This window comes from Enterobacter cloacae complex sp. SHL022 (genome assembly GCF_049237785.1).
GTDB classification, from domain to species: Bacteria; Pseudomonadota; Gammaproteobacteria; order Enterobacterales; family Enterobacteriaceae; genus Enterobacter; species Enterobacter hormaechei_C.
On the sequence record NZ_JBMKJH010000001.1, the window covers coordinates 457984 to 573326 of the forward strand.

The window sequence follows — 115343 nt, forward strand, 5'->3', positions numbered from 1 at the left end:
GCCTTTGTTAGCGGCTTCATCCAGAATCACATCAACCAGGTATTTACCCTCTTCATCTTTCTTGGTGAAGATGTCTTTGGTGATGTCGATAAGGTAGCTGTTCAGCTCGCCTTTGTTCCACTCGGTGAAGGTCTCTGCGAGCTCCTCGTTGGAGAGGTTCAGGCCGCCTTTCAGCAGAGAGTAGGCTTCAGCAATTAGCTGCATGTCGCCATATTCAATGCCGTTGTGAACCATTTTCACGTAATGACCAGCGCCATCAGGACCGATATAGGTCACGCACGGCTCGCCGTCTTCAGCTACGGCTGCGATTTTAGTCAGGATTGGCGCAACCAGTTCGTACGCTTCTTTCTGACCGCCAGGCATGATTGATGGACCTTTCAGAGCGCCCTCTTCACCGCCGGATACGCCAGTACCAATGAAGTTGAAGCCTTCAGCAGATAGTTCACGGTTACGACGAATGGTGTCGTGGAAGAAGGTGTTGCCGCCATCGATAATGATGTCGCCTTTATCCAGATACGGTTTCAGTGAATCGATAGCTGCATCGGTACCTGCGCCCGCTTTCACCATTAACAGGATACGACGAGGTGTTTCCAGAGACTCAACGAATTCTTTAACCGTATAGAAAGGAACCAGTTTTTTGCCTGGATTCTCAGCGATGACTTCTTCGGTCTTATCACGGGAGCGGTTGAAAACGGAGACGGTATAACCACGGCTTTCGATGTTGAGCGCCAGGTTGCGCCCCATCACTGCCATACCGACAACGCCGATCTGTTGCTTGGACATTACATACTCCTGTCAGGTGTGGTCGCCACTATAAGCATGGCCCAATAAAAATTTGACAAACATCTTATGCGAAATGTACTGCTAAAACAACATTCAAATATATTTTTGTTTAGGTTACTTTCGTAGAAAAGAATAAATCACATTAAGTAAACTTGTTGGAAGCAACCGAGGTATACTACGCATCATAAAAATATATAATGATTCGAAGTATGTAGAAATTTTTAAACTATATTTCATCTTCATCAAAAGCCACTCACTTTTGATATAAGCTATGCCTTTCCTACGTTTAATCATTTCAGACCCACCTCTAACGTTAACAAGGATCTCGTTAACGTTAGCAACTTTAAAATCACCTGCAACAATCCTTAGCCAGAGATTATAATCTTCCATAAAATGATGGTGCTGATATCCACCAACTGAAATGACTGCGCTTTTTCTGAAAGCAACACTCATATGATTGAAAGGACTTCGGTATTTAATAAACCCAATTATATCGTCGTATGTTAAAGGAACTGATTTAATACCTGTCATCACTTCCATATTTTCATCGAATTCTGCAATATGCCCACCAACTAAAACAACATCTTTATTATTTCTTATAAACATTACCTGCTTTTCAAAACGATCATTGATGCAAATGTCATCCGTATCCATTCTAAAAACCCACTCGTTCCGGCAAAACTCTAATCCGAGGTTCAAAGCCGAGCCTAAACCTAGGTTATGATCTGATTTAACAAGTGTTATCGGGATACCCTTATTTATTTCGCATTCGATAAAGCCAAGAATTTCACGATTTACAGGCCCGTCCAGTACAATAACAATCTGATCGGGCAATAAAGAATTATCAATTATACTTTTATAGCACGCTGTAAAATTATCATAAGTCTCCTTAATATAAACTGACATCAATATACTAAATTTTAATTCGTTAAAGACTGTTGATGAGGTTGTCATATTCTTGTATTATCTTTTCGTACTTGAATTTATTTAACGTAAGTGCAATGTTAGTACCCTTCATTTCTTTGTGATATATGTCAATAATTGCATCTGTAAAAGCATCAATATCATACATTTTCACTAGTGCACCATTTTCGCCATCAATTATGATTTCTGAAGGGCCAGTCGGACAGTCATAACTAATACAAGGGACATTTGAAGCGATAGACTCTAATAAAACATTAGGTAACCCTTCATAATGCGATACTAATGTAGTCATATCCGCTTCGGAATAAAAATCCTTGACATTGTCAACTGCTCCAGTTAAGTGAAATCGGTGATTTAATCCATTTATATCGACTTGTCTCTCGAACTCATTATAAAGCTCACCATCACCAATTAACGTCCATAGAAAATTAACTTTTCTATTCTCTAGCTCACGTCCCACCTTGATAATATCAAATATATTTTTCTGATGTGTAAATCTTCCAACATATAGAAGTTTTATAAGCTTGTCTTTATTATAATTCTTATCAGGTAACGTTAAAGCATTAAACTCAAAATTAATTTTTATAGGGTTATAAATCCTAACCATATTATTATTTTCAACAAACGAAGACAATTTCGCTTTCATAGCATCTGACTGGCATATGATAGCATCAGCTTTAGAAATTAAGTGAAAAAGGATTTTTTTCTTTACTTTTCCAATAAAAGTATTGCCTACTTCAAAATCTGGATTATTAATAAACCTGCAAATAACCTTTCCATTGTATAGTTTTAGTGTTCGTAATAAAATGAGGTAACAACTTAAATCCAAGGAAAAACAAATAGCAGTACATTTTTTCTTATTGCTAAAAAATTTGTATAAACTAATAACCCTCTGTAATTTATTTATTCTAATTGACTGATTTAACACATTAATGTTTGTTGTCTCTTTTGAATAAAAAATATCATTACTAACAGAAACTAATCTTGTATTATGTCTAACCTTTGAAAGTCCATGACTGATTCTTAATGCTACTCTTTCTGCACCACCTTGGGTGAGACTATTTATCATTATAAACACATCTTTGGTATTACTCATTAGTTTTTTTCAACCATTTCCACAAATATAAAATATAACTAAAACTAGCAAACAAAACGCTAATTGCGATTGTATAAATAGGGCCAAGGTGTAATACTTTATAAGTGCCACACGCAATCAAAAATACTGCAAATGATAATAACCCTGCTTTGAGAATTGAACTCCTAAAATTCATAATTGCATACTGTTTAAAAAGAGCTCCTAAAGATTGTAAACTTGATGATATCAACACAATCAATAAAGCAAAAGCGTATTCATAATAATCATTGTAATTAAAAATAGTGAAAAACAGCAAACTGGCGAGAAAAACAGACGCCATACAAATTAACGAAGTTAAATAGAGCTTTTTGATATAAACCATAAACTCCACAGCTTTTCGCTGTCGGCTCACAAACAAAATCTCTTTATATTTATAACTAATCATACCTGCATCCAATAACGCCTGTAATGCATTGCCAATACTTGTATAAAAGGTATACACCCCTACAATTGATAATGAAGTGAAATGGCTCAAAAGCACTTTATCAAGTGACACTATAACCCTAATAAAAATAGATGATATAAATATCGGTACAGATTTCCTAATCAGAAAATATAATATTTTAAAACTTATCTTTGTAAAAGAAAGTATGAGATTATACTTGGCATAGAGAAAAACGAAACAAAGCGCAATTAAATTAGCACATAGCCAACAAAAAGAAATAAAACTTACAATTTTTTCATCACTGACTTTTATATAAAATAAAAAAATTAATATAAAATAACACCATACACCATTTCTAACAAACAATAGAATATTCGCAATAGTTGCTCTTCCCTTTGCTAATAATATCCTATGATATTCTTGCAATAATACTTCCGTAACAGTAAGCAACATCGCAAATATAGTAACACCTTTATACGGAAAATATTGGTGCATATAGATAACAACGGAAAAAGACACTATTAAGCTTGAAAATAACGAAAAAAACATCTGATTCGTATATGCAAAACAAGAACCTCGCTGGGTTCCTGTGTATGATTTCAATAGTAGTGAATATAATTCTAATCCAGAAAGATATACAGAAAAACTAATTATTGAAACAAGAATACCGTAGGCTCCAACTACAGAAACACCATATGCATGTGTCAAATACAGCATCAACAGAACTTTACCGCCGAGAGTACTCGCGCGCAAACCTAAACCGAGCAACCCTTTCATTTTATTTAATCCTTTGAGACACTACAACTATGTTATTTTTATTAAATAATAGCCCTGTGCAAATAAAATATATAAAAACCCATATTAATAATGATGTATAGTTATCCCAGAAACTTCCTCTGAAAAATAATCTTGTATTAATTGATATTATTAGATATGTTATTAATCCCGTTAAAGTAAATTTCGCCTTAGCTTTATTGTGAAAATAAAAGAAAAATACAATAATAATAGGCGATAATAACGAGCCAATATAACCAAAATAATAATAAAACTCAGATAGTATATTACCCGCAAAACCAAAATTACGACCAATTACTGACGATACGTTATCTGCATACCATGGTAGCACGATATAATCCCCAGCCAAATTTAAAAGAGGATTAAAAAACTTCAACAAGGGATAGGTAACATAAAGATAGCCATTAGAAATATCATTTACATTATTATTAATAATAAAAGCCGTAGTGAATGCAGTATGATAAAACTCTGCCAACATACTGTAAACATTATAAGATAAGGATAAATCACTCTCATCTCTCGTAAGATAATACCTCGCTACAACCATAAAAAGAACTACACAAATAGCCGGAACTGAAATAAACAGTATTTTTCTCTTTGGCTTTTTTAATGCATATATTGCACAGAAATAAAACACAAAAGAAAAAAGTAAATCTCTTCCACCCGATAGTACTTCTGGCACGCATACAAATAATGGAACTACGATCAATGAACGTTTGAATAAACTGCCTGTATAACCACGAATATATAAAATGAAATACGATGCAAAAGTTAAATAAAATAAAATTGGCAGTTTAAACTTAACCTCATATTCTGCATAAATTGCCTGGGCAGCAACTCTGTTATTGAAATTATAAATAAGCTCGCCCCCAATACTTTCAATAACAAAACAAGTGACAAAGATGGATACACTCATTATCAACAAACAAATAATTTCAGGATAATAAATTCCTTTTCTAGGAATATTAACCAAATGATATTCATATTTTAAATGCTTTTGACGAGTGAGGATATAAACCAAAAAAAAGATACAAAGCGCCCAGAATGCAAAAAATTTTGCGATTATTATGCTGTTTTGCTCAATAGAATATCCGAAAAATGAATACAAAAACTCGATATTAAGGAACGGAACACCGTAGTAAAACACGCCAAACAGAAGTGTAAACGAGAATATATTCATTAACACCCCTGATGGATTAACAAAAAAATCTTTTAATAATATCAAAAGCGAAAAAAATATTAATAAAGAATTTAATGCTACAACAACCCCATTAATTACAGATATCATTACTTAGCCCTGTTTATTAATATACACAGCAGATAAACTGCGATATAGCAGGTAATATATTGATATTAGCATAAAAGTTCTTAATGTAACTCCGCCATATAATAGGTAGCACAAAGAACCAATCAAAGTACAAATAAAATAATAGAACACCCTCAAATAATTATGTTTCTTAAACCACTTACTTTGAAAAAAAACAGGATCAAATCTCTTTTCCCCGCATCGTTCTAATAAATTAATCATCGGGAAAATAAAAATTGTAATTAAAATAACATTTGAATCGAATCCTAAAACAATAAGCAATGGTGAGCCATAACGTAATACAACCAATATGAAATGTAACAATAAGTTTATTCTACTTCGAAAATAGTTATATAGTGTATAAACAAATATTATTGCCCAAGGCAATAAAGCCAACAGAACAGGGCTTCCCATAACAATAATAATTGCAGTCAATAAAACCGCTAATATGCACCTACACGCATAAATATTTGTTTTGTTAGTTTCATAGAAAACAAACTGTTCGCTATTCAATCTTATGGTTGGTTTTTTTTCATGCTTTATAGTTTCAGTATCGTTATAAATATAACCGATCTCGTAAAGTGTATAAACTAGTATTAACGATAATAAAAACTTATAAAAATCTGCAATCGAGAAGAATTCAAACTTATATATCATCAAAAATAATAATATTGGTATAATATAAATACATACCCAAGATAAGCTTTTTACAATATTTTTGGATCGAGTATTAATAAAATATAAAAAAGGGATATAAAACATTTTTTTCTGAATATTTTGCATTATATTATTTGACTCTAATAAAGTTAACTTTGTTTTTACCCCAAAAAACCTCATCATTTTTACAATGCGCTATGCCCAAAGCTTCAGCACAATGCGCGACAATCTCATAATCTCCATAATTGTCAGTGATAATCGCTGTATTATGTTGGAAAAGGTGCTTAATATAACTAAGCTTATTATCCAAAAGATCGTGCGACAGCCGTCCAGTACATGTGCCATCTCTATACTCAAGAACGGAAGAATAACATAAAACCGCATCGAATTTTTTTGCAATAGCATTTGCTATAGTATCGATCGTTGCAGATATAATTACAAGCTTATAGCCTTTGAGTTTGTAATCGTCTATAATTTCTATAACCTCATTGATATAATCTAATGAGGCAACATAGTTATTAGATAAACTCAATAGTTCTGCTTGATTTTTTCCTGCCAATCGTTTTAATAATTTAGGTCGCAAATAATCATAAGAAAAATACCGCCAAAGAATAGAACCTATAATGCGTTCAGTCATACTTGCTCTTATTCCGATAGTTCGCAAAAAACCAAGAGTAGTATTTTCTTTGGTCACTGTTCCACAAATATCGAGAAAAAGTAAATTTTTAACTGTTTTATCAATTGACAACGCTACCGCCCCTAGCATAGATTAACACGCCAGTAAATAATTAAGTTTGCTAAAGAAGCATAAAAACTCAACTTAGCAAACCGTCGAATTAAGATTATTACAGACAACAAAATATCATATTTCGCTATCCGTAATGTCAAGCAGTTATGATTAATATAACAAGTATAAACTTTATAGCATTTTGATTATACTGTCTTTAAATTTTTGTCCATCCTTCAGGTTACGCAGGCCATAGTTCACAAACGCCTGCATATACCCCATTTTCTTACCACAGTCATAGCTGTCGCCGGTCATCAGCATGGCATCAACCGACTGCTTTTTCCCCAGCTCAGCAATCGCATCGGTCAGCTGGATACGCTCCCAAGCACCCGGCTTAGTTTTTTCCAGTTCGGCCCAGATATCCGCATTCAGCACATAACGGCCGACTGCCATCAGGTCAGAGTCCAGGGTCTGCGGCTGATCGGGTTTTTCGATAAACTCAACAATCCGGCTCACCTGCCCTTCCGTCTCCAGCGGATCTTTAGTCTGAATAACCGAGTACTCAGAGAGATCACCATTCATACGTTTCGCCAGCACCTGGCTGCGGCCCGTCTCGTTGAAGCGAGCAACCATTGCCGCCAGGTTGTAACGCAGCGGATCGGCGGAAGCGGTATCAATAATGATGTCCGGCAGAACCACGATGAATGGGTTATCACCCACCACCGGGCGCGCGCAGAGGATTGAGTGGCCCAGACCCAGCGGCTGCGCCTGACGCACGTTCATGATGGTCACGCCAGGAGGACAGATAGACTGAACTTCTGCCAGAAGCTGGCGCTTAACGCGCTGCTCAAGCAGCGCTTCGAGTTCATAAGAGGTGTCGAAGTGGTTCTCAACGGCATTCTTCGAAGAGTGCGTCACCAGAACGATTTCTTTGATCCCCGCAGCAACAATCTCGTCGACGATGTACTGAATCATCGGCTTGTCAACGATCGGCAGCATCTCTTTAGGAATGGCCTTTGTGGCGGGCAACATGTGCATGCCCAGACCCGCTACCGGTATGACTGCTTTCAAATTAATCATTATTTCTTCCACCTTAAAATGGTTGACGAATTATAGCTTTTAAACCTGTTTTCGCCAGCATGTTTTGCCGTAAATATGAAGTAATCTTAGGTCACCCCACCACAAATTACAGTAGTTGTAATCTGAATAGATCGCGATTCTGTTCCAGGAATAGTCGCAAAATAGTCTGTGCGATTACCTGTGCGGCAGCGCAAAATTCAACCGTTCCGTATTCACCACGTGTTGATCGACCCGATCAATATCCACCGAACTCTGCCCCTTTTCATTAACCGCTTTTATGTTCGCAAGCGACAACAGCGTCTCTTTTTTGGCCATAAACTTCCCGCGCACGTCTTTGCGCAAGTCGAAGTTCATCTTAAGCGCTGGCCCCGTCGCTGATTCCTGCATCACGTTGATATTACGCAAGAAAAGATGTTGTGGCTTGTTGTGCAGCTCAAGTGTTGCCCGCTGCATGTTGACATTGGTGATGGCAACAAACGACGTGGCATTGCCGGAGGAAATCTGTATCCCGCGCAGCTTATAGGCAAGCTGTCGGTTATCCAGGCGAATATCGTTAAGTTTGAAGTTTTGCGGTATCGACAGATAATCGCCCTTGATCACGCCATACCCGATTAACATTCCGGCGCTGTTCACCATATCGATATTATCGATAACGAAATTATCACAACCATAAATAGCTACCGTTGCGTTATCAATTCCGGCCTTTTTACTGAAGTCGGGAGTAATATTGCTGGCCTTGATATTACGGATCACAAAGTGTTTACCGTTTTCAACATGCACCAGCTGCCGACAGTTGCTGCCGGTGATATTCGCCACCACGAAGTTTTTAACGGTCTGCTGTTCCGGATAGTCATTGTCGTACGTGCTGCCAGCCAGCCCAATGCCTATGCCCCAGTTGATCTTGCCGTTTGTGCAGTTGATGTTATCGATCACGTGGTCAGAGATCAGGATGTTACGGTCGTTAATCGCCACGTTCCACTCAATCGCGTCACCCTGCAAATGACTGAATTTGCTGTTGGTAATGCGCGCACCATCCACCTGATTATGGAAACCCTGGCGCAGAATGGCGTAGTTGGCCTGGCTCACGGCAATGCGATCGATAAGCAGGTTACGCATCACTCTCGGCTTTTTACCGCCAATGTAGATCTGGGTGACGGGGCCGAAGCCGCTCATCGCCAGCCCTTTAATGACACAGTCGGAGCCACGCACGTCCAGCGTAATGTTATGCGTGCGCCCCTCTCCTTCCCCAATGACCTTGCAGCCTTCCTGGAGCACAAACCGCCCACGGCCGTTGCCCTTCAGCGCACCGCGGATCAGCAGGGTTTTGCCATCAGGAATGAAAATGCCGGTATTGATGTTTTCACAGGTTAACCCGGCGGGAACAACAACGGTATCGCCCTCGGTAAATGCCTGCTTAAAGGCGGCGATCCAGTCGTTATTGTTGTAGCGATCGACAGAAACCGTCTTCCCGGTCGCCGCCCGCGCAGCGCGGGGCGACAGCAGCGGCATGGCAGCCAGGACGGATAAAGAAGAGACAAATCGGCGTCGGGTAATCTTTTTCAGCATACAACCTCAGCGTTACAGCGTTTGCAGCAGGCTCGCTAACTGGCGATTAATCACCTGCTGATTGAATTCTGCTTCAACTTTTTGCCGCGCATTTTGCAGCACAGGGATCAGCGTTTGCTGATCGATATCACTGAACGCGGCCAGACGATCCGCCAGCGCCAGCGCATTGTTTTCAGGGACCAGCCAGCCGGAATGCTCAGAGGTGATCAGCTCCGGGATCCCGCTGTGCAGGGTCGAGACTACCGGAATGCCGACCGCCATCGCCTCCATCAGCGCCACGGGAATGCCTTCCATATCGCCGTCGGCGCCGGTTACGGAAGGCAGCAGGAACACATCCGCGTCATCAAGCATGGCTTTCACTTCGTGGCTCGGCTTGAAGCCCGGCATCTCGACCACGTCTTCCAGCTGATACTGTTCAATCAGCGTGCGCAGGCGACGCTCCCACGGCCCGATACCCAGGATGCGGTAGTGGAAGTCCACGCCGCGCGCCTTCAGCTGGCGACAGGCTTCGATGGCTACGTGCAGCCCTTTCTTTTCAGTCAGGCGGGCAACAGAGATAATTTGCAGCGGCTTGCCCGGCACCTTGACCGGTCGCTGGGTGAAGCGTTCCATGTCCACGCCCATGCGTGAAACGGTGATTTTCTCGCTCGGGCACCCCATGGTTTTCAGGCGCCCGGCCCACAGGTTGCTTATCGGCAGCATCATGTCGCCACGGCGAAACAGCTGCTGATATTCCGGCGTGTAGTGGTTCAGCACTTCCCGGCTGGAGATGTCGATACCGTGGAAAATGGTTGCGATTTTGCCGTCAATCACCCCCAGCTCACGCAGTTTTGCCGCCGTTACGCCCGCCGGGCCAAAGTGGGCGATAAAGACATCGGCCCGGTACGGCTGGGCCGTTTGCCCGCAAATGGCGGATAAGATCAGGTTGCGGGCCTCCGCCCCATAGCGCGACATATTCAGCGCCCGCCACGTCGAGGCGCGATGCAGGCCGCGCAGCGTCTGGCTGGCGCGATGGCGCAGTTTGTTCATCCGTCCGGCGGGTTCGTCCTGCAACCAGCGGGTTATTGCCTCCAGCCCATACCGGGTATACGCCGCATGGGTGTTTTGCGTATCGCCCTTTTGCAGGGCGATAATCTCCACGTCATACCCCATATCGATAAACGCGGTGATTTGGTTCAGCACAAAAGTTTCAGACGACAGCGGAAATTTCAGTAAGAAGAAACCAACCTTCATTTCCCCTCCCGGACGCGGTCGAGTACGGATTTCACCATGCCAATACCTTTTTCGCGTTCGGCTTTTACCGCCACCGCCAGACGTTCGTTGATCGCAGGCAACTGGCCGAGCGTGTCACCTACCATCGCACCCAGCGACCCGTCCAGCAGATGACGAATATCGACGGCCATTTCCGGCATACCGAGCTGCTGCATAATGCCCGCGGACTTGTGTTCGTAGTTAATGGCGATGGCTGGCGTGCCGAAGTTCATCGAGATAATGGCCGAGTGCAGACGCGTGCCCACGGTCAGGTCGCAGGCGGAGAGCAGCTTGCCCATCTCCAGATCGTTCAGCTCGTCCATCACCACGTGATAGCGGGACGGATCGTTCACCAGGTTGCGCAGGTTGAGCGCCACCATACGGTCATCTTTGTTGTAGCTGTCGATACCGGTACAGGTGGAGAGCGCCAGCACCTGGTAACCGCTGTCCAGCACGCGGTTCACCACCTCGGCAAAGGCTTTCTCGTACGCCGCCTGGGTCGTGCCGAGGCGTTTATCGAACGGCGCAAGTTCACGCAGGGTAATGGCGACGGTTTTCTGCTTTGCCGCCACGTCCAGCCAGTGCTGTACCGCGTAGCTGGCCTGGAAGCTGTCATCCTGATGATCCACCAGCCAGGCGGTGTCTACACCGTGCTCCACTTTGGTGGTGTCGATTTCGCTGCGCTTCATCATGTCGAGGCTGACCGATTCACGCAGGATCAGCGCGTCGCAGTGGCCGAAGACATAGTTCGCCAGCTGGTTAAACTGCGGATCCTGGAACGGCCCGACGCTGTGGCCGATCATAAACAGCGGCTTTTTCGCCATAAAGGTGCAAAGCGCATGTTCAAACTGCGGCACGCCGTACAGGTCGACGAAGAACGAGCCGCCCACCTGAATAATGGCGTCATAGCCGGACAGCAGACGCACGAAATCGGTAAAGCCCTGCGCGATGGCAATGTTGCGCAGCTTGCCGGTGTCGGTTACGCGAGAAAGCAGCACCTGATGCTGATAGCGGCGACGCAGCACTTTCTTCACGCGCCCCATCACGCCCGCAGCGTTGTTGTGCTGTTTCATCTGGCTGTAGAGCGGGTCGCCCATCACCGGGCGGTTCAGTAACCAGGATGAGCTGACCGGATAACGGCTCATCACATCCACTTCTGTCTCAGGCTTAAGGGTGTTAATTGCATCCAGTAAACCGCGCAGGATGGCGCTGTCGCCACGGTTGCCGCAGGTATGGTTGCCAAGAATAAGTAATTTCATAATGGCCTCGTAAAATTAGCCTGCGCGAAGCAGCGTTTTCATTTTTTCGTTACGGCAAAACTGGCGCTTCATCTCGACCACCAGCGCATTGCGTGACAGCACAATCATCACGCCAAACGCCAGCGCGCCTGCCGCGACCTGCACCGCAAGCAGCGCCGCCAGCGGCAGATGTCCGTTGAGCACCACGCCCAGGCCGTAGCTCACCGCAAGCGTCGGCAAGGAGAGATAAAACGGCAGCCACAGGCTGAGGATGTACTGACGGTAGCTGGAGCCCAGCACCGGTTTGATCATCACGAAGTAGCTCAGCACGGTATTGACGATTTGCACCAGCAGGAAGCCGAGCGTCACGCCAATGGCACCCGCCATGTGCCCGCCCACAATAATTGCCGGAATAAACAGGAAGGTTTTAAACACGTTGAACTTGAAGCTGATATCCACGCGCGCCTTTGCCATCAGCAGAGAACCAATCGGGTTCCCCACCGAGCGCAGCAGCCCCACGACGCACAGCAGTTGCAGGATTGGGATGATGCTGTTCCACTTCTCGCCAAACACCAGCGGTACGAAATTGCTGGCGACCACCATCAGCCCCAGCAGGACCGGGAAGTTGATGATCCCCACCACGGAGAGCAGCTTGTAAAAGTTCACGCGCAGCTTTTCGGTATCGTCCTGAATTTTGGCGAACGCCGGGAACAGGACGCGGGTAATAATCGGGTTGAGCTTCATCGGCGGGACAACCGCGACGTTATACGCCAGGTTGTAGCCACCCGCGACGCTCGCGCCCAGAATGCGCGCCAGCACCAGCGTGGAGAGGTTAGTATTTACGTAGTTGATAATGCTGTCTGCCGTCAGCCACGCGCCGAAGCGCAGGTTGGATGAAACAGACGCCAGCGAAAAATGCAGCCCCGGGCGATAAATCTTACGGCCAAAGAAGCCGAACAGCAGCGTGCGCACGGCAGAGTTAACGAGGTAGCCGAGGATGGCGGTCATCGCCAGCGGCCAGAAATGGGCGCTGACCACGGTGAAGGTAAAGCCCGCCAGCACGGCGCTGGTCTCAATCATGCCGATTTTGTTGAACTCCAGCTCTTTCTGCATCAGCGCGCGGAACTGCTGCCCGTGCGGGATCACCACGAAAGCGAACGACAGGGTGCGCATCAGCGGCGCCAGGTCCGGGTTATGCAGCACGCCGGCAATCACATCGCTCAGCAGGAACACCAGCACAAAAACGAAGATACCCAGCCCGACGTTCAGCCAGTAGAGGGTGGTCAGCTCCAGATGGCTGATCTCTTTGCGCTGGATAATGGAGTTGGCGATACCAAAGTCCGACAGCGTATCGGCCAGGGCGATAATCACCAGCGAGACGGTCAGCAGACCAAACTGGTGATTGTCGATAATGCGCGCCAGCACCGTCATCTGTACCAGGCCGAGGCCAATGATGACGATGGTGGCCATGGCTGACCATTTCGCGCCGCTGATGGTTTTTTCTCGTAAGCTCATTTTAGTACGCCGCTTTGTTCACGAAACCTTTGAAAATGGTCAGAAAAACAATCTTGATATCGAACCAGAGGCTCCACTCGCGGATGTACTCCAGATCGAACTCGATACGTTTTTCCATTTTTTCCAGCGTGTCGGTCTCGCCGCGCCAGCCGTTGATCTGCGCCCAGCCGGTGATGCCCGGCTTCACCTTATGGCGCAGCATGTAGCCTTCAATCAGGGTACGGTACTGCTCGTTATGGGCCACGGCGTGAGGACGAGGCCCGACGATGGACATCCCGCCGGTGAACACGTTGATGAACTGCGGCAGCTCATCGAGCGAGGTACGGCGCAGGAAGTTGCCCACGCGGGTGACGCGCGGATCGTTCTGCGTCGCCTGGGTCACCACCTTGTCGTTCTCCATCACCTTCATGGAGCGGAATTTCCACACCATGATCGGCTTACCGTCCATGCCGTAGCGGGTCTGACGGAAGATGATCGGCCCCGGCGAGCTGAGCTTCACCGCCAGCGCAATACAGCACAGCACCGGGGAGATGAGCAGCAGGATCAGGGACGAAAGCACGATATCTTCCACGCGCTTCAGCACGCGGTTAATCCCCGACAGCGGCGTGTCGTACAGCGGAACAACCGGTACCCCGTTCACCTCTTCAATACGGGAGTGGAGAATATTGAAGGTGAAGACATCCGGGATGAGGATCACCGAGCAGGTGGTATCCGCCAGCTCGCGCATCAGTTTCTTGATGCGGGATTCATCTTTCATCTGCATGGCGATGTAGACGTTATGAATTTTGCCGGCTTTCGCATCGTCAATAAGCTGTTCGTAGTTACCAGCCCAGTCGGACGGCACGCCGCCGGGCTTCGCGTCGTGATAAATCCCGACCACTTCAAAACCTAACCACGGCTCTTTGCGGAAGCTGTCGAGCAACACCTGCCCCACCGGCAGATCGCCCGCCACGGCAACGAAGCGACGGTTATACCCGCGGTTGCGCAGCCAGCCCGCGCCAAAGCGGATCAGCGAGCGGCAGACCACCATGCCAATGCTGGTTAACAGATACCAGCAGAGATAGGTCACAAGACGGTTATCAAAATCATGGCTGAACGCCACCAGGCCTGCGCTGAAAATCAGGCTTAAGGTCCAGTTCTGGAGCAGCAGCATCAGTTCGGTGGTCATTTTGACGCCGCGCCATGAACGATAGAAATCGGTCATGCCGCCGATCATCTGAAACACCACCAGCGCAATCAACGCCATCAGCAAGTGCATGTATAAGAACGACTGCCCGCTGACCCAACACACCGCCCACAGTCCGCCGACCATGATGGTGATATCAGAAAAACGCTGCACCATAGAGATTAACGATGCATTCGTTCTCGCTCGTTCGCGCTTTTTTAGATTTGTCATCGTTGTTCCTTTAGTTCTAAACCTTACCCCTCGCCCCTCACCCCGGCCCTCTCCCCAAAGGGGAGAGGGTGTTCAAGTTCCCTCTCCCCTTTGGGGAGAGGGTTAGGGTGAGGGGTAAGGTTTTCTTTTTACTGATTCAACAGCGCCAGAATGTCCTTCGTTCGGGCTTCCATCAGCGCGGTATCGGCGCGGGACTCCACGTTCAGGCGCACCACCGGCTCGGTATTGGACGAGCGCAGGTTAAAGCGCCACTGCGGGAACGCCATGCTGATACCGTCGGTACGGTCAATCTCCAGCGCATGAATGGCAAAGTGCTGTTCCACGCGGGCAATGGCCTCAGCGGGCTGTGCCAGTTTGCTGTTGATCTCACCGCTGGACGGGAACGCCGCCATGCGGTCGCGCACCAGTTCGCCCAGGCTCTGCCCTTTCAGGCACAGCAGCTCGGTCACCAGCAGCCACGGGATCATCCCGCTGTCGCAGTAGGCAAAATCACGGAAATAGTGGTGGGCGCTCATCTCGCCGCCGTAGATGGCGTCTTCCTCACGCATACGCTCTTTGATAAACGCGTGGCCGGTTTTGGACATCACCGGCTCGCCGCCCGCGGCCTTCACCACGTCGACGGTGTTCCAGGAAAGACGCGGATCGTGAATGATTTTCGCCCCCGGGTTTTTCTCGAGGAACGCTTCCGCCAGCAGGCCAACGATGTAGTAGCCTTCGATAAACTGCCCTTTCTCATCGAACAGGAAGCAGCGGTCGAAGTCGCCGTCAAAGGCGATACCCATATCGGCGCCGTGCTCAATCACCGCGTTGCGGGTATCGTCGCGGCACTCCGGCAGCAGCGGGTTAGGAATACCGTTCGGGAAGTTGCCGTCTGGCGTGTTGTGCACTTTGACGAAGGTCACCGGCACGTTCAGCGCCTTAAAGCGGGCTTCAAGTGCATCGACAATCGGGCCTGCCGCGCCGTTGCCGGAGTTAATCACCAGCTTCAGCGGTTTGAGGTTCGCCACGTTGATGTAGCCCAGCAGGTGGTCGATGTACTCTTTTTGCAGGTTAATCTGCTTATAGCTGCCGCGCTTCGCTTCGTTCACCGGCGGGAAGTCGTTGGCCTCGGCCAGACGCTGCACGTCACGCAGACCGGTGTCGCCGCTGATAGGACGCGCGCCCTTGCGCACCAGCTTCATGCCGTTGTAGTCCATCGGGTTATGGCTGGCGGTCACTTCGATACCGCCATCCACGCCCAGGTGGAAGGTGGCAAAATAGATCTCTTCGGTACCGGAAAGACCGATGTCCAGCACATCGACGCCCGCGTCCTGTAGCCCTTTCGCCAGCGCCAGCTTCAGGGATTCGCTTGTCAGGCGCACGTCGCCGCCCAGCACGATAGTTTGTGGTTTGAGGTATTCGCCGTACGCGCGGCCGATGCGCCACGCAATGTCTTCGTTCAGCTCTTCGCCCAGCTTGCCGCGAATATCGTAGGCTTTAAAACAGGTTAATTTTTCCATGATGACCCCTTTTTCAGGCAACAGTTGGCCCTGACCATGTAATGGCCAAATTTATTTTTTTCATTCGTAGGCCCGGTAAGCGCAGCGCCACCGGGCATGATGCGGAGTGCTACACGCGCCCGTAGCGATCCTGGAAGCGGATGATGTCGTCCTCTTCCAGATAGGAGCCGGAACGCACCTCAATTAAGTCGAGCGGAATTTTCCCCGGGTTTTCCAGACAGTGCGTGGCGCCCAGCGGAATATAAATGGACTCGTTTTCACCGAGCAGCTTCACTTCACCGTCGATGGTCACTTTGGCGGTCCCTGCCACCACCACCCAGTGTTCGGCGCGGTGATGGTGCATCTGCACCGACAGCCCTTCTCCCGGCTTCACGGTGATGCGTTTCACCTGATAACGCTCGCCAGCGTCGATGGAGTCATATTTGCCCCACGGGCGGTAGACTTCACGGTGAATATGGTGTTCGTGACGGCCATCGGCCTTGATCTTCTCCACCACTTTTTTAACGTCCTGCACGGCATTACGGTCGGCAATCAGCACCGCGTCTTTGGTCTGCACGACCACCAGATCCTTCACCCCTACCGTAGTGACAAGGCCAGATTCGGCGTAGACGTAGCTGTTTTCCGTTTTGTGGCTGATCACATCCCCGTGATGGACGTTACCCTCCGGGGTATGCGCGCTGATCTCCCACAGTGACGACCAGGAGCCGACGTCGCTCCAGCCCGCATCCATCGGTACCACTACCGCATCTGCCGTACGTTCCATCACCGCATAGTCAATGGACTCTTCCGGACAGGCGAGGAAGGCTTCTTCGTCCACGCGAATAAAATCGAGATCCGGATCCACCACCGCCATCGCTTTTTCGCAGGCGCTTAAGATATCCGGACGGTATTTTTCCAGCTCTTCCAGGTAGCGACCGGCGCGGAACAGGAACATACCGCTGTTCCAGTAGTATTCACCGCTGGCGACATACGCCTGCGCGGTTTCCAGATTCGGTTTTTCGACAAACTGCGCCACGTCAAAGGCCACGCTGTCGCCTTCACCAGGAGTAACGCTGCCGCGGCGAATGTAGCCATAGCCGGTTTCCGGGAGATCCGGCACGATGCCGAAGGTCACCAGCTTGCCGTTCTCAGCGTAAGGAATCGCGGCGCGTACCGCGTCGCGGAAGGCCTCTTCCTGCTGGATGACGTGGTCAGCCGCCAGCACCAGCATCAGCGGGTCGCAGTCCGGGCTGCTGCGTTTTGCCGCCAGCGCCGCAAGGGCAATGGCAGGCGCCGTATTGCGTCCGGCAGGCTCCAGAATGATATTTTCGGTCAGTTTGTTCAGCTGGCGCAGCTGCTCCGCAACGATAAAGCGGTGCTGCTCGTTACAGATCACCACCGGGCTTTCACACTCCACGCCGTGCAGACGGTTAACCGTCGTTTGCAGCATGGTGAGGTCGCCTTTCAGGCACAGAAATTGTTTTGGATAAAGCACGCGGGACAGTGGCCACAACCGGCTCCCGGATCCACCCGCCATTACGACCGGATACAAAGTGGTTTGACTCATGATTTATCCCCGTATATCTGCAATAAATTGGCTCAGCACGTTCTCTTTCTCGAGCGTGCGTTCGGCATATTCACGTGCCACCGTGTTCTCTTTTGGCATGGCGAGTGCCTGCTCAATTCCGGTCACCAGCGCAGGAACCGATTCAGGCTCCACGCAAACGGCAATGCCCGGGTAGCTGTTGCACAGCTGGCCTAATTCTGTTGCGGCTTCTGCCGTAATCACCGCGTTTCCGCCCACTGCCAGAATGTTGGTCAGCTTGGACGGCAGCACCGCATCCGCCGCGCCGCGTTTTTGCACCACCAGATGGCAGTCCGCCATTTTCAGCAGCGCGGGCAGCGCGTCATAAGTCTGAAGCGGGAAGAAGCGGATGTTGGTCAGTCCGCGCTCGCTGGCCATTTTTTCCAGCCGCGCTTTACCCCCGCCCTGCCCGACTATCACGAACATCCACGGGTGTTCGCTCAGCTGAAGCGCGGCGTCAATCACGCTCTCCAGCCCCTGTTTTTCGCCGATGTTGCCTGAGTAAAGAATGATTTTTTGCTCAGCAGGCAACCCGAGCTGCGCGCGTAACGCCTGCGCATCCTGGTCTGTCACATCGCGGAAGCGCGCCACTTCGGACCAGTTCGGAAAGAAGATCACTTTTTCCGCCGGGACGCCCTTCTCCTGCGCCTTGTTCATCATCGAGCGCGAGATGGTCGAGACGTAATCCACGTTGTGCAGGCCGCTGCGCTCAAAGGCGCTGGCGAGCTTCGCCACCTTGCCGCCCTTGCCTTTCCCGGCCATACCCAGCCCGAGCATGGCGTCCACTTCATAATCCTGAATGTGCAGCAGGGTGCGCGCGCCGGAGAGTTTTCCCAGCAGGCGCATGCCTGGCGTGCAGAACAGCGTCGGCACCACGCCGATGATGCGATCCGGCTTCCAGCGACGCTGCGCCATCAGCGGGAAGAAACTGCTCAGGGCAAAGCTGCCCAGATGAATTAAACGTTTCAGCGTCGAGGGCTGTTTCGGCACGTAGAGCGGGCAGCGCCAGACGGTCGCGGCGCCCTCTTCGCGGCGGTAGCGCCAGCTGGAATAGCGTTCGCCTACCTTCCACTCCGGGTAATACGGCGGGGCAGTAATCACCCGCACGTCATGTCCCTGGCTCGCCATCCACTCGACCATCTCGCCGGTGTATTTCCCGATACCGGTAAGCTCCGGCGAGTAGTTAATTCCGTAGACGAGGATTTTCATAGACCTGGCACCTCGGCCTGACGTTCCGCAAGGAAGTACGCCCGACTGTTGTCATGGACGTTGTCGCTTGCCAGCAGCGCCTCTGGCGTTAACCAGCGGTAATCGTCATGCTGAGAATCAGGCAGACGCAGGTCTGCCTCACTCACCTTCAGGCGGAACCCCAGCACGACGTAGTGCGTGGTGAACCCGGTGCCTGAAAAGTTATCGTCATAGAAGTGCTGCCAGACCCCGTAAAACTGGCCCGCTGCCATCGGCAGTTGCAGGCCCAGTTCCGCCAGAGTGAGACGCTCAAACGCATCGGTAAGCGTCTCATCCTTCTGCACGCGCCCGCCGGGCACGAACCAGAAGCCCTGTGCAGGACGATTGGTTCGTTTCCCCAGCAAGAACTCGCCGCGTTCGTTCTCCACGATCAAATCAATTGAGATCAGCGGAGTGGAACGCACTACCGTGGCAAAATCTTCCTGACTTAAAAACATCATTACCCCCGGAAGCGGTGCTGGTTTTCCAGGAACCACTGGTAGGTGCTGGCCAGCCCCTGCTCCAGTGAGACCTCGTGATACCAGCCCAGCTGATGCAGACGGGTCACGTCCAGCAGCTTGCGCGGCGTGCCGTCCGGTTTGGTGGCGTCAAACACCACGCGTCCTTTGTAACCCACCACCTGCGCGATGGTCTGCGCCAGCTCGCGAATGGTGCAGTCCACGCCGGTCCCGACGTTAATGTGCGACAGCATCGGCTCGGTGTTTTCCTGCCACACTTCGCGATCCAGCTCCATGACGTGAATGCTGGCCGCCGCCATATCGTCCACGTGCAGGAACTCACGCATTGGCGTACCGCTGCCCCACACGACCACGTCCGGGGCGTTTTCGGCAGTCGCCTCGTGGAAACGACGCAGCAGCGCCGGGATCACGTGGGAATTGCTCGGGTGGAAGTTGTCGTGCGGTCCGTACAGGTTGGTCGGCATCACCGAGCGATAGTCGCGGTTATACTGACGGTTGTAGGATTCACACAGCTTGATCCCGGCAATTTTGGCAATCGCATACGGCTCGTTGGTGGCTTCAAGCGTGCCCTGCAACAGTTCGCTCTCGGCGATCGGCTGCTTCGCCATTTTCGGGTAGATACAGGATGAGCCGAGGAACAGCAGCTTATTCACGTTGTGCAGATGCGCCGCGTGAATGATGTTGCTCTCAATCATCATGTTCTCGTAGATGAAATCCGCCGGGTAGGTATTGTTAGCGACAATGCCGCCCACCTTCGCCGCCGCCAGATACACCTGGTCGATACGTTCGCTGGCGAAGAAGTCCTGCACCGCTTTGCTGTCAAGCAGGTTCAGCTCGTCGCGGGTGCGAACAATCACCTCCACGTCACCGCGCTGTTCCAGCTGGCGAACAATCGCGGAACCCACCATTCCGCGATGACCGGCGACAAAAATACGTTGTTTTGTCATTCTCAGGACTCCAGCGCGATGGCAACCTCGTAGCCATGAGACTTGAGCAGGGAGTGTTTTTTCGCTGCTTCAAGATCTTTGGCCACCATCTCGGATACCATTTCTTGCAGGGTGGTTTCTGGTTTCCAGCCCAGCTTCTCGTGCGCTTTGGTTGGGTCGCCCAGCAGGGTTTCCACTTCAGCAGGACGGAAGTAACGCGGATCAACCTGGACAATCACGTCGCCTGGCTTCACGCCCGGTGCGTCATGGCCGGTCACGGAAACAACGATACCCTTCTCTTCCACGCCGGTGCCTTCGAAGCGCAGCTTGATGCCCAGCTGTGCCGCAGCCATCTCAACGAACTGACGTACGGAGTACTGCACGCCGGTCGCAATCACGAAGTCTTCTGGCTGCTCCTGCTGCAACATCATCCACTGCATTTTGACGTAGTCTTTCGCATGGCCCCAGTCACGCAGGGAATCCATGTTGCCGAGGTGCAGGCAAGACTCCAGGCCCTGAGCGATGTTAGCGATCGCGCGGGTGATTTTGCGGGTCACGAAGGTTTCGCCGCGACGTGGAGATTCGTGGTTGAACAGAATGCCGTTACAGGCGTACATGCCGTAGGATTCACGGTAGTTCACGGTGATCCAGTAGGCGTACAGTTTCGCCACAGCGTACGGAGAACGCGGGTAGAACGGCGTGGTCTCTTTCTGCGGAATTTCCTGCACCAGGCCGTACAGCTCAGAGGTAGATGCCTGGTAGAAGCGAGTTTTCTTCTCAAGACCCAGGAAGCGAATCGCTTCCAGCAGACGCAGCGTACCCATGGCGTCCACGTCAGCGGTGTATTCCGGGGATTCGAAGGAGACCGCAACGTGGCTCATCGCGCCCAGGTTGTAGACTTCATCCGGCTGTACTTCTTGCAGGATGCGGGTCAGGTTGGAGGTATCGGTCAGGTCGCCGTAATGCAGGTGGAATTTCGGGTTCGCCGCGTGAGGATCCTGGTAGATATGATCGACACGCTCGGTATTAAATGAAGAGGCACGACGCTTAATACCGTGAACTTCATACCCTTTTTCCAGCAGTAACTCTGCCAGGTAAGAACCATCCTGCCCGGTAACGCCGGTGATGAGAGCGACTTTAGACATGTTTATATTCCTCTACTTATGAATTTAATCAGTTTCAACGCGTTCGCGTATCACCACTGCGGGGTTGCCACGGCAAATTTTATTTGCCGGAAGCGATTTAAAAACGCTGCTGCGGGCACCGACTACCGTGCCATCGCCAACAGAAACACCGGGTGCAACAAAGACGTCTGTTGCCAGCCAGCATTTTTCACCGATCACAACAGGCGAAGCGGTAATATCAAAATGCGGGCTCATAAAATCGTGGCTGCCGGTGCACAAATAACACTTCTGTGAAACCACCGAATTTGCGCCAATCGTAATCTCACCAAGGGTATATAACACTGCGTCATCCCCAACCCAGGCGTAATCCCCAAGCGTTAATTTCCAGGGATAAGTAATTTTCACCGAAGGTCGAATGACTACGTTTTTTCCTATTTTTGCGCCAAACAGACGCAGTAAAAATGCGCGCCAGCGGTACAGTATTTGCGGCGACCAGGCAAATAACGTTGCCTGTACAGCCCACCACAGTTGAACTTTAATACCGCTCCCGCCCCGAAAACCTTTCGGTACGGAGAATCCATTTAATTCCTGCATTACGTTTCCTTATATCTCAGGCTTTGTTATATAAGGCTTTCGCTTTACCCGTCGTTTTCAGACGTAAGAAATAAGATAATTCCGCCCAGAACCCTGGCACGCGTAATATTTTACGCTGCACGTTTTTTGCATCCTGGCACAGTTCCAGATTATTTGAGGTTGACACGCCGCCCATTGAAAATTCAGATACCAGTCCTTTAATTCGACGGAACGGGTAGCCAGATTTGTAAAGGCTGGCGGCCAGGGCATAATCTGATGACACTTTATAGCGCAAATCGTAAGGCTGTTTTTTCAGGCCGCTCATTGGGAAGAAAATAGCCTGATGGCTGGCCGGGAGGCTGTGGTAGATATACCAGCCTGGTTTCGCACCGCGCAGCACTTTTTTCCCCTCGCCGAAATCAAGCAGCGCATCACCGATAAACATGGCATCTTCTTTCTGGCGCGCCAGCTGACGGGCAAACAGCGCCACATCTTCATGGAACACATCGCCGGAATTGAGGAAGATGGCGTAACGCCCCTGCGCCATGTTGATGCCTTTATTCATGGCATCGTAAATGCCTTTATCTTTCTCGCTGATGTAACGTAAGTTAAACTCACCGTTGAGTTTTTCCAGGAACTCCGCCGTGCCGTCGTTCGAGCCGCCATCGACCACGATCCACTCAAACGTGAGGCTCGGATCGCGCGCCAGGTTGCGCAGCGAGCGCCAGGTTTTTACCACCCCTTCGTAGTTACGAAAGGCGACAGTAATGACGCTAAGAAACATAAATCACCTCATTTCGTCATACGCTCGTAATATTCAGCGCCTTGCGCAAAATAAACGGACATACAATTAAGAATGCATATTCCGGGCTAAATATTGACCCGGTAAAAAACAACGACACTGGTGTGAACAGATAAAGTTGCACGCGAAAGTTCTGGTTATCACCAAACGCGTTAATCATCATTTTGAAAACTTTAAACAGATACCACAGTGTCAACAGTACGGCGAACCAGGAAAAATAGATAATTAACAGATACAGACCATTGTCTATGGTTTTACCGACATCCGCACCGTTAAAGATTCCGAATGATGCAACATATTCATAAAGTGAGCCGAATCTTACTACGCCATCTATATGGGTTAAGGAATAACCCACCATCACCAGTGGACCAATGATGCGATAATAGGACGATGAACCTTCCGTTCCCAAATCACCCAGACGCTCAGAAATGTACGGAAACGCAAATATCACGCCCACTAAAAATACCGTCAGAGAGATTATCGCCAGCGGCAGTTTTTTCTTAATCGCCTCTTTGTTCAGGTACTGGAACGCCCACTCCAGCAGGTAAAACAGAATAAACGTCATTACCCCGGAGAACGACCCTGACAGAACGATTCCTGCAAGAATCATAGCATCGGTCTTGGGGGTTTTGATACCGAACTGTTTGATGCTGAGCCAAATTGAGATTAATGCCAGAGCAAAAAACGCCGGTTCAAAATAGAGCGCGGTTGTACGCTTGCCACCAAACTTAATGAAGTTCAGTACATAGCTGTTACTGTATATAAGATATTTCGAAATTATTTCCATCAGGCTGCTTCCGCCTGTGAGAATAATTTGCGCCATCTCCATTGCCGCAAGCACAACAATCAGCCCGACGACAATATAAAAGAACCTGAGGATTTTCCTATAATTGTGCGGAGAAATAGTTTTAAAGCGAATACTCCACACCATGCCAATAATGATAACGATATAAACAAACAGCATGGTGGAGGTGACATATTTGCTGGCGTCCAGCGACTGACCAAAGATGTAGTTAAACGCCGTAAGACCAAACCCGATGCCCAGCGCAATCATCAGCTTTTTGAGGTTAAGCTTGTCAACGTAAAGCAACAGCAGAACCGGCAGGAAGGTGACGATAGTGATCGGGAAGCTTTCACCGAGCTGGGCAATCTTAACGTTGACCAGCAGGTAGATCAGCGGCAGCAGCAGATAACTACAGATTCTGATAGAACGAGACATACTCCTCCAGCATCTGTTGTCCACTGTACGCTTTACGGCTGCGGTTGCGGAACGATTCCAGGTCAGTGCCAAAAACAGCCTGCGCGATATCGGCCTTCGACAACTGCACCAGCGGCAGCACCTCGTTTTCACTGAAGGTTTTACCGCCCGATTTCTCCAGCACTTCCCGCGCGGCGTCGCTGTGGGTGGCAATCACCGGCACGCCGATGGAGAGCGCTTCGCACAGGATCAGCGGGTAGTTGTCCACGCGGGAGCTGAACACCAGCGCGTCCATACCGTTCAGCGCGCTCATCAGTTTGCGTTTGTCGGTTTCAAACCCGTGGTTCACCACGTTAGCGCCTTCAAACGGGGAGAATTTGCCAAAGGTATGCAGCTCAATCTTGTCGCCGAGCGCCATAATGTCGCGCACCAGCTGCTGGTTGGTTTTGCCGTCGTAACGCAGGTCATGGGCGACGACCGCAATTTTCGGCTTACCGGCGGTAACGGCTACGGGCGTCAGTTCGGCCAGGATCGCTTCCGTCGCCACATCAATACCGTTGTTGATGATCTGGCAACGCCCTGCTCCGTACAGGCTATTAAAAGCATCCGCCACGTGCTGGCTTGGGGAGATAAAGGTGCAGCCGAGCGAGAGCATATCGCGGAACAGCTGACGCTTACCCTCAACCAGCTGATGCGCGCGATCGATCTTCACCGGCGGGTAGTTGCTGAGCGTAGGGCATTTCTGACAGTTATCTTTCCAGCCTTCGCAGCCGTCGGTAAAGGCGCAGCGTCCGGTCACGCTCCAGTGGTCGTGCAGCGTCCAGACGAATCGGGTATCCGGCTTGTGCGCCTTCACCTTGCCACAAAACGCCACCACCTCTTCCAGATTCAGCCAGTAGCTGTGCAACACGTGAAAGTGCAGCACAACCGGGCCGCGAGTGCGGGTGACGGTGCGGTAGAGATTATTCAGGTTGCCGAACAGGTCGCGGTTAAACAGGCGGAACAGCGCGATATTGGCGACGGAGGTCAGACGTGGCGTCTGCTTCAGCACCTGCGGATAGTTATCATGGCTGACGCTTTTCTTGCCACCTTTGCCGTAACCGTAAACGAAGCGCGACTGTAATCCTTTTTGCAGCGCGCGCTGGTGCAGATCCAGCGCTACGCCTGCCGCCCCGCCCTCTGCGAGGCGTACGTTAAATTGCAGAATGTTCATTTTATCACCTTCACGCGGGCTTTCTCGCCCACCACCAGCGCGTTGTCCGGAATGCTGTCCAGCACCACGCTGCCTGCGCCAATCGTCACGTTATTGCCCACGGTAATGTCCCCGATCATCACCACGTTGGCGCCCAGCTCGACGTTATTGCCGATGACCGGGCAGGCCAGGCTGTCTGGCCCGCGGTTGCCGATCGTCACCCCGTGGCGAATGGTGAAATCATCACCCGCGACGACGAACTTGTTGATGACCACCGCATAACCGTGATGAATGGTAAAGCGGCGGCCAATGGTGGCTGCGGCCTGAATTTCATAGCCAAAAAAGCATTCGGTGATGATGCGGTACAGCACCAGCACCGGCGCGGCCCAGATATTGTTCAGCACATTTTTTTTGCGCCACACCGAGCAAAAGTGCGCAATACGGTAGGCCAGAACCATGCAGCACGGGCGCAGGCTCCAGCTGTTAGCGCGACAATCTTCCAGAAACATTATTTCCCCCGAAGCCCGTCAGCCAGACGCTTGCCGTTACGTACCGACAGCAACGTCAGCAACGTGCGCCAGTTCATGCGCTTGTTACGGATCTGATACAGGGTGAAGAGCTGATACTTTCGGCTGGCACGGTCAAACTTGTCCTTGTGCTTGCGGTAAAAATGGAAGTAGCCCGAGAATTTCTTCGGCGACGAGGTGATTTGCATCTCCCCGTGATTGATGTGCAGGATCTGCGTGGCCTCTTCCACCTTCCACGGCTCGCCGTACTCCACCACCATCCGCAGGAAAATGTCGTAATCCTGCGCGGCCTTCAGCTCGGTATCGAACAGGCACTCCTTAAAGCGCCATGCCCAGGTAAACACCTGATTGCCGATAATGTTGCGCTTGTAGAACAGGCGTCGGGAATACGGTGATTTCGGATACAGCGGCAGGCTGGCCGGCTGCGAATAGACCTCGCCCTGGCAGACATAGTCATTGGCATACAGAAACGCGTGGGTCACCAGCTGCGCTTTGTGCGACAAGAAGATCGACAGACGGTTTGGCGTCCATTCGTCATCGTCGTCGATACCGGTCAGATACTGCCCTTTCGCCTGCATAATCGCCTGGTTGCGCACCGCACACGCCCCGGAGTTGATAGCGTTGTGCGTGTACATCACGCGTGGGTCGTTCAGGTCTTCTACAAACTTTTGCAGTTGTTCGTAAGAGGAGGAACAGTCATCCACGATAATCAGTTCCCAGTTATCGTAATCCTGACGCAGGACCGATTTAATCGCGCGGATCGCCAGCTGCTGACGATTCCATGTCGGCATATAGATAGAAATCAAAGGGCGTTGTGTGGTCATATTTTCCCCTCATCCCGGCCCTCTCCCCATAGGGGAGAGGGTGAAAGGCATCCAGTGGTTATCATTACGTTCGTCCCCCAAATCCAGCACCGAACAGTCCCCTCTCCCCTTTGGGGAGAGGGTTAGGGTGAGGGGTGTGGGGTGCATTTTGTTATTTACTGTCAGACTTGTATTCGTACTCGTAATAGCCGTAATCCTGATACCCGGTCGCGCGGCGGAAGATGGAGTTCAGAATGACCCCCTTCACCTCAATACCGTTCTGCTCAAAGCGGCTCAGGCTGGTTTCCACTTCCTTCAGGGTGTTCACCGCATAGCGTGCGACCATCAGCGTGGTGCCCGCATGACGCCCTACCACGGCGGCGTCGGTAACCGCCAGAATTGGTGGGGTATCGATCAGCACCAGGTCGTAGTTTTTGCTCGCCCACTCAATCAGCTGCGTGAAGCGCTCGCTCATCAGCAGTTCAGACGGGTTCGGCGGCACCTGGCCACGCGGGATCAGGTCAAATTTCGGAATCGACGTCGGCTTGGCGCTCTCGCTGATTTCCCCTTTACCGAGCAGGATTTCCGACAGTCCGTTAACGTTGTTGGTCCCCAGCAGCTCGTGGGTGTAGCCCTTACGCATGTCGCAGTCGATCAGCAGCACGCGCTTGTTGGTCTGGCTCACCACCGCCGCCAGGTTGGCGCAGACGAAGGTTTTACCGATTGATGGGCTAACGCCGGTCATCATCAGGACGTTGTTTTTGGCCTGCATCATGGCGAAGTGGAGGCTGGTACGCAGGCTGCGCACCGCTTCAATCGCCAGGTCAGTCGGGTTACCCACGGCCAGCAGCTGGCTCTGTTTGTAACGCTTGACGCCCTTAACGGTTTTGACGCTGTCACGGGACTTCTGCCACTCGGAGAGCGGGATGCTGGCGTACACGCTGATCCCGTTCTCTTCCAGTACCTGCGGGCTTTCGATACCGCGGTTGAACAGCGAGCGCAGCAGCACGCCGACAATGGAAAGCATCAGGCCGAGAATAATACTGCCGAGAATAATCAGCGCCTTCTTCGGCTTCAGCACGCCCGGCTGGGTAATCGCCGGGTCAACGATACGCACGTCGCCGACGGTGCTGGCTTCGGTGATTTTCAGCTCCTGCTGTTTGTTCAGCAGCTGCATGTAAACCTGCTGGCCGGATTCCACATCACGCGTCAGGCGTACAATTTCCTGCTGCGTCTTCGGCATCGCGGTTACGCGGTCATTCAGCTTCGCCTTCTCTTCTTCCAGGGTACGACGTTTCTCCAGCAAAGTGCGGTACGCCGGGTGACGTTTGGTATAGAGCTTGGAAATCTCCGCCTCTTTGAAGGTCAGCTCGTTCAGCTGCGCATCAATATTCACCATGGAGTCGAGAACCGATTTCGCCTCCAGCGGCAGATCGACGGAATCTTTGTCCTGACGGTACGCGTTCAGCTTGTTCTCAGCGTCATCCAGACGGGCGCGCACCTCCGGCAGCTGTTTACTGAGGAACGCCAGGCTTTTTGCGGCTTCCGCTGACTTGCGCTCTACGTTCTGCTCAAGATAGTTGCGGGTGATGCTATTAAGGATGTCGCGGATTTGATCCTTGTCTTCACCGGTGAAGGTCATGCTCAGAACGCCGGTATCCTTGCCGTTTTCGGTGACGGTCAGGTTGTTTTGCAGGTTGTTGATCATCCCGAGCGTCGAGAATTTGGTGACCGTAAACTCCCCGCCCTCATGCGCCTGAATTGCGCTGACCTTGATGCTGACGCCCTCTTTAGTCAGCATCTGCCCCACCTCGCCGCGTGCGCTGAAGCCCGCGTCGCTGGTCAGCTGATACTGTTTTGGTCCCAGCACGGTCAGGGTAAAGGTTTGGTCCCCTGCCCCTTTTGGGATCACGAAGTCGGTCACTTTTACCGTATCGTTACTGCGCCCCATCAGGCGATCCCAGCCTGCGCCAAACACCGGGAAGGTGTTTTTGGTGACCGCGATATCCAGCCCCAGATCGTGAACCGTTTTGCCCAGTACCAGGCGCGACTGGATCAGCTGAATTTCGGCTTCCGATGCCGGCGGCTTGTTGGCCAGCGCCGAACCGATATCCTGAACCAGCGAATTACCGGTATTTTGTTCGATCTGCACCAGCGCGTCGGCGCTGTAAATAGGCGTCGCGAACAGCGTATAAACGATCGCCGCCACGGCAAAGATGGCGGTAATACCCAGCACCCACCATTTCGCTTCAATAACGGTCCCGACCAGGCGACCGATATCGATTTCATCACTGCCCGACGTCGGGGCGGCAGAAGGTCTTGTTTTTTCTGTCATTGTTATCCCTGCTGAGCTTTCAGTGCCTGCGCCCACTGACGGGCAGACTGGTCTAGTAAGGTGTATACCGCCTCAAAGGCCTCGCGGCTCTTGCGATACGGATCGGGAATTTCGCGCTCACCATCCCAGTGACCAAACAGCATCACCTTGCCGCGCATCTCCGGTGCGATATCGCACAGCGCGTGAATGTGGCGTTTTTCCATCGCGAGGATCAGGTCATATTCCCGGCACATCCGGCCAGAGACCTGACGGGCAACGTGCCCGTCGAGTGAGAGGTTATGCTCAAGGGCAACGCTTGCGGCACGTTCGTCGGCACCTTTTCCGACCAGCGCGCCCAGCCCTGCGGAGTCGACCGTTAACGCAGGCTGGTAATTTTTCAACAGCCTTTCAGCCGTGGGGGAACGGCAAATGTTCCCCACGCACACCACCAGAATTTTGTTAAACATCGCGGCTTACCAGTTATGAACGTCGCTCGCCGTATCCGTCATGTAGCGAACGCCACTGATGGTAGGCAGCAACTGGTTGATCAGACGGTTCCAGCGGGCAACCGGCGCGGTGGTGACATAGACCACATCGTACGGCTGGAGACGGAACGACGTTGCCATGACCAGCGACGTCGCGTCGGACATATCCAGCTGGTAGATGTTGGCAATCTTGCCCTTCGCGTTCTCGCCTTTGATAGGACGGATCACGAAGATACCGCTGGCGTTGGAGGCGGTCAGGTCGATGCCTTCCGCATTGCCCAGCGCTTCGGTCAGGGTCATACCGCTGAAGTCCATCTTGAGGGTGCTCTGTTTCTTCACTTCACCCATCACGAACACTTTCAGATCGTCATTGCGCGGCACGTACAGAATGTCGCCCGGATAGAGGAGGCGGTTCTGGGTCAGGTCACCGTTTTGCATCAGCGCCTGAAGCGAAATGCGCTGCTCTTTGCCGTTGTGGGTTAGCACCACGTTGCGCCAGTCAGCGCCGTCGGTTAAGCCGCCTGCGGCATTGATCGCATCGAGAACGGTGAGCGGGACGTTAGTGATGGCCTGCTGGCCGGATTTATTGACCTGGCCAGAGATATAGGCTTTCTGGGATCGGAACGCGGCGATATTAACGTCCACCTGCGGGTCAGCAATGTACTGCGCCAGGCGGCCGGTAATATCACTACGGATCTCAGCAAGCGTTTTACCCGCGACGTGCACTTTGCCAATGTAGGGATAGAACATGGTGCCATCGGACTGTACCCAGTTACCGGTGTCGCTTGAGCTACGGTACTGGCCCGCAGGCGTGGTCAGCTCCGGGTGATCCCAGACGGTCACGTTAATGACGTCACCCGGACCCACGCGATACTGGTAAGAGGCAATTTCCTGGTCCAAGGACATATTTGGCTGAGCAACATTTGGACGTGGGCGTAATTGTTCCACCAGACGTGGGGTTAATGGATACACATTCACCATTTTGTCGAGATCAAAATCAGCATCCTGCTGTTTAATCACATCCTTGCCCATTGTCGACATATTGCTGCCGGGAAAGACCGTGCAACCACTCATCAAGGTCACAGACACCAATAATGGCATCAATTTCATTTTGGATTTCATCATTGATTATTTATCACTTTGGCAGAGTAATTATCCTGTGCAATTAAAATAAGCGCGGGTCGTGGTGACAATCAGAATGCAGTTAATCATTTAGCAATATAACTGGCATCAGTCCTAAAAAAAGCTTATTCATCCATTGGCTATTGACAGAATAATTGAGGCTGATTCACACGCTTTCAGGCACGCTACCGCCCTTGGCTTTCAGTTACCAATCCACTGACTAAACAATGCGTTATGGTTAGACACCCTCTTGGATAAGGCCTTTTGCGAAATATATCAAACGCCTCACAGGGGCGATTGATAATGTATAACCTTCACCAAAGACCGAAACAAAAATAGCAACAAGGAGTTTTAACATTTGATGCTGGAAGAATTGTTGCAGCTAACCTAATAGCAGGCAAGGAGACAACCGTCCTAATATTCGTTTTTAAGATTAATATTAAGAGCAAAGTTTTAAGGTTTTCGGATTTTCTTTATATTGACAAAATAGATCGCCGGACCATTTATTGCGATATTTCCTAAATAACGACTTCTGTAATTAAATCTTCGCAATTAACTTATTTACACCGCCCGGCAAATGGGGTTTACCTGAGTGTAGCATTAAGAGAAATCTCACCCCGGCATTGCAATTTCCGTCGGCTTTATCCATGATCGAAGTGTGACATTAGTCATATAACAGAAGGTATTGCATTTACTATGGAATGGATTGCCGATCCATCAATCTGGGCCGGGCTGGTGACGCTGGTCGTCATCGAATTAGTGCTCGGCATTGATAACCTGGTGTTTATCGCCATCCTTGCCGATAAATTACCCCCTTCACAACGCGACCGCGCCCGCGTGACGGGTCTTCTGCTCGCCATGGTGATGCGTCTGCTGTTACTGGCCTCAATCTCGTGGCTGGTGACGCTGACCAAACCCTTATTCAGCGTGCAGGGTCTGAGCTTTAGCGCCCGCGACCTGATCATGCTTTTCGGCGGATTGTTCCTGCTGTTCAAAGCCACGGTTGAGCTTAATGAGCGGCTGGAAGGAAAAGACAGTGAAAACCCCACCCAGCGACGCGGCGCTAAATTCTGGCCGGTGGTCGCACAGATAGTGGTGCTGGATGCCGTCTTTTCTCTCGACTCCGTGATCACGGCCGTCGGGATGGTTGACCATCTGGCGGTGATGATGGCCGCCGTGATCATCGCCATCACCCTGATGGTGCTCGCCAGTAAAGCCCTGACGCGCTTCGTGAACAGTCACCCGACTATCGTCATCCTCTGTCTGAGCTTCCTGCTGATGATTGGCTTTAGCCTGGTAGCGGATGGTTTTGGCTTCCATATCCCGAAAGGGTATCTGTACGCCGCCATTGGTTTCTCGGTGCTGATTGAGTTTCTCAACCAACTGGCCATTTTCAACCGTCGCCGTTTTCTTTCCGCGAACCAGACATTACGTCAGCGCACCGCAGATACGGTGATGCGCCTGCTGAGCGGCAAAAAAGAGGATGCCGAGCTGGATGCTGAATCCGCGGCGATGCTTGCCGACCACAGCGACGGGCAGATCTTCAACCCGCAGGAACGCCGGATGATAGAGCGCGTGCTTAACCTCAACCAGCGCACAGTGAGCAGTATAATGACCTCCCGCCATGACATTGAGCATATTGACCTGACGGCGCCGGAAGAGCAGATCCGTGCCCTGCTGGATAAAAACCAGCACACCCGCGTGGTCGTGACCGGCGGTGAAGAGGAAGAAGAGCTGCTGGGCGTGGTACACGTGATTGACCTGCTGCAACAGCAGCTTCACGGCGAGCCGCTCAACCTGCGCGCGCTGGTGCGCCAGCCGCTGGTCTTCCCGGAAGCGCTGCCGCTGCTCTCCGCGCTGGAGCAGTTCCGCAACGCGCGCACCCACTTCGCGTTTGTCGTTGATGAGTTTGGTTCTGTGGAAGGGCTGGTGACGCTCAGCGACGTGATGGAAACCATCGCCGGTAATCTGCCTAATGAGGTGGATGAGATCGATGCGCGCCACGATATTCAGAAAAACGCCGACGGCAGCTGGACCGCCAACGGCCACATGCCGCTCGAAGATCTGGTGCAGTTCGTTCCGCTTCCGCTGGACGAGAAGCGCGAATATCACACCATCGCCGGTTTGCTGATGGAAAATCTGCAACGTATTCCGCAGCCGGGGGAAGAGGTTCAGGTGGGGGATTACATGCTCAAAACCTTGCAGGTTGAGAGCCATCGCGTGCAGAAGGTGCAGCTGATACCGCTGCGCGGTGAAGATGAGATGGATTTTGAGGTGTAGGTAAAAAGCAAAACGGCAACCTCGTTGCCGTTTTTAGTGTTTGCTCCCTCTCCCCGTCGGAGAGGGCCGGGGTGAGGGCATCAGGCCGTACATGCCACCCGGCACAACAGGCATCACAGCTTATCGAGCAGTTTTTTCACGTCCTTACCTGACTGAGTCTCTTTATTGCGGTCCGCCCAGTCATTCAGCCGACGTTTCGCTTCATCCTGAAGGTGCTTACGCAGGATCTGATCGACCTGCAAACTGTAATTCAGCGCCTGCCATTTTCCGTAAACGCGCAGCGGTATCGGCGTCTCTTTCAGGAACTCTACAAGCTGGCCTTCGCCTTCCCAGCCAGCCTTCACGCGGACGTTGAAGCGGGTGTCTGCCGTCTCTTTCACCAGATCCAGCGCGCCGGTTCCGGTCAGCGCCAGCAGTGACGAAGTGCCCTGCATGTCGTCCAGCGAGAGCTGACCGTTGTCGAGGGCAAGCTCACTGGTAAAGCTGTCGAGACGGGTTGCGCTGTCGTAGTTTTCATTCGCTTTCACGCTGCTGCTGCGCTCTACCGCCTGCTGCACCAGCTGCTGGAAGTTCAGCCCTTCCATGCGCGTATCTTTCAGCTCAACGTGCGCCTGCCCCTGCCAGCTACGACGGAAGGCATCCGCATCAATCTTCGTGCCAGAGAAATCCCCTGCCAGCGACAGCTGCCCCGTGAGGGCAATTGGGTAATTAAAGGCTTTCAGGATGGTGCCAATTTCAACGTTTTCCAGACGCGGCTGGAACGCGGCGCTGGCAACGTCTTTGCGTACATCCAGCGTGCCCGGCAGCGAGAGGTTCCCTGCTCCCATTTTTCCGCTGAGCTCGGAGATGACCAGCAGGCCGTTGTGGTTGAACATCTGGCTGCTGACGTCGGTAAAATCAATTCCACGCCAGCGCACGCTGTTCGCTTTCAGCAGAATGTCGGCGGTAAATCCGCGCAGGCCGTTGTAGTCAGGCAGATCGAGATTTGAGGAGATCACCGGACGCGACTGCGTGGCCTGGCTTTGCCCTACCTGCGTGGCTCCCTCATCGGTCGCGTTCACCGGTTGGAGCGGAAGCAAGTTCTCGAGATTCAGCTTGTCGAATTGCAGATCCAGCACCCACTTAGGTTTCTCATCAAGCGTGACGCTCGCCTGCCCCTTCAGGGAACTGTCGTTGGCCTGGAGGTTGAGCGCGTTCAGTTCGAGCTGTTTGCGCTCTTCATGCCACACCGCCTGCATCGTGCCTTGGCCGGCAATCCCCTTCGCGGGTAAATCCGCGCCGGTCAGCTGCCAGTTGAGCTGCTGAACGTCCGCCGTCAGCTGGTGCGGATAGTCAGAAGCGTTCACGTTTGCGTTCATCGACAGGTTGAGATCGCGCTGATTGCGGTTGATCCGCCCGGAGAACTCCATGGTGGCGTGATGATTGGCGTCCTGCTCCATCCTGAGATTGATATTGCGTACGGTGATCTGTTCGTCATCCTCATGCTGGAAAACCAGCACGCTGTCAGCAACTTTCAGATTACCAATATCGAACGACCAGCCGGTATCAGAGGGGACGTCAGGCAAGGTGTTTTCACGCGGTGCGACCGGCGCATCCGCCTGACGAACGGCTTCGGTTTGCGGCGTAAGCTGAATCACCGCCCCTTTCAGCATCACCTGTTCAACCTGGAGCTGATGGGATAAGAGCGGGATGAGCGCAACATCAAGACGCATGTTATCCGCCGTCACCAGCGGCTGCGCGGCGCCCGGCGCGGTGAGCGACATACGTCCGGAGAGAATGCTGAGCTGCGGCCAGACGTGCCAGCGCAGGGGCCCGTCCAGCTTGAGTTCATACCCGCTGCGCGCTTCCACCTGCCGCACCATGTAGGCCCGGAAGTCATTCGGGTTAACCAGCAGCACCAACGCTGAAAGGCCAGCCACCAGCACCACCAGCAAAATCATCAGCGTTGTCAGAACTCTTCTCATGGCTTCCTCAGTGAACTCACAGATCAGTCTTTATCGATACGACTGGCAACCGCACCCTGCTGGTCGCGATATTTTGCGTCCTGACGGCGGTTATAAGGACGGTCTGCCGGGCCGGTCAGCGGTTCGAAGCTCAACGCACCAATCATCATTCCCGGACGAAGCGCCAGCGGCAGTTTACCGGCGTTAAAGAACTCCAGCACGATACGGCCCGACCAGCCCGGATCGATACGGTGCGCGGTGACGTGCACCATCAGGCCCAGACGCGCCAGGGAAGAGCGTCCGTCAAGCCAGCCGACCAGATCCGCAGGCAGCGTGACCGATTCAAAGGTCACCGCCAGCGCCAGTTCGCCAGGATGGAGATAAAACGCCTCTCCTTCGTCGATGACGATTTCGTCGCTCATGACGCGATCCAGCGCCGCGCTGACTTCGTCTTTCGGCCCGCTGAGGTCGATAAACGGTGCCGTGTGGCCGCTGAAGGTGCGGAATTTATTCCCCAGACGCACATCGACGGTCACGCCGTTAATACGCTCAACCGGCGGACGCGGGGTGATAGACAGGCGGCCTTCATCCAGCCAGGCTTCTATATCGCGGTCACAAAGACGCATGGCACTTTCTCCTTTCGTGCATCGCGCCCTGAAGCCTTACGGCGTCAGGGCAAAACCAGGTTATCTCTGAACGGTACACAATTCACACGGCTTATTCAAAAAACTGACTGATTTTCGCTTTTAAGATATCAATGGCAATACGGTTTTTACCGCCACGAGGCACGATAATATCGGCGTATTGTTTCGAAGGCTCAATAAATTGCAGGAACATCGGGCGAACGGTTTTCTGATATTGCGCCATCACCGAGTCCATGGAGCGGCCGCGTTCGTTAACGTCGCGTTTGATACGCCGCATCAGGCAGATATCCAGCGGGGTGTCGACGAAAATCGAGAAGTTCATTGATTCGCGCAGACGGGCGTCGGTGAGCAGCAAAATCCCTTCAAGGATAATCACCTTCTTGGGCTCGATACGGATCGTTTCCTGGGTGCGGGTATGTTCCACGTAGCTGTAGACGGGCAGCTCAATTGCCTCGCCGCGCTTTAGCGCTTCCAGATGCTGGAACAGCAGGCTGTGATCCATCGCACTGGGGTGGTCGTAGTTGGTTTTTACGCGCTCTTCCATCGAAAGATGGGATTGATCTTTGTAATAGCTATCTTCGGGAATAACACCGATATGCTCATCACCCACTTGTTCACGTAGTTCGCGATAAAGCGTACTGGCAATAAGACTTTTACCTGAAGCCGATGCGCCGGCGATGCCTATGATGACGCACTGATGAGACTTATCAGTCATAAATTTAGCGACCTGATTAACCTGGATGTAAGGAAGGACGACGCCGGAGCGTCAAACGCGGCAATTATAGGGATTTCGGGGGCGTGATACCAGTCGAATGCGCAGGTTATGCGAGGCGGGCTGAAAAGCGCCGTTTCACGCCTTTAGCGAAATTTTTACGCGCGGATTTTCACCATTTCATCACCATTCTTCGCAGAGTAACTATTTTATAAGTCTATGAAGTCAAAATCTGAGCACTCGGCATATGAATTGTAAAATGTTTGTACTAGCATAAACCAAATTATTAATTTCACGCGTCCGGACCTGGCTCCTGACAACATGGCGTCCCTGGATAGAGCGGTAATGAATAAACAATACCAGCGGGTTTTGGTTACTACCCCACATCCTTTACTGCGGCTTGTCTGTCTGGGTCTGGTCACGTTCATCTTCACCTTATTTTCCCTCGAGCTGACTCGCTTCGGTACGCTGCTGGCGCCATTGTGGTTCCCGACTTCAATAATGATGGTAGCGTTTTACCGCCACGCGGGAAAAATGTGGCCCGGCATTGCCCTCGCCTGCTCTTTTGGCAATATCTTTGCCTCGTGGATGCTCTTCTCATGGGAATCGCTCAACATCACCTACACGGCGATCAATATCATTGAGGCCACGGTTGGCGCGCTGTTACTGCGTAAACTGCTCCCCTGGTATAATCCGCTGCAAAACCTCAACGACTGGGTCCGGCTTGCCCTCGGCAGTGCCCTTGTGCCGCCGCTGGTGGGGGGCGTTCTGGTTCATTTTCTGGTGCCGAGCGCGGAGCCGCTGCGTAATTTCCTTGTCTGGGTACTTTCAGAGGCCATTGGCGCGCTGGCGCTGGTGCCTTTAGGTCTGCTGTTTAAACCGCATTACCTGCTGCGCCACCGCAATCCGAAACTGCTGCTGGAAACGCTGGTGACCCTGGTCGTTACGCTGGTTCTTTGCTGGACGGCAATCACCTGGCTGCCGTGGCCATTCACCTGCATCATCGTTCTGCTGATGTGGAGCGCGGTTCGTCTGCCGCGTATGGAAGCGTTCCTGATATTTTTATTCACCATCATGATGGTGTCCCTGATGATGGCGCGAAATCCGCTCTCCATGACGCCCTCCTCCATGATCGTCACCTTCAACGCGCCGTGGCTCCCCTTCCTGATGATGCTGCTCCCCGCCAATATTATGACGATGGTGATGTATGCCTTCCGGGCCGAGCGTAAACATATTACGGAAAGCGAAGAACGTTTTCGTAATGCGATGGAATATTCCGCGATTGGTATGGCGCTGGTGGGCATTGAGGGCCAGTGGCTCCAGGCCAACAAGGCGCTGTGCAATTTTCTCGGTTACAGCCAGTCTGAACTCCAGTCGCTCACGTTTCAGCAGTTAACCTGGCCAGAAGATTTAAATACCGACCTGGAGCAGTTGGGACAGCTGATTAACGGGGAGATCAATAGCTACAGCCTCGAAAAACGCTACTACACTCGCAGCGGAGAGGTGGTGTGGGCGCTGCTGGCCGTCTCCGTTGTGCGCCATGCCGACGGCACCCCGCTCTACTTTATTGCCCAGATTGAAGATATCAACGACCTGAAACAGACCGAGTGGGTCAATAAGCGTCTGATGGAGCGTATCACCCTCGCGAACGAAGCCGGTGGCATCGGGATATGGGAGTGGGATCTCGAGCCGGACGTGATCAGCTGGGATAAGCGGATGTTTGAGCTGTACGAGATCCCCCCGCACATTAAACCCACCTGGCAGCTCTGGCATGCGGCCATGGTGCCTGAAGATCGCACCCACGCCGAACAGGTGCTGCGAGAATCCCTTCAGGCCAGGGTGCCTTTCAAGCTGGAATTTCGCATTCGCGTCAAGGATGGCATCCGCCACATTCGTTCGCTGGCGAACCGGGTACTGAACAAACAGGGCGAAGTGGAGCGGCTGTTAGGGATCAACATGGATATGACCGAGGTGAAGCAGCTGAACGAGGCGCTGTTCCAGGAAAAAGAGCGCCTGCATATCACCCTCGACTCCATCGGCGAAGCGGTGCTGTGCACCGATATCGACATGAACATCACCTTTATGAACCCGGTCGCCGAGAAGATGAGCGGCTGGTCGCAAAGCGAAGCGCTGGGTCAGCCCGTTCTGAAGGTGCTGCACATTACCTTTGGCGAGAACGGTCCGTTAATGGAAAACATCCACAGCGGCGATATGTCCCGTACCGATATCGAACAGGACGTGGTGCTTAACTGCCGCAATGGCGGCAGTTTCGACATTCATTACAGCATTACCCCCCTCAGCACTCTGGAAGGTAACACCATCGGCTCGGTGCTGGTGATTCAGGACGTGACCGAGTCGCGCAAAATGCTGCGCCAGCTGAGTTACAGCGCCTCACATGACGCCCTGACTCACCTGGCGAACCGCGTCAGCTTTGAAAACCATCTGAAGCGTCTGTTGCAGACAGTACAGGAGACCCATCAGCATCACGCGCTGGTCTTTATCGATCTTGACCGTTTTAAGGCGGTGAACGATACGGCAGGCCACGCGGCGGGCGACGCGCTCCTGCGCGAACTCTCTTCGCTGATGCTGACCATGCTGCGCTCCAGCGACGTGCTGGCGCGTCTGGGCGGCGACGAGTTTGGCCTGCTGCTGCCGGACTGCAACGTCGAAAGCGCACGCTACATTGCGGGCCGGTTGATCGACGCCATCAACAACTATCATTTTTCCTGGGAAGGACGCCTGCACCGTATTGGTGCCAGTGCGGGGATTACGCTGATTGACGACACCAATTATCTGGCTGCGGAAGTGATGTCTCAGGCCGATATCGCCTGCTACGCCTCGAAAAACAGCGGGCGCGGCGTGGTCACCGTCTACGAACCCCAGCAGGAGAGGATCCACAGCACGCGCAGCATGATGTCGCTGGATGAGCAGTGGCACATGATTAAAGATAACCATCTGCTGATGATCGCCCGCAGCGTCGCCTCGCCGCGCATTCCCGAGAGCAGTAGCTTCTGGCTGATTTCCTTGCGGCTGTGGACCAGCCAGGGGGAAGTGCTGGAAGAGCATGCCTTCCGCGCCGGGCTGGCGGAGCCGGAGCTGCTGCACGCCCTGGACCGACGTATCTTCAGCGAATTCTTCCGTACCTATGCCGCACAGGTGGCGGCCAAAGGAATGGGCGTCGCGCTGCCGCTCTCAGAAGCGGGTTTAGCCAGCGTCACGCTGGTGGATGAGCTGCTCGACCTCATTACCAAAGGTCCGCTGCCGGCGCGGCTGCTGCATCTGGCGATTGCCGCTGATGTGCTGAGCAATACGGATGAAAACGTGCAGCAGGGTCTGCAAAAGCTTCGTCAGGCTGGCTGTCGCGTGGTGCTGACGCGGGTTGGACGCGATATGAACGTCTTCAGCCAGCTCAGCGCCAACACCGCTGATTATCTGCTGCTGGATGCAGACGTGGTGACCAACGTCCACGGCAATCTGATGGACGAGATGATGGTGACCATCATTCAGGGCCATGCCCAGCGTCTGGGCATAAAAACCATTGCCGGGCCATGCCATCAGTCGATCATGATGAATACGCTGTCGGGCATCGGCGTTGACTTTATCTACGGCGACACCATTGGGGAAGCGCAGCCGCTCGATCTACTGCTGAATACCAGCTATTTCGCCATCAACTGACGGCGACCAGCCGTCGGTGTACCAAATATGTAACAGCGCATACGAGCGCCACGGCTGCCAGCGCTCGGCGTAGCGACGGATCTGCGCGGGCGTCATACCGGCAAAGCGCTGTTTAATCAGATAATCATCCGGCAGGAAAACATCCTTCGCCTGCCAGCCGCGCAGGGCCAGATAATTCGCGGTCCAGCGCCCGATGCCGGGGCGCTGCTGTAGCGCCTTCATCCCGTCCTCAACGTTCGCGGGCGGGAACAGCGGGAATTCACCGTCCACCACCGACTGCGCCAGATGAATCAACGACTCCGCACGCTTGAGCGGCATCCCGAGTGCTTTCAACGCCAGCGGATCCACCGCGGCCAGTACCTCTGGCGGAGGAAAGCAGAGGTAGCCCGGCGCGTCCTGGATGGGTTCACCGCACAGCGCCACCACCCGTGACGCCAGTTTAGCCGCCATCGCCACGCTTACCAGTTGTCCAAGAATGGCGCGCACGCCCTGCTCGTAAGCATCCATTGCGCCGGGCAAACGTAACCCCGGCCGCGCCGCGCCGAGATCGCCGAGGGTCTGTGCAATGTGCTGCGGGTCGCAATCGAGGTCAAAAAGGCGGGCGATGCGGTCCAGGCAGATATCCGCCACCGGGATCAGGCCAGGGCTAAGCGACACCGCAAGCGTATGGGTTGCGCTGTCTGGCGTAACCCGGAAAACGCCCTGGTGCCCGGCATAGCCAAAACTGCGCTCGTAGTAATCCTTCGTAACGGTCTCAACCCCCGTGACCGCACGCGCGGCAAGAAAGCCAAACATCCACGACCAGTCGTAAGGCGGTTGCCAGTTCAGGGTGTACATTGTCTCTCCTTTTGTATTTACCTCAGCATAAACCGAAAGATCGCGTTGCGCCTTGCTTTCATATTCCTGTTGTCGCCTGGCAGACATTTCGCTAAAGTCTCGCCCCTTCTCACCGGCATGGGGATTTATTGTGTTTATTGGATTCGACTACGGCACCGCAAACTGCTCGGTTGCGATAATGCAAAACGGACAACCGCAGCTCCTGAAAATGGAAAACGGCAGTACGCTGTTGCCGTCAATGCTCTGTGCGCCGACGCGTGAAGCGGTGAGCGAGTGGCTGTTCCGCCATCATCAGGTTCCTGCTACCGCAGCGGAAACCCAGGCGCTGCTGCGCCGTGCGGTCAGCTTTAACCGCGAGGAAGATATCGACGTTACCCCTTCCAGCGTGCAGTTCGGCCTCTCTTCCCTCGGGCAGTACATTGAAGATCCGGAAGAGGTCTACTTCGTTAAATCGCCGAAATCCTTCCTCGGCGCCAGCGGCCTGAAGCCACAGCAAGTGGCGATGTTTGAAGATCTGGTCTGCGCGATGATGCTGCACATCCGCAATCAGGCGCAGTCCCAGGTGCCGGATGCCATCACCCAGGCGGTGATTGGCCGTCCGATCAACTTCCAGGGGCTGGGCGGCGACGAAGCCAACCAGCAGGCGCAGGGGATCCTTGAGCGTGCAGCGCACCGGGCTGGCTTCCGTGACGTGGTATTCCAGTATGAGCCGGTTGCAGCGGGGCTGGATTTTGAAGCCACGCTGACAGAAGAACAACGGGTGCTGGTAGTGGACATCGGCGGCGGTACGACGGACTGCTCATTACTGCTGATGGGTCCGAAGTGGCATCACCGTCGCGATCGTGAAAACAGTCTGCTGGGGCACAGCGGCTGCCGAGTGGGCGGTAACGATCTGGATATTGCCCTGGCATTCAAGAGCCTGATGCCGCTGCTCGGCATGGGCGGTCAAACCGAGAAAGGCATCGCCCTGCCGATCCTGCCGTGGTGGAACGCGATTGCCATCAACGACGTCCCTGCCCAGAGTGATTTTTACAGCATCGCGAATGGCCGTTTCCTCAACGATCTGGTGCGTGATGCACAGGATGCAGAGAAGGTCGCGCTGCTGTATAAGGTGTGGCGTCAGCGCCTGAGCTACCGCGTGGTGCGCACCGCCGAAGAGAGCAAAATCGCCCTTTCTGATCGTCCTGAGCATGCGGTTTCGCTGCCGTTTATCAGTGACGATCTGGCTACGGCTATCACCCAGGAAGGGCTGGAAATGGCGCTGACTCAGCCGCTTCAGCGTATTCTGGAGCAGGTGCAGCTGGCGCTTGAGAATGGCAAAGTGAAGCCGGACGTGATTTACCTGACCGGCGGTAGCGCCCGTTCGCCGCTGATCAAGAAAGCGCTGGCGGAACAGCTGCCGGGGATCCCGATTGCCGGCGGCGATGACTTTGGCTCCGTTACAGCAGGGCTGGCGCGCTGGGCGCAGGTGGTGTTTAGCTAATGGAGTTGTGCCGGGTGGCGGCTTCGCCTTACCCGGCCAACAAGATCCTTCAACCGTAGGCCGGGTAAGCGCAGCGCCACCCGGCGAAGGCGAAACCGCGGCACTACACTCAGACCATTCCTGACAGTCTTCCATATTTCCTCCATTTTTCCACTGTGTTACCTGACTAAACTAGTATCATTCCCCGAAAGAGTTTCAGGATGAGAACGTATAACGATGAAAGGCAGTAACAAATCCCGCTGGGCAATCGCCGCTGGTCTGATTGTGGTGGTCCTGGCCGCCGCCTGGTACTGGCACAGCCAGTCCGCGAACTCCACGGCACCTGCTGGCGCCAGTAGCCCCTCACAACGCCCAACGGGCGGCGGGCGCCACGGTATGCGCGGCGGTGCGCTGGCACCGGTGCAGGCGGCAACGGCGGTGAATAAAGCGGTGCCTCGTTATCTCTCCGGGCTGGGAACCATCACTGCCGCCAACACCGTGACGGTACGTAGCCGCGTGGACGGTCAGCTGATGGCCATCCACTTCCAGGAAGGTCAACAGGTGAAAGCGGGCGATCTGCTGGCGGAAATCGATCCAAGCCAGTTTAAGGTGGCCCTGGCGCAGGCGCAGGGGCAACTCGCGAAAGACAAAGCCACCCTCGCCAATGCCCGCCGCGATTTAGCCCGCTATCAGCAGTTGGTAAAAACCAACCTCGTGTCGCGCCAGGAGCTGGATACCCAGCAATCTCTGGTCAGTGAATCTCAGGGCACCATCAAGGCCGACGAAGCCGCGGTCGCCAGCGCCCAGCTCCAGCTCGACTGGAGCCGGATCACCGCGCCGATTGACGGCCGCGTGGGCCTGAAACAGGTTGATATCGGGAACCAAATCTCCAGCGGCGATACCACGGGCATCGTGGTGATCACCCAGACGCACCCTATCGATCTCGTCTTTACCCTGCCGGAAAGCGACATTGCGACGGTGATACAGGCGCAGAAGGCCGGAAAATCGCTGGTAGTTGAAGCCTGGGATCGCACCAACAAGCAGAAGCTGAGCGAAGGTTCGCTGTTGAGCCTGGATAACCAGATCGACACCACCACCGGCACCATCAAGTTAAAAGCACGCTTCAACAATCAGGACGATGCCCTGTTCCCGAATCAGTTCGTCAATGCGCGAATGCTGGTCGCGACCGAAGAAAACGCCGTGGTGATCCCGACGGCGGCCCTGCAAATGGGCAGTGAAGGCAACTTTGTCTGGGTGCTGAACAGCGAAAACAAGGTCAGCAAACACCTGGTGAAAACCGGGATCCAGGACAGTCAGACGGTGGTGATCAGCGCCGGGCTGTCCGCAGGCGACCGCGTCGTAACCGACGGTATTGACCGGCTGACCGAAGGGGCGCAGGTCGAGGTGGTGGAAGCGCAGAATACAGGAGCAAAAGCCTGATGCAGGTGATGCCGCCGAGCTCTACAGGTGGGCCATCACGCCTGTTTATCTTACGTCCAGTTGCGACGACCCTGTTGATGGTGGCGATCCTGCTGGCCGGGATCATTGGCTACCGTTTTCTGCCCGTGTCGGCGCTGCCGGAAGTGGACTACCCGACTATTCAGGTTGTCACCCTCTATCCGGGCGCCAGTCCGGACGTGGTGACGTCCGCCATCACCGCCCCGCTGGAGCGTCAGTTTGGCCAGATGTCTGGCCTGAAGCAGATGTCCTCCCAGAGCTCGGGCGGCGCCTCGGTCGTCACGCTTCAGTTCCAGCTCGCGCTGTCGCTGGACGTCGCGGAACAGGAGGTGCAGGCCGCCATTAACGCCGCCACCAACCTGTTGCCGTCTGACCTGCCGAACCCGCCGGTTTACAGCAAGGTCAACCCGGCAGACCCGCCGATCATGACGCTTGCCGTCACCTCCTCCGCCATGCCGATGACGCAGGTGGAAGACATGGTCGAAACCCGCGTGGCGCAGAAGATTTCGCAGGTGACAGGCGTGGGGCTGGTGACGCTCGCAGGGGGACAACGCCCCGCTGTGCGCGTTAAGCTCAATGCCCAGGCCATTGCCGCGCTGGGGTTAACCAGCGAAACCATTCGCACCGCCATCAGCAGCGCCAACGTTAACTCAGCGAAGGGCTCGCTGGACGGCCCGACCCGCGCGGTCACGCTCTCCGCCAACGACCAGATGCAGTCCGCCGATGAATACCGTCAGCTGATCATTGCCTACCAGAACGGCGCGCCGATCCGCCTGGGCGACGTGGCAACCGTCGAACAAGGCGCGGAAAACAGCTGGCTCGGGGCGTGGGCCAATAAGCAGCAGGCGATTGTCATGAACGTTCAGCGCCAGCCGGGCGCGAACATTATTGATACCGCCGACAGCATTCGCACCATGCTGCCGCAGCTGGTGGAAAGCCTGCCAAAATCGGTCAGCGTGAAAGTGCTCTCTGACCGCACCACGAATATTCGCGCGTCAGTGACCGACACCCAGTTCGAGCTGATGCTGGCGATTGCGCTGGTGGTGATGATCATCTACCTGTTCCTGCGCAACGTTCCGGCAACCATCATTCCCGCCGTTGCCGTGCCGCTCTCGCTGGTCGGGACGTTCGCGGTAATGGTATTTCTCGACTTCTCGATTAACAATCTGACGCTGATGGCGCTCACCATCGCCACCGGGTTTGTGGTGGACGACGCCATCGTGGTAATCGAAAACATCTCGCGCTATATCGAGAAAGGTGAAAAGCCGTTAGCCGCCGCGCTGAAGGGCGCGGGGGAGATCGGCTTTACCATTATTTCGCTCACCTTCTCGCTGATTGCGGTGCTGATCCCGCTGCTGTTTATGGGCGATATCGTCGGGCGGCTGTTTCGCGAGTTTGCCGTGACGCTGGCGGTCGCCATTCTGATCTCTGCCGTGGTGTCGCTGACGCTGACGCCGATGATGTGCGCCCGCATGCTGAGCCACGAATCTTTGCGCAAGCAAAACCGCTTCTCCCTCGCCTCCGAGCGGATGTTCGAGCGCATTATTGCCGCCTACGGCCGCGTGCTGGCGAAAGTCCTGAACCATCCCTGGGCGACGCTCGGCGTGGCCCTCGGCACGCTGGCGCTCAGCGTCATGCTGTGGATTTTCATTCCGAAAGGCTTCTTCCCGATTCAGGACAACGGCATTATTCAGGGCACGCTTCAGGCGCCACAGACGGTCTCCTTCGCCAACATGGCGCAGCGCCAGCAGCAGGTGTCTGAGATCATCATGAAAGATCCGGCGGTGGAAAGCCTGACTGCCTACGTGGGCGTAGACGGCACCAACCCGTCGCTTAACAGCGCGCGCCTGCAAATTAACCTTAAACCGCTCGATGACCGTGACGATCGCGTCAACGCGGTTATTGAGCGTCTGCAAAGCGCTGTGGCGCGCGTACCGGGCATTGAGCTGTATCTGCAACCGATCCAGGATTTAACCATTGATACGCAGGTGAGCCGCACGCAGTACCAGTTTACGCTCCAGGCCACCTCGCTTGATGCACTCAGCACCTGGGTGCCGCAGCTGGTGGACAAGCTGAAAGCACTGCCGCAGATTTCTGACGTCAGCAGCGACTGGCAGGATAAAGGGCTGGCGGCGTACGTGAACGTCAACCGCGACACCGCCAGCCGTCTGGGCATTACCATGTCCGACGTGGATAACGCGCTGTATAACGCCTTTGGCCAGCGCCTTATCTCCACCATTTACACCCAGGCGAACCAGTATCGCGTGGTGCTGGAACATAACACCGAGAACACGCCCGGGCTTGCCGCGCTGGACTCGATACGCCTGACCAGCAAAGACGGCGGGATTGTGCCGCTCAGCGCCATTGCCAGCGTGGAAGAGCGTCACACCCCGCTGTCGATTAACCATCTCGATCAGTTCCCATCCACCACCATTTCGTTCAACGTGCCGGACGGTTATTCCCTGGGCGAAGCGGTGGAGGCCATTCTGGGTGCGGAGAAAGAACTCAGCTTCCCGTCCGATATTCAGACCCAGTTCCAGGGCAGTACTCTGGCGTTCCAGGCCGCGCTGGGCAGCACCGTCTGGCTGATTGTCGCGGCGGTGGTGGCGATGTATATCGTGCTTGGCGTGCTGTATGAAAGCTTTATCCACCCGATCACCATTCTCTCCACCCTGCCGACGGCGGGCGTGGGGGCACTGCTGGCGCTGATGCTGGCGGGGAGCGAACTGGACGTGATTGCGATCATCGGCATCATTCTGCTTATCGGCATCGTGAAGAAAAACGCCATCATGATGATCGACTTTGCGCTGGCCGCCGAGCGCGAGCAGGGTATGGCGCCGCGCGAGGCCATTTACCAGGCCTGTCTGCTGCGTTTTCGCCCGATCCTGATGACCACCCTCGCCGCCCTGCTGGGCGCGCTGCCGCTGATGCTGAGCACCGGCGTGGGGGCCGAACTGCGCCGTCCGCTGGGCATCGGGATGGTCGGCGGCCTGCTCGTAAGCCAGGTGCTGACGCTGTTTACCACGCCGGTTATCTACCTGCTGTTTGACCGTCTGGCCCTGTGGACGAAAAGCCGCTTCCCGAAACGTGAAGAGGAGGCGTAAGTGAAGTTTTTCGCCCTCTTCATTTACCGTCCGGTGGCGACGATTTTACTCTCCGTCGCTATCACCCTGTGCGGCGTGCTGGGCTTCCGGCTGCTGCCGGTGGCCCCGCTGCCGCAGGTCGATTTCCCGGTGATCATGGTCAGCGCCTCGCTGCCGGGTGCCTCGCCGGAAACCATGGCCTCATCGGTGGCGACGCCGCTTGAGCGCTCGCTTGGTCGAATTGCCGGGGTTAACGAGATGACCTCCAGCAGTTCGCTGGGCAGCACGCGCATCATTCTGGAATTCAATTTCGACCGGGACATCAACGGCGCGGCGCGTGACGTGCAGGCCGCGATTAACGCCGCCCAAAGCCTGCTGCCGAGCGGCATGCCGAGCCGTCCAACCTATCGCAAGGCCAACCCCTCCGACGCGCCGATCATGATCCTGACGCTTACGTCAGAGACCTACTCCCAGGGCGAGCTGTACGATTTTGCCTCCACCCAGCTGGCGCAAACCATCGCCCAGATTGACGGCGTGGGCGACGTGGACGTCGGCGGCAGCTCCCTGCCCGCCGTGCGCGTGGGGCTGAATCCGCAGGCGCTGTTTAACCAGGGCGTGTCGCTGGACGACGTGCGTTCCGCCATCAGCAACGCCAACGTGCGTAAGCCGCAGGGCGCGATTGAGGACAACAGCCACCGCTGGCAGATCCAGACTAACGACGAGCTGAAAACCGCCGCCGAGTATCAGCCGTTGATTATTCACTACAACAACGGCGCGGCGGTGCGCCTGAGCGACGTCGCCAGCGTCACCGATTCGGTGCAGGACGTGCGTAACGCCGGGATGACCAACGCCAAACCGGCGATTTTGCTGATGATCCGCAAGCTGCCGGAAGCCAACATCATTCAGACGGTGAACAGCATCCGCGCGCGCCTGCCGGAGCTTCAGGAAACGATTCCGGCGGCCATCGATCTCCAGATTGCGCAGGACCGCTCCCCCACCATCCGCGCCTCGCTTGAGGAGGTAGAGCAAACGCTGATCATCTCCGTCGCGCTGGTGATCCTGGTGGTGTTCCTGTTCCTGCGCTCGGGGCGCGCGACGCTGATCCCGGCGGTGGCGGTGCCGGTATCGCTGATAGGCACCTTTGCCGCCATGTACCTGTGCGGCTTTAGCCTTAACAACCTGTCGCTGATGGCGCTGACGATTGCCACCGGGTTTGTGGTGGATGACGCCATCGTGGTGCTGGAGAATATCTCGCGCCATCTGGAAGCGGGCATGAAGCCGCTCCAGGCGGCGCTTCAGGGGACGCGCGAAGTGGGCTTCACGGTCCTGTCCATGAGCCTGTCGCTGGTGGCGGTATTCCTGCCGCTGCTGCTGATGGGCGGCCTGCCGGGGCGACTGCTGCGCGAATTTGCCGTCACGCTCTCCGTCGCCATTGGTATCTCACTGGTGATTTCGCTGACGCTGACGCCGATGATGTGCGGCTGGATGCTAAAGCGCAGCCAACCGCACTCGCAGCCGCGCAGGAAAGGCTTTGGCCGCGTCCTGATGGCGATGCAGTCCGGCTACGGCAAATCGCTGAAATGGGTGCTGAACCACACGCGTATTGTCGGGCTGGTGCTGATCGGCACCATCGTCCTCAACGTCTGGATGTATATCACCATCCCGAAAACCTTTTTCCCGGAGCAGGATACCGGCGTGCTGATGGGCGGTATTCAGGCGGACCAGAGCATTTCGTTCCAGGCGATGCGCGGCAAACTGCAAGACTTTATGAAAATCATCCGGGAAGATCCGGCCGTGGATAACGTCACCGGCTTTACCGGCGGCTCGCGCGTTAACAGCGGGATGATGTTTATTACCCTTAAGCCGCGCGGTGAACGTCACGAAACGGCGCAGCAGATCATTGACCGCCTGCGGCTGAAGCTTGCCAAAGAGCCGGGGGCAAATCTGTTTTTGATGGCCGTTCAGGATATCCGCGTCGGCGGACGACAGGCTAACGCCAGCTATCAGTACACCCTGCTCTCGGATGACTTAGCCGCCCTGCGCGAGTGGGAGCCGAAGATCCGTAAAGCGCTGGCCGCGCTGCCGCAGCTGGCGGACGTGAACTCTGACAGCCAAAACAACGGTGCGGAGATGGCGCTCACCTACGATCGTGAAACCATGGCCCGCCTGGGCATTAACGTGGAGGCGGCCAACAGCCTGCTGAACAACGCCTTCGGGCAGCGTGAAGTCTCTACCATCTATCAGCCGATGAACCAGTACAAGGTGGTGATGGAGGTGGATCCGCGCTACACCCAGGACATCAGCGCGCTGGACAAGATGTTTGTGATCAATGATGACGGTAAGGCGATTCCGCTGTCGTACTTCGCCAGCTGGCAGCCGTCGAACGCCCCGCTGTCGGTGAACCACCAGGGGCTTTCCGCCGCCTCGACCGTCTCGTTTAACCTGCCAACCGGCTCGTCGCTGTCTGAGGCCAGCGATGCCATTAATCGCGCCATGACCCAGCTCGGGGTGCCCTCCTCGGTGCGCGGCAGCTTTGCCGGTACGGCGCAGGTGTTCCAGGACACCATGAACTCGCAGGTTATTTTGATTCTGGCGGCCATTGCCACGGTTTATATCGTGCTGGGCGTGCTGTACGAAAGCTACGTGCACCCGTTGACCATTCTCTCCACGCTTCCCTCTGCGGGCGTGGGGGCGCTGCTGGCGCTGGAGCTGTTCGGTGCCCCATTCAGTCTTATCGCGCTTATCGGGATCATGCTATTGATTGGCATCGTGAAGAAAAACGCGATAATGATGGTCGACTTTGCCCTGGACGCCCAGCGCAACGGCAACCTGACGCCGGACGAGGCGATATTCCAGGCCTGTCTGCTGCGTTTTCGCCCGATCATGATGACCACGCTGGCCGCGCTGTTCGGCGCGCTGCCGCTGGTCATATCCGGCGGTGACGGCTCTGAACTACGCCAGCCGCTGGGGATCACGATCGTTGGCGGCCTGGTGATGAGCCAGCTGCTGACGCTCTACACGACGCCGGTAGTCTATCTGTTCTTTGACCGCCTGCGGCTGCGTTTTTCGCGTAAAAAGAGAACCACGGTGACCGAGTAAATGACCGACCTACCCAGTAACGTTCGCTGGCAATTGTGGATCGTCGCGTTCGGCTTCTTTATGCAGTCGCTGGACACGACTATCGTGAACACCGCCCTCCCCTCGATGGCGAAAAGCCTGGGGGAGAGCCCGCTGCACATGCATATGGTGATTGTCGCCTATGTGCTGACGGTCGCTGTGATGCTGCCTGCCAGCGGCTGGCTGGCGGATAAAGTCGGCGTGCGAAACATCTTCTTCACCGCCATTGTGCTGTTTACCACCGGGTCGCTGTTTTGCGCCCAGGCCAATACCCTCGACCAGCTGGTGATGGCGCGCGTGCTACAGGGCGTCGGCGGCGCGATGATGGTACCCGTCGGGCGGTTAACGGTGATGAAAATTGTTCCGCGCGCGCAGTATATGGCGGCGATGACCTTCGTCACCCTGCCCGGTCAGGTCGGCCCGTTGCTTGGCCCGGCGCTGGGCGGGATTCTGGTGGAGTATGCCTCCTGGCACTGGATCTTCCTGATCAACCTGCCGGTCGGTATTATCGGCGCGATTGCCACCCTGACGCTGATGCCGAACTATAAAATGCAGACCCGGCGCTTTGATTTCTTTGGCTTCATCCTGCTGGCAGCTGGCATGGCGACGCTTACCCTCGCGCTCGACGGGCAAAAAGGGCTGGGGATCTCCTCCCTGTCGCTCGCCCTGCTGGTAGCGCTGGGTGTCACCGCCATTCTCTGGTATCTGTGGCATGCCAGAGGTAACGCTAACGCGCTGTTCAGCCTGAATCTGTTCAAGAATCCCACCTACCGTCTTGGTCTGTTCGGCAGCTTTGCCGGACGCATCGGCAGCGGCATGTTGCCGTTTATGACGCCGGTATTTTTACAGATTGGGATGGGCTTCTCGCCGTTCCATGCCGGGCTGATGATGATCCCGATGGTACTTGGCAGCATGGGGATGAAGCGTATTGTGGTGCAGGTGGTGAACCGCTTTGGCTATCGCCGCGTGCTGGTGGCCGCCACGATCGGGCTGGCGCTGGTCTGCCTGCTGTTTATGGCCGTGGCGCTGCTGGACTGGTACTACATCCTGCCGCTGGTGCTGTTCTGCCAGGGGATCATCAACTCCATGCGCTTCTCGTCGATGAACACCCTGACGCTGAAAGATCTGCCGGACGAGCTGGCAAGCAGTGGTAACAGTCTGCTGTCGATGATCATGCAGCTCTCCATGAGCGTGGGGGTCACGGTCGCCGGATTGCTGCTCGGCATGTACGGTCAGCACCATCTCAGCGCCGACACCCCCGTCGCGCATCAGGTCTTTTTATACACTTACCTCAGCATGGCGGTAATTATCGCTCTGCCCGCTTTTATCTTTGCCAGAGTGCCGAATGACACGACCAAAAACGTCGTGATCCGACGCGGCAAAAGGAGTGCACCATGAAATTCTGGCGTCCGGGGATCACCGGTAAGCTTTTTGTGGCGATTTTCGCCACCTGTATCGTCCTGCTGATTACTATGCACTGGGCGGTGCGGGTCAGCTTTGAGCGCGGCTTTATTGACTACATCAAGCACGGTAACGAACAGCGTTTACAGGGCTTAAGCGACGCGCTGGGGGAACAGTATAGCCTGCACGGTAACTGGCGTTTTCTGCGCAACAACGATCGCTTTATATTTCAAATTCTGCGCTCGCTGGAGCACGATAATGACGACGACCGTCCGGGACCGGGCATGCCACCGCACGGCTGGCGCACCCAGTTCTGGGTAATTGATCAGGAGATGCGCGTGCTCGTTGGCCCACGCTCTCCGGTACCGCCGGACGGCACAAAGCGCGCCATTACCTCGAACGGCGCCACGGTGGGCTGGGTTATCGCCTCCCCGGTCGAGCGGCTGACGCGCAACACCGACATCAACTTTGACCGCCAGCAGCGTCAGACCAGCTGGTTGATTGTCGCGCTTTCTACCCTGCTTGCGGCGCTCGCCACCTTCCCGCTGGCGCGCGGCCTGCTGGCGCCGGTTAAGCGCCTGGTGGAAGGCACGCACAAGCTGGCGGCGGGTGATTTCTCGACCCGCGTGGACACCCGCAGCCAGGATGAACTGGGCAAGCTGGCGCAGGACTTCAACCAGCTCGCCAGCACGCTGGAAAAAAACCAGCAGATGCGCCGCGATTTTATGGCCGACATTTCGCACGAGCTGCGCACCCCGCTGGCGGTGCTGCGCGGCGAGCTGGAGGCGATTCAGGACGGCGTGCGGCAGTTCACCCCCGAGTCGGTGGCCTCGCTTCAGGCGGAAGTCGGTACGCTGACCAAACTGGTGGACGATCTGCATCAGCTTTCCATGTCCGACGAAGGCGCCCTGGCTTACCAGAAAGCACCGATCGATGTGATCAATATCCTTGAAGTCGTGACCGGCGCATTCCGCGAGCGCTTCGCCAGCCGTGACCTGAAAATCAACCTTTCGCTGCCGGACAGTGCGGTGGTGTTCGGCGACAGAGATCGCCTGATGCAGCTGTTCAATAATCTGCTGGAGAACAGCCTCCGCTACACCGACGGCGGCGGCGCGCTGCATATCTCCGGCAGGCAGGAAAACGGGCGCTTTGCCCTGACCTTTGCGGACTCCGCCCCTGGCGTGAAGGATGCGCAGCTGGAAAAACTGTTCGAGCGCTTCTATCGCACCGAAGGTTCACGCAACCGCGCCAGCGGCGGTTCCGGCCTTGGGCTGGCCATTTGCGTTAACATTGTGGAGGCCCATGGCGGCACCATCCGCGCCGCCCATTCGCCTTTTGGCGGGGTTAGCATTACAGTAGAGTTACCTCTGGAACGGGATTTATCGAGGGAAGCATGACCGAGTTACCGATTGACGACAACACACCGCGTATTTTGATCGTGGAAGACGAGCCTAAACTTGGGCAACTGCTGATCGACTATTTGCGCGCTGCGAGTTACGCGCCAACGCTTATCAGCCACGGCGACCAGGTGCTGCCCTACGTGCGCCAGACGCCGCCGGATCTGATCCTGCTGGATCTGATGCTGCCGGGTACCGACGGCCTAACCCTGTGCCGCGAAATTCGTCGTTTCTCCGATGTGCCCATCGTGATGGTGACGGCCAAAATCGAAGAGATCGATCGTCTGCTGGGGCTCGAAATCGGCGCCGACGATTACATCTGCAAGCCTTACAGCCCGCGGGAGGTGGTCGCTCGGGTGAAAACCATCCTCCGCCGCTGTAAGCCGCAGCGTGAATTGCAGGTGCTCGATGCGCAAAGCCCGCTGATCGTCGACGAAAGCCGTTTCCAGGCGAGCTGGCGCAGCAAACTTTTGGATCTCACCCCCGCAGAGTTTCGCCTGTTGAAAACGCTCTCCCACGAGCCGGGCAAAGTGTTTTCCCGCGAGCAGCTGCTCAACCATCTGTATGACGATTACCGCGTGGTGACCGACCGCACCATCGACAGCCACATCAAAAACCTGCGCCGCAAGCTGGAGGCGCTGGACGCCGACCAGTCGTTTATTCGCGCGGTGTACGGCGTGGGGTATCGCTGGGAAGCGGATGCGTGCAGGATTGCTTAATATTTGCTTTAACGATGATTACCTGCCCAGGTAATCATCGTTCTTCATAACATTCACTTTCTAACAACACGCCTACCTGATTTGACAATTGCAAACTGTAATGTTTGATGTTAAAAACGAAATAAATCACTATATTACGGCTTCAAGAAATGCAAAATTTTATTGGTAATTTATTCATTATCATCACCACAGCTATAAGCGTTGCCAGCCTTTTTCTGGGGTTATTTGCTTATAATAAAAAAATGAAAACAAAAGCAATACAAAAAATAGAACTCCTCATACCTAAAAAAAACAGAATAACCAAGTTTTCCGAGCAATGGGTAAGCGCTTTTTTCCTGGCATTCGGTAATCATGCATTCTCAAAAAGGCAATTGATTACCATCCCGTTTTTATTGGTTTTATATTCCAGTATCTTATTTGTAGTTTGGTATCTCTGGGTGCTGACTTTTAGAAATCCTGAGCACATCATTCCTCAACATCTGCCATTGACCATTGAAGTTGCTTTACATGACTTTATTCATTTTGGCTTTTGGTACTCTTTACTGCTTGATGTGATGTCAATTTATCTTATCAGAGCTTACATTAACGCAGGTCTATCGAAAGGGTTTTCGTCTGTAAAATCGATCGTTTATTTTTCTTCAATTGTTCTGGGAGTTATGCTCTCATTTACACTTATCATCACCCATCTTAAAAATGCTTCGATTGAGGACCTCTATATCCAGCAAGGCCTGTATTTTGAAGACAGACCTGTAATGACATGGAACCCGCTGGAAGTGATACGTTCTTCACTGGATTTCATCGATAACGAAACCATGATTATCTTTACCTCAAAAGGGGCAATATCTAACTACTTCATTCCGCAGGCGATCATGTTTTACCTTTCCATGTTTACGCAATTGACGCTGCTTATTGTTTTCATCAGCTATATGATCACAAAAATACTGCATAACATCCGAACGGTTGCCATCTGGACAGTCAAGTATTCTGGAACGGCTACGATGAATGCCATTGGTTTCATTCTTATCGCCGGTATTATTCTACTGGCTTTAATATATTTGTGTTTGTATGTCATATCGCTAATGGTTTAAAGATACGAAGTATTATGTCATCTGAAAGGGGTGAGGCGCTTTACCTCCCCGCCCCGCAGCGCTACAATGCCCGCCCTTAAAGTGGGGGATCTCCCCTTACCGCTGCATCAGGTGCATGCGGATCTGACCTGTCATCAGAACGAGAACAAACATGTTTAAACCGGAACTCCTTTCCCCGGCGGGAACGCTGCAAAATATGCGTTACGCTTTCGCCTATGGCGCCGACGCCGTCTACGCGGGCCAGCCGCGCTACTCGCTGCGCGTGCGTAACAACGAATTCAACCACGAGAATCTTCAGCTCGGCATCAATGAAGCGCATGCCCTGGGCAAAAAATTCTACGTGGTGGTGAACATCGCGCCGCACAACGCCAAGCTGAAAACATTCATTCGTGACCTGAAGCCGGTCGTGGAGATGGGGCCGGACGCGCTGATCATGTCGGACCCGGGTTTAATCATGCTGGTTCGGGAGAATTTCCCGGAGATGGACATTCACCTCTCAGTGCAGGCTAACGCCGTCAACTGGGCAACGGTGAAATTCTGGAAACAGATGGGGCTGACCCGCGTCATTCTGTCCCGCGAGCTGTCCCTCGAAGAGATCGAAGAGATCCGCACCCAGGTGCCGGATATGGAGATCGAAATCTTCGTTCATGGCGCGCTGTGCATGGCCTACTCCGGCCGCTGCCTGCTCTCTGGCTATATCAACAAGCGTGACCCGAACCAGGGCACCTGCACCAACGCCTGCCGCTGGGAATATAACGTTCAGGAAGGCAAAGAGGATGACATCGGTAACATCGTGCATAAACACGAGCCGATCCCGGTCACCAACGTTGAGCCAACGCTGGGTATCGGCGCGCCTACCGACAGCGTGTTTATGATCGAAGAAGCCAAACGTCCGGGTGAGTACATGACCGCCTTCGAAGACGAGCACGGCACCTACATCATGAACTCTAAAGATCTGCGCGCCATCGCGCACGTCGAGCGTTTAACCAAGATGGGCGTACACTCCCTGAAAATTGAAGGCCGCACCAAGTCTTACTACTACTGCGCCCGTACCGCACAGGTATATCGCAAAGCCATCGACGATGCCGCTGCCGGTAAACCGTTCGACACCAGCCTGCTGGAAACGCTGGAAGGTCTGGCGCATCGCGGCTATACCGAAGGTTTCCTGCGTCGTCACACTCACGACGACTACCAGAACTACGAGCATGGCTATTCGATTTCCGAACGCCAGCAGTTTGTAGGCGACTTCACCGGCGAGCGTAAAGGCCCGCTGGCCGCCGTCGCCGTAAAAAACAAATTCACTAAAGGCGACAGCCTGGAGCTGATGACGCCGCAGGGCAACATGAACTTCCGACTGGAGCACCTGGAAAACAAAAAAGGTGAGGCGATTGAGGTCGCACCTGGCGACGGCCATGTGGTCTGGCTGCCGGTTCCTGAAGAGGTGGAGCTGGAGTTTGCGCTGCTGATGCGTAATTTTGAAGGTGAAAATACCCGAAATCCACACGGCAAATAGTCAATCAACGGGATTTTTTCACGCTGGGATAATTCTTAGAATCGGATCACATACCGCTTCGTTCAATACGGGTATTATCCCCCCGCTGAAAAACATAACCCATAAATGCTAGCTGTACCAGGAACCACCTCCTTAGCCTGCGTAATCTCCCTTACGCGGGCTTATTTTTTTTGTTAACTCCTGAAATTTTTCCCCCTGATAAATATGGCGTTGCATTGACCCGGGAAAGGTTTGTGTCAGCATTAGGCGTATCATCTAAGCAAATCGAACGAACAAAGGATCCTAATCACATTTTTTAATGGATTTGAGAGGGATGAACACTATTCGGAACATTCCTAATTTTAAGTGTTAACGGGACCTTTACTCTTGATTTACTAACAATCAACGTTTCACACGGACGGAGAGATGAAGTGACATTCACAGGACAATTTTCAAAGGATCTTCCAGATTACGAACTCGCACGCAGTCTTGGTCTTGCCTCTGGCGGCGATATAAATTTCACAGCACTTGCAGGTCAACTGGACTGTAGCAGAAATTTTTGCCAGGCCGGGATTATCTACTCAGACGGTACACGTCAGTGGCTAGTACGGCCATCAAGAAGGATTGCGACACCAAACGAAAGCTCGGTTAGTCATGTAGTCATAACCAAAGTAAATGCCGCATTAGTTAACCCTGTTCAGGCAACAACGGCGACGATTAATTCCCCTTCCCTGGCAACTGAAATTGGTTCAACGGCAATTTCCTGCGGAGCCGCAATTCTTACTGTTGTACTTGCGGCAGGGGCCGGTATGGCTATACCTCTTACTGCAGGGTCTTCCGGTGCTATAGCCGCTGTGATTTTAGCCGGTGGTGTAGCAACTGGAATTCAATGTGCAAATGGGCTTGGCCGACTATCGTTGATTGCTATGAATCATGATGATTACGTTGCGTGGATGGACTCCCAGGAGTGGTATACAGCAACCAACACAGCCCTGGATGCGATTTCTCTTGCCGGGGCTGCTGCGGGTTTAAAAAGCGCTGCATTAACATATCGCCTTCTTAACCGTTCATCGTCTGAGAGTTTGCTCTCCTTATTACAAAAAATGAGCCGGGCCGACCGTACGCGATTAACAGAGGAGATTATTCGTATCCGCAATCCCGGCATCTCGAATTCAGGTGTAAAAGCAGCAATGAAGGCAGGCGTGTATCCCAAACGTTATCCGTCAGAAGCGTTGCAGTTGCTCTTACAGCGTGAGTTGCTGAATACCATTTCAAATTCTTCTGCCTTCGTTGGAAGTGCCATCTCAGGAAATATCAGAAATCCACAGAATGTTGCACAAACGGGTAAATACATTTTTGGTTTAATTCAGCCTTTTTCATTTACAGGAAGTTATTGACCCGTCCATGATGAAATACATTAAAGATAGCCTTGCATTAAGTGCTTTGGTTAAAAGTAAAATGGCGACCGATGATCTCAACCAGCTTGAAACATTAAAAGAACAGTTAAAAGATCGGTTCGGCGTTCCTGTGGGCGTCCATATGACAGGAATTCCTTTGGCAGTGAGCACGTTACTGGCTATTTTTTGCTACGCCATGCTGCAAGTGTCCCTCTGGTTGTTGCTGTTTCGCTGGCTCGGCTTACCCGAATTTAAGGTTATGATGGGAGTATTCATTGCAGCGATTGTGTATTGTCTGGTAGTGATGAGCACGATGTTTCTGACTACACGAGGTTCTTTACCTGGATATAAACTGCATATTTTCGTCATTACGCTGACAGGCATAATGAGCATCATTTATTTCATCTGGACGGGGATTTCGCTTTTATTCGGCCCTGTTGAGAACTACACACCGCAAATAACCTCTTTGCTGGGGCTGGGATTTTTCTTTCTGAACATTATGTGGATGAATTCATCGATTTTTTACCGCTCCATTGCGCTAACGCTACATAATCGGGTCTGGCGTAAGCAGCTCAAAATCGAGGCAAGGCCAATGTCACACCTCAAACGTTGACCACAATAGTCAATTGAGCGGCAGTAGTATGCACTGTAAGCGCTACGGGGTTCTTTAGTCGATTTCAAAGCCCTTACGCGGGCTTATTTTTTGCCTTTCATCCTGTTCTTACCCGCTTTTTCCCTCTCTGGGATACACTCTTTCTATAGCTAAAAAAGGGAGCAACCCGGATGGCAACCTATCCAGACAGTTTATTAATTCTTAACGGCAAGAGTGCAGGCAACGATCTGCTGCGCCAGGCGATTACCGAATTGCGTGAAGACGGAGCATGCATTCACGTGCGCGTGACATTTGAAAAAGGCGATGCGGCACGCTATATCGACGAAGGCATCAGGTTAGGCGCTGAGACCATCATTTCCGGCGGCGGCGACGGAACAATCAACGAGATTGCTGGCGCGCTTATTGATCTCGACACAGCCCATCGCCCGGCGATGGGCATTTTACCGCTCGGTACCGCCAATGATTTTGCCACCAGCGCCGGTATTCCGGAGGATGTAGGCAAAGCACTGCAACTGGCTATCCTCGGGAAAGCGACCGCCGTCGATATTGCGCAGGTGAATGAAAGAACCTGCTTTATCAATATGGCAACGGGCGGTTTCGGCACGCGGATCACCAGCGAAACACCGGAAAAACTGAAAGCCGCGCTGGGCGGCGTTTCGTATCTCATCCATGGCCTAATGCGCATGGACACCCTCAAGCCCGACAGCTGTGAAATTCACGGTGAGAACTTCCACTGGCAGGGCGACGCGCTGGTGATTGGTATCGGCAACGGGCGGCAGGCGGGGGGCGGTCAGCAGCTTTGCCCGGAAGCATTGATCAACGACGGTCAATTACAGCTGCGTATTTTTACCGGCGACGGGCTGCTGCCTGCGCTGTTTACGACGCTGACGCAGCCAGAGGAGAGCCCCAATATCATCGACGGGAAATCCGCGTGGTTTGAAGTGATCGCCCCACACGGCATGACCTTTAACCTCGACGGAGAGCCGCTCAGCGGCGAGCGATTCCGCATTGAGGTGTTGCCCGGGGCGTTGCAGTGCCGATTGCCGCCGGACTGCGTGCTGTTGCGCTGATTTTTTACAGCGTGCGCGATAATGCCCTCTCCCCACAGGGCTGAGGGTTCCCCAGTAATTTGAAAGCAAAAGCTATAACGTTGCCTCAGAATAACTGAGGGCTTTCAGCGATGCCTCGGTCCGGCTGTAAATCGCTGAGGCGTTTCCTGTAGGCCGGGGCGAGGCGCAGGGATGCGCCGAGAGGGCGGGCTGTACAGGGATGTTACTTCCGCCCGTCCCCGATAAGCCGGAAGGAATAAGCCGAAGGGACCGCGAAGCGGCGATTTACCGCCGGGAGCCCGGGTCGCCAGGGTGGTGGCGACTGAGCCACCCTCTCCCTCAAGGGAGAGGGGGCCGTTTGTGCAGGCATTATTTTGTGAGGAACCCTCAGCCCACGGGGGAGAGGGATACGGTGGCGTCAGGCAATCGTGACTTTACTGTCCAGATAGACATCCTGAACCGCATTAATCAGCTTCACGCCGTCGGCCATGGATTTTTTAAACGCCTTACGGCCCAGGATCAGCCCCATACCGCCCGCACGTTTGTTAATGACCGCCGTGCGCACCGCGTCGGTCAGGTCAGTTTCACCGCCTGCCGCACCGCCGGAGTTAATCAGCCCGGCGCGGCCCATGTAGCAGTTCGCCAGCTGGTAGCGCACCAGATCGATCGGGTTGTCGCTGGTCAGCTTGCTGTACACGCGGTCGTCGGTATAGCCAAAGTTCACCGCTTTATAGCCGCCGTTATTCTCGGCCATTTTCTGCTTCACGATGTCCGCGCCGATGGTTGCTGCCAGGTGGTTTGCCTGACCGGTCAGATCCGCTGATACGTGGTAATCCACGCCGTCTTTCTTGAATGACGCGTTACGCAGATAGGCCCACAGCACGGTTACCATGCCCAGCTCGTGGGCACGCTCGAACGCCGCGGAGATTTCTTCAATCTGACGTCGCGACTGTTCAGAGCCGAAATAGATGGTTGCCCCGACCGCCACCGCGCCCATGTTGAACGCCTGCTCGACGCTGGCGTACAGCGTCTGGTCATATTCGGTTGGGTAGCTCAGGGTTTCGTTGTGGTTCAGCTTGACGAGGAACGGAATGCGGTGAGCATAGCGGCGAGAAACGGAGGCCAGCACGCCATACGTCGATGCCACACAGTTACACCCTGCTTCAATCGCCAGCTCGACAATGTTTTTCGGGTCAAAGTAGAGCGGGTTAGCAGCAAACGACGCTCCCGCCGAGTGCTCTACGCCCTGGTCAACGGGCAGAATGGAGAGATAGCCGGTCCCGCCCAGACGGCCGGTATTGTAAAGCGTCTGCATGTTTCGCAGTACGGCAGGCGGACGGTTGTTGTCGACCATGACCCGGTCTACGTAATCATGGCCAGGCAGATAAAGCTGGTCGGCTGGAATGGTCATACAACGATGCTGTAAAAGGCTGTCGGCGTCTTTGCCAAGCAGCTGCGCAATATCAGTCATAGTGATGCTCCCGTAAGTCCGACATGATGTCGGAGCGTGTGATCCAAGCCCACGTTTTTGCAGGCAGACTAAGCCTGGTACCGACTTAACCTATTTTCCACCATTTGCAACTTTTTTAAGCACAATCTGCTGGCTCGTTTCGTGTACAACATTTTTGTTACACTGATCAAACAATCGCCTTAAAGGTATTTAAAAGGTATTATCACATGGTATGTTACATGCGTACCTCTGACATGCAGGATTAAAAAATGAAAACGAAAGTCCAACTGTCATTCATGATGTTCGTTGAATGGTTTATCTGGGGCGCATGGTTTGTGCCGCTGTGGCTGTGGCTGAGTAAGAGCGGGTTTACCGCCGGGGAAATTGGCTGGTCGTATGCCTGTACCGCGATTGCCGCGATCCTCTCTCCTATCCTGGTCGGCTCGCTGACGGACCGTTTCTTCGCCGCCCAGAAAGTGCTGGCCGTGCTGATGTTCGCTGGCGCGGTTCTGATGTATTTCGCAGCACAGCAAACCCAGTTCAGCACCTTCTTCCCGCTGCTGCTGGCCTACTCCCTGACCTATATGCCGACCATCGCGCTGACCAACAGCATCGCCTTCGCGAACGTCGATGACGTAGAGGCTGATTTCCCGCGCATCCGCGTGATGGGCACCATCGGCTGGATTGCCTCCGGCCTGGCGTGCGGCTTCCTGCCGCAGATGATGGGCTATAGCGACATCTCTGACACCAATATTCCGCTGCTGATGACCGCTGCCAGCTCCCTTCTGCTCGGCGTCTTCGCGCTGTTCCTGCCGAACACGCCACCAAAGAGTACCGGCAAGCTGGATTTCAAAGTGATGCTGGGGCTGGATGCGCTGATCCTGCTGCGCGATAAAAACTTTCTGGTGTTCTTCTTCTGCTCGTTCCTGTTCGCCATGCCGCTGGCCTTCTACTACATCTTTGCCAACGGCTATCTCACCGAAGTGGGGATGAAAAACGCCACCGGCTGGATGACCCTCGGCCAGTTCTCTGAAATCTTCTTCATGCTCGCTCTGCCGTTCTTTACCAAACGCTTTGGTATTAAGAAGGTCTTGCTGCTGGGTCTGATCACCGCCGCCATTCGCTACGGTTTCTTTGTTTACGGCGGCGCCGAGCAATACTTCACCTACGCCCTGCTGTTCCTCGGCATTCTGCTGCACGGCGTAAGCTATGACTTCTATTACGTCACCGCGTACATCTACGTGGATAAAAAAGCGCCCGTGCATATGCGCAACGCGGCGCAGGGCTTGATCACGCTGTGCTGTCAGGGCTTTGGTAGCCTGCTGGGTTACCGTCTCGGCGGCGTGATGATGGAAAAAATGTTCGCATATAAAGAGCCGGTGAATGGGCTGACCTTCAACTGGGCCGGAATGTGGACGTTTGGTGCAATCATGATTGTGGTGATTGCCGTGCTGTTTATGCTGTTTTTCCGCGAATCGGATAAAGAGATCACCGCAATTGAGGTGGTTGATGGCGATACCGCGCTGACACGAGGGGAAGTTAAATGAAACAAGACCGTATTCTCGGTGCTCTTTACGGGCAGGCGTTAGGGGATGCGATGGGGATGCCGTCGGAGCTGTGGCCGCGCAAGCGGGTGAAAGCGCACTTCGGCTGGATCGACCGTTTCTTACCCGGCCCGGCTGAGAATAATGCCGCCTGTTACTTTAAGCAGGCCGAATTTACGGATGATACGTCAATGGCGCTGTGCCTGGCCGACGCGATTATCGAATGCGACGGGGAAATTAACCCTGACGTTATCGGTAAGCATATTCTGGACTGGGCGCTGGATTTTGACGCGTTCAATAAGAATGTGCTCGGCCCGACCTCCAAAATTGCCCTGAACGCCATCCGTGACGGCAAGCCGGTGAGCCAGCTGGAGAACAACGGCGTCACCAACGGTGCGGCGATGCGCGCCTCCCCGCTGGGATGCCTGCTGCCGGCCACGCGTCTGGCGCACTTTGTGGAACAGGTTGCGTTAGCCTCCAGCCCGACCCATAAATCGGATCTCGCTATCGCCGGTGCGGTGGTGATCGCCTGGGCGGTTTCACGCGCTATCGACGGCGAGCGCTGGCAGAACATCGCCGATGCCCTGCCGGGTATTGCCCATGCGGCACAGGAGGCGAACACGACCACCTTCAGCGCATCGCTTTCCGCTCGTATTGAGCTGGCCCTGAAAACCGTGCGCGAAGCCAACGGTACCGAGACCGCCAGCGAGCAGATCTATCAGCTTATTGGCGCAGGCACGAGCACCCTTGAGTCCGTTCCGGCGGCGATTGCGATGGTCGAACTCGCGGGTACCGATCCGAACCGCTGCGCGGTGTTATGCGCCAACCTGGGTGGTGATACTGACACTATCGGCGCGATGGCAACAGCCATCTGCGGCGCGCTGCACGGTGTACAGGCCATTGATCCGGCACTCAAAAACGAACTTGATGCCGTAAACCGGCTCGATTTCGGCCACTACTGTGAAAAACTGCTGCACTTCCGGGAGCACAGGGAGGGCGTATGAGTGCTTTTGCCCGCCGTCTCGAAACCCTTCACGCCACGCGTCCCGTAACGGTGCTCGGCGCGGCGGTCATCGACGTGATTGCCGACGCCTACGCCCTGCCCTGGCGCGGGTGTGATATCGAACTGAAGCAACAGGGAGTGAATATTGGCGGCTGCGCGCTGAATATTGCCATCGCCCTGAAGCGGCTCGGCATTGCTGCGCAAAACGCGCTTCCTGTCGGCCACGGCGTGTGGGCCGATATTATCCGTAACGCCATGGCGAAGCAGGATCTGCACAGCGCCGTGGAAGCGGAAACGGGTGATAACGGCTGGTGCCTGGCGCTGGTGGAGCCTGACGGTGAACGGACCTTTATGTCGTTCAGCGGCGTGGAGAATCAGTGGCAGCAGCGCTGGCTGGACGGGTTAAGCGTGCCGGCAGGGAGCCTGATCTCTTTGTCCGGCTACCAGCTGGCGTCCCCCAGCGGTGAGCTGCTGACGGCCTGGCTGGAAAGTCTTCAGGATGCGACGCTCTTTATCGATTTCGGTCCGCGCATCGCGGATATTCCCGACCCGCTGATGGCAAGGATTATGGCCTGCAAACCGATTGTCTCGCTTAATCGTCAGGAGGCGGAACTTGCCGCAGAATGGCTTGGCGTAAGCGTGGAAGAGCTCGGCACACGGTGGCAGCAGAGGTTTGGCGCTGCGCTGATCGTACGCCATGATAAAGACGGGGCGGTCTGGTATGACGGTGACGCTTCCGGACACGTTCCGGCGTTTCCTGCTACCGTGGTCGATACCATCGGCGCGGGTGACAGCCATGCGGGAGGTACCCTTGCCGGTCTGGCCGCGGGATGGTCACTGCCAGAGGCGGTGCAGCTTGGCAATGCCGTAGCCGCCTGGGTAGTCAGCCATCGCGGTGGCGACTGCGCCCCCACGCGCGAGGCCCTACTCCTCGCACACAAAGACGTATAGGTCGCTGCGGCAGTAGCTGATGCTGTACTCAATTGGCCGGTGCTGTTGATCGAGCGCGACTTGCTTGATCACCAGCACCGGTATCTTATCGTCCATCTTGATATGCGCCTGAAACTCGCTGTCCGGCATCCGGGCGCTGACGCGGGACCGGGTGCGCTGCGGAAAGATATTCTGGCTGCGGAAGTAATCATAAAGCGAGACGCCAATGTCGTCCGGGTTGGGAATTAATCCTACTGGTACCCAGGACTCCTCTATCGATACTGCATCGTCATCCACATAGCGGATGCGCTTAAGCAGAAATACATCACTGTCTGGCGCAAGGGAAAGGTGGCGGGCGATCTCCTCCGGACATTTCACGACGCGTTTATTAACCCACAGCGTGTTGGGCGTTTTGCCCCGCAGCACCACCTGCTGAGAAAACCCGCGCGCCTCTTTTAGCGAATATTCAAAGATATTGTTGATTTGCGTACCGTATCCACGCGCGCGGGTGACGACGCCAGCCTCTTCCAGCGCCTGCATCGCTTTACGCACCGTAATGCGCGACACACCGGCAAGCTGGCTCAGATCGCGCTCGCCAGGCAAAATATTACCGTGCGCGAGCACGCCGCTGCGTACCGCGTTTTTAACCGTTTCGGCAAATTTCAGATACAGCGGCGTGTTGTCCGGTGCGGCAATTCGTTCCTTGAGTTGAGCAATTAACCGGGTATGCGCTTGTTCCATCTCTGTTTTTCTCTGGCATAAGGTTTTATGCCAGTATACGGCTTACCACCATGCATGAAAATGGTGAACCGGCCCAATACCGTGACCCACTTCCAGAGAATCGGCTTTTGCCAGCGCGTCCGAGAGCCAGATCTTCGCCTCCTGTACCGTATCCGCCCAGTTCGCGTTTCGGGGACGCAGCGCCGCCAGCGCCGCCGAGAGCGTACAGCCCGTGCCGTGGGTGTTTTTGGTCTGTACGCGCGGGGCGGTGAAACGTTGCGCGCCATCGTGGGTGAAGAGCCAGTCCGGGCTTTCTGCATCATCGAGATGACCGCCTTTCATCAGTACCGCGCGACACCCCATCGCCAGCAGCGCATTGCCCTGCTCTTTCATTTCACGTTCGTTTTGCGCGTGTGGCGCATCCAGCAGCGCGGCGGCCTCAGGCAGGTTTGGCGTGATCAGCGCCACCTGCGGCAGCAGCTTTTTACGCAGGGTGTCGACGGCCGAGGCGGAGAGCAGCGGATCGCCGCTTTTGGCCAGCATCACGGTATCGAGCACCACGTTTTTTATCTGATAACGTTTGAGACGTTCCGCGACCGCTTCAACAATGTCCGCCTCTGCGAGCATGCCAATTTTGGTGGTGTCGATACGTACATCGCTGAATACCGAATCCAGCTGTGCGGCGACAAAATCCGGCTCAATGCGATACACCGACTGTACACCGCGCGTGTTTTGCGCCACCAGCGCGGTGATAACCGAACATCCGTAAGCGCCGAGCGCAGAGAAGGTTTTCAGGTCTGCCTGGATCCCCGCTCCGCCGCTGGGATCGGTTCCCGCAATAGTCAGGGCATTTATGCGTGTCATACCTGTTCCTCCAGCGCGTAAAGCGCGTCCAGAAACGCGGAGGAAAAGCTGCCGGGCCCCCGGCTTTGAGTCAGGGCAACTGACCCTGCGCGCTTCATAAAGCCGCAGGCAGCCGTCGCGTTATCAAGCCTGTCGCCAGGCAGCGAGCAGCAGGCGGCGACGACCGCCGAGAGCGCACAGCCAGTTCCTACCACGCGGGTCATCAGCAGGTCGCCGCCCGCGACCGTACGGGTTCGCTGACCATCAGTGATGTGATCCACTTCTCCTGTGACGACCACAACGGCATGGGTCTGACGGGCGAGCGTCTGCGCAGCGGTCAACGCGCTCGCTGCCGTATCGGTGGAATCAACCCCCCGCCCGCCCGCACTCATTCCGGCAAGGGCGAGGATTTCGGAGGCGTTTCCACGAATGGCCGCAGGTTTAAGGGATAATATTTGCTGGCAAAAACGGGTGCGGAACGCCAGCGCGCCAACCGCAACCGGATCCAGAACCCAGGGTGTGCCCGCGGCTACAGCGCTCTCAATAGCCCGACGCATCGACTGGGCGCGCGGTGCGGTGAGTGTACCCACGTTGATGAGCAGAGCATCGGCAAGCGCGGCAAACTGTTCCGCTTCCTCGGCTTCGATCACCATTGCCGGGGAAGCGCCCAGCGCGAGCAGCACGTTGGCGGTGAAGGTCTGCACGACATCGTTGGTCATACAGTGCGTGAGCGGGGAACGGGTTCGGAATTGATGTAAAACGTGTGAGTCGAGCAGGTCAGGCTGCATGGTTTCGCTCCTGCCGTGCGTGAAGAAGCGATGACCGGGTAGGCATCTGACTTCCCTACGCTGGCATTATCCAGATCAGGTAATACGGGTATTTCTCAGCCTTCACAAAGAAGGGCACCCCGAGTCAAATTACTTATAAAACAGTTACTTACAAAATGGCATTTCGTAGTCATGTAGTGTAACCGGGGGGTAACCCGGGTGCAAGGAGTTTTGGGCTGTCCGTTAACCCCCTGTAACGAACAATAAACGACAAGATATTAACTACGCTCAATATGTATACATTATTGTTCAGTTAATTATCCCGCCATATTTGTTAAGAACTCATTAAATATAATATTCACTTTCTGTGCTGAGAAATTTTATTTTTATCCATAATGACTCACCGGGAGTGATTTTATAAGACAGCCCACCTGCTTTCGTATGAAATAAACTCAGGCATCAATGTAAACATTTATTTTGCAGAAATTTATTTCTGTCAATTACTTAATCTTACCCTCTCATTTCCCTCGTCATTTTCACTTTAATGTTTACATTAATAACAACCGCAAAATGACTTTTACGCCCTCGGAACTATTCATAGTATTTATGACTTAGATCAACATCATTGGTCTGCGTTTAATTGATAGTTCACTCGCGTTACTAAATAAGATTTAGACAACCTTCAACCGTTTTTTAAATCCAAAAAATAAAGCTGTTCAGCTTCAGTATTTTCGATAATTAATGATGTGAGCTTTTTAAATGAAATCTATGAATAAAAACTTTACTGCTATTTTTGTAATGGGCATTGTCTTAGCGGGTACAATGAGCCAGGCTGAAGCCGCGAATACGGTTTGGGACGATCAGCAAATCACTAATATTGTAAATGACCATCAGGATCAAATTACACAAAACAACGCTGATAGTATTAACCGTGATAGCGCAACGGATAACCGCTTAACGCAGGTTAACGACGACCTTCAGTCCACAAAACTGGGCGTGTTAGTCGTGGATAAAATGGCTAACGACGCACATCAGAAAGCGTTGCTTGCTGGCGCACTTGCCGATACCGCCAGTCTGAAAAGTGAGACGGCCTTACAGGGTGTGGCGACTAACGGCACAGCCATTATCAACCTTCAACACGTCGATAATATTCAGGATAGCCGCCTTACTGCTCTCGAAAATGCACCTAAACCCATCAACGGTGCAGATGGAGCGAAAGGTGATAAAGGGGATACCGGCGCGACTGGCGCAAAGGGCGATAAAGGGGATACCGGTGTAACTGGCGCGAAGGGTGAAAAAGGCGATGCTGGCGCGACAGGTATGAAAGGTGATAAGGGTGATACTGGCGCACAAGGCATTGCGGGAAGAAACGGTCGCGACGGTGCAGACGGTCATAACGGTAAAGATGGTGTGACAACCACCGTGACACAACGACAGCTGGATACAGCTACCCAGGCGAAGGTCGCTAAAAATAGCATGGCTGTTACTGCCGCCACGCAGGATCTGCAAGCCACCAGGCAGTCATTACAGGCAATGAATACTAACACCAGCCAGCAATTTAAATCTCTGCGTGATGAAGTGGACAATAATAAGAAGCAGGCTAATGCCGGTATTTCAGGGGCGATGGCGATGGCGGGTTTGCCACAAGTGCAAACCAATCAGCGCGTCATGTTCTCTGCTGGTGGTGCGACTTACAACGGTGAGAGCGCGCTTGCTGTCGGTGCGTCCGTTAACTTTAATTCCCATGTCATCGCGAAAGTGAGCTTCTCAGATGACACTGCGAATAATATGGGCGCTTCGGTTGGGATTGGTATGGGCTTTTAAAGCGTAAAACAATCGTCGGGACAAGTATAAAGCCTCATTTTGCGGATGAGCATTTCGTTGATACAAAAAGATGTCTAAATATATTTTTATTTCGGTAGCCCTGTATCTAATGCTGATTTCGGTCGGGATCTGGATCGGCGTGATGTATGTCTCCTGGTATTTGTGTCGTTTTTAAGGCAATAAAATGAAAAAATTAATGATGTTAGTCATAAGTGGTACCGTGCTTGCAGGTTGTGTCTCGCCTGCGCACGCCATAAACGCCCATTATCGCGCTCAATTAGAACGTTCGGGATGCACGCAAATTAGCGCTGGCGATGGCTCTTGCGATGTCAGCAAAACCAAAGCGGAAAACACGGCACAACACGAACCAACGGCATCCGTTCACGATCCCCTGCGTGAAGCCTCGTTCTCGTCGGATACGGTTAACGCCACGCTTTCTAACGGCTTTTTTAGCGCTACCGTGAACGGCAAAAAAGCCAGCGTTAAACGTCTGAATGCGAATTTCTATGAGATCCATGGTAACGGTTTTGTGATATCGATAAGCCTGGATGAAAACGGTATTACGGACGCGTCATGGAATAAAACGAAGGGACGCGAACACGGCGTTTTACGCGTTAGTCAGAAATAAACAGCGTAAGGAGGCTCTCTGCCTCCTTTTCGCCTGCCAATCGCACGATTTGTCACACTCTTTTGTCTGATTTTACAATGCTGACAAATCATACGTAAGCTGCTGTTTTTATTTAGCATAAAGTGCAATCTTCCCCATACAAACGGCGTTCTTCCCTGCCCTGTGCCCTGTGTCACAAAACAGTAAACAAATTAACCATTGAGCCCGGTGACAAAAGGCTCTATATTGGCGGCGTTTTTTTCAGGCCCCATCTGTTTTTTAACTTTTTATTCAATCGTGGCTCATAACGAAGCGGCGGTTGTAGGAGTGATATGATGACGGATAAAGTCCGTATTGACACCGTAGATGCCCACAAAAGCAACGAAACCTATCTGGCCCGTCAGGCCGAATTTGAATCTAACGTCAGGAGTTATCCGCGCAAACTGCCTTTAGCGATCACAAAAGCAGAAGGCGTGTGGATCACCGATGCAGATAATAAAGAATACCTTGACTGTTTAGCTGGCGCAGGCACCCTGGCGCTTGGCCACAATCATCCTGATGTGCTGAAAAGCATCCAAAATGTCATTACCAGCGGCTTGCCGTTACATACCCTGGATCTGACCACGCCGCTGAAAGACGCGTTTTCAGAATACCTTCTCTCTCTGTTGCCTGGTCAGGGCAAAGAGTACTGCCTGCAATTTACTGGCCCGTCCGGGGCTGACGCCGTTGAAGCGGCGCTGAAGCTGGCGAAAAAAGTGACCGGTCGTAGCGGTATCATCAGTTTCTCTGGTGGTTACCACGGTATGACCCACGGCGCACTGTCCGTCACCGGCAACCTGTCTCCTAAAGAAGCGGTTGACGGTATGATGCCAGAAGTCCAGTTCATGCCTTACCCACACGAGTACCGTTGCCCACTGGGTATCGGTGGTGAAGCGGGCGTGAAGGCGCTGACCTACTACTTCGAAAATCTGATTAACGACGTTGAAAGCGGCGTGCGTAAACCTGCCGCGGTGATCCTCGAAGCCGTTCAGGGTGAAGGCGGCGTGAACCCGGCGCCTGTTGAGTGGTTGCAGCGCATCCGTAAAGTCACTCAGGAACACGGTATCCTGCTGATCCTCGACGAAGTCCAGGCTGGCTTTGCCCGTACCGGTAAATTCTTTGCCTTCGAACACGCAGGTATCGAGCCAGACATCATCGTGATGTCTAAAGCAGTCGGTGGCGGTCTGCCGCTGGCCGTGCTCGGTATCAAAAAGCAGTTCGATGCATGGGCGCCAGGCCACCATACCGGTACCTTCCGCGGCAACCAGCTGGCGATGGCAACCGGTCTGACGACGCTGAAGATCCTGAAAGACCAGAATATCGCGGGCAAAGTGGCCGCACAGGGCGAATGGCTGAAAGGCCAGCTGAAAGAGATGGCGAAACGCTATCCGGTTATCGGTCACGTTCGCGGCCTGGGCATGATGATCGGTATTGAGATCGTTAAGCCGCACGAAGCCGCTGACCACATGGGTTGCTTCCCGGGCGACGGCGAGCTGTCTGCACTGATTCAGAAGAAGTGCTTCGAAGCAGGCTTGATTCTGGAGCGTGGCGGCCGTAACGGTATCGTTCTGCGTCTGCTGCCTTCTCTGCTGATCAGCGATGACGAGCTGAAAGTCTTCCTGGATAAATTCGAGCAGGCACTGCTTGCTGCGGGCGTTAGCCCGGCGTAACCGGAGTTATTGATTACGATGTCTGATTCAAACCCAATTTTGTTCTCCTCTGCGCAGAGCATTGAAGCTTACCAGCAGGCGATTGAACAAAGCACTCAGGCTGTGATGCAGTGGCTGAAACAGCCTGAGATGTACCAGGGCAAAACGGTCGCGGAGCTGCGCGACCGTATTAAGCTGGATTTCAACCCGAAAGGGCTGGGTAACGAAGCGGCGATTGAACGCGCCGTGGAGTTCTTCCTGAAAGACAGCTTGTCCGTTCATCACCCGCAGTGTGTGGCGCACCTGCACTGCCCAAGCCTGGTGGTTAGCCAGGCGGCGGAAGTACTGATTAACGCCACCAACCAGAGTATGGACTCCTGGGATCAAAGCCCGTCCGCAACCATCATCGAGATCAAACTGATCGAGTGGCTGCGTACCCGCGTGGGTTATCAGGCTGGCGACGCAGGCGTCTTCACCAGCGGCGGTACCCAGAGTAACCTCATGGGGCTGATGCTGGCGCGTGACGCGTTCTTTGCGCGTCAGGGCCACTCGGTTCAGCAGGACGGTCTGACAGGCGATCTGCGTAAGATCCGCGTGCTGTGCTCGGAAAACGCACACTTCTCCGTGCAGAAAAACATGGCGCTGATGGGTCTGGGCTACCAGTCCGTGGTGCAGGTGAAAACGGACGAATTTTCCCGCATGGATCTCACCGATCTGGCGGCGAAAATCGAACAGTGCAACGCGAACGGCGAGCAGATCCTGGCGATTGTGGCCACGGCCGGTACGACCGATGCGGGTGCTATCGATCCGCTGCGTGCTATTGCTGAGCTGGCTGCGAAACAGAATATCTGGGTGCACGTTGATGCGGCCTGGGGCGGCGCGCTGCTGATGTCTGAGCAGTATCGTCACTACCTGGACGGTATCGAGCTGGTGGATTCCGTCACCCTGGACTTCCACAAGCAGTTCTTCCAGACCATCAGCTGCGGTGCGTTCCTGCTGAAGGAAGCGCGTCACTATGAGCTGATGCGCTATCAGGCGGCCTATCTGAACTCTGAGTTCGATGAAGAAGCAGGTGTACCTAACCTGGTCTCCAAATCTCTGCAAACCACGCGCCGTTTCGACGCGCTGAAACTGTGGATGAGCCTGGAAGCGCTGGGTCAGGAGCAATACGCGGCAATCATCGATCACGGCGTGACGCTGGCACAGCAGGTTGCGGCTTACGTGAAAGAGCAGTCGGCTCTGGAACTGGTGATGCAACCCCAGCTGGCAAGCGTGCTGTTCCGCTTCCGTCCGCAGGCGCAAATGGATGACGCCGGTATTGCCCTGCTGAACCAGAAAATTGGCGATGCGCTGCTGGAGTCTGGCCGTGCAAACGTCGGTGTGACCGAGCATAACGGTATCACCTGCCTGAAGCTGACCCTGCTGAACCCAACCGTGACGCTGGAGGATGTTAAAGTCCTGCTGTCTCTGGTTGAGCGTACCGCGCAGGAAGTGATGGCGAAGTAATGCTTATCCCTCTCCCACCCGGGAGAGGGATTGTTTTTCCCGCGCTAACGCCTGTCTCCTTTTTTCCTCGAAGCATAACCGTAGTCACACTGGCTGTACCCCGAGCTGTAAAACAGCGCTGCGGATTTAACAATATCGTTGAGGATTGTGCCGCTGACCTTCACACCAACATGCTGGAGACGTTTAACGGTATTCTCCATCTCTTTCACGCTGGTTTTATCGAAACGGGCAACCATTAGCGTTGTTCCGGCTGCTCTGGCGACCAGCGAGGCATCGGTGACGGCCAGGACTGGCGGTGTATCGATGATGACAATGTCATATTGCTCGTTAACCCAGGACATGATGTCAAGGAAGCGTTCGCTTAACAGCAATTCTAACGGACGCAGGGGTTCCGGGCCGCAGGTGATGACGTCAATTCCCGCTTTTTCAGCATGCTGAATGACCTCCGTAAAGTCGCATTTCCCTTCAAGCAGGCAGGACAATCCGTAGCGGTTCTCCAGGCCAAAAATATTATGAACATAGCCCTGGCGCATATCCGCATCAATAAACAGCACCCGCTGACCGCTCTGCCCGGCGACGGCCGCCAGATTCGTCGCCACCAGCGTTTTTCCGCAGTCCTGAGTGGGGCCAGAAATCATCACAATGCGGTTCTCAGCCTCCATCATGGCGAAATACAGACTGGTTCGCAGCCCGCGTACCGCTTCAACAAACATATCAGCAGGGCGATCGACGGGCAGGAAAGGCACATCCGAGGTTTTGTGTTTCCAGCGACGAGAGAACGGATTTTTTCTGCGCAAATGCGTTTTACTCCACAGCCACTGGGAACGTGGCAACGTAGCCAGAACCGGCAGCCCCTGCGCTTCCAGCTGCTCGGAAAGCGTGATCCCACGTTTGAACGCCTGGCGTACCAGCACGGTCCCCATTGCGAGCATTAGGCCGAACAGCGCGCCAAGAATGATGATTAACGCTTTTCGCGGCTTTATCGGATCCGGGTGCGTAACCGCCTCATCAATGATCCTCACGTTCCCGACAGCGCTGGAGCGGGAAATATTCAGCTCCTGCTGACGCGTCAATAGCTGTAAATAAATGGTGCGGCCCGACTCAACATCGCGGCTCAGGCGTAAAATCTCCTGCTGCGTGGAGGGCATAGCTGACACACGGTTATTCAGGCGATCCCGTTCCCGCTCAAGGGTCTGTCTCTTTTCATGCAATGCACGATAGGTAGGGTGACTCTTTTTAAAGAGCTGGGAGATCTCTGCCTCCCGGAACGTCAGCTCATTTAGCTGGTTCTCAACGTTCACTACCTGATCCAGTACGGATTTTGCCTCTAAAGACAGATCCACCGAGTCACGCTGCGCCCGATAAGCATTCAGCCGTGCTTCAGCCTGATCCAGATCCGCTCTGATTTTCGGCAACTGCTCTTGTAAAAAATCCAGACTACGAGAATCCTGAGCCTCCTGGCGCGCGATATTTTGCTGAAGATAATTGTCAGCAATCGCATTCAGCACCCGGGCGATGTTGTCAGGATCTTCCCCCGTCAGGGTTAAGGTCACGATACCACTCTGTTTCTCCGACTCCGCAACCGTGAGGCTCTTCTTCAGGGCGTTGATCGTCTCCAGCCGCGTCAACGATTTAAGCGAAAATTGCGTGCCTGGCGTCGCCTCAATCGACGTCACCAGCAGAACGATCCCTTGCGTGACCAGCGTTTTCCCAACCCGACCGTCTGCCTCAATGTTTTCGCCCGTCAGGTGATATTTTCCCGCTTCCTGTACGGTCAGCGTGAGCCCTTGCGCCTTGCCTTCCACCTGCGGGATCTGGAGTTCGCCTAACGTGATCTTACCCTGCCCGCGCCCTTGCAGACGCTGCCAGAGACGCCCCACCACAGGCAAAACGCGCTGCTTTGCCTGCTGCGTCAGACCTAATTTGTCGACGGTCTCGCCGAGGATCATGCGTGATTTCAGCAGTAAAATTTCAGGGGCAACATCCGGCGAAACATCGGTGCCCAGCTGACTCAGCCCTTTAAGCAGACTGTTATCCTGTTTGCTTTCTATTTGCACCATGGCATCCGCCTGATAAACAGGGGGTGTAACCCAGGCATAGAGACCGGCGCATAGAGTGAACAGGAATGTTACGCACAGAATCATCGTGCGGTGGTCGATCATCTCGACGAGCAAACGAACGAGATCGACTTCATGTTGTTGGGGTGCCGCTGCACCATAATTGTCTGTTGTGTAAGACGACATTAATGCTTCATTCCTTTCTGACCTAAACGACGTGCCCATTCCTGGCTGGCTTTACCCAATAGCCCGAACACATATTCAAACGCTTCCCGGCTTTTACGGTAGGGATCGGGGATATCCTGCGGCTCCAGCCATTGCCCAAAAAGCAGCGACTTTCCCCTGCTCTCCGGCGCCATGGCCGCAATGAAGCGAAGATGTTCCGGCTCCATCACCAGGATAAGATCGGATCCCTGCATCAGATTGCGTGTCAGCCGGCGCGCCACATGACCGTCGAGGGAGATCCCATGCCGCCAGGCGACGTCCTGGGCGCTGTCATCCGCCGGGCACCCCTCAAGCCCGTATATCCCCGCCGAGGCGATATGTCTGTCGGGCAGGTGCTGGCGTAAAAGCCGCTCCCCAATCGGAGAACGGCAGATATTTCCGGTGCAAACCACGAGTATTGATTTGAACATTATTGCGGCCACGATCTGATGTAACGAACCGTTTCGGTAAGGTCATGCACCCCGCTGATGGTCGGAACAAGCTGTGATATCACGCGATTCCAGCGGGACAGTGGTGCAGTGGTGACATAGACAATGTCATAAGGCTCAAGCTGAAACTCGGTGCCTAACACCATGGCTGATGCGTCCTGAGCATTGAGCTGGTAGATGTTGGCAATTTTCTCTGAACGCTCGCTTTTCGGCAGCGAACGAATGACAAAAATTCCGGTGGCATCGGCCATATTCTGGTTCAGCCCACCCGCATTGCCCAGCGCTTCGGCCAGGGTCATGCCGCTGCGATCCATTTTCAGCGTGCTCTGTTTAACGACCTCGCCCATGACGAACACTTTCAGCGCATCGTTACGGGGGACAAACAGAATATCGCCGGGATAGAGCAGCTTATTTTGGGTGAGATCGCCATGCTGCATCAGCGCATATAGCGAGAGGCGCATATCCTTCCCATTATGCGTCAGCACGACATTGCGCCAGTCCGCGTCGGCAGAGAGCCCCCCTGCGGCGTTCACGGCATCCATTACCGTTAACGGGATATTGGTGATAGCCTGCTGCCCCGACTTCACCACCTCGCCCGTCACATAGGCTTTTTGCGAGCGGAAAGAGGCGACGCTGACGTCCACCTGCGGACTTTCAATGACATTGTTCAGCCGGGCCGTGATCTCCTCGCGTACCCGTGCGACCGTTTTGCCTGCCACCTGCAATTTACCGACATAAGGATAGAAAAGCGTACCGTCGGCATTAACCCAGTTACCGGTGTCACTGGCGCTGCGATACTGCCCTGCCGGGGTTGTCAGTTCAGGGTGATCCCAGACGGTGACGGTCAAAATATCCCCAACGCCGATACGGTATTCCCAGTTTTTGACCTGTTCATCCAGCTTAGGATTTGCCTGAGATTTAAGGGCCGATGGTCGCAATTTTTCAATTAACGAAGGCGTAAGAGGATAAACATCAATCCGCTTCTCCAGACGATCGTTTGCATTTTCTGTGGTCATCACCTGTTTTCCAGCAAGATCCAGATGCTGACCCGGTGAAAATACGCAGCCAGATAATGGCGTAATAATTAAAAACAATATCGAAAAGACTGTTGTGTTTTTCATTGAGTAAAAATTTCTTTTTATAGTATTGATTATCGAATACGTACCGAAATGATTCTTTCCATTCTAAAACAACCGCTTACCGCTAAATTAATTAACAGTGATGGCAGTAACATTTAAAAAACCACAGCATTCCTGCGGCCTGGCTTTTACAGCCATGCATCGTCTGACTTACGGATTAGGAAAGAGGGTTTCGGGCAATCTTAAATGTTCTATTCGTTTAATGCATGCCTGGATCTTTGTAAATTTGCTTTGAAAAAGTTTTTTCAGAATTAATTAATAAACCCATAATTATGTTATCTGCGTAAGCCAATATTTATTCATCGAAGAAATAATTAATGACGGTTGCGACTACACAAAACCGTGCGCTTTTGTTACATTTTTTGCAAACTCACCCTGTGAGGATACTTAAAATGAACTGTCTGCCATCCGTTTGCGGATCTGCACACAAAAAGTATCAGTAACGATATGACTGGAGAAAAAATGGCTAAGCGTAAATTGTTGCTTCTGGGTGTATTAGTGTCACTGGCGGGGGCCGCGCACGCTGCACCGCAAGCGTCGACAGCGCCTTCCGGCATCAAGGCCTACGAAGAACAAGAGTTTATTGCCGATTTTACGAAGTTCAAAATTGGCGACACCGCGCCCGCGCAGTATCAGACGCCCGAGTACACCATCAAACAGTACCAGCTACGTAACCTTCCTGCGCCCGATGCCGGCACACACTGGACCTACATGGGCGAGAATTATGTTCTGATTGGCGATGCCGATGGCAAAATCTACAAAGCCTATAACGGAGATATTTTCTATCACCGCTGATACGATCCTAATCCGTCCGTGGCAGGAGAGCGATCGCCCTTTCCTGCGCACGCTGTTCCTCCACGCCCGGCGTGAAGCCTGGCCGTGGCTGGACAGTTCTGCGTGGCAGCTTGAAGATTTTGACGCGGCAACCCTGGACGAAGAGATTTGGGTGGCGGAGCAGGATGGGCACCGACTTGGCTTTGCCTCAGTCTGGACGAACGATAATTTTCTGCACAACCTGTTTGTCGATCCGCAGTATCAGCGTCTGGGAGTGGGTCATTTGTTACTGGAACAGGTACAGAAGACATTTACCAGTACAGGCGCGCTGAAGTGTCTGGTGAAGAATGAACGGGCTATTGCGTTTTACCATCGCCACGGCTGGCACATTGAAGCGACGGGAGATTCTCCGGACGGGGAGTATTATTTGATGCACTATCGGCTTGGGTAAAGTCAGGTGGCGCTATGCTTACCTGACCTACAAAATCGAGGTAGGCCGGGTAAGGCAAAGCCGTCACCCGGCACTAACGCGCAGAGGCGTTACACCGCGCGGAAGGCGATTTCACCCGGGATCACTTCCCCCTGCCAGTAGAGCTGCGCCGCAACGCGCCCTGCAAGCTGGCGATACATCTGGGCAAATTCGCTGTCCGGGCGGCTGACCACCGTTGGTTTCCCGCTGTCCAGGTCTTCACGCAAGGAAATATGCAGCGGCATCTGCCCCAGCAGCTGGGTGTGATACTGCGCAGCCAGCTTCTCCGCACCGCCGGTACCAAAGATGGGCTCATGGTGCCCGCAGTTGCTGCAAATATGCATGCTCATGTTCTCGACGATACCCAGTACCGGCACCTCTACCTTCTCGAACATGACGATGCCTTTTTTGGCGTCGATCAGCGCGATATCCTGCGGCGTGGTGACTACGACGGCGCCGGTAACCGGAATGTTCTGCGCCAGCGTCAGCTGGATATCACCGGTGCCCGGCGGCATGTCCAGCACCAGATAATCGAGGTCTGGCCACATTGTCTCCTGCAACATTTGCAGCAGCGCCTTGCTGGCCATCGGGCCACGCCAGACCATCGCGTTATCGTCAGTAACCAGATATCCAATGGAGTTGGTCGCCAGACCGTGCGCCACGATTGGCGCCATGTGGGTGCCGTCCGGCGAAGTTGGACGCTGGTTTTCCGCCCCCAGCATGTTTGGAATGGACGGGCCATAGATATCCGCATCCAGAATGCCGACCTTCGCCCCTTCTGCCGCCAGTGCAAGCGCCAGATTCACGGCGGTAGATGATTTACCCACCCCTCCCTTGCCAGAGCTGACGGCGATGATGTTCTTCACGCCGTTAACGCCCGGCTGATTTTTCACGCGCTTGAGCGTGGCGATGCTGTGGCTTAGCTTCCAGTCAATTGCTTTTGCGCCGGTAATGCGCAGCAGCTCAGAGCTGGTTTGCTCTTTCAGGGCATCAAAGGCGCTGGTCCAGACGAACGGCATCTGTAGCTCGATGTGCAGCGTATCGTCCAGCCATGCGACGTGATGAAGCGCTTTCAGCGTCGTGAGATTGTGCTTCAGGGTTGGATGCTGAAAATTAGCCAGCGTCCCGGCGACCATTGCTCGTAAGGCTTCCGGTGATTTGGCCTGGGATTGAGAACTCATCCCGACTCCTTTGTTCTTGTGAATAAGACCTTAGACAAACAAGTTTACCTGAAAGGCCGCGGTTTGTGCTTACTTAATAATGCCCCTTTTGGTAATATCGAAAACCCTTTTCACAGTTAAAAGAAGTAATGCCTACTATGACTCAAGTCGCGAAAAAAATTCTGGTAACGTGCGCCCTGCCGTACGCCAACGGCTCAATCCACCTCGGCCACATGCTGGAGCATATCCAGGCTGATGTCTGGGTCCGTTACCAGCGAATGCGCGGCCACGAGGTGAACTTTATCTGTGCGGACGATGCCCACGGCACGCCGATCATGCTGAAAGCGCAGCAGCTGGGCATTTCCCCGGAACAGATGATCGCCGAAATGAGTCAGGAGCATCAGACCGATTTTGCTGGCTTTGACATCAGCTATGACAACTATCACTCCACACACAGCGACGAAAACCGCGAGCTGTCGGAGCTGATCTACACCCGTCTGAAAGAGAACGGTTTCATTAAAAACCGCACCATTTCTCAGCTGTACGATCCGGAAAAAGGCATGTTCCTGCCGGACCGTTTCGTTAAAGGCACCTGTCCGAAATGTAAATCCCCGGACCAGTACGGCGATAACTGCGAAGTGTGCGGCGCGACCTACAGCCCCACCGAGCTTATCGAACCGAAATCCGTGGTTTCCGGCGCGACGCCGGTGATGCGTGACTCCGAGCACTTCTTCTTCGACCTGCCGTCGTTCAGCGAAATGCTGAAGGCGTGGACCCGCAGCGGTGCATTGCAGGAGCAGGTCGCGAACAAAATGCAGGAGTGGTTCGAATCCGGTCTGCAACAATGGGATATCTCCCGCGATGCGCCATACTTTGGCTTCGAAATCCCGAACGCACCGGGCAAATATTTCTACGTCTGGCTGGATGCGCCGATTGGCTACATGGGCTCCTTCAAGAATCTGTGTGACAAGCGCGGCGACACCGTAAGCTTCGACGAATACTGGAAGAAAGATTCCGATGCCGAGCTGTATCACTTCATCGGTAAAGACATCGTTTACTTCCACAGCCTGTTCTGGCCAGCAATGCTGGAAGGCAGCAACTTCCGCAAGCCGACCAACCTGTTCGTACATGGCTACGTAACGGTGAACGGCGCGAAGATGTCTAAATCTCGCGGGACGTTTATTAAGGCCAGCACCTGGCTGAACCACTTCGACGCGGACAGCCTGCGCTACTACTACACCGCGAAGCTCTCTTCCCGCATCGACGATATCGACCTGAACCTGGAAGATTTCGTGCAGCGCGTGAACGCGGACATCGTCAACAAGGTGGTGAACCTGGCGTCACGTAACGCAGGTTTTATCGCCAAACGCTTTGACGGCGTGCTTTCTGCCGAACTGGCCGATCCTGAGCTGTATAAAACCTTCACCGACGCCGCCGCTGCGGTTGGCGAAGCCTGGGAAAGCCGTGAATTCGGTAAAGCCATTCGCGAAATCATGGCGCTGGCAGACGTGGCCAACCGCTATGTGGACGAGCAGGCGCCGTGGGTGGTGGCGAAACAGGAAGGCCGCGACGCCGACTTGCAGGCGATCTGCACCATGGGTCTGAACATGTTCCGCGTGCTGATGACCTGGCTGAAGCCGGTTCTGCCGCAGCTGGCAGCCCGCGCGGAAGCATTCCTGAACACCGAACTGACCTGGGATGCCATCCAGCAGCCGCTGCTCGGCCACAAGGTGAACACCTTCAAGGCGCTGTATAACCGCATCGAGATGAAGCAGGTTGACGCGCTGGTGGAAGCATCCAAAGAAGAGGTGAAAGCGGCTGCCGCACCGGTGACCGGCCCGCTGGCGGACGATCCGATTCAGGAGACCATCACCTTTGATGATTTCGCTAAAGTCGACCTGCGCGTGGCGCTGATCGAAAACGCGGAGTTCGTGGAAGGCTCTGACAAACTGCTGCGTCTGACGCTGGATCTGGGCGGCGAGAAACGTAACGTCTTCTCCGGCATTCGTTCCGCGTACCCTGAACCGCAGGTGCTGATCGGTCGTCAGACCGTGATGGTGGCAAACCTGGCGCCGCGTAAAATGCGCTTCGGCATCTCCGAAGGGATGGTGATGGCCGCAGGCCCGGGCGGGAAAGATATATTCCTGTTAAGCCCTGACGAAGGCGCGAAGCCGGGTCAGCAGGTGAAGTAATAAAAAAGCCGGATGAGAATCCGGCTTTTTTTGCCTGGCGGCGCTACGCTTGCACGGGCCGACGGGTTTTGTAGGCCGGGTCAGGCGAAGCCGCCGTCCGGCTAAAAATCACCCCTTCTGGTTATGCACCCGCTGCGTCAACCCACGCAGGAAATAACGCAGAAATTGATCCCCACACTCGCGGTAATTCTTATGATCCGGCGCGCGCATCATGGCGGTGATTTCCGGCATCGACACGCGAAATTTCTGCTCGGTCATGATCGCCAGAATGTCGTCAGTTTTCAGGGAGAAAGCAATACGCAGCTTTTTCAGCACCGTGTTGTTATTCACCCGACGCTCCAGCGCCAGCTCAGGAGCAGATTCATCTTTGCCGCGCTTGTCGTAGATCAGGCCGTTCAGAAAGCCCGACAGAATGATGTCCGGGCAGCGAACAAAACCCTCTTCATCTTCTTTAGTCATCCAGGTGTCGAACCCGGCGGACGTGGATTCCATGTCGGAGAGCGCAAGAATGCGCACCATGTCATTATTGTTCGCTTTCAGGGTGTAGCGCAGGCTACGAAGAATATCGTTACTTAGCATAGAGCCTTCGAATGTCGATGATGCAATGGCGCGCAGTGTACCAGTTTTACAGCCCTATCGCCTCTTTCAAACTTTTCAGGTAGCGACGACTGACGGGAACGGTTTGCCCGGCACGTAACACCAGCTCGGCCTGGCCGTTATCTTCCAGGCGGATCTCCTTCAGGTGCGCCATGTTCACCAGATACTGACGATGGCAGCGGATCAGCGGCGTGCGGCTCTCCAGCGTGCGCAGGGTCAGCTCGGTAAAGCCTTCGTTGCCTTCGGCGCTGGTGACGTATACCCCGCTCAGACGGCTGCTGACAAAAGCAACGTCGTCCATTTGCAGAAGGTAAATCCGGCTGTGCCCGGTACAGGGGATAAACTTCAGGGGCTGCTGATGCTCCGGCAGCAGCGTCACGTCCTGCGCGGTACGCTCCTGGCGCAGACGGGTCAGGGTCTTTTCAAGCCGTTTCTCTTCAATCGGTTTCAGCAGATAATCAAACGCGTGCTCTTCAAATGCCTTTACCGCGTACTCATCAAAGGCCGTCAGAAAGACGATATAGGGACGGTGCTCCGGGTCGAGCATGCCGACCATCTCCAGCCCGCTGATGCGCGGCATCTGAATATCGAGGAACAACACGTCAGGGCGCAGTTTATGCACCGCACCGATGCCTTCAATGGCATTGGCACATTCCCCCACAACCTCGATATCACTCTGCTCCTGCAACAGGACACGCAGGTTTTCCCGTGCTAACGGCTCATCATCAACAATCAGCACTCTTAACATGCGTTCTCCTCCAGCGGCAATCGTAAGGTAATTCGGGTATAGCGGTCTGGCTCACAGGCAACGGTGATACCGCAGTCGTCACCAAAATGCGCGCGCAGGCGTTTATCCACCAGGCTCATGCCCAGACCGCCTGACGCGGAAGCTTCATACAGCCCCGCGTTGTCTTCGATATCCAGCACCAGATGGTGGTTAAAACGGGAAGCGGAAATCATGATTTCTCCGGTACCCAGCAGCTGCGAGGTCCCATGCTTAATGGCGTTCTCTACAATCGGTTGCAGGGTAAAGGCCGGAAGATGCTGATACGCCAGCTCATCCGGGACGGATAACGACACCTGTAAACGTGACTGGAAGCGCGCTTTTTCAATTTGCAGATAGGCGTTTACGTGCTCAATCTCGTCCGCGAGGGTGACGATCTCCGAGGGACGCTTCAAATTTTTGCGGAAAAAGGTCGACAGAAATTGCACCAGCTGCGCGGCCTGATCGCTGTCGCGGCGGATCACCGCTTTCAGCGTGTTAAGCGCGTTAAACAGGAAATGCGGATTCACCTGAGCGTGCAGGAGCTTAATTTCTGACTGCGTCAGCAGCGCTTTTTGCCGTTCATACTGCCCCGCCAGGATTTGCGCCGAAAGCAGCTGGGCGATCCCCTCCCCCAGCGTGCGGTTGATGGAGCTGAACAGGCGGTTTTTGGCTTCGTAAAGCTTAATGGTGCCCATAACGCGCTGATTTTCGCCCCGCAGGGGAATGACCAGCGTAGAGCCGAGTTTGCACTGCGGATGCAGGGAACAGCGGTACGGCACTTCATTCCCGTCGGCATACACCACTTCACCCGTTTCAATAGCGCGCAGGGTATAGGCCGATGAGATCGGTTTGCCCGGCAGATGGTGGTCGTCGCCGGTGCCGGTAAACGCCAGCAACTTTTCGCGATCGGTAATCGCCACGGCCCCGATATCCAGTTCTTTATACAGCACCTGCGCCACCTTCATGCTGTTCTCCTCGTTGAATCCCTGCCGCAGGATCCCTTCCGTCGACGCCGCAACTTTTAAGGCGGTGGCAGAAAATGCCGAGGTGTATTTTTCGAACATGGCGCGTTTGTCGAGCAGAATGCGCATAAACAGCGCCGCACCTACGGTATTGGTGACCATCATCGGTGCGGCAATGCTGCTGACCAGATGTAACGCATCGTCAAACGGGCGCGCGATCAGCAGGATGATCGCCATCTGCGCCATTTCCGCCACGAAGGTGATCGCCCCGGCGGTAAGGGGACTGAACACTTTATCCGGCCGTCCGCGCTTAATCATATAGCTGTGGACGAGACCACCGAGCAGCCCTTCGACAATGGTGGAGATCATGCAGCTTAGTGCCGTCATACCGCCCATCGAATAGCGGTGAAGGCCGCCGGTTAACCCCACCAGACCGCCCACGACCGGGCCTCCGAGCAGCCCGCCCATTACCGCGCCGATGGCGCGCGTATTGGCGATGGAATCCTCAATATGGAGACCAAACCAGGTCCCCATAATGCAGAATATGGAAAATACGACGTAGCAGAGGAATTTGTGCGGCAGACGGACGGTGACCTGCATCAGCGGAATGAACAGACGCGTTTTGCTCATCAACCAGGCGATGACAAGAAACACGCACATCTGCTGAAGCAACAGCAGCACCAGATTAAACTCGTACATACTCACAAACCGCACATTCTAAAAACGCGTAACATACACTGATAGCGGTTAACTTTCTTTGAAACGTGCCAAAAAAGCGATAAATCGTGTCCGTCATCACACCTTTTGCCGGAGATAACCTGTCTTTCGTATAATTTGTACAAAAAAGAATCAAATCTTCCTGGTTCCGCAAAGTGGGTCTACAGTTAAGCTGGGGACGCGCAAGCCTGGGGGCGAAAATGGCGCTTTACACAATAGGTGAAGTGGCACTCCTGTGTGATATCAATCCCGTTACGCTACGGGCGTGGCAGCGACGGTATGGATTGCTTAAGCCGCAAAGAACGGACGGCGGGCACCGCCTGTTTAACGATGCGGATATTGACCGGATCCGCGAGATCAAAAGCTGGATCGACAACGGCGTACAGGTCGGCAAGGTAAAATCGCTTCTAAGCCAGGACGATCCTGATACGCAGCATCTCTGGCGCGAGCAGCAGGAAACCCTGCTGAGGCTGTTGCAGAGTGGCAATTTGCAGCGTCTGCGCGGCTGGATCAAAGAACAGGGTCGAGACTACCCGGCGCAAACCCTGATCACTCATCTTTTTATTCCCCTACGGCGTCGGCTTCAGTGTCAGCAAACCACCTTACAGGCGCTGCTCAGCATGCTTGATGGCGTGCTGATTAACTATATTTCCGTCTGTCTTGCCTCAGCGCGGAATAAAAACAGCAAAGATGCACTGGTGATCGGCTGGAACGTACACGATACCACCCGGCTGTGGCTCGAAGCCTGGATTGCCACCCAGCAGGGCTGGCGCGTTGACGTGCTTGCCCACTCCCTGGCCCAGCTCAGGCCGGAACTGTTTGAGGGACAGACGCTGCTGGTCTGGTGCGGCGAAGTCCCCTCCGCTTCCCAGCAGCAGCTCCTTACGGAGTGGCGCGAACATGGTTATCCCGTTTACTCACTGGGTCCAAATGCGTCGTAACGGCATTTAATGGTTCATTAACAGCTGCGCTTCACCGTATAATTGTTCCGTTAACAACAGGAGCACATGATGAAGGCAACGAAACTGGCCGTAATTACCCTTTTTGCACTGATGGCTGTCAGCGGTATCGGTGGCGTTATGCTTGCAGGTTATTCATTTATTGTTCGCGGCGGTGTTGGCTGAGGTATCCGGCCAGGCGTTCAAACAGGCGATCCACCACAATTGCCGCCAGCGCAACCAAAACCGCCCCCTGAATGATGTAAGCCGTATTAAACCCGCTTAACCCGATAATGATCGGCGTTCCCAGCGTATTGGCTCCGACCGTCGAGGCGATGGTTGCCGTACCAATGTTGATTATCACGGACGTTCGCACGCCAGCGATAATCACCGGTGCGGCCAGCGGCAGTTCGACCTTCACCAGCCGCTGCCAGGCGCTCATCCCCATTCCTTCCGCTACGCTCAGCACCGATGCAGGCACCGCCGCAATCCCTGCCAGTGTCCCTTGCAGAATGGGCAACACGCCGTACAAAATCAGCGCAATGATGGCAGGCTCCTGCCCAAAACCGATCGCCGGCACGGCAATCGCCAGCACGGCCACCGGCGGGAAGGTCTGCCCCGTTGCGGCGATGGTCTCCACCAGCGGACGGAACTCCCTGCCCGCAGGCCGCGTCACCGCAATACCGGCGCCTGTGCCCAGCACGATGGCAATCACGCTTGACACTGCCACCAGCCAGAAGTGCGCCAGGGTGAGATTAACAAAGCTCTCCTGCTGGTATACCGGACGTGGCAGCCCGGGAATAAGCGCATTAAACAGCGCCGCGCTGTGCGGCATCAGGTAGAGTAAGGCGATAAACAGCCCTGTCAGCCAGAGTAACGGATCACGGACCCACTTCACGCGTCACCTCCCCCGCCAGCAGATCGCGAAAATGGATCGTCCCGCATGGTGTCCCCTGCCCGTCCGAAACGGGTAACACCTCACACTGCCGGGCGACAAACGCCGACAGGGCATCGCGCAGGCTCATCCCATCGTGCAGCGGTTCACCACCGATTTGCGCATCCTGCGGACGCAGATAGTCCCTGACGGTGCGCAGCGAGAGCAGCCTGACGCCCAGCTCGCTGCGGCCAAAAAATTCACGCACAAAATCATTCGCCGGCGAGGTTAACAGCTCAAGCGGCGTACCCTGCTGGACGACTTCGCCGTGATCCATCAGTACCAGACGATCGGCCAGCCGCAGTGCTTCGTCGATATCATGCGTCACCAGCACGATGGTGCGCCCGAGAATACGGTGGATGCGGCTCATCTCGGCCTGAAGTGCGCCGCGGGTGACCGGATCCAGTGCGCCGAAGGGCTCATCCATCAGCAGTACCTGCGGGTTAGCGGCCAGCGCGCGCGCCACCCCGACCCGCTGCTGCTGTCCGCCGGAAAGCTGGTGCGGATAGCGGTTACGAAGCGACGCGTCCAGGCCCAGCAGCGCCATCAGTTCGTCGACACGCTCATTGATCTTCCCCCGGGACCATTTTTCCAGCTGTGGCACGGTGGCAATGTTCTGCGCCACCGTCCAGTGGGGAAACAGGCCGATGGACTGAATGGCGTAGCCCATACGCCGCCGCAGCTCCAGCACCGGCAGGCTGCGGATCTCCTCTCCGGCAAAGCGAATCGTCCCGCTGTCGTGTTCCACCAGCCGATTGATCATCTTCAGCGTCGTGGATTTTCCCGACCCCGATGTCCCGATCAATACCGAGAACGCCCCCTCGGCAAAATGCAGATTAAGGTGGCTTGCCGCCGGACGGCCCGCAAAGGTTTTACTCACATCATGAAATTCAATCATTGGCTCTTCTCCTGAGCAGCGCGAGCCACAGGGCAAACAGGGCATCCAGTACGACCGCCAGCGCAATTGTGGGCACGACGCCCAGCAACACCAGATCCAGCGCGCTACTGAGCAGCCCCTGGAAGACCAGTGCCCCAAAGCCGCCCGCCCCGATCAGCGCGGCAATCACCGCCATCCCCACGGTTTGCACTGTCACCACCCGCAGGCTGCGAACCAGCAGCGGAAGCGCAAGCGGCAGCTGTATTTTCCAGAAACACTGGCGCGCGCTCATCCCCATCGCATGGGCGCTTTCCAGCACGTCGGGCGGAACCTGGCTTAACCCCGCCACCACGCCGCGCACCAGCGGCAGCAGCGCATACAGCACAAGGGCAATCAGCGCTGGCGTCAGCCCGGTTCCGGCAATGCCTGCCGCAGCCAACGCAGGGAAGGATTTCACCAGACCGGCGAGGGGGGCAATCAGCAGGCCAAACAGGGCGACGGAGGGGATGGTCTGAATAACGTTGAGCACGGTAAAGACGGCGCCCTGGCGGCTGGTATGTCGGTAGCACCACATGCCCAGCGGCACGCCCAGCAGCAGCGCCGGGATCAGCGTCCCGAACAGGATCGTCAGATGTTGCGCCAGCGCGTTGTCAAATACCTCCTGGCGGTTGACGTACTCTTTTAACAGCGAGAGCTGATTCAGATCGCCGCTGAAGAGGATCAGCAGAGGGATAACCCAGAATTGCGCGTTCAGCAGCCAGCGCCAGACGGGTTGCGGCGTCAGACGGCGAATGGCATCGCTACAGACCAGCAGACAAAGTGCCAGCCACAGCCACAGCCCGCTACCAACCGACGTGCGCGCCAGCGGGCTTTCAACCGCGGCCATCTGCGTTGCCGCCTGTCCCGCGCTCCAGAACAGTACGATAAACAGCGCTTCGCTGAGCAAAAACGTCAGCCACAGGGCGGTTCGCCCCGGCCAGAAGGCTAAAGCAACAGTACTCGCCAGCGCCGCGCCCAGCAGCAGCGGCGTAAATGCCCAGATCTGCCAGAGCGCGCGCGGTTCGCCCGACACCAGACGGTTTGGCGCGACATTCACAAAAGGTAACGCGACCGCCGCGATGGCCACACAGGCCAACAGCAGCAGGACGCGGTTATGGCATTTTATTGGCACAGCCTTATCCCGTTACTTCACAAGCCCTTGTTGTTTCAGGAAGTCGGCAGCCACTTTTTTGGCATCCAGCCCCTCAACGGCAATGCTGGCATTCAGCTGTTGCAGCGTTTTCGCATCCAGTTTTTCAAATACCGGTTTGAGCCATTCCGCAATATCCGGGTAGGCTTTCAGCACCGCCTCGCGCACGACCGGGGTTGGGGCGTAAATAGGCTGAACGCCTTTCGGGTCGGTCAGGGTTTGCAGGCCAAGCGCCGCGACCGGGCCGTCTGTGCCGTAGGCCATCGCCGCGTTGACGCCGGAGGTTTGCTGCGCCGCCGCCTTAATGGTCACTGCCGTGTCGCCGCCTGCCAGAGAGAGCAGCTGTGCCTGATCGAGCTTGAAATCATAGGCTTTTTCAAACGCTGGCAGGGCATCAGCGCGCTCGATAAACTCTGCCGAGGCCGCGAGCTTAAACTCGCCCTTCTCTTTCAGGTAGCGGCTGAGATCGTCAAGCGAGGTGAGCTTGCCTTTCTCGGCGATATCTTTGCGCACCGCGATGGTCCAGGTGTTGTTGGCCGGTGCCGGCGTTAGCCAGACCAGCTTATTTTTTTCTGCGTCCAGCTTTTTGACTTTTTCGTACCCGGCTTTGGCATTTTTCCAGGCCGGATCGTTTTCATCCTTGAAGAAGAATGCCCCGTTGCCGGTGTATTCCGGGTAGATATCCAGCTCGCCGGAAGTGATGGCACCGCGCACGACAGGCGTGGTGCCAAGCTGTACTTTATTGACCGTTTTCACGCCGTGGCTTTCGAGTACCTGCAAAATGATATTGCCGAGCAACGCGCCCTCGGTATCAATTTTGGAACCCACCTTAACCGGCTCTGCGGCCTGTAACGGCAGGCTCAGCGCCGCCAGAAGCACCGCCGACCCTGTTATCCCCTTAATCATCGTCATTCTGCTTTCCTCATTATTTTGTGGCCTTTTTCATAGGCTTGAGAGAAAAGCGTAGCTTAAAACAGTGAATTTAACCGTTTTTCGTACAAGATGAGAGGCATCCCCCGCCAGGCGGGGGAAAGGGAGAAAGGTAAGATTATTGCAGTTCGAACTCGGCTTTGTTCACGCGGGCGGAATCCACGCCGATGAAGACGTTGAATTTGCCAGGCTCAGCATCGTATTTCATCTGCTGATTCCAGAACTTCAGCGCATTTACGTCAATCGGGAAGCTGACCGTTCTGGTTTCGCCCGGTTTCAGGTTGACCTTTTCGAAGCCGCGCAGCTGTTTCACCGGACGGCTCATGGAGGCCGTGACGTCCTGAACGTACATCTGGATCACCGTCGCGCCTTCGCGTTTGCCGCTGTTGGTCACCTCTACGCTGGCGGTCACTTTGCCGTCACGCTTCAGGGTCGGCGCCGACATTTTGACGTCAGACACCTTGAAGGTGGTGTAACTCAGGCCATAGCCAAACGGATAGAGCGGGCCGTTAGCTTCGTCGAAGTAACGGGACGTGTACTTGTTCGGCTTGTCGGCGTTATACGGACGACCGGTGTTCAGGTGGCTGTAGTAAACCGGGATCTGCCCGACGGAGCGCGGGAAGGACATCGGCAGCTTGCCGGACGGGTTGTAATCGCCAAACAGCACGTCGGCAATGGCGTTACCGCCTTCGGTACCGGCGAACCAGGTTTCCAGAATGGCGTCAGCCTGCTGATCTTCTTTCACCAGCGCCAGCGGGCGCCCGTTCATCAGCACCAGCACCAGCGGCTTGCCGGTGGCTTTCAGGGCCGCGATCAGATTGCGCTGGCTTTGCGGGATAGTGATGTCGGTCCGGCTGGAGGCTTCGTGCGCCATCCCCTGCGCTTCACCCACCACCGCGACCACCACGTCGGACTGCTTCGCGGCGTTAACCGCTTCGTCGAGCATCTCTTTCGGCGTGCGCGCATCCACCTTCACCGCTTCCTCATACTGGTTGAGGAAGGTCACGATGTCTTTATCGTCGGTGACGTTCGCACCTTTGGCGTAAACCACTTTTGCGTTATCACCCACGGCGCTCTTAATGCCGGTCAGCACCGTAACGGACTGATCCGCCACGCCTGCGGCGGACCAGCTGCCCATGACGTCGCGCTTGCTGTCGGCCAGCGGACCGACCACGGCAATGGTGCCGGATTTTTTCAGCGGCAGCGTGTCGAGACGGTTTTTCAGCAGCACCAGGCTTTCGCGAGCTACTTCCCGGGCTTCTTTACGGTGCAGACGGCTTTCGGCATTGGTGTCCGCCGGGTCTGAATCCTTCGGCCCCAGATGGCTGTAAGGATCGTTAAACAGTCCCATGTCATATTTCACGTTCAGCACGTGGCGAGCGGCGTCGTCCAGCTCTGCCATCGTCACCTTGCCGCTCTTCACCAGCCCCGGCAGGTATTTGCTGTAGTACTCGTCGCTCATGCTCATGTTGATGCCGGACTTGAGCGCCACGCGTACCGCATCTTCCGGGTCAGACGCCGTGCCGTGTTTGATCAGCTCTTTAATCGCGCCGTGGTCAGAAACGGTGATGCCCTTGAAGCCCCACTGGTCGCGCAACACGTCTTTCAGCAGCCACGAATCGGAGGTGGCAGGCGTGCCGTTGAGAGAGTTCAGCGCTACCATCACCGCCCCGCTGCCCGCGTCCAGCCCTGCCTTGTATGGCGGCATGTAGTCGTTAAACAGGCGCTGCGGGCTCATGTCGACGGTGTTGTACTCTTTACCGCCCTCCACCGCGCCGTAGGCGGCGAAGTGCTTGACGCTGGTCATCACCGAGTAACGATCTGCCGGACTTTTGCCCTGCATCGCTTCCACCATGGTTTTGCCCATCGTGGCGGTTAAATACGTGTCTTCTCCAAAGCCCTCCGAAGCGCGGCCCCAGCGCGGATCGCGGGAGACGTCAACCATCGGCGCCCAGGTCATGTTCAGGCCGTCGTCTGCGGCTTCATATGCCGATACGCGCCCGACGGTTTTCACCGCATCGAGGTTAAAGGAGGAGGCTAAGCCGAGGCTAATCGGGAAGACGGTACGCTGGCCGTGCACCACGTCATAAGCGAAGAACAGTGGGATTTTCAGGCGGCTCAGCTCCATCACCTGATCCTGCATCTTGCGGATATCCTGGCGGGTAACGGTGTTAAAAATGGCTCCTACCTGCCCGTCTTTGATCATCTCGCGAATGGCTTCTTTCGGGTTATCCGGGCCGACGCTGATCAGGCGCAGCTGGCCGATTTTCTCATCGACCGTCATTTTTTTGAGTAAATCCGTGACAAAGGCGTCGCGGGCTTCGGGCGTGAGCGGGTGATTACCAAACAAATCCTCTGCCAGCGCAGGTTGCAGCGCCACGCTGACGGCGACACCTACAGAACATAGCCATTTCATGTTGTTATTCTCTCTCATCAATAACCGCGGGAAGCACCCGGCCAGACCGTGCGAAAAGCGCAGTGTGCCACAAAGCCTGAAAACCTTGCAGGGTTATTCTCTGATTTTTCTCATGAATACCCGACCGCTCAACGGCTAATCGCGCTATGCTTTACAGCGAGAAATTTGCCCCACCACAAGGAGTGGAAGATGTCTTCTGTTCGAACTGACGATAACACTACATTTATTAACGAACTGTCGCGCCTGGTTGGTCACTCTCACCTGCTTACCGACCCGGCTAAAACCGCCCGCTACCGCAAGGGCTTCCGCTCCGGTCAGGGCGAGGCACTGGCGGTGGTCTTCCCCGGTACGTTGCTCGAACTGTGGCGCGTGCTCAGCGCCTGCGTTGCGGCAGACAAGATTATTTTAATGCAGGCTGCTAACACCGGCCTGACTGAAGGCTCCACGCCGAACGGCAACGATTACGATCGTGACATCGTGATTATCAGCACCCTGCGCCTCGACAAACTGCACCTGCTGGACAAGGGCGAACAGGTACTCGCCTTCCCCGGCACCACGCTCTACTCGCTGGAAAAGGCGCTTAAGCCGCTGGGTCGCGAACCGCACTCGGTGATCGGCTCGTCGTGCATTGGCGCCTCGGTGATCGGTGGGATCTGCAATAACTCCGGCGGCTCGCTGGTGCAGCGCGGCCCGGCCTACACGGAGATGTCGCTGTTTGCCCGTATCGATGAAAACGGCAAGCTGACGCTGGTTAACCATCTGGGGATCGATCTGGGCGTAACGCCAGAGCAGATCCTCAGCAAACTTGACGATGACCGCGTGAAGGACGAAGACGTTCAGCACGATGGCCGTCACGCGCATGACCACGATTACATCACCCGCGTGCGCGATATCAATGCCGATACGCCAGCGCGCTATAACGCCGATCCGGATCGCCTGTTTGAATCCTCCGGCTGCGCGGGCAAGCTGGCCGTTTTTGCGGTGCGCCTCGATACCTTCCCGGCAGAGAAAAAGCAGCAGGTGTTTTACATCGGCACCAATCAGCCGGAGGTGCTGACGGAGATCCGCCGTCATATTCTGGCCGAGTTCACTCACCTGCCGGTGGCGGGCGAGTATATGCACCGGGACATTTACGACATCGCCGAGCGCTACGGCAAAGATACCTTCCTGATGATCGACAAGCTCGGCACCGACAAAATGCCGTTCTTCTTCACCATGAAGGGCCGCACCGATGCGATGCTGGAGAAAGTGTCGCTCTTCAAGCCGCACTTCACCGACCGCTTTATGCAGAAGCTGGGCAACGTCTTCCCGGCGCATTTACCGGAGCGGATGAAGACCTGGCGCGACAAGTATGAGCACCATCTGCTGCTGAAAATGGCCGGGGACGGAATTGACGAAGCGCAGAGCTGGCTCACCGAATTCTTCAAAACCGCCGACGGGGATTTCTTTGCCTGCACGCCGGAAGAAGGCAGCAAAGCCTTCCTGCATCGTTTCGCCGCGGCGGGTGCCGCTATCCGTTATCAGGCGGTGCATTCCGAAGAAGTGGAGGATATTCTGGCGCTGGATATCGCCCTGCGTCGCAACGATACCGAGTGGTTTGAACATCTGCCGCCGGAGATCGACAGCAAGCTGGTGCATAAGCTCTATTACGGCCACTTTATGTGCTATGTCTTCCACCAGGATTACATCGTGAAAAAAGGGGTTGATGCACACGCGCTGAAAGAACAGATGCTGGCGCTGCTGCACGAGCGTGGCGCGCAATATCCTGCCGAGCACAACGTGGGACACCTGTATAAAGCGCCGGAGACGCTTAAACAGTTTTATCGCAAAAATGACCCTACAAACAGTATGAACCCCGGCATTGGTAAGACAACGCGGAAGAAATACTGGAAAGAGAGTGCCGAATCAGAGCAGCACAATACGCAAGCCTCTGATGAACTCATATAGCCAAATTTAAGAGATTGTTAAGCTCTCCTCAAACGTACTAGAGTATCTGCCTGTTGCCAGAGAAACGTTTCTCTGGCTTTCCAAACAAGGAGCGGGCAGAACATGTCGGCTGTAGAAACTTTCCCCGAAACTGAAATCGAGGTGCGCGACGCCCTTCCTGACGATGCGCATGCCATCTCGGCGATATACGCCTGGCATGTGCTTCATGGCCGTGCGTCCTTCGAGGAAGTTCCCCCCACCGTCGATGAGATGCGTCAGCGGATGAAGAGCGTGACCGACAGCGGTTTACCGTGGCTGGTTGCGCTGTATCGCGGCATTGTTGTCGGCTACTGCTACGCCACGTTTTATCGTCCACGCCAGGCTTATCGCTATACCCTTGAAGAATCCATTTATGTGGATGCCAGCACCACCGGCCGCGGGTTTGGCTCGGCCTTACTCCAGGCACTGATCGCCCGTTGTGAACAAGGACCGTGGCGGCAGATGATTGCCGTGGTCGGCGACGGGCAAAATAACCCCGGGTCGTTGCGGCTGCATAAAAAGCACGGTTTCGAAATTGTGGGTCAGCTCAGAAGTGTGGGATATAAAAAAGGCGACTGGCGGGACACGGTGATGATGCAGCGCCCGCTCAACGACGGGGACTGGACGCTGCCGGAATAAACGCAGTGCGGTCTGGTGCCCTCACCCCGGCCCTCTCCCACAGGGAGAGGGAGAAAACATAAAAAACGGTAACATGCGTTACCGTTTTGCTTTTTCCTAATCGTTCTGCGCCGTCGCCATCTGTTCCGCTTTCTGCTTTTTATACGCCAGCGCTGAAGCCGGCACCGGCTGCACTTTCCCGGTTTCAATCCAGGTACGCAGGCGGCTGGCATCCGCGAAGTGGGTATATTTGCCGAAGGCGTCCATCACCACCAGCGCCACTGGCTTACCGTTAAATACGGTGCGCATCACCAGGCAGTGTCCTGCCGCATTGGTGAATCCGGTCTTGGTTAACTGAATATTCCAGTTATCGCGATACACCAGATGGTTAGTGTTGCGGAACGGCAGCGTATACGCCGGGTTCGAGAATGTCGCCATCTCCTCACGCGTGGTGCTGAGCTGACCAATCAGCGGGTATTGCTTACTGGCGATCAGCAGCTTTGTTAAATCACGCGCCGTCGAGACGTTATGGATCGACAGACCGGTTGGCTCCACGAAATGGGTATTTTTCATCCCCAGCGCTTTGGCTTTGGCATTCATCGCGCGGATAAACGCGTCGTAACCGCCAGGATAATGGTGGGCAAGGCTCGCCGCCGCGCGGTTCTCTGAGGACATCAGCGCCAACAGCAGCATATTTTTACGGCTGATTTCACTGTTCAGACGCACGCGAGAGTAGATCCCTTTCATCTCTGGCGTGTGGCTGATATCCACTTTTAGCTTTTCGTCCAGCGGCAGTCGTGCATCAAGCACCACCATCGCGGTCATGACTTTGGTTATGGAAGCGATCGGGCGCACCAGATCCGGATGACTGGCGTAGATCACCTTGTTGGTATTCAGGTCAACGATCATCGCGCTGCCGGACGCAATCTGGGGTTGCGCAGCAGCGGTGGCGACTGCGGTCGTTTTGGCGATGGCTGGCGCGGTAGCGGAGACGCCCAACAGCAGCGCAAGACTAAGGAGTGACACTCGAAATTTCAGCATGATGAGACTTCTGATAATGATTCACGCACGTTATGACGTACACCGCCTGTGTCGACGGATAAACACAGGCTGGCTTCGGCATCATAGCGGTCACCGTGCGTTGTCGCCAGCGGAGAATCATAACCAGATGCTGCATTGCTGGCATTTACGCCAGCAATGCAGGGAACTTAGAAGAGACGGTATCCATAACCCCAAAGAATAACTGTCAGGGCCAGTAGCGCCTCCAGGACCAGTACGCCGATGGCAAGCGTAGAGCTGGAGAAGCTCAGGCCCTCTTCTTTATTGATATTGAGGAAGGTTGGCACCCCTACATACAGCAGATAACCGGTATAAAAGAGGGCAACCGTACCGATCAGCGCGCACAGCCAGACCAGTGGATAGAGCGCGACAATACCGCTTAAAAACAGCGGGGTCGCGACGTATCCGGCGAAGACCATACAGTGTGCCAGCGACGGGCTCTGCGGATAGTTGCGCGCCATCCAGTGGATGACCCGCCCCATCACCGCCACCCCGGCCAGCATCAGGCCATAAAACAGAATGGCCAGGTACAGTCCGGTAAACCACGAAAGCTGAACCACGGTGCCGTCACCAAAGTTCCAGCCTATCTGCGTAGTACCAATAAATGCGCAGACCACCGGCACCGCTGCCATCAGCAGGACATGGTGGGTATAGTGATGCGCGACCGTTTCGTTCTCGTTACGGATGACCTGCATTTCACGATCGGGATGGGAGAAAAGTCCCCAGACATGGTTCATAACGCCCCCTTGTTGTCGGCCCGTCAGCGATAGCTTAAGTATAATGCAGGCTTTAGATTATTTTATGTACAGTGGGAAATTTCCGTTGATTGCCGCGCGGTTGATGGATGGGGTATATGATTAACGCAGGCATAGTAAGGGAGACGACGTTTACTTAATGGATATCAACGGTCTTATTGAACAATATGGATACGCCGCACTGGTGATCGGCAGCGTGGCAGAGGGCGAAACCATCACGCTGCTGGGCGGGGTGGCTGCACATCAGGGATTGCTGAAATTTCCGCTGGTGGTCGCCGCTGTCGCATTAGGCGGTATGATTGGCGATCAGCTGCTCTATTTTCTGGGGCTGCGTTTTGGCCCGACGATTTTGCACCGTTTTGCTAAACATCAGAAGAAAATTCGCCGCGCCCAGCGGCTGATCCAGCGACATCCTTATCTGTTTGTGATTGGTACCCGCTTTATGTACGGTTTTCGCATCATTGGGCCGATACTGATTGGCGCGAGTCGTTTACCACCGAAAATTTTCCTGCCGCTGAACATTCTCGGGGCGATTGCCTGGGCGTTGATTTTCACCACGCTTGGCTACGCGGGTGGCGAAGTGATTGGCCCATGGCTGCATAATCTTGACCAGCACCTGAAGCACTGGGCGTGGTTGATCCTGGTGGTTGTGGCGGTGATTGGGGTACGGCTGTGGCTGAAGCATCGTGAAAAGCGGCGGGATGAAGAGTGAGTTCGGCCTGCTGCCCTCACCCCGCCCCTCTCCCACAGGGAGAGGGAGAAGAGTATCTACCCTTCCGGCTTAAACTGCGGATTCGCCAGCATAAAACCGCCGTCAACGATAAACGACTGCCCGGTGGTGTAGCTGGCGTCACTGTCACACAGCCACGCCACCAGGCTGGCAATTTCTTTGGTATGCCCTGGCCGTGCCAGCGGGATTTCCGGCATTGAGCCTTCTTTCACTTCGCTGTCGTCCATATCATTCATCGGCGTGGCGATCGCACCGGGCGCAACGGCGTTCACCAGAATCTTATGTTTAACCAGCTCCAGCGCCATCGACTTGGTTAACCCGCCCAGCGCATGTTTGGCCGCCGTATAGGCGCTGGCGTCCGGCAATGGCGTATGTTCATGCACCGAGGTGATGTTCACGATCCGCCCCCCTTCCCCCTGCTTCACCATCTGACGCGCCGCGATTTGCGAGCAGAGAAACGCGCCGTCCACGTCAACGGTGAATATGTGCCGCCAGTCGTCAAACGACAGGTCCAGAAATGGCGCTTTATTCATCGCCCCGGCATTGTTAACCAGCACATCCAGCCGCCCGAAACGCGTAATCAGGGTTTCAATGGCCTTTGCGCCTTCCGGTAAATGGCTTAAGTTGAGTTGAATGGCCTCGGCACGCTGCCCGCGCGCTTCAATTTCACGGCAGGTTGCCAGCGCCCCTTCCTCATCTGAGTGCCAGGTCACCCCGATATCAAACCCGCGCTCGGCCAGCATCAGGGCCGTCGTTTTGCCAATTCCTGAATCCGATGCGGTAACAATTGCGACTCGCGTCATACTCACCTCCTGAAAATCTGCAAAGAGGTAAGTATAGATAATGCGCAATGTTAGCCGTGATGATATCCGCCACCCAGCGCGGAGGTGAGCTGGAGCGTGGCATCCACGTACTGACCTTTCAGCATCAACCCGGCAATACGCTCTTTGAGCGCCGGAATTTTTGCTTCACTCACCCGGGAGCCGGCAATGATCCCCGCCCTGAAGCGCGCCTGCGCCAGCGCGACGACGCGCGCCGCATCTTTTTCGATCTGCTGCTGGTGCTGATTTTTGGCGGTCAGCGTTTCCACTTCGCTGGCCGTCCGGGCGACCTGGTTTACGGCATCTACCACGGCCTTGTTGTAGTTCGCCACGGAGAGGTTGTTTTGCGCCTGGGCGATATCCAGGTTCGCATTCAACCGACCGCTGTCAAAAATTGGCAGCGTCAGCCCCGCGGTTACGCCCATTTGCTGCGCAGATGAGCGGAACAGGTCGCTCAGGTGCAATGCATCCTGCTGCAAGAACGCCATCAAATTGATGTCAGGGTAGAACGCGGCTCTGGCGGCATCGACTTCGCTCATGGATGCTTCGATATACCAGTGCGCCTCCTGCAAATCCGGGCGCCGAGCCAGCAGTTCATAACCGAGCGTTGATGGCAGCGATGCCTCTGCGTCAGGTAAGGCATGCCGTGCGAGCGTGACTGAAGGGGTATTGGTCAACGCATTCAGACGCGCCTCAATGGCCTTCATTTTGCCGTGCACGTCAGCGAGCTGTTCATCGGTTTTGCTGGCACTGATATCCGTTTCAACCCCTTCCACCGAGGAGGTAATGCCGTGCTGATAAAGCTCCCGATCGGCACCGATGATATTTTCCTGCTCCCGTTTGATCTGCGCGAGCACGTCACCCACCGCGGCCTCGGTCTGCCAGTCCCAGTACAGCCGCGCGACGCTGCTGGCGAGCAGCTGGCGGGTCTGCTCCAGCTCCGCTTTTTGCGCATTCACCTTACCGATGCGGGCCTCAATTTGGGCGCGGTTTTTACCCCATAAATCCAGATCCCAACCCGCCGTCAGACCAAAGGTGCCGTTGGTATACCAGGGGCCGGTGGTCCCCGCTGCCGGGTCGGTCAGTGCAAATGGCCCCATCAACCCCTCTGCCGACATCTTTTGCCGTTCCACATCTGCGGAAAAATCCATTTGTGGACCCTCAGCAGCGACAGCGGCTTTCGCCTGTGCTTCCGCCAGGGTGATACGCTGACGGGCAATTTGCATATCCGGCGCATCCGCCAGCGCTTTGTCGATCAGCGCGTTGAGCTGGGAGTCGTTAAAGTCTTTCCACCATTCGCTTTTTGGCCAGTCGGCATGACGCAGTTGGGTATTTACAGTTGCGGCGGCGGCTTGCGTTTTTACTGGAGACACCGTGGCATGTTCCGGCGCGCAGGCGGCCAGCATAAAAACAAGAGGAGCACTCAGAGATAAAGTAAGAGAACGTTTCATTACGCCATGAACTCAAAAAAAATAAAGGCGCAACTTACGCTTACTGACGTTCCGTTTTTTAGTAACGCGTGGCAATCCGCATATTGTTATACATTTTCATATCCGGAAATTTATTCCCCAAGACAATGAGTTAATTTCATGTATTCATGCTAATTATGAATTGACTGCTACACTTACTTCGACAGACATACGCAGGAGAGGCGAATGAAAATATTGTTGTGGGTTATTTTGATTATATTTCTGATAGGGCTGCTGGTGGTAACCGGCGTATTCAAGATGATTTTCTGATTCCGTTGCCCGGCTCCGCGCCGGGCAAACTCTTCACACTTCGCTCAGGACTTCGACTGGATCACCCGGGCAATATCCGCAGACGTCTGTAGGGTACGGATCTCCTGAAATAATCCCAGCGCGTCGTCGTACTCTTTACGCAAATAACTCAGCCACTGTTTAATGCGCGCGACGTGATACAAGCCGGTATCGCCCTGTTTTTCCAGCCGCGTGTATTTTTGCAGTAGTTTCACCACATCCGCCCACGGCATCCGCGGTTCATTATATTTCACCACCCGGCTGAGGTTCGGCACGTTCAGCGCACCGCGGCCAATCATCACGGCATTACAGCCGGTCTCTTTGAGGCAGGCCTGCGCGCTCTCGTAATCCCAGATTTCGCCGTTGGCAATCACCGGAATCGTAAGCCGTTTGCGGATCTCGCCAATCGCCTGCCAGTTAATGCGCTCGGCTTTATAACCATCCTCTTTGGTTCGCCCGTGCACCACCAGCTCGGTGGCGCCCGCCTGCTGCACCGCGTCAGCAATTTCAAACTGCTTATCGCCGCTGTCCCATCCCAGACGGACTTTGACCGTCACCGGCAGATGCGATGGCACTGCCTCACGCATGGCCTTTGCGCCGCGATAAATCAGCTCCGGATCTTTAAGTAGCGTCGCCCCCCCGCCGCTGCCGTTGACCAGCTTTGACGGACAGCCGCAGTTAAGATCGACGCCGTACGAACCAAGCGCTACCGCGCGGGCGGCGTTTTCAGCCAGCCACTCAGGATACTGGCCGAGCAGCTGGACGCGCACCAGCGTACCGGACGGCGTGCGGCTCTGACGATGCAGTTCCGGACAGAGACGATAAAATGATTTTTCTGGCAGCAACATATCGACCACGCGCAGAAACTCCGTCACGCAGAGATCGTAATCGTTCACCTCGGTAAGCAGCTCGCGCACGAGAGAGTCGAGCACGCCTTCCATCGGGGCCAGTAAAACACGCATTCTGAGTACCTGTGAAAAAAGACGCGCTATAGTAGCTGCTCTCTATGTATGTTGAAAGCCCGGCGTTCCATTCCGGAATGTCTGATATGCCCAAAATTCATGATGTGATCCGTGGCACATTTTCAGGTTTAATTGTATGATGAATACGTCTCAGCAAGGACTTTCACCATGAGCAAATCACTGAATACTATCTGGCAATACCTTCGCGCCTTCGTCCTCATTTATGCCTGCCTGTACGCCGGCATTTTTATCGCTTCGCTGCTGCCGATTACGATACCCGGCAGCATTATCGGCATGCTGATCCTGTTTGTACTGCTGGCATTACAGGTGCTGCCCGCAAAATGGGTCAACCCAGGGTGCTTCGTTCTCATTCGCTACATGGCCCTGCTTTTTGTGCCTATCGGCGTTGGGGTTATGCAGTATTACGATGTGCTTAAAGCGCAGTTCGGCCCGATTGTGGTCTCCTGCGCCATCAGTACGCTGGTGGTTTTCCTGGTCGTCAGCTGGAGTTCACACATTGTGCATGGCGAACGTAAGGTCGTCGGGGAGAAAACAAAAAAATGATGGCGAATATCTGGTGGTCCCTGCCGTTAACCCTGGTGGTGTTCTTTGCTGCGCGTAAGCTTGCGGTGCGTTTCAAAATGCCGTTGCTCAACCCGCTGCTGGTCGCCATGGTGGTGATTATTCCTTTTCTGCTGCTCACCGGCATTTCTTATGAGCGTTACTTCGCCGGGAGCAAGATCCTTAACGATTTGTTGCAGCCTGCCGTGGTGGCGCTGGCGTTTCCTTTATATGAGCAACTGCATCAGATCCGCGCGCGCTGGAAATCCATCATAACCATCTGCTTCGTGGGGAGCCTTGTTGCGATGATCACCGGCACCTCGGTGGCCTTAATGATGGGCGCATCGCCGCAGATCGCCGCCTCTATCCTGCCTAAATCCGTCACCACGCCGATTGCCATGGCCGTGGGCGGCAGCATCGGGGGCATTCCGGCCATCAGCGCCGTGTGCGTGATTTTCGTCGGTATCCTGGGCGCGGTGTTTGGTCATACGCTGCTGAATATCATGAAAATTCGTACCAAAGCGGCACGCGGTCTGGCGATGGGTACCGCCTCGCACGCGCTGGGCACCGCACGCTGCGCGGAACTCGATTATCAGGAAGGGGCATTCAGCTCGCTGGCGCTGGTGATCTGCGGGATTATCACTTCCCTGGTCGCGCCGTTTATCTTCCCGATTATTCTGGCAGTAATGGGCTAAAATTTGCGATGCGTCGCGCAAATTTCATTTTCATTTCATAAGTTGCACACATAATGAGATTTGGATCACATATAAAGGCCGTACGGCTCCGTACACTACCGATCCATTAACCTTGATGAGGCAACGTCATGCATCCACGTTTTCAAGCTGCTTTCTCTCAGCTTGCAGAGAATTTGCAATCAGCCCTGGCTCCGGTTCTGGCGGATGCGCATTTCCCCGCCCTGCTGACGGCAGATCAGGTCACGACGCTTAAACAGGCAACGGGGCTGGACGAAGACGCGCTGGCTTTCGCCCTGCTGCCCCTGGCGGCTGCCTGCGCCCGCGCTGACCTTTCCCATTTTAACGTAGGCGCAATTGCGCGCGGTGTGAGCGGGACCTGGTACTTCGGCGGAAACATGGAGTTTCTCGGTGCGACCATGCAGCAAACCGTCCATGCGGAGCAGAGCGCCATCAGTCACGCCTGGCTACGCGGCGAAAAAGCCCTGCGCGCCATCACCGTCAACTATACCCCTTGCGGCCACTGCCGCCAGTTTATGAATGAGCTGAACAGCGGTCTTGAACTGCGTATCAACCTGCCGGGACGCGCACCGCATACGCTGCGTGATTACCTGCCGGATGCTTTCGGCCCGAAAGATCTTGAGATCAAAACCCTGCTGATGGACGAGCAGGACCACGGTTATGCGCTCTCAGGGGATGAGCTGAGCGAAGCGGCCATTGCCGCCGCCAATAAAAGCCACACGCCATACAGCAAATCTCCAAGCGGCGTCGCCCTTCAGTGCCGCGACGGCCGCATCTTCACCGGCAGTTACGCAGAGAACGCCGCGTTTAACCCGACGCTGCCTCCGCTTCAGGGCGCCCTGAACCTGCTTAGCCTGAACGGGTATGACTACCCGGATATTCAGCGCGCAATCCTGGCTGAAAAGGCCGATGCGCCGCTGATCCAGTGGGACGCGACCGCAGCCACGCTGAAAGCGCTGGGCTGTTCAACCATTGACCGCGTGCTGCTGGCATAATCTGTTCGGCGGGCAGAGTTGCCCGCCAGTCTGACGAAAAACCCCTCAGTTGAATCGCTGTTTCTTGCGCTAACCAGGCGGGTACAGTAGCCTGAGGGAAATTTCATCATCGGTACGAGCCATCTGCATGTTAAAGCGCGTGTTTTACAGCCTGTCTGTCCTGGTCGGCATACTGCTGTTGATCGTGCTGGGTCTCGACCGCTGGATGAGCTGGAAAACAGCCCCCTACATTTTTGATGACCTACAGGACCTCCCCTACCGTCAGGTTGGCGTGGTGCTTGGCACCGCCAAGTATTACCGCACCGGCGTCATAAATCAGTATTACCGGTATCGTATTCAGGGCGCGCTGAACGCCTATAACAGCGGCAAGGTGAACTATCTGCTGTTGAGCGGCGATAACGCGCTGCAAAGCTATAACGAGCCGGTGACGATGCGCAAAGATCTGATTGCCGCAGGCGTCGACCCGGCCGATATCGTGCTCGACTACGCCGGATTCCGCACGCTTGATTCCATCGTGCGTACCCGCAAGGTGTTCGACACCAATGATTTCATCATCATTACCCAGCGTTTCCACTGCGAGCGGGCGCTGTTTATCGCCCTGCATATGGGCATTCAGGCGCAGTGTTATGCGGTGCCATCGCCAAAAGATATGCTGAGCGTGCGCGTGCGTGAGTTTGGCGCCCGTTTCGGCGCGCTGGCTGACCTGTACCTGTTCAAACGTGAACCGCGCTTTTTAGGCCCGCTGGTGCCGATCCCAACGATGCACGAAGTGCCGGAGGATGCGCAGGGTTATCCGGCGGTAACGCCAGAGCAGTTGCTGGAAATTCAGAAGAAGTAATCCAGATCTACAGTGCGTGATATAAAACGCATTACTCTCTTTTTAGATACCTAATGAGTGATATAAGTAGCAATACTTGTTTATATCACTGACTATGAGTAATATTTTACACATTGTCGCGTTATGGAGGTGAGATGGAGACGTTAACCGTACAGGCATATCTGAACGAAACATGGACGGATATCGCTCTCATCAAATATCCTGGAAGTGAAAAAAATGACTGGAATATCACGCAGTTAGACTATCTTACTGAGTATGCGATTAATTTTCTCGACTATGATGATTTTCACGCAGTCTCAGTCAATCACCCTGTATCACTCTTTTTTGATGACCATGGCCAACCGGGCTGGCTGCGATTTATCGACGATATCATTCCCGCCGGAGCAAGCCGCCGTTACTGGATTAATGCGCTCGACATCAGTGAGTTACCCGTTGGCCAGCAAAATTTCTTATTGCTGAAATTTGGCACAATGTCCCCTGTGGGGAATTTGCGCATAAAGGAATCCGTCCCAGAATGGAATAAATTCGCCAGCACTAAAACGTTTACGGTTGCGGACGTCATCGATCGTGCGGCCGATTTTCTGGATTATGCCCAGGAAAGAGGCGCGGCGGCGGGTGGTGCAACCGGTGCTGGCGGTGAAGCGCCTAAACTTTTGCTGCGCTGTAGTGAAACTGATGCCATCTGGATCGATACCTGGCAAAACGAGCCGGATAACCGGGACCGCTATTATTTGGTTAAATATCCACGCGGTAACAGGACAGAAGTGGATTGTAATATTCTGCGAGCTGAATTCCATTATTATCATGAGCTTAACGCGATGGGTTTTTCCACGATCCCAGTGGAAACAATGCGCCTTGAAGAAGGTAGCCATTACCCGTCTCTGTGGTTACCGCGTTTCGACATAGTGAGAAATGAGCAGGACCAACTGGTCAGGCTGGGTATGGAATCGGTGTATTCGCTATTACAAAAGGCACCCGGCACCCTCCTTGATCATGAGACAACGTTGCGCGCGTTAATTAATAAAATCACCTCCAGCCATATGGTCCAGCAGCAGGGTTATCAGTTTGATATTCCGGGATTTGTAACAGAATGGGTGCGTCGCGATCTGCTAAATATTATTTTTGGAAATAGTGACAACCATGGGCGAAATACCGCCTTTGTGAAGGCTGAAAATCAAATTATGCTCTCCCCTGTATATGACTTTGCGCCGATGAAAGCCGATCCTGAAGGGATACCAAGAACCCTGAAGTGGTCATTATCTTGCGAATCAGGGGGGGATTATAATTTCAACACTATCGCACAAACGCTGGCGGAGTGGATCCCTCCCGCAACATTACTTGATGCTCTGCATGAAACAGCCGTTCAGCTTATTGATCTCCCGGAAAGGCTGGCGGCGCGAGGCGTTCCCGAACAGATAATGGAAATGCCCGCGATGGGTTTTCGCTACATCCCGGATAAACTTTCCCGTTGGGGTTTATTATGAAAACACCTAATGAAGCTGAATCAGAGCTTTTACAGACATTAGCTCAAGTACGCAGCGTAAATAAAAAGCGACATCATGACGAGGCGGAAGAGCCGGATAAGCCATCGGTAGTGAAGAGGCAACGCGTTACACAAGGCTTAACGCGGATTAGTACTCTCGATCGCCAGGCTGTACTGCATGCAGCCATACGGGACATTTTGCTGGGGAAAATCACACAGGGAGAGGCGCTGAAAAGGCTCAGGGTCGAGGTGTTAGGGCTGAAGCAGGATGAATATGCAAAGCTGGTCAGCGTATCCCGGAAAACATTGTCGGATGTAGAAAATAACAGAGGCAATTATTCCGCTGACGTCATAAATAAAATCTTTAAACCCTTTGGGCTTCAAACCGGACTAGTGCCCGTTTCAAAATCGCTTATCGCTTCACTTTTCTCATAAAAAAACCCGCATCGCTGCGGGTTCTTTCATTCCAGCGCTTATTTCTTACGCGCGTACTTCAGTGAATCCAGGGCAACCGCGAAGATGATGATCGCACCCTTGATAATGTACTGCCAGTACGGGTTCACACCGATGTAGGTCAGGCCGTAGTTGATAACGGTGAAGATGATCACACCGGTCACCACGCCCAGCACGGTACCCACGCCGCCGCTGAAGGAGACGCCGCCAACCACGCAGGCCGCAATCGCATCCAGTTCGTACATAAAGCCGAGGTTGTTGGTTGCAGAGCCGATACGGCCTGCTTCCAGCATCCCGCCGAAGGCGTAGAAGACCCCGGACAGGGCATAAATCATCAGCAGGTTCAGAGCCACGTTGACCCCGGAGACCTTCGCCGCTTCCGGGTTACCGCCGATAGCAAAGATGTTTTTACCGAAGCGGGTTTTGTTCCACAGGATCCAGACGAATGCCACCGCAATCAGCGCATAGAAGGTGATATAGGAGAGACGGAAGCTGCCGAGCGCAACAAACCCCTGCGTGAAGGTCGAGAAGCCGCTGTCGAAGCCAGAGATTGGAGACGCGCCGACGAAATCGTAGTACAGGGAGTTGATACCATAAACGATGATCATCGTGCCAAGCGTAGTGATGAATGGCGTCACGTTCAGGTAAGCAATGATGATGCCGTTAATCAGGCCAATTACCGCGCCGATGGCACACACGATCAGGATCACCACGAAAATCGGCATGGTCGCCATCTCCGGGAATACCTTGTTGGCGTTTTCCATCGACTGCAACAGGGTCGCCGCAATGACCGCCGCCAGACCCACCTGGCGCCCTGCCGAAAGGTCAGTCCCCTGGGTAACGATAAGTCCCGCCACGCCAAGCGCGATAATAATACGTACGGAAGACTGGGTCAGAATGTTACTCAAGTTCAGCAGACTTAAGAACGTAGGGTCCTGGAAAATAATAATCGCCAGCAAGACTAAAAGAACAACGTAAATACCGCCTTCTTTCAGATAAGTGAGAAAACTTTTTTTATTTAACGCACTCATGAGGAGCCCCTGATCTTAAAGGTGCAAAGACGCAAGACGCAAAATTTCGTTTTGCGTTGTCGTTTTGGTTTCAACAATACCGGCAACGAGACCATTGCTCATAACCAGAATACGGTCTGTGATCCCTAACAATTCCGGCATTTCGGAAGAAATAATAATGATCCCTTTATCTTTTTTCGCCAGCTCTGCGATAAGCTGATAAATCTCGAATTTTGCACCCACGTCGATACCGCGCGTAGGTTCATCCAGCATCAGAATTTCAGGCTGGGTTAATAGCCAGCGACCAATAATGACTTTCTGCTGGTTTCCTCCCGAAAGTGAGCCAATTTGCGTGCGGTGGCCCGGCGTTTTCACGCGCATGGAGTCAATCACCCACTGGGTATCGCTCTTCATGCGGGAATTATCCAGCAGCCCGACCTTGTTTTTGTAATTGCGAATATTAGAAATTAACGAGTTAAAGTTAATATCCAGATAAGCGTAAATACCGGTGGAACGACGCTCTTCCGTCACCAGCGCAAAGCCATTATTAATGGCTTCGTTGGCGTTGTGGTTGTTGATCTTCTTACCGTGCAGCGTAATGGTGCCTTCGGCTTTCTCACGGATACCAAACAGGGTTTCCACGATATCGGTGCGCTTAGCGCCCACCAGCCCTGCGATGCCAAGGATCTCCCCCTTGTGCAGATCGAAAGAGACATCGCGGATAGACGGCTGACGCAGCGAGGTCAGGTTACGCACCTCCAGAATCACTTCGCCTGGCTTGTTTTCTTTATCCGGGAAGCGCTGGTTCAGAGAACGGCCAACCATCATGGCGATGATCTTGTCCATGTCCAGCCCTTCCAGCGGCTGGGTGGCAATCCACTGACCGTCGCGCAGGATGGTGATTTCATCGCACAGCTGGAAGATCTCTTCCATTTTATGTGAGATATAGACAATGCCACAGCCGCGATCTTTCAGCTTACGAATAATGGTAAAAAGGTGGTTAACCTCTTTTTCCGTTAATGACGATGTCGGTTCATCCATGATCACAATTTTCGCATCATAGGAGAACGCTTTGGCAATTTCGATCATCTGCATCTGGGAAACGGATAATGTCCCGACGCGGGCGCGCGGGTCGATATCAATATCCAGCTCATCAAAAATGGCTTTGGTGTCGCGATACATTTTATCCTGATCGACAAAGACACCTTTGGTTGGATAACGACCCAACCACATATTATCCATAACTGAACGTTGCAGGACCAGGTTTAATTCCTGGTGTACCATCGAGATACCGTTCTCCAGCGCTTCTTTCGCTGAATGGAAGTCGATCTCTTTTCCCTGAAAAAGAATGCTGCCAGAATCTTTTTGATAGATCCCAAAAAGGCATTTTAATAATGTTGATTTACCCGCACCGTTTTCACCCATTAATGCATGAATAGAGTGAGGACGAACTTTTAAATTAACATTATCGAGCGCCTTAACACCGGGGAATGACTTATTGACACCGGTCATTTCCAACAAGTATTCACCGGACGACTGAGTAGTTGTGCTGACCATAATTATACCTTGTTGGCCTCGCATATCGCGTTATAAAAGGGCGCAACGAATTGCGCCCAGTGAAGACAATGCAGATAACTTATTTACCGATAAACTCAGCCAGGTTGGACTGGTCTACGCCCACGTAAGGAACGCGAACGATTTTGTTGTCAACTTTCCAGTTAGTCCCGTCAGCGGCACCTTTACCATCGGCCAGGTTTTTCGCCAGATCGAAGGTGGCTTTCGCCTGGTTGTTGGCATCGTTCAGTACGGTACCGGCCATAGCGCCAGATTTCACCAGCGCCAGCGCTTCTGGCAGGGCATCCACACCGAATACAGGAATCGCGGATTTGTTGTGTGCTTTCAGCGCTTCTACCGCACCCATTGCCATCGCATCGTTGTTGGCAATGACCACTTCAATTTTGTTGGCGTTAGGGCCGGACAGCCACGCGTCCATCTTATCTTTCGCCTGAGCGGTATCCCACATTGCGGTGTCTAACGCCAGCTGCTGGGTTTTAAGGCCCTTGTCGTTCAGCTCTTTAATAACGTAGGTGGTACGTGCTTCAGCATCTGGATGGCCCGGTTCGCCTTTCAGCAGAACGAACTGAATCTGACCATCTTTGTTCAGATCCCAGTTTGGGTTCGCCGCCCAGTGTTTCGCAATCAGATCGCCCTGGATAATCCCGGACTCTTTGGAGTCGGTACCCACGTAATACGCTTTGTCGTAGCTGTCCAGCGCTTTACGGGAAGGTTCTTTGTTGAAGAAGACAATTGGCACGTTCTGGCCGCGCGCTTTCTCGATCACCGTGCCTGCCGCAGCCGGGTCAACCAGGTTAATAGCCAGCGCTTTCACGCCTTTTGCCAGAAGAACGTCAATCTGATCGTTCTGTTTGGACTGGTCATTCTGGGAGTCATTCATCAGCAGTTGCACGTCTGGCGCTGATTTAGCATCTTTTTCAATTGCTTTACGCACAACGGACATGAAGTTATCGTCGTATTTATAGATAGTCACGCCAATACGGGTATCCGCTGCGTGTGCTGCTGCGCCAAAAAGCATGCTTGCCATGACAGCAGACAGAGTCAACACCTTCTTATTCATGGTATCTCCGGTTTTTTTTATGCAGGGTAGTTCTTGTGAAAAACGGTCGGCGGGCAGATGTTAATAAAACGTTACTGATCGCCGAAGTTCACTTATAAAATGTCCAGCTTCCGTGTTCGGTAACGCTCCAGAAATGCGTTTTATTCGTTGTTTGAGGCATTGTGATAACGGTAAAAGTGAATAATCACCGTTACATTGTGTTTCAGCCCCTAAAACGCTGACATCATAGACAGCGGCTTGTTAAGATACTGTGAATTTACTCACAGATTGAAAACGGTTACATCACGTGATGTTATCAGTTAGTGATCGGAGCCACAGTTTGCCGGATAGCGACCGAATGGCGGCGTACTAAAGTCGGCATAAAACAATGCGTTGCGTCAGGATCTAACAGCCCAGCCGCCCCCTGTAACGCCAGCTCTGTCGCCAGTTTCGCCATCGACGCAATGGGATAACGTACCGTTGTCAGCTGCGGATCGGTGTAACGGGCAATGGGGATATCATCAAAACCGATCAGCGATAAATGCTGCGGTACCGCAATGCCATTATCTTTCAGCGCGGTAAGCGCACCTGCCGCCATGCTGTCGTTATAGGCAAACACGGCCGTCAGCTGAAGATTACGCCCCAGCAGTTCAACCATTGCCGCTTCACCGCCCTGCATGTCCGGCGAACCGGTACCTACCCAGCTCTCCAGCGGCGCAATGCCCTGCTCTTTCAGGGCGTTTTGCCAGCCCTCGCGGCGCATCATGTCGTCTTCAATACCGTGGCTGGAAGCCAGATAACCTATGCGCTGATGGCCGTTGCTGATGAGCATCCGCGTCGCCATCATCGCGCCGCTGATGTTATCCAGACCGACGCAGCGATGCGCGTAGCCGGGGACGATACGGTTGATCAGCACCATGCCGGGGATCTGCTCCATAAACCCGGCTAGCTCTTCATCGCTCAGGGCTTTTGAGTGCACAATCAGGGCGTTACAGCGCTGGCGGATCAGTACCTCAATGGCATAACGCTCTTTTTCAGCCTCGTGATAGCTGTTGCCAATCAGCACATATTTCTGGTGCTGCTGGGCAACCACATCCACCGCTTTGACCAGCGCGCCGAAGAAGGCGTCCGACACGTCCATCACCACTACGCCAATGGTATCGCTGACCTGCGTCGCCAGCGCCTGGGCATTGGCGTTTGGCCGGTACCCCAGCTGGGTCACGGCTTTCATTACGGTTTCACGCGTTTCAGGGCTGACCAGCGCACTGTTGTTCAGCACACGGGAGACAGTAGCAACAGAAACACCCGCCTGGCGGGCGACGTCACGAATGGTGATCATATTCACCACCCTTTAAAGGATTGCAGCAACTCACAGACACCCCCTGTGTTTAGCAAGGTGGCTATTCTGGCAGCGAGAGAGAGGAGACTACGTGAAGAAGCTCACACAGATGAAAACGCTTACATCCGTTTTGTTAATGATTGTGATCCAGATCGTTATCTGGATGTATTACGCAATGACACGCCCGAAGCACGAGCGGTTAACTGTCGCCATGCCCATTCCAGCGGGCCCTGACGGAAAAAACGCAGCCAGACAACTGAAAACACCACGTTAACAATCCAGACCGGAATAACAAACGCCAGCAGCGTCAGGCGATCGAATTTCATAAACAGGCCGAATCGGTAGAAAAGCGTGGTGCATATCAGCGTTTGCAGGATGTAATTGCTTAACGCCATCCGCCCGACGCAGGCCACCGCACTGACGATCCACAGGCGAGAAAGCTGGGGCCAGAAGCCATAGATCAGCGCCGCATAGCCAATGGTCTGGAACGGCGCGCTCAGTTCGCGCGGCACCTGCAACAGGAACGCACACCAACGGTAATCCCATTGTAGATGCCACTGCATCATCACCGCCGGGAGGTTGATGATCACGCCGAGCAGCACCAGCCCTGCACCCGTACGACGATAGTGTCGCAGGCTAAATTCCCCTTTCAGCCAGCCGGTGCGCATCAGGGCTGCACCCATCAGCATCATCCCCGCCAGCTGCCAGCCGTATTGCGCGCTCAGCGCCAGCAGGTTATCGCCGAGCATATCGGCCCGGTTGCCGATCGCTTCCATGCCGCCTTTCAGCTTCCAGAACTGCTCATATTGCAGGTTGGCCGCATCCGGGATCCATGAACGACTGGTGGAATCATCGGCAATCATGCCAAGCAGCAATAACACGGCCAGTCCCATGACATAGAGCATCACGCCGGTGTTAAACAGGCTTTTCACACCGGGTGCGTCGCGGATCAGCCGCCAGCAAATCAGGCCCACCAGACCATACGCGAGCAGAATATCGCCGTCCCAGAAAAGCAGCCCGTGAATAAAACCGAGGATAACCAGCAGCGTTAAACGCGACTGGATCCAGCGCGTACCGCGTTTGAGGAGAAGCTGAAGTCCCGCGCCAAACAGAAGCGCAAAGAGGGTCAGGAATTTCACCTGTGCAAAGAGATCGAGGATTGCCCACGTCCAGGCGTCGCTACGCGTGATGTCGCCATACCACGCAGGATTCAGATAGGCGGCCTTCGGCAGACCGAAGGCGCTGATATTCAGCAGCAGGATACCGAGAATGGCGACGCCGCGAACAAAATCGAGCGTGACGTTTCGCTCCATGGTCCCTGCCCTGTCTGATTAGTTGTGGTGACGCACGGCGCGCAGGAACTCCTGGCGGGTGTTCTGGCTCGATTTGAACAGGCCGCCCAGCGAAGTGGTGGTGGTTGCGCTGGTAGCATCACGCACGCCGCGCGCTTTCACGCAGTAGTGCACCGCGTCGATAGACACCGCCACATTGTTAGTCCCCAACAGGGTTTGCAGTGCGGTCAGGATCTGCTGCGTCAGACGTTCCTGCACCTGCGGACGCTGGGCAAAGAACTGCACGATGCGGTTGATCTTGGACAGGCCAATGACCGTATCTTTTGGAATATAGGCCACCGTCGCTTTACCATCGATGGTCACAAAGTGATGCTCGCAGGTGCTGGTCAGCGTGATATCGCGTACCGTCACCATCTCATCGACCTTCATCTTATTTTCAATGACGGTGATTTTCGGGAAGTTCGCGTAATCCAGGCCGGAGAAAATTTCGTCGACGTACATCTTCGCGATGCGGTGCGGCGTCTCCATCAGGCTGTCGTCGCTCAGATCGAGATTCAGCAGTTGCATGATCTCCGTCATATGGCCGGCGATCAGACGCTTGCGGGTAACATTGTCCAGCTCCTGCACGGGCGGGCGCAGTGGCGTTTCAAGACCGCGCGCAACCAGCGCTTCATGGACAAGGGCTGCTTCTTTACTGAGTGATGACATTCTTTTCTCCTGCAGGTGTGGCGTCTTTTGCCCTCGTTGTGGCAAAAGTGTGCGCTCATTGTGCGTGAGGCGACGCACATAATCCAGTATTCACGACGATAATTATTGCAATTGCTGTTGCCTTTCAGCCTGACGGTTCCAGACTAACGCTCCGCCAACGAACAGCGCGATCCCCGCCAGCCCCAGCGCAGGTTCCAGACGGTGCGTGAGCCAGGTCGACAGAGCCGACGTGACCGGACCCACCAGCTGACCAATGGCATACCCGGTGGTTAGCAGTCCCGCCATGTAACGCGTGTGGTCTGGCGCCAGCTCGCGACCGTACAGAAGAGAGAGCTGCACGGCGCAGAGGAACCCGCCGCCCACCAGCAGCCCACCCGTCAGCAAGCCGCCTATGCCCGGCAGCAACCAGGCCGCCAGCACGCCAATCCCCTGTAACCAAAGAACAATCGCCAGCCTGCGGTTAGCGCTTGATGTATGCCGCAGGGCAATGCTCAGCGCAATCCCCACCACCGAGGCGGCGCCAAATATTGGCCAGACAAACTGGGCAAACAGGCTGCCGGGAAAACGCACCGCCGCCATTTGCGATAAAAAGGTCGCCGGGAGGATATAGCCGAACCCTGCCAGGCTGTAGCTCCAGACCAGACGCCGGAGATCCGCAGTCAGCAGCAACGGCTCAGGCGCGGTACCAGGGCGATGAAGCTGACCTGCGCGCGGCAGGTAGCGCGCCACCAGTACGATCAGCACCAGCGCCAGTACGCCGTAGATTTGCCATGCCGCCCCGGCGGACAAGGATTTCGCCTGAATATAGACCGCCAGCAGGCCGCTCAGGGCGATGCCGGCCCCGGGTCCGGCAAAGACGGCCGCACTGAGTCCCGGTTTGCCCAGCTGCCCCAGCCGCTCGTTGGTCCAGGCGGCAATCAGCACCATCGACCAGCCGCTCATGCAGCCGATCACAAAGCGCAGCAGACCGTGAACGACGGCATTCTCTGCCGCCGCGGAGAGCAGCGTCAGCGCCACCGCACCGGTGATGCCAAGCCAGAGGCGCGTTTCAACGAAGCGATGGGCGCGCATGGCATCCCATGCCCCCACCAGATAGCCCAGATAGTTCATTGCCGCCACCAGCCCCGCGCTGGTAAGCGTGAGTTGCCCGGCGGCTATCATCAGCGGCACCTGAGGCGTGAAGGCGAAGCGTCCTATCCCCATCGCCACGACCAGAACCACAAATCCGCTGAGCGCGATACGCAGCGACATGATCGCTCCAATTGTTAAAGAAAAGTAAATTTATGATGCAACATCTCGCCGTCCTGCGAAAGTGAAAGTTGCTCACAGGTCAATGAAAACTCTGTATTATGCGTTTTATGAATAGTCTTTCGTATAAGGAGCCCTGCATGGAACTGCTCGAAGAGCATCGTTGTTTTGAAGGTCGACAGCAGCGCTGGCGGCACGACTCCACCACGCTGAATTGTGCTATGACGTTCAGCATTTTCCTGCCCCCTGCGGACAATCCACCGGTGCTGTACTGGCTTTCAGGCCTGACCTGCAACGACGAAAACTTCACCACCAAAGCGGGCGCCCAGCGTATTGCCGCCGAACTGGGCATTGCGCTGGTGATGCCAGATACCAGCCCGCGTGGCGAGGACGTGGCCGACGATGCCGGATACGACTTGGGTAAAGGCGCTGGCTTCTATCTCAACGCCACGGAACAACCGTGGGCGAGCCATTACCGCATGTATGACTACATTCGCGATGAACTGCCTGCCCTGGTGCACTCTCAGTTCGCGGTCAGCGAGCGCTGCGCGATAAGCGGACATTCGATGGGTGGCCACGGGGCGCTGATAATGGCGCTGAAAAATCCGGGGAAATACACCAGCGTGTCCGCATTTGCGCCGATTGTGAACCCAACGCAGGTGCCGTGGGGGCAAAAAGCCTTTAGGCACTATCTGGGTGAAGATGTAAAGATATGGCAGGAATGGGATAGCTGCGCGCTGATGCTGGCGAGCCAGTCAGAAGACGCTATCCCGATGCTGGTGGATCAGGGTGATGCCGATCAGTTCCTCGCCGGGCAGTTACAGCCTGCGGTGCTGGCGGAAGCCGCGCGCCAGAAGGACTGGCCGCTAACGCTGCGCATTCAACCGGGATACGACCACAGCTATTACTTCATGGCGTCCTTTATTGAGGATCATCTCCGCTTCCATGCGGAGCATCTGTTCAGGTAAGTTCCGCCTTTTGCCCGGTAGCGCCTCCTGCCTGCCGGGTCTTTCCCCTCCCCCTCTTTACATACTTCTATCCGCTTGAATCCAGCCTGTTTTCCGTCGTCATCACTCAAACACAAATGATTTCAATTATCATTTGTGTTTACAATTCTACATTCTTTTGTACAATTCCAGGCTCTTCTCCATCTCAAAGAGTTCTTACAAGACAAAAACATACAGTTCTCAGGGTTATCCCGATGGAGTTTTTTTCATTTTTATACGGAATGTACAAATGACAATACCACGCATTAAGCTCCTGGCCGTCGCCATTGGCGCTGCCACATGTTCCCCCTTCGTTCACGCAGCCGATCAGGAGACCGTTGTCGTCACTGCAACGGGTTTTGAACAAAAGATCCAGAATGCCCCCGCCTCCATCTCTGTGATTTCAAAACAGCAGATTGAAGATAAAGCCTACCGTGATGTTACCGATGCCCTGAGAGATGTCCCGGGCGTTGTCGTCACTGGCGGCGGGAGCAGCAGTGATATCAGTATTCGCGGCATGGCCTCTCAGTACACCCTGTTCCTGGTGAACGGCAAACGCGTCAGTACGCGAAGCACCCGCCCCAACAGCGACAACTCGGGTATTGAACAAGGCTGGCTGCCGCCGCTGGAGTCCATTGAGCGCATCGAGGTCATCCGCGGCCCGATGTCCTCGCTTTACGGCTCCGATGCGATGGGTGGCGTCATTAACGTCATTACCAAAAAAGTCTCGAACACCAAAGCCTGGACCGGTTCGTTGCATGGCGATGCAACCTTCCAGGAAAATCATGATTCCGGCGATATCTTCCAGACCAACGCCTACGCCTCTGGTCCCCTGATCGACGGACTTCTGGGCGCAAAGGTGACGGGGCTGTTGTCACGCCGCGCAGAAGATAAAATCGTGAACGGCTATAACGAGCAGAAAATGCGTAACGGTGGCATTACGCTGAACTTCACGCCGGACGAGAAGAACGATTTCGACCTCGACTTTGCGCGCGAACTTCAGGACAGAAACAGCACCCCGGGGATGTCGAAAGCGGCTGAAACCTGCCGGGGAACAACCTGTACGCCAAATACCAAAAGCGACTCACGCTATGAGCACACGACCTACTCGTTAACCCACAGTGGTTATTACGAAGACTTCAATACCACCAGCTATATCCAGCAGGAAGAGACCAATAATCCAGGTCGCGAAATGCGCTCCTATAACACCACCTTCAACAACCAGAACCAGATTTTCCTCGGCGATCATACGTTGACCCTCGGCGGGCAGTATCGCTATGAGAAACTGCGCGACAACGGTAATCAGCTGGAAGCTGCTGACGGCCTGAACAAACTGACGCGCTGGAGCTGGGCCCTGTTTGCCGAAGATGAATGGTCAATGACGGAAAGCTTTACGTTGACCGGCGGCCTGCGTATGGACAAAGACCAAAACTACGGTACTAACTGGACGCCGCGCGGTTACGGCGTATGGCACCTGGCCGATCAGTGGACGTTGAAAGGCGGGGTTTCTGCTGGCTATCGTGCGCCGGATCTGCGTCAGTCGTCTGCCAGCTGGGGCCAGGTGACAGGTGGCGGCCGTCTTGACGGTATCATCGTCGGCAACCCGGATCTGAAACCAGAGAAGAGTCTGAGCGAAGAGCTCGCCCTGCTCTGGGATAACAACGATAACCTGAATGCCGGCGTAACGCTGTTTAATACCGACTTCAAGGACAAAATTACGGAAGTTCGCCGCTGTAACAGCAGCGCCGATCCCGCCTGTACGATTGGCGGTCACAGCTATGATTTCGTCAGCGATCGCGTCAACGTGGACAAAGCCAACATGCG

Annotated in this window: 96 protein-coding genes and 1 riboswitch (2 of these 97 only partly in view); of the genes, 37 read left to right on the top strand and 59 right to left on the bottom strand. The window is 54.3% G+C overall.

Going from position 1 to position 115343, the window contains the following annotated elements:
- The 27 genes from gndA to ACOTZD_RS02360 form a co-directional block, all read right to left on the bottom strand.
- A protein-coding gene (gene gndA / locus ACOTZD_RS02230; RefSeq protein WP_006811221.1) for an NADP-dependent phosphogluconate dehydrogenase crosses the window boundary here: on the bottom strand, window positions 1-783 show its 5' portion. Its footprint begins 624 nt before the window's first position; 783 of the gene's 1407 nt are visible here — the first part of the coding sequence; its start codon is at window positions 781-783; the stop codon falls past the left edge of the window.
- Between the two features lie 114 nt (window positions 784-897).
- Complete coding sequence (locus tag ACOTZD_RS02235) at window positions 898-1737, bottom strand: glycosyltransferase (RefSeq protein WP_063979049.1); 840 nt, start codon at window positions 1735-1737, stop codon at window positions 898-900.
- Window positions 1712-2803 carry a glycosyltransferase gene (locus tag ACOTZD_RS02240; protein WP_063979048.1) on the bottom strand — a complete coding sequence of 364 codons (1092 nt, stop codon included), beginning with the start codon at window positions 2801-2803 and terminating at the stop codon, window positions 1712-1714. The genes ACOTZD_RS02235 and ACOTZD_RS02240 overlap by 26 nt, the downstream gene beginning before the upstream one ends.
- Complete coding sequence (locus ACOTZD_RS02245; protein ID WP_063979047.1) at window positions 2796-4004, bottom strand: hypothetical protein; 1209 nt, start codon at window positions 4002-4004, stop codon at window positions 2796-2798. Before ACOTZD_RS02245 ends, ACOTZD_RS02240 begins: the two co-directional genes overlap by 8 nt.
- A gap of 1 nt (window position 4005) precedes the next feature.
- Window positions 4006-5310, bottom strand: coding sequence for an O-antigen polymerase (locus ACOTZD_RS02250; RefSeq protein ID WP_074182843.1), 1305 nt, complete (start codon window positions 5308-5310; stop codon window positions 4006-4008).
- 805 nt (window positions 5311-6115) lie between these two features.
- Window positions 6116-6751, bottom strand: a complete 636-nt coding sequence (locus ACOTZD_RS02255) for an HAD family hydrolase (protein ID WP_063979045.1) — start codon at window positions 6749-6751, stop codon at window positions 6116-6118.
- Between the two features lie 153 nt (window positions 6752-6904).
- Window positions 6905-7792, bottom strand: a complete 888-nt coding sequence (gene galF, locus ACOTZD_RS02260) for a UTP--glucose-1-phosphate uridylyltransferase GalF (protein WP_174402450.1) — start codon at window positions 7790-7792, stop codon at window positions 6905-6907.
- Between the two features lie 174 nt (window positions 7793-7966).
- Complete coding sequence (gene wcaM / locus ACOTZD_RS02265; RefSeq protein WP_174402449.1) at window positions 7967-9358, bottom strand: colanic acid biosynthesis protein WcaM; 1392 nt, start codon at window positions 9356-9358, stop codon at window positions 7967-7969.
- A gap of 12 nt (window positions 9359-9370) precedes the next feature.
- Window positions 9371-10591 carry a colanic acid biosynthesis glycosyltransferase WcaL gene (wcaL, locus tag ACOTZD_RS02270; RefSeq protein ID WP_174402448.1) on the bottom strand — a complete coding sequence of 407 codons (1221 nt, stop codon included), beginning with the start codon at window positions 10589-10591 and terminating at the stop codon, window positions 9371-9373.
- Complete coding sequence (gene wcaK / locus ACOTZD_RS02275; RefSeq protein WP_022648628.1) at window positions 10588-11868, bottom strand: colanic acid biosynthesis pyruvyl transferase WcaK; 1281 nt, start codon at window positions 11866-11868, stop codon at window positions 10588-10590. Before wcaK ends, wcaL begins: the two co-directional genes overlap by 4 nt.
- Before the next feature lie 15 nt (window positions 11869-11883).
- Window positions 11884-13362 carry a colanic acid undecaprenyl disphosphate flippase WzxC gene (gene wzxC / locus ACOTZD_RS02280; RefSeq protein WP_003863527.1) on the bottom strand — a complete coding sequence of 493 codons (1479 nt, stop codon included), beginning with the start codon at window positions 13360-13362 and terminating at the stop codon, window positions 11884-11886.
- A gap of 1 nt (window position 13363) precedes the next feature.
- Window positions 13364-14758, bottom strand: coding sequence for an undecaprenyl-phosphate glucose phosphotransferase (gene wcaJ / locus ACOTZD_RS02285; protein WP_003863525.1), 1395 nt, complete (start codon window positions 14756-14758; stop codon window positions 13364-13366).
- Window positions 14759-14886: 128 nt separating this feature from the next.
- Window positions 14887-16257, bottom strand: a complete 1371-nt coding sequence (gene cpsG / locus ACOTZD_RS02290; protein ID WP_174402447.1) for a colanic acid biosynthesis phosphomannomutase CpsG — start codon at window positions 16255-16257, stop codon at window positions 14887-14889.
- A gap of 109 nt (window positions 16258-16366) precedes the next feature.
- Entirely contained in the window at window positions 16367-17803 is a 1437-nt protein-coding gene (gene cpsB / locus ACOTZD_RS02295; protein WP_003863522.1) for a mannose-1-phosphate guanyltransferase, read from the bottom strand.
- 3 nt (window positions 17804-17806) lie between these two features.
- Entirely contained in the window at window positions 17807-19030 is a 1224-nt protein-coding gene (gene wcaI / locus ACOTZD_RS02300; protein ID WP_023314469.1) for a colanic acid biosynthesis fucosyltransferase WcaI, read from the bottom strand.
- Window positions 19027-19506: a GDP-mannose mannosyl hydrolase gene (locus tag ACOTZD_RS02305; RefSeq protein WP_003863519.1), complete on the bottom strand. Its 480-nt coding sequence runs from the start codon at window positions 19504-19506 to the stop codon at window positions 19027-19029. The genes wcaI and ACOTZD_RS02305 overlap by 4 nt, the downstream gene beginning before the upstream one ends.
- A 2-nt stretch (window positions 19507-19508) precedes the next feature.
- Window positions 19509-20474, bottom strand: coding sequence for a GDP-L-fucose synthase (fcl, locus tag ACOTZD_RS02310; protein WP_015572377.1), 966 nt, complete (start codon window positions 20472-20474; stop codon window positions 19509-19511).
- A 2-nt stretch (window positions 20475-20476) separates the two neighbouring features.
- The gene (gene gmd, locus ACOTZD_RS02315; RefSeq protein ID WP_003863514.1) at window positions 20477-21598 is read right to left on the bottom strand and encodes a GDP-mannose 4,6-dehydratase; all 1122 of its coding nucleotides are present in this window, start codon (window positions 21596-21598) and stop codon (window positions 20477-20479) included.
- A gap of 24 nt (window positions 21599-21622) precedes the next feature.
- The gene (gene wcaF / locus ACOTZD_RS02320; RefSeq protein WP_003863512.1) at window positions 21623-22171 is read right to left on the bottom strand and encodes a colanic acid biosynthesis acetyltransferase WcaF; all 549 of its coding nucleotides are present in this window, start codon (window positions 22169-22171) and stop codon (window positions 21623-21625) included.
- Between the two features lie 16 nt (window positions 22172-22187).
- Window positions 22188-22934 carry a colanic acid biosynthesis glycosyltransferase WcaE gene (wcaE, locus tag ACOTZD_RS02325; RefSeq protein WP_003863510.1) on the bottom strand — a complete coding sequence of 249 codons (747 nt, stop codon included), beginning with the start codon at window positions 22932-22934 and terminating at the stop codon, window positions 22188-22190.
- Between the two features lie 16 nt (window positions 22935-22950).
- The gene (wcaD, locus tag ACOTZD_RS02330; RefSeq protein WP_003863508.1) at window positions 22951-24171 is read right to left on the bottom strand and encodes a colanic acid polymerase WcaD; all 1221 of its coding nucleotides are present in this window, start codon (window positions 24169-24171) and stop codon (window positions 22951-22953) included.
- The gene (wcaC, locus tag ACOTZD_RS02335; protein ID WP_174402445.1) at window positions 24146-25363 is read right to left on the bottom strand and encodes a colanic acid biosynthesis glycosyltransferase WcaC; all 1218 of its coding nucleotides are present in this window, start codon (window positions 25361-25363) and stop codon (window positions 24146-24148) included. The genes wcaD and wcaC overlap by 26 nt, the downstream gene beginning before the upstream one ends.
- Window positions 25360-25851, bottom strand: coding sequence for a colanic acid biosynthesis acetyltransferase WcaB (wcaB, locus tag ACOTZD_RS02340; protein WP_003863505.1), 492 nt, complete (start codon window positions 25849-25851; stop codon window positions 25360-25362). Before wcaB ends, wcaC begins: the two co-directional genes overlap by 4 nt.
- Window positions 25851-26693: a colanic acid biosynthesis glycosyltransferase WcaA gene (gene wcaA / locus ACOTZD_RS02345; protein ID WP_017693085.1), complete on the bottom strand. Its 843-nt coding sequence runs from the start codon at window positions 26691-26693 to the stop codon at window positions 25851-25853. The genes wcaB and wcaA overlap by 1 nt, the downstream gene beginning before the upstream one ends.
- Before the next feature lie 151 nt (window positions 26694-26844).
- Window positions 26845-29007 carry a tyrosine-protein kinase Wzc gene (gene wzc, locus ACOTZD_RS02350; protein ID WP_015572374.1) on the bottom strand — a complete coding sequence of 721 codons (2163 nt, stop codon included), beginning with the start codon at window positions 29005-29007 and terminating at the stop codon, window positions 26845-26847.
- Between the two features lie 2 nt (window positions 29008-29009).
- Window positions 29010-29453 (bottom strand): low molecular weight protein-tyrosine-phosphatase Wzb, encoded by a 444-nt coding sequence (wzb, locus tag ACOTZD_RS02355; protein ID WP_003862078.1) that lies wholly within the window; start codon window positions 29451-29453, stop codon window positions 29010-29012.
- A 6-nt stretch (window positions 29454-29459) separates the two neighbouring features.
- Window positions 29460-30596 (bottom strand): polysaccharide export protein, encoded by a 1137-nt coding sequence (locus tag ACOTZD_RS02360; protein ID WP_003862079.1) that lies wholly within the window; start codon window positions 30594-30596, stop codon window positions 29460-29462.
- Between the two features lie 693 nt (window positions 30597-31289).
- Here ACOTZD_RS02360 and ACOTZD_RS02365 point away from each other — a divergent pair.
- A complete protein-coding gene (locus ACOTZD_RS02365; RefSeq protein WP_023314474.1) occupies window positions 31290-32873 on the top strand; it encodes a TerC family protein in 1584 nt (527 codons plus the stop codon).
- A gap of 113 nt (window positions 32874-32986) precedes the next feature.
- Here the strand turns inward: ACOTZD_RS02365 and asmA are convergent, their stop codons facing one another.
- From asmA to udk, 3 genes are all read right to left on the bottom strand, one after another.
- Window positions 32987-34837: an outer membrane assembly protein AsmA gene (gene asmA, locus ACOTZD_RS02370; protein ID WP_032659393.1), complete on the bottom strand. Its 1851-nt coding sequence runs from the start codon at window positions 34835-34837 to the stop codon at window positions 32987-32989.
- 23 nt (window positions 34838-34860) lie between these two features.
- Complete coding sequence (dcd, locus tag ACOTZD_RS02375; protein WP_013097886.1) at window positions 34861-35442, bottom strand: dCTP deaminase; 582 nt, start codon at window positions 35440-35442, stop codon at window positions 34861-34863.
- Between the two features lie 91 nt (window positions 35443-35533).
- A complete protein-coding gene (gene udk, locus ACOTZD_RS02380; protein WP_000130320.1) occupies window positions 35534-36175 on the bottom strand; it encodes a uridine kinase in 642 nt (213 codons plus the stop codon).
- A 342-nt stretch (window positions 36176-36517) separates the two neighbouring features.
- On the opposite strand from udk, the gene ACOTZD_RS02385 reads away from it, so the two are divergent.
- The gene (locus ACOTZD_RS02385) at window positions 36518-39847 is read left to right on the top strand and encodes a diguanylate cyclase (RefSeq protein WP_174402444.1); all 3330 of its coding nucleotides are present in this window, start codon (window positions 36518-36520) and stop codon (window positions 39845-39847) included.
- Here ACOTZD_RS02385 and alkA read toward each other — a convergent pair.
- Complete coding sequence (gene alkA, locus ACOTZD_RS02390) at window positions 39812-40684, bottom strand: DNA-3-methyladenine glycosylase 2 (protein WP_047055230.1); 873 nt, start codon at window positions 40682-40684, stop codon at window positions 39812-39814. The two genes, ACOTZD_RS02385 and alkA, sit on opposite strands and share 36 nt — an antisense overlap.
- A gap of 130 nt (window positions 40685-40814) precedes the next feature.
- Between alkA and yegD the strand changes: the two genes are divergently transcribed.
- The 12 genes from yegD to yegS all read left to right on the top strand — a co-directional run bounded on the left by yegD (window position 40815) and on the right by yegS (window position 58981).
- The gene (yegD, locus tag ACOTZD_RS02395) at window positions 40815-42167 is read left to right on the top strand and encodes a molecular chaperone (RefSeq protein WP_045350255.1); all 1353 of its coding nucleotides are present in this window, start codon (window positions 40815-40817) and stop codon (window positions 42165-42167) included.
- Window positions 42168-42383: 216 nt separating this feature from the next.
- The gene (locus ACOTZD_RS02400) at window positions 42384-43586 is read left to right on the top strand and encodes an MdtA/MuxA family multidrug efflux RND transporter periplasmic adaptor subunit (protein WP_022651490.1); all 1203 of its coding nucleotides are present in this window, start codon (window positions 42384-42386) and stop codon (window positions 43584-43586) included.
- Window positions 43586-46708 (top strand): MdtB/MuxB family multidrug efflux RND transporter permease subunit, encoded by a 3123-nt coding sequence (locus ACOTZD_RS02405; RefSeq protein WP_022651491.1) that lies wholly within the window; start codon window positions 43586-43588, stop codon window positions 46706-46708. The genes ACOTZD_RS02400 and ACOTZD_RS02405 overlap by 1 nt, the downstream gene beginning before the upstream one ends.
- The gene (mdtC, locus tag ACOTZD_RS02410) at window positions 46709-49786 is read left to right on the top strand and encodes a multidrug efflux RND transporter permease subunit MdtC (RefSeq protein WP_023324948.1); all 3078 of its coding nucleotides are present in this window, start codon (window positions 46709-46711) and stop codon (window positions 49784-49786) included. It begins immediately after the preceding gene.
- The gene (locus ACOTZD_RS02415; protein ID WP_174402443.1) at window positions 49787-51202 is read left to right on the top strand and encodes an MFS transporter; all 1416 of its coding nucleotides are present in this window, start codon (window positions 49787-49789) and stop codon (window positions 51200-51202) included.
- Complete coding sequence (baeS, locus tag ACOTZD_RS02420) at window positions 51199-52602, top strand: two-component system sensor histidine kinase BaeS (RefSeq protein WP_006811258.1); 1404 nt, start codon at window positions 51199-51201, stop codon at window positions 52600-52602. The genes ACOTZD_RS02415 and baeS overlap by 4 nt, the downstream gene beginning before the upstream one ends.
- On the top strand, window positions 52599-53321 hold the full coding sequence (baeR, locus tag ACOTZD_RS02425; RefSeq protein ID WP_015572364.1) for a two-component system response regulator BaeR: 723 nt from the start codon (window positions 52599-52601) through the stop codon (window positions 53319-53321). The genes baeS and baeR overlap by 4 nt, the downstream gene beginning before the upstream one ends.
- Before the next feature lie 149 nt (window positions 53322-53470).
- The gene (locus ACOTZD_RS02430; protein WP_045350251.1) at window positions 53471-54409 is read left to right on the top strand and encodes a hypothetical protein; all 939 of its coding nucleotides are present in this window, start codon (window positions 53471-53473) and stop codon (window positions 54407-54409) included.
- Window positions 54410-54560: 151 nt separating this feature from the next.
- On the top strand, window positions 54561-55922 hold the full coding sequence (gene yegQ / locus ACOTZD_RS02435) for a tRNA 5-hydroxyuridine modification protein YegQ (RefSeq protein WP_022651495.1): 1362 nt from the start codon (window positions 54561-54563) through the stop codon (window positions 55920-55922).
- 410 nt (window positions 55923-56332) lie between these two features.
- Window positions 56333-57298, top strand: a complete 966-nt coding sequence (locus ACOTZD_RS02440) for a hypothetical protein (RefSeq protein ID WP_174402488.1) — start codon at window positions 56333-56335, stop codon at window positions 57296-57298.
- A 7-nt stretch (window positions 57299-57305) separates the two neighbouring features.
- Window positions 57306-57911 carry a hypothetical protein gene (locus ACOTZD_RS02445; RefSeq protein WP_049126625.1) on the top strand — a complete coding sequence of 202 codons (606 nt, stop codon included), beginning with the start codon at window positions 57306-57308 and terminating at the stop codon, window positions 57909-57911.
- A 170-nt stretch (window positions 57912-58081) separates the two neighbouring features.
- Window positions 58082-58981, top strand: a complete 900-nt coding sequence (gene yegS / locus ACOTZD_RS02450) for a lipid kinase YegS (protein ID WP_063944285.1) — start codon at window positions 58082-58084, stop codon at window positions 58979-58981.
- A gap of 397 nt (window positions 58982-59378) precedes the next feature.
- Here the strand turns inward: yegS and fbaB are convergent, their stop codons facing one another.
- The gene (gene fbaB / locus ACOTZD_RS02455) at window positions 59379-60431 is read right to left on the bottom strand and encodes a class I fructose-bisphosphate aldolase (protein ID WP_000129585.1); all 1053 of its coding nucleotides are present in this window, start codon (window positions 60429-60431) and stop codon (window positions 59379-59381) included.
- A 248-nt stretch (window positions 60432-60679) separates the two neighbouring features.
- On the opposite strand from fbaB, the gene ACOTZD_RS02460 reads away from it, so the two are divergent.
- From ACOTZD_RS02460 to ACOTZD_RS02470, 3 genes are read left to right on the top strand one after another with little or no spacing between them, the layout of a single operon-like run.
- Window positions 60680-61957: a nucleoside permease gene (locus ACOTZD_RS02460; RefSeq protein WP_058658055.1), complete on the top strand. Its 1278-nt coding sequence runs from the start codon at window positions 60680-60682 to the stop codon at window positions 61955-61957.
- Complete coding sequence (locus ACOTZD_RS02465) at window positions 61954-62958, top strand: ADP-ribosylglycohydrolase family protein (RefSeq protein ID WP_072139460.1); 1005 nt, start codon at window positions 61954-61956, stop codon at window positions 62956-62958. Before ACOTZD_RS02460 ends, ACOTZD_RS02465 begins: the two co-directional genes overlap by 4 nt.
- Window positions 62955-63908 (top strand): PfkB family carbohydrate kinase, encoded by a 954-nt coding sequence (locus tag ACOTZD_RS02470; RefSeq protein ID WP_045337646.1) that lies wholly within the window; start codon window positions 62955-62957, stop codon window positions 63906-63908. The genes ACOTZD_RS02465 and ACOTZD_RS02470 overlap by 4 nt, the downstream gene beginning before the upstream one ends.
- Here the strand turns inward: ACOTZD_RS02470 and ACOTZD_RS02475 are convergent.
- From ACOTZD_RS02475 to thiM, 3 genes are read right to left on the bottom strand one after another with little or no spacing between them, the layout of a single operon-like run.
- Window positions 63882-64628, bottom strand: a complete 747-nt coding sequence (locus ACOTZD_RS02475; RefSeq protein WP_003859242.1) for a GntR family transcriptional regulator — start codon at window positions 64626-64628, stop codon at window positions 63882-63884. The genes ACOTZD_RS02470 and ACOTZD_RS02475 overlap by 27 nt on opposite strands.
- A 42-nt stretch (window positions 64629-64670) precedes the next feature.
- Window positions 64671-65471, bottom strand: coding sequence for a bifunctional hydroxymethylpyrimidine kinase/phosphomethylpyrimidine kinase (gene thiD / locus ACOTZD_RS02480; RefSeq protein WP_003859244.1), 801 nt, complete (start codon window positions 65469-65471; stop codon window positions 64671-64673).
- Window positions 65468-66238, bottom strand: coding sequence for a hydroxyethylthiazole kinase (thiM, locus tag ACOTZD_RS02485; protein WP_032609682.1), 771 nt, complete (start codon window positions 66236-66238; stop codon window positions 65468-65470). Before thiM ends, thiD begins: the two co-directional genes overlap by 4 nt.
- Window positions 66239-66273: 35 nt before the next feature.
- Window positions 66274-66370, bottom strand: a riboswitch (TPP riboswitch).
- 615 nt (window positions 66371-66985) lie between these two features.
- On the opposite strand from thiM, the gene ACOTZD_RS02490 reads away from it, so the two are divergent.
- The 4 genes from ACOTZD_RS02490 (at window position 66986) to ACOTZD_RS02505 (ending at window position 71842) form a co-directional block, all read left to right on the top strand.
- Window positions 66986-68041, top strand: coding sequence for a YadA-like family protein (locus ACOTZD_RS02490; RefSeq protein ID WP_072139461.1), 1056 nt, complete (start codon window positions 66986-66988; stop codon window positions 68039-68041).
- Window positions 68042-68225: 184 nt separating this feature from the next.
- Window positions 68226-68669, top strand: coding sequence for a hypothetical protein (locus tag ACOTZD_RS02495; RefSeq protein ID WP_003859249.1), 444 nt, complete (start codon window positions 68226-68228; stop codon window positions 68667-68669).
- Between the two features lie 311 nt (window positions 68670-68980).
- Entirely contained in the window at window positions 68981-70357 is a 1377-nt protein-coding gene (locus ACOTZD_RS02500) for a diaminobutyrate--2-oxoglutarate transaminase (protein ID WP_015572345.1), read from the top strand.
- A gap of 18 nt (window positions 70358-70375) precedes the next feature.
- Window positions 70376-71842 (top strand): pyridoxal phosphate-dependent decarboxylase family protein, encoded by a 1467-nt coding sequence (locus ACOTZD_RS02505; RefSeq protein ID WP_003859252.1) that lies wholly within the window; start codon window positions 70376-70378, stop codon window positions 71840-71842.
- Between the two features lie 44 nt (window positions 71843-71886).
- Here ACOTZD_RS02505 and ACOTZD_RS02510 read toward each other — a convergent pair whose 3' ends face one another.
- Genes ACOTZD_RS02510 through ACOTZD_RS02520 form a run of 3 tightly spaced genes read right to left on the bottom strand, consistent with a single transcriptional unit; the run spans window position 71887 to window position 75673 of the window.
- On the bottom strand, window positions 71887-74085 hold the full coding sequence (locus ACOTZD_RS02510) for a polysaccharide biosynthesis tyrosine autokinase (protein ID WP_072139462.1): 2199 nt from the start codon (window positions 74083-74085) through the stop codon (window positions 71887-71889).
- Complete coding sequence (locus tag ACOTZD_RS02515; RefSeq protein WP_003859256.1) at window positions 74085-74534, bottom strand: protein-tyrosine-phosphatase; 450 nt, start codon at window positions 74532-74534, stop codon at window positions 74085-74087. Before ACOTZD_RS02515 ends, ACOTZD_RS02510 begins: the two co-directional genes overlap by 1 nt.
- Window positions 74534-75673, bottom strand: a complete 1140-nt coding sequence (locus ACOTZD_RS02520; protein WP_032609687.1) for a polysaccharide export protein — start codon at window positions 75671-75673, stop codon at window positions 74534-74536. Before ACOTZD_RS02520 ends, ACOTZD_RS02515 begins: the two co-directional genes overlap by 1 nt.
- A 480-nt stretch (window positions 75674-76153) precedes the next feature.
- Here ACOTZD_RS02520 and ACOTZD_RS02525 point away from each other — a divergent pair, with 480 nt between their 5' ends.
- On the top strand, window positions 76154-76486 hold the full coding sequence (locus ACOTZD_RS02525; RefSeq protein WP_003859260.1) for an RcnB family protein: 333 nt from the start codon (window positions 76154-76156) through the stop codon (window positions 76484-76486).
- Window positions 76437-76916 carry a GNAT family N-acetyltransferase gene (locus ACOTZD_RS02530; protein WP_032609688.1) on the top strand — a complete coding sequence of 160 codons (480 nt, stop codon included), beginning with the start codon at window positions 76437-76439 and terminating at the stop codon, window positions 76914-76916. The genes ACOTZD_RS02525 and ACOTZD_RS02530 overlap by 50 nt, the downstream gene beginning before the upstream one ends.
- 89 nt (window positions 76917-77005) lie before the next feature.
- Here the strand turns inward: ACOTZD_RS02530 and apbC are convergent, their stop codons facing one another.
- Window positions 77006-78115: an iron-sulfur cluster carrier protein ApbC gene (apbC, locus tag ACOTZD_RS02535; RefSeq protein ID WP_003859263.1), complete on the bottom strand. Its 1110-nt coding sequence runs from the start codon at window positions 78113-78115 to the stop codon at window positions 77006-77008.
- Window positions 78116-78252: 137 nt separating this feature from the next.
- Between apbC and metG the strand changes: the two genes are divergently transcribed.
- The gene (gene metG, locus ACOTZD_RS02540; RefSeq protein WP_045331172.1) at window positions 78253-80286 is read left to right on the top strand and encodes a methionine--tRNA ligase; all 2034 of its coding nucleotides are present in this window, start codon (window positions 78253-78255) and stop codon (window positions 80284-80286) included.
- 108 nt (window positions 80287-80394) lie between these two features.
- Here the strand turns inward: metG and ACOTZD_RS02545 are convergent, their stop codons facing one another.
- The 3 genes from ACOTZD_RS02545 to ACOTZD_RS02555 are packed head-to-tail and all read right to left on the bottom strand — an operon-like array spanning window position 80395 to window position 83310.
- Complete coding sequence (locus ACOTZD_RS02545; protein ID WP_015572337.1) at window positions 80395-80865, bottom strand: DUF1456 family protein; 471 nt, start codon at window positions 80863-80865, stop codon at window positions 80395-80397.
- Between the two features lie 46 nt (window positions 80866-80911).
- Window positions 80912-81631 carry a two-component system response regulator BtsR gene (gene btsR / locus ACOTZD_RS02550; protein ID WP_022648676.1) on the bottom strand — a complete coding sequence of 240 codons (720 nt, stop codon included), beginning with the start codon at window positions 81629-81631 and terminating at the stop codon, window positions 80912-80914.
- Complete coding sequence (locus tag ACOTZD_RS02555) at window positions 81625-83310, bottom strand: sensor histidine kinase (protein ID WP_003859271.1); 1686 nt, start codon at window positions 83308-83310, stop codon at window positions 81625-81627. Before ACOTZD_RS02555 ends, btsR begins: the two co-directional genes overlap by 7 nt.
- Window positions 83311-83528: 218 nt before the next feature.
- Here ACOTZD_RS02555 and mlrA point away from each other — a divergent pair, with 218 nt between their 5' ends.
- On the top strand, window positions 83529-84269 hold the full coding sequence (mlrA, locus tag ACOTZD_RS02560; RefSeq protein ID WP_003859273.1) for an HTH-type transcriptional regulator MlrA: 741 nt from the start codon (window positions 83529-83531) through the stop codon (window positions 84267-84269).
- A 69-nt stretch (window positions 84270-84338) separates the two neighbouring features.
- Window positions 84339-84452, top strand: a complete 114-nt coding sequence (locus ACOTZD_RS02565) for a protein YohO (protein WP_022648678.1) — start codon at window positions 84339-84341, stop codon at window positions 84450-84452.
- Here the strand turns inward: ACOTZD_RS02565 and ACOTZD_RS02570 are convergent.
- The 5 genes from ACOTZD_RS02570 to bglX form a co-directional block, all read right to left on the bottom strand.
- A complete protein-coding gene (locus ACOTZD_RS02570; RefSeq protein ID WP_017383373.1) occupies window positions 84427-85164 on the bottom strand; it encodes an ABC transporter permease in 738 nt (245 codons plus the stop codon). The two genes, ACOTZD_RS02565 and ACOTZD_RS02570, sit on opposite strands and share 26 nt — an antisense overlap.
- Window positions 85148-86098, bottom strand: coding sequence for an ABC transporter ATP-binding protein (locus tag ACOTZD_RS02575; RefSeq protein WP_003859280.1), 951 nt, complete (start codon window positions 86096-86098; stop codon window positions 85148-85150). The genes ACOTZD_RS02570 and ACOTZD_RS02575 overlap by 17 nt, the downstream gene beginning before the upstream one ends.
- Window positions 86091-87248, bottom strand: a complete 1158-nt coding sequence (locus tag ACOTZD_RS02580) for an ABC transporter permease (protein WP_003859282.1) — start codon at window positions 87246-87248, stop codon at window positions 86091-86093. Before ACOTZD_RS02580 ends, ACOTZD_RS02575 begins: the two co-directional genes overlap by 8 nt.
- Before the next feature lie 12 nt (window positions 87249-87260).
- Window positions 87261-88178 (bottom strand): glycine betaine ABC transporter substrate-binding protein OsmF, encoded by a 918-nt coding sequence (gene osmF, locus ACOTZD_RS02585; RefSeq protein WP_003859284.1) that lies wholly within the window; start codon window positions 88176-88178, stop codon window positions 87261-87263.
- A 136-nt stretch (window positions 88179-88314) separates the two neighbouring features.
- Window positions 88315-90612: a beta-glucosidase BglX gene (gene bglX / locus ACOTZD_RS02590; protein WP_174402071.1), complete on the bottom strand. Its 2298-nt coding sequence runs from the start codon at window positions 90610-90612 to the stop codon at window positions 88315-88317.
- Window positions 90613-90801: 189 nt separating this feature from the next.
- Between bglX and dld the strand changes: the two genes are divergently transcribed.
- Together dld and ACOTZD_RS02600 are read left to right on the top strand one after the other, a co-directional pair.
- Window positions 90802-92559, top strand: a complete 1758-nt coding sequence (gene dld, locus ACOTZD_RS02595; RefSeq protein WP_003859288.1) for a D-lactate dehydrogenase — start codon at window positions 90802-90804, stop codon at window positions 92557-92559.
- Between the two features lie 102 nt (window positions 92560-92661).
- Complete coding sequence (locus tag ACOTZD_RS02600; RefSeq protein WP_003859289.1) at window positions 92662-93216, top strand: GNAT family N-acetyltransferase; 555 nt, start codon at window positions 92662-92664, stop codon at window positions 93214-93216.
- Window positions 93217-93312: 96 nt separating this feature from the next.
- Here ACOTZD_RS02600 and pbpG read toward each other — a convergent pair whose 3' ends face one another.
- A complete protein-coding gene (gene pbpG, locus ACOTZD_RS02605; protein ID WP_015572329.1) occupies window positions 93313-94236 on the bottom strand; it encodes a D-alanyl-D-alanine endopeptidase in 924 nt (307 codons plus the stop codon).
- 167 nt (window positions 94237-94403) lie between these two features.
- Window positions 94404-94991, bottom strand: a complete 588-nt coding sequence (locus ACOTZD_RS02610; protein ID WP_174402072.1) for a Yip1 family protein — start codon at window positions 94989-94991, stop codon at window positions 94404-94406.
- Between the two features lie 157 nt (window positions 94992-95148).
- Between ACOTZD_RS02610 and ACOTZD_RS02615 the strand changes: the two genes are divergently transcribed.
- The gene (locus tag ACOTZD_RS02615) at window positions 95149-95721 is read left to right on the top strand and encodes a DedA family protein (protein ID WP_174402073.1); all 573 of its coding nucleotides are present in this window, start codon (window positions 95149-95151) and stop codon (window positions 95719-95721) included.
- Between the two features lie 56 nt (window positions 95722-95777).
- Here ACOTZD_RS02615 and ACOTZD_RS02620 read toward each other — a convergent pair whose 3' ends face one another.
- The 3 genes from ACOTZD_RS02620 to dusC all read right to left on the bottom strand — a co-directional run bounded on the left by ACOTZD_RS02620 (window position 95778) and on the right by dusC (window position 99279).
- Window positions 95778-96542, bottom strand: coding sequence for an SDR family oxidoreductase (locus ACOTZD_RS02620; RefSeq protein WP_023324964.1), 765 nt, complete (start codon window positions 96540-96542; stop codon window positions 95778-95780).
- A 50-nt stretch (window positions 96543-96592) separates the two neighbouring features.
- Window positions 96593-98011: a multidrug resistance outer membrane protein MdtQ gene (gene mdtQ / locus ACOTZD_RS02625; RefSeq protein ID WP_174402074.1), complete on the bottom strand. Its 1419-nt coding sequence runs from the start codon at window positions 98009-98011 to the stop codon at window positions 96593-96595.
- A 332-nt stretch (window positions 98012-98343) separates the two neighbouring features.
- Window positions 98344-99279 carry a tRNA dihydrouridine(16) synthase DusC gene (gene dusC, locus ACOTZD_RS02630; protein ID WP_003859306.1) on the bottom strand — a complete coding sequence of 312 codons (936 nt, stop codon included), beginning with the start codon at window positions 99277-99279 and terminating at the stop codon, window positions 98344-98346.
- 168 nt (window positions 99280-99447) lie between these two features.
- On the opposite strand from dusC, the gene ACOTZD_RS02635 reads away from it, so the two are divergent.
- The 6 genes from ACOTZD_RS02635 to ACOTZD_RS02660 all read left to right on the top strand — a co-directional run bounded on the left by ACOTZD_RS02635 (window position 99448) and on the right by ACOTZD_RS02660 (window position 104304).
- A complete protein-coding gene (locus ACOTZD_RS02635) occupies window positions 99448-99843 on the top strand; it encodes a CidA/LrgA family protein (RefSeq protein ID WP_003859308.1) in 396 nt (131 codons plus the stop codon).
- Entirely contained in the window at window positions 99840-100535 is a 696-nt protein-coding gene (locus ACOTZD_RS02640) for a CidB/LrgB family autolysis modulator (RefSeq protein ID WP_003859310.1), read from the top strand. The genes ACOTZD_RS02635 and ACOTZD_RS02640 overlap by 4 nt, the downstream gene beginning before the upstream one ends.
- 128 nt (window positions 100536-100663) lie before the next feature.
- A complete protein-coding gene (cdd, locus tag ACOTZD_RS02645; protein WP_003859312.1) occupies window positions 100664-101548 on the top strand; it encodes a cytidine deaminase in 885 nt (294 codons plus the stop codon).
- 127 nt (window positions 101549-101675) lie between these two features.
- Window positions 101676-102386, top strand: coding sequence for an outer membrane permeability protein SanA (sanA, locus tag ACOTZD_RS02650; RefSeq protein WP_003859314.1), 711 nt, complete (start codon window positions 101676-101678; stop codon window positions 102384-102386).
- A 134-nt stretch (window positions 102387-102520) separates the two neighbouring features.
- Complete coding sequence (locus ACOTZD_RS02655; RefSeq protein ID WP_045331150.1) at window positions 102521-103870, top strand: type II toxin-antitoxin system HipA family toxin; 1350 nt, start codon at window positions 102521-102523, stop codon at window positions 103868-103870.
- Entirely contained in the window at window positions 103867-104304 is a 438-nt protein-coding gene (locus ACOTZD_RS02660; RefSeq protein WP_003859317.1) for a helix-turn-helix transcriptional regulator, read from the top strand. Before ACOTZD_RS02655 ends, ACOTZD_RS02660 begins: the two co-directional genes overlap by 4 nt.
- Before the next feature lie 38 nt (window positions 104305-104342).
- On the opposite strand, the gene mglC is transcribed toward ACOTZD_RS02660, so the two are convergent.
- The 7 genes from mglC to ACOTZD_RS02695 all read right to left on the bottom strand — a co-directional run bounded on the left by mglC (window position 104343) and on the right by ACOTZD_RS02695 (window position 112536).
- Window positions 104343-105353, bottom strand: coding sequence for a galactose/methyl galactoside ABC transporter permease MglC (gene mglC, locus ACOTZD_RS02665; RefSeq protein ID WP_003859318.1), 1011 nt, complete (start codon window positions 105351-105353; stop codon window positions 104343-104345).
- A 15-nt stretch (window positions 105354-105368) separates the two neighbouring features.
- A complete protein-coding gene (gene mglA, locus ACOTZD_RS02670; protein WP_003859320.1) occupies window positions 105369-106889 on the bottom strand; it encodes a galactose/methyl galactoside ABC transporter ATP-binding protein MglA in 1521 nt (506 codons plus the stop codon).
- 79 nt (window positions 106890-106968) lie between these two features.
- On the bottom strand, window positions 106969-107967 hold the full coding sequence (gene mglB, locus ACOTZD_RS02675; protein ID WP_003859322.1) for a galactose/glucose ABC transporter substrate-binding protein MglB: 999 nt from the start codon (window positions 107965-107967) through the stop codon (window positions 106969-106971).
- Window positions 107968-108262: 295 nt separating this feature from the next.
- The gene (galS, locus tag ACOTZD_RS02680; RefSeq protein ID WP_003859324.1) at window positions 108263-109285 is read right to left on the bottom strand and encodes an HTH-type transcriptional regulator GalS; all 1023 of its coding nucleotides are present in this window, start codon (window positions 109283-109285) and stop codon (window positions 108263-108265) included.
- Window positions 109286-109440: 155 nt separating this feature from the next.
- Window positions 109441-110598, bottom strand: a complete 1158-nt coding sequence (gene yeiB / locus ACOTZD_RS02685; protein ID WP_174402075.1) for a DUF418 domain-containing protein YeiB — start codon at window positions 110596-110598, stop codon at window positions 109441-109443.
- An 18-nt stretch (window positions 110599-110616) separates the two neighbouring features.
- Window positions 110617-111285: a GTP cyclohydrolase I FolE gene (gene folE, locus ACOTZD_RS02690; protein WP_003859328.1), complete on the bottom strand. Its 669-nt coding sequence runs from the start codon at window positions 111283-111285 to the stop codon at window positions 110617-110619.
- Between the two features lie 102 nt (window positions 111286-111387).
- Window positions 111388-112536 carry a YbfB/YjiJ family MFS transporter gene (locus ACOTZD_RS02695; protein WP_048240461.1) on the bottom strand — a complete coding sequence of 383 codons (1149 nt, stop codon included), beginning with the start codon at window positions 112534-112536 and terminating at the stop codon, window positions 111388-111390.
- Window positions 112537-112673: 137 nt separating this feature from the next.
- Between ACOTZD_RS02695 and fghA the strand changes: the two genes are divergently transcribed.
- Window positions 112674-113501: an S-formylglutathione hydrolase gene (gene fghA / locus ACOTZD_RS02700; protein ID WP_174402076.1), complete on the top strand. Its 828-nt coding sequence runs from the start codon at window positions 112674-112676 to the stop codon at window positions 113499-113501.
- A 268-nt stretch (window positions 113502-113769) separates the two neighbouring features.
- Window positions 113770-115343: the 5' portion of a ligand-gated channel protein gene (locus ACOTZD_RS02705; protein ID WP_421636247.1), read on the top strand. The gene runs 412 nt beyond the window's last position; the window shows 1574 of its 1986 coding nt (coding positions 1-1574); its start codon is at window positions 113770-113772; the stop codon falls past the right edge of the window.

Coding starts and splice junctions, on each gene's coding strand:
- ACOTZD_RS02245 (WP_063979047.1), bottom strand. CDS start 4,004: ATGAAAGGGTTGCTCGGTTTAGGTTTGCGCGCGAGTACTCTCGGCGGT.
- ACOTZD_RS02250 (WP_074182843.1), bottom strand. CDS start 5,310: ATGATATCTGTAATTAATGGGGTTGTTGTAGCATTAAATTCTTTATTA.
- ACOTZD_RS02660 (WP_003859317.1), top strand. CDS start 103,867: ATGAAAACACCTAATGAAGCTGAATCAGAGCTTTTACAGACATTAGCT.
- wcaD (WP_003863508.1), bottom strand. CDS start 24,171: ATGTCTCGTTCTATCAGAATCTGTAGTTATCTGCTGCTGCCGCTGATC.
- dcd (WP_013097886.1), bottom strand. CDS start 35,442: ATGCGTCTTTGTGACCGCGATATAGAAGCCTGGCTGGATGAAGGCCGC.
- wzb (WP_003862078.1), bottom strand. CDS start 29,453: ATGTTTAACAAAATTCTGGTGGTGTGCGTGGGGAACATTTGCCGTTCC.
- ACOTZD_RS02305 (WP_003863519.1), bottom strand. CDS start 19,506: ATGTTTTTAAGTCAGGAAGATTTTGCCACGGTAGTGCGTTCCACTCCG.
- ACOTZD_RS02610 (WP_174402072.1), bottom strand. CDS start 94,991: ATGAACCATGTCTGGGGACTTTTCTCCCATCCCGATCGTGAAATGCAG.
- wcaM (WP_174402449.1), bottom strand. CDS start 9,358: ATGCTGAAAAAGATTACCCGACGCCGATTTGTCTCTTCTTTATCCGTC.
- ACOTZD_RS02545 (WP_015572337.1), bottom strand. CDS start 80,865: ATGCTAAGTAACGATATTCTTCGTAGCCTGCGCTACACCCTGAAAGCG.
- ACOTZD_RS02520 (WP_032609687.1), bottom strand. CDS start 75,673: ATGAAAAACACAACAGTCTTTTCGATATTGTTTTTAATTATTACGCCA.
- wcaC (WP_174402445.1), bottom strand. CDS start 25,363: ATGAACATTCTGCAATTTAACGTACGCCTCGCAGAGGGCGGGGCGGCA.
- ACOTZD_RS02635 (WP_003859308.1), top strand. CDS start 99,448: ATGAGCAAATCACTGAATACTATCTGGCAATACCTTCGCGCCTTCGTC.
- btsR (WP_022648676.1), bottom strand. CDS start 81,631: ATGTTAAGAGTGCTGATTGTTGATGATGAGCCGTTAGCACGGGAAAAC.
- wcaA (WP_017693085.1), bottom strand. CDS start 26,693: ATGACCACACAACGCCCTTTGATTTCTATCTATATGCCGACATGGAAT.
- ACOTZD_RS02490 (WP_072139461.1), top strand. CDS start 66,986: ATGAATAAAAACTTTACTGCTATTTTTGTAATGGGCATTGTCTTAGCG.
- dld (WP_003859288.1), top strand. CDS start 90,802: ATGTCTTCTGTTCGAACTGACGATAACACTACATTTATTAACGAACTG.
- cpsB (WP_003863522.1), bottom strand. CDS start 17,803: ATGAGTCAAACCACTTTGTATCCGGTCGTAATGGCGGGTGGATCCGGG.
- wzxC (WP_003863527.1), bottom strand. CDS start 13,362: ATGAGCTTACGAGAAAAAACCATCAGCGGCGCGAAATGGTCAGCCATG.
- ACOTZD_RS02475 (WP_003859242.1), bottom strand. CDS start 64,628: ATGGAACAAGCGCATACCCGGTTAATTGCTCAACTCAAGGAACGAATT.
- ACOTZD_RS02240 (WP_063979048.1), bottom strand. CDS start 2,803: ATGAGTAATACCAAAGATGTGTTTATAATGATAAATAGTCTCACCCAA.
- cpsG (WP_174402447.1), bottom strand. CDS start 16,257: ATGGAAAAATTAACCTGTTTTAAAGCCTACGATATTCGCGGCAAGCTG.
- fghA (WP_174402076.1), top strand. CDS start 112,674: ATGGAACTGCTCGAAGAGCATCGTTGTTTTGAAGGTCGACAGCAGCGC.
- ACOTZD_RS02555 (WP_003859271.1), bottom strand. CDS start 83,310: ATGTACGAGTTTAATCTGGTGCTGCTGTTGCTTCAGCAGATGTGCGTG.
- thiM (WP_032609682.1), bottom strand. CDS start 66,238: ATGCAGCCTGACCTGCTCGACTCACACGTTTTACATCAATTCCGAACC.
- thiD (WP_003859244.1), bottom strand. CDS start 65,471: ATGACACGCATAAATGCCCTGACTATTGCGGGAACCGATCCCAGCGGC.
- ACOTZD_RS02445 (WP_049126625.1), top strand. CDS start 57,306: ATGATGAAATACATTAAAGATAGCCTTGCATTAAGTGCTTTGGTTAAA.
- wcaF (WP_003863512.1), bottom strand. CDS start 22,171: ATGCAGGAATTAAATGGATTCTCCGTACCGAAAGGTTTTCGGGGCGGG.
- ACOTZD_RS02255 (WP_063979045.1), bottom strand. CDS start 6,751: ATGCTAGGGGCGGTAGCGTTGTCAATTGATAAAACAGTTAAAAATTTA.
- gmd (WP_003863514.1), bottom strand. CDS start 21,598: ATGTCTAAAGTCGCTCTCATCACCGGCGTTACCGGGCAGGATGGTTCT.
- ACOTZD_RS02415 (WP_174402443.1), top strand. CDS start 49,787: ATGACCGACCTACCCAGTAACGTTCGCTGGCAATTGTGGATCGTCGCG.
- ACOTZD_RS02615 (WP_174402073.1), top strand. CDS start 95,149: ATGGATATCAACGGTCTTATTGAACAATATGGATACGCCGCACTGGTG.
- wzc (WP_015572374.1), bottom strand. CDS start 29,007: ATGACAGAAAAAACAAGACCTTCTGCCGCCCCGACGTCGGGCAGTGAT.
- ACOTZD_RS02505 (WP_003859252.1), top strand. CDS start 70,376: ATGTCTGATTCAAACCCAATTTTGTTCTCCTCTGCGCAGAGCATTGAA.
- metG (WP_045331172.1), top strand. CDS start 78,253: ATGACTCAAGTCGCGAAAAAAATTCTGGTAACGTGCGCCCTGCCGTAC.
- yegQ (WP_022651495.1), top strand. CDS start 54,561: ATGTTTAAACCGGAACTCCTTTCCCCGGCGGGAACGCTGCAAAATATG.
- alkA (WP_047055230.1), bottom strand. CDS start 40,684: ATGTACACCCTGAACTGGCAACCGCCTTACGACTGGTCGTGGATGTTT.
- yeiB (WP_174402075.1), bottom strand. CDS start 110,598: ATGGAGCGAAACGTCACGCTCGATTTTGTTCGCGGCGTCGCCATTCTC.
- dusC (WP_003859306.1), bottom strand. CDS start 99,279: ATGCGTGTTTTACTGGCCCCGATGGAAGGCGTGCTCGACTCTCTCGTG.
- osmF (WP_003859284.1), bottom strand. CDS start 88,178: ATGACGATGATTAAGGGGATAACAGGGTCGGCGGTGCTTCTGGCGGCG.
- mlrA (WP_003859273.1), top strand. CDS start 83,529: ATGGCGCTTTACACAATAGGTGAAGTGGCACTCCTGTGTGATATCAAT.
- sanA (WP_003859314.1), top strand. CDS start 101,676: ATGTTAAAGCGCGTGTTTTACAGCCTGTCTGTCCTGGTCGGCATACTG.
- wcaL (WP_174402448.1), bottom strand. CDS start 10,591: ATGAAGGTTGGTTTCTTCTTACTGAAATTTCCGCTGTCGTCTGAAACT.
- ACOTZD_RS02470 (WP_045337646.1), top strand. CDS start 62,955: ATGAGTGCTTTTGCCCGCCGTCTCGAAACCCTTCACGCCACGCGTCCC.
- ACOTZD_RS02405 (WP_022651491.1), top strand. CDS start 43,586: ATGCAGGTGATGCCGCCGAGCTCTACAGGTGGGCCATCACGCCTGTTT.
- wcaB (WP_003863505.1), bottom strand. CDS start 25,851: ATGTTTCTGGAAGATTGTCGCGCTAACAGCTGGAGCCTGCGCCCGTGC.
- mglC (WP_003859318.1), bottom strand. CDS start 105,353: ATGAGTGCGTTAAATAAAAAAAGTTTTCTCACTTATCTGAAAGAAGGC.
- pbpG (WP_015572329.1), bottom strand. CDS start 94,236: ATGCTGAAATTTCGAGTGTCACTCCTTAGTCTTGCGCTGCTGTTGGGC.
- mdtQ (WP_174402074.1), bottom strand. CDS start 98,011: ATGAAACGTTCTCTTACTTTATCTCTGAGTGCTCCTCTTGTTTTTATG.
- cdd (WP_003859312.1), top strand. CDS start 100,664: ATGCATCCACGTTTTCAAGCTGCTTTCTCTCAGCTTGCAGAGAATTTG.
- fcl (WP_015572377.1), bottom strand. CDS start 20,474: ATGACAAAACAACGTATTTTTGTCGCCGGTCATCGCGGAATGGTGGGT.
- ACOTZD_RS02695 (WP_048240461.1), bottom strand. CDS start 112,536: ATGTCGCTGCGTATCGCGCTCAGCGGATTTGTGGTTCTGGTCGTGGCG.
- udk (WP_000130320.1), bottom strand. CDS start 36,175: ATGACTGATAAGTCTCATCAGTGCGTCATCATAGGCATCGCCGGCGCA.
- ACOTZD_RS02495 (WP_003859249.1), top strand. CDS start 68,226: ATGAAAAAATTAATGATGTTAGTCATAAGTGGTACCGTGCTTGCAGGT.
- baeS (WP_006811258.1), top strand. CDS start 51,199: ATGAAATTCTGGCGTCCGGGGATCACCGGTAAGCTTTTTGTGGCGATT.
- ACOTZD_RS02500 (WP_015572345.1), top strand. CDS start 68,981: ATGATGACGGATAAAGTCCGTATTGACACCGTAGATGCCCACAAAAGC.
- ACOTZD_RS02620 (WP_023324964.1), bottom strand. CDS start 96,542: ATGACGCGAGTCGCAATTGTTACCGCATCGGATTCAGGAATTGGCAAA.
- wcaE (WP_003863510.1), bottom strand. CDS start 22,934: ATGTTTCTTAGCGTCATTACTGTCGCCTTTCGTAACTACGAAGGGGTG.
- ACOTZD_RS02575 (WP_003859280.1), bottom strand. CDS start 86,098: ATGATTGAATTTCATGATGTGAGTAAAACCTTTGCGGGCCGTCCGGCG.
- mglB (WP_003859322.1), bottom strand. CDS start 107,967: ATGAATAAGAAGGTGTTGACTCTGTCTGCTGTCATGGCAAGCATGCTT.
- ACOTZD_RS02235 (WP_063979049.1), bottom strand. CDS start 1,737: ATGACAACCTCATCAACAGTCTTTAACGAATTAAAATTTAGTATATTG.
- ACOTZD_RS02525 (WP_003859260.1), top strand. CDS start 76,154: ATGGCTAAGCGTAAATTGTTGCTTCTGGGTGTATTAGTGTCACTGGCG.
- ACOTZD_RS02530 (WP_032609688.1), top strand. CDS start 76,437: ATGGCAAAATCTACAAAGCCTATAACGGAGATATTTTCTATCACCGCT.
- wcaI (WP_023314469.1), bottom strand. CDS start 19,030: ATGAAAATCCTCGTCTACGGAATTAACTACTCGCCGGAGCTTACCGGT.
- ACOTZD_RS02565 (WP_022648678.1), top strand. CDS start 84,339: ATGAAGGCAACGAAACTGGCCGTAATTACCCTTTTTGCACTGATGGCT.
- ACOTZD_RS02510 (WP_072139462.1), bottom strand. CDS start 74,085: ATGTCGTCTTACACAACAGACAATTATGGTGCAGCGGCACCCCAACAA.
- wcaK (WP_022648628.1), bottom strand. CDS start 11,868: ATGAAATTACTTATTCTTGGCAACCATACCTGCGGCAACCGTGGCGAC.
- ACOTZD_RS02430 (WP_045350251.1), top strand. CDS start 53,471: ATGCAAAATTTTATTGGTAATTTATTCATTATCATCACCACAGCTATA.
- ACOTZD_RS02600 (WP_003859289.1), top strand. CDS start 92,662: ATGTCGGCTGTAGAAACTTTCCCCGAAACTGAAATCGAGGTGCGCGAC.
- ACOTZD_RS02465 (WP_072139460.1), top strand. CDS start 61,954: ATGAAACAAGACCGTATTCTCGGTGCTCTTTACGGGCAGGCGTTAGGG.
- wcaJ (WP_003863525.1), bottom strand. CDS start 14,758: ATGACAAATCTAAAAAAGCGCGAACGAGCGAGAACGAATGCATCGTTA.
- baeR (WP_015572364.1), top strand. CDS start 52,599: ATGACCGAGTTACCGATTGACGACAACACACCGCGTATTTTGATCGTG.
- galF (WP_174402450.1), bottom strand. CDS start 7,792: ATGATTAATTTGAAAGCAGTCATACCGGTAGCGGGTCTGGGCATGCAC.
- asmA (WP_032659393.1), bottom strand. CDS start 34,837: ATGAGAAGAGTTCTGACAACGCTGATGATTTTGCTGGTGGTGCTGGTG.
- ACOTZD_RS02360 (WP_003862079.1), bottom strand. CDS start 30,596: ATGATGAAATCCAAAATGAAATTGATGCCATTATTGGTGTCTGTGACC.
- yegS (WP_063944285.1), top strand. CDS start 58,082: ATGGCAACCTATCCAGACAGTTTATTAATTCTTAACGGCAAGAGTGCA.
- ACOTZD_RS02460 (WP_058658055.1), top strand. CDS start 60,680: ATGAAAACGAAAGTCCAACTGTCATTCATGATGTTCGTTGAATGGTTT.
- mglA (WP_003859320.1), bottom strand. CDS start 106,889: ATGGTCAGCACAACTACTCAGTCGTCCGGTGAATACTTGTTGGAAATG.
- ACOTZD_RS02515 (WP_003859256.1), bottom strand. CDS start 74,534: ATGTTCAAATCAATACTCGTGGTTTGCACCGGAAATATCTGCCGTTCT.
- ACOTZD_RS02400 (WP_022651490.1), top strand. CDS start 42,384: ATGAAAGGCAGTAACAAATCCCGCTGGGCAATCGCCGCTGGTCTGATT.
- apbC (WP_003859263.1), bottom strand. CDS start 78,115: ATGAGTTCTCAATCCCAGGCCAAATCACCGGAAGCCTTACGAGCAATG.
- ACOTZD_RS02640 (WP_003859310.1), top strand. CDS start 99,840: ATGATGGCGAATATCTGGTGGTCCCTGCCGTTAACCCTGGTGGTGTTC.
- bglX (WP_174402071.1), bottom strand. CDS start 90,612: ATGAAATGGCTATGTTCTGTAGGTGTCGCCGTCAGCGTGGCGCTGCAA.
- galS (WP_003859324.1), bottom strand. CDS start 109,285: ATGATCACCATTCGTGACGTCGCCCGCCAGGCGGGTGTTTCTGTTGCT.
- ACOTZD_RS02365 (WP_023314474.1), top strand. CDS start 31,290: ATGGAATGGATTGCCGATCCATCAATCTGGGCCGGGCTGGTGACGCTG.
- ACOTZD_RS02655 (WP_045331150.1), top strand. CDS start 102,521: ATGGAGACGTTAACCGTACAGGCATATCTGAACGAAACATGGACGGAT.
- fbaB (WP_000129585.1), bottom strand. CDS start 60,431: ATGACTGATATTGCGCAGCTGCTTGGCAAAGACGCCGACAGCCTTTTA.
- ACOTZD_RS02385 (WP_174402444.1), top strand. CDS start 36,518: ATGAATAAACAATACCAGCGGGTTTTGGTTACTACCCCACATCCTTTA.
- folE (WP_003859328.1), bottom strand. CDS start 111,285: ATGTCATCACTCAGTAAAGAAGCAGCCCTTGTCCATGAAGCGCTGGTT.